The organism is Pseudomonas sp. NFACC42-2, assembly GCF_900116055.1.
GTDB classification, from domain to species: domain Bacteria; phylum Pseudomonadota; class Gammaproteobacteria; order Pseudomonadales; family Pseudomonadaceae; genus Aquipseudomonas; species Aquipseudomonas marginalis.
The window spans coordinates 170,781-271,001 of record NZ_FOZO01000006.1 but is presented as its reverse complement, the minus strand read 5'-3'; the positions used below and the strand labels follow the sequence as shown (position 1 = coordinate 271,001).

Sequence of the window (100,221 nt, the reverse complement as noted above, 5' to 3'; positions counted from 1 at the left end):
TTCTACAGCAGCCTCATTTGCTGTCAAGTGATTATTTTCAGAAGCTTTCGAAGATTTCTTCAACAACTTCAACCACTTGCGCTTGCGATCTCTCGTCAGCGGGAGGCGAATTCTACAGCGTTACACGCTGCTGTCAACACCTCTTTTTCTCCGCTTTCGACCGAGAAGATCGAATCGTTAATAGTGTCAAACAACATGACTCTATCAACTCCTTCTGGGCTTCGATGAACTGAAGCAATCCGCTGCCTTATTCTGCATAACTCGTTGTTTACCAAGGAGTTTTACGTTTCGACTGCGCCGGAAGTGGGGCGAATTATAGACGTCTACAATCTGCGGTCAAGCGTTAATTACGCTTTTGTTGCAGTGGGTGCTTTTTTAGTAATAAGTCGGGGGATTCGGCGCGCCACTGGCGGTACACGCAGTACCAGAAGCAACGCACCTATAGAAGCATAGATAGCCCATTCCTTCAGGTCAGCCCGCACGATCCACAGCATGTGCAACAGACCAAGCCCAAGAATCACATACACCAGCCGATGCAGCTTCTTCCAGCGACTACCCAGTCGGCGTTGGCTATAGCGATTCGACGTGAGTGCCAACACCAACAAAGACAAGAACCCCAGCGCCCCCACAATAATGTATGGCCGCTTACGCAACTCCACACCCAATTGCGACCAATCCAGCCCCAGGACAAACACACAGTAAGCCGCTAAATGCAGCACTACATAAGCAAAGCACCACAATCCAAGCTGCCGGCGCACCGCGATCCACCCCGCCCAACCGCTCAGTTTCTGCAGCGGCGTCATCCCAAGGGTAATCAGCAAGAGGATCAGGGTACCCAGGCCAAGCCGATCAACCAGCACCTTGCCCGGATCCGGCCCCAAGGCAAAACTCCATGCCTCATACAGCCATAATAACGGCCACACTGCCGCAGCTATAAAAACGCCAATGCGCCAGATGGGGTAACGCATCAGTAGTTCTTCCGCAGATCGAGGCCTGTATACAAAGAGGCAACCTCGTCCGAGTAACCATTGAACATCTGCGTCTCACGCACATTCGGACTGAACAGCCCACTTGGCAGACGACGCTCACGCGCCTGGGTCCAGCGGGGATGATCCACCGTAGGGTTCACATTCGCATAGAAGCCATACTCATCCGCCGCGATACTCTGCCAAGTTGTTTTTGGCTGCTCGCTCACAAGACTGATACGCACAATGGATTTCACGCTCTTGAAACCGTATTTCCAGGGCACGACCAGACGTAACGGTGCACCGTTCTGATTGGGCAACTCACGCCCATACATGCCAACGGCAAGAATCGCCAAAGGATTCATCGCTTCATCCAGACGCAGCCCTTCTACATATGGCCAGTCAATCAAGCCAAAACTCGAACGTTGCCCAGGCATGCTCTTGGCATCCTGAAGGGTTTCAAAGCGGATGTACTTGGCCTTGGAGGTCGGCTCAACCTGCTTGAGTAAGGCAGAGATCGGAAAACCCATCCACGGGATGACCATCGACCATGCCTCGACACAGCGTAAACGGTAGATCCGCTCTTCTAATTGATAGGGCTTCATGAAGTCTTCAAGGGCGTAACGCCCCGGCTTTGCAACCTCGCCATCGATCACCACACTCCAGGGCTCGGTCTTGAGTGATCCCGCATTTTTCGCAGGATCGCCCTTGTCTGTACCGAACTCATAGAAGTTGTTGTAGTGGGTTGCGTCCTTGAAGGGTGTGATGGACTCATCCTTGACCGTCACGGCCTGCCATTTCGTTGCCGACAATTTGTCGGCAAACCAATTGGGCGCCTTGCCCACATCCACATCGGCGTAACGCGAGGCGTCGTCGGCACTGGCCCAACGCGGCAGGCTGCTGGCAGCAATGCCGGCCAGCGCACCACCGAGCAAGCTACGGCGAGAAAGGTAGAAGGATTCAGGCGTGACATCCGATTCTTGGCAATCGGACGCTTTGGGCAATTTGATTAACATGGCAACTCCGCAGCATTGGAGAACTGATGCACCAATAGACTGCGGAGTATGGGGGAAATTACATTAAGGCAACGTTTTGTCCCGGCGCATATGCAGCAAGTACTGAATCGGCCCCGAAGCGGCGTAGACCAGGAAGGCCAATAGCAGAATCCGAGGAGGATCACTGAAGACCACCGCAAACACCAGTACCACTGCCAGGATCGCCACGAAAGGTACACGCCCCTTGAGGTCAAGCTCCTTGAAGCTGTTGTACTTGATATTACTGACCATCAGCATACCGGCCGCAGCAACCATCAACGCCACCAGGAACGACATTTTCGAACCCTGGATGCCGTAGTCGCTGAACGCCCAGACGATACCCGCCACCACGCCCGCCGCTGCCGGACTGGCCAGACCGATGAAGTAACGCTTGTCAGCAGTACCCACCTGGGTATTGAAGCGAGCCAGGCGCAACGCCGCCCCCGCAACATAGATGAAGGCGACCATCCAGCCAACCTTACCCATATCCCCCAGCGCCCAGGCGAAGGCCAGCAGTGCAGGTGCGACACCAAAGGCAACCATGTCCGATAGCGAGTCATACTCGGCTCCGAAGGCGCTTTGGGTGTTGGTCATGCGCGCCACACGACCATCAAGGCCATCCAGCACCATGGCCACGAAAATCGCGATGGCAGCAAAACCGAAATACTTGCTGGCACTCGCCGCATCACCCGCCGCCAAGGCACTTTGGGCACTCATTGAGTTGATGATGGAATAGAACCCGGCAAACAGGTTTGCCGTAGTGAACAGATTGGGCAGCAAATAGATGCCACGATGCCGGACCTTGCGGCCTTCAGCGTCATGCCCTTCTTCGACATGTTCATCGATCGGCAGCAGGCTTTCGGCGTCAGAAGCCTGGTTTGGCTCTTCGGGACGTTCGCTCATGGACTTTACCTTGCAACGGTGTGAAAAAAATTCGACCAATACTTGCGGCGAGTGTTCGCCCGCAAACGATGCAGCTTTATACCAGAACCCGCCCCCCAAACGAAAAAACGCGGCCTAAGCCGCGTTTTCTGTTGATACGTACGACTTAGTTTTTGGCTTTGTCGACGATCTTGTTGGCACCGATCCACGGCATCATGGAGCGCAGTTGCTCGCCGATGACTTCGATACCGTGAGCAGCGTTGTTACGACGCTTGGCGGTCATCGAAGGGTAGCCGGTAGCACCTTCGCTGATGAACATTTTGGCGTACTCGCCGTCCTGAATACGTTTCAGGGCGTTGCGCATAGCTTGGCGGGACTCGGCGTTGATGACTTCCGGGCCAGTCACGTACTCGCCGTATTCGGCGTTGTTGGAGATCGAGTAGTTCATGTTGGCGATACCGCCTTCGTACATGAGGTCAACGATCAGCTTCAGTTCGTGCAGGCATTCGAAGTAGGCCATTTCCGGCGCGTAGCCAGCTTCAACCAGAGTTTCGAAACCGGCTTTAACCAGCTCAACGGTACCGCCGCACAGAACGGCTTGCTCGCCGAACAGGTCGGTTTCGGTCTCGTCCTTGAAGGTGGTTTCGATGATGCCGGTACGACCGCCACCCACGCCAGCAGCGTAAGACAGCGCAACGTTCTTGGCGTTGCCCGAAGCATCCTGGTAGATCGCGATCAGGTCAGGGATACCACCGCCTTTGACGAACTCGGAACGTACGGTATGGCCCGGTGCTTTCGGCGCAATCATGATCACGTCGAGGTCAGCGCGCGGCACAACCTGGTTGTAGTGGATCGCGAAGCCGTGGGAGAAGGCCAGGGTGGCGCCCTTCTTGATATTCGGCTCGATTTCGTTCTTGTACAGCGCGGACTGGAACTCGTCCGGGGTCAGGATCATGACCAAGTCGGCAGCAGCAACGGCGGAAGCAACGTCAGTCACTTTCAAGCCGTGGGCTTCCGCCTTGGCAACGGTGGCCGAGCCTTTACGCAGTCCAACAGTCACGTCAACGCCGGAGTCTTTCAGGTTGCAAGCTTGCGCGTGACCCTGGGAGCCGTAGCCGATGATGGCGACTTTCTTGCCCTGGATGATCGACAGGTCACAATCTTTATCGTAATAAACTTTCATGAGGTTCCTCTATATATCCAGGCCGTAAGGCCATTCGCTAATTTGGGTTAGATGCTGAGTACTTTGTCGCCACGGGCAATCCCGGTGACACCACTGCGTACCGTTTCCAGAATCGAGGCCGTCCCGATCGACTGGATGAAGCTGTCCAGCTTGTCGCTCGTACCGGTCAGTTGAACGGTATAAACACTGGCGCTCACATCGACGATCTGCCCGCGATAAATATCGGTAGTGCGCTTGATCTCGGCACGCTGGGCACCCGTTGCCTTGACCTTGACCAGCATCAGCTCGCGCTCGATGTGGGCACTTTCCGACAGGTCGACCAGCTTGACCACTTCGATCAGCTTGTTGAGGTTCTTGGTGATCTGCTCGATCACCTCATCGTGGCCCACGGTGGTCAACGTCAGGCGCGACAAAGTCGGGTCTTCGGTCGGCGCCACGGTCAGGCTTTCGATGTTGTAGTTGCGTTGCGAAAACAGGCCGACAACACGAGACAGAGCGCCGGGTTCGTTCTCCAGAAGCAGGGAGATAATGTGCCGCATGATTAAGTACGCTCCGTCTTGTTCAGCCACATATCGCGCATAGAGCCGTCTTTGATCTGCATCGGGTAGACGTGCTCGCTGGTATCGACCTGAATATCGAGGAACACCAGGCGGTCCTTCATGGCGAACGCTTCTTCCATCTTCGGCTTCAGATCTTTCAGATCGGTGATACGAATGCCAACGTGGCCATAGGCTTCAACCAACTTGATGAAATCCGGCAACGATTCCATATAGGAATGGGAGTGACGGCTACCGTAGCTCATGTCCTGCCACTGACGAACCATGCCCAGCACGCCGTTGTTCAAGCAGACAATCTTCACAGGAAGACCGTACTGCAGGCACGTCGACAGTTCCTGGATGTTCATCTGAATGCTGCCTTCCCCGGTGACGCACGCAACGTCAGAGTCCGGGAAACTCAGTTTCACCCCCATGGCTGCTGGGAAACCAAAGCCCATCGTGCCCAGGCCACCGGAGTTGATCCAGCGGTTAGGCTTGTCGAACTTGTAGTACTGCGCGGCGAACATCTGGTGCTGGCCCACATCGGAGGTCACAAAGGCGTCGCCCTTGGTCACTTCGCAGAGGGTTTCGATCACGGTTTGTGGCTTGATGATGCTGCCGTCGCCCTTGTCGTAAGGGAACAGGCCACGGTCACCACGCCATTCGTCGATCTGCTTCCACCAGCTGGCAACGGATTCCTTGTTCGGCGTCTCGCCGATGTCCTTGAGCGCAGCGACCATTTCGGTCAATACACTTTCAACAGGACCTACGATCGGCACATCGGCCTTGATGGTCTTGGAGATGGACGCCGGGTCGATGTCGATGTGGATGATCTTGGCATTCGGGCAGAACTTGCTCGCGCCATTGATCACGCGGTCATCAAAACGCGCGCCCACTGCCAGGATCACGTCGGCGTGGTGCATGGTCAGGTTGGCGGTGTAGCTGCCGTGCATGCCCAGCATGCCCACGAACTGACGGTCCGTACCCGGGAATGCGCCGAGCCCCATCAGGGTGTTGGTGACCGGCAGGTTGAGCAGTTTGGCCAGCTCGGTCAGCGGTGCAGAACCACCGCCCAGGATCACGCCACCACCCGAGTACAACACGGGACGCTTGGCCGCCAGGAGCATTTCTGCCGCCTTGCGGATTTGCCCCGAGTGCCCACGAACGGCCGGGCTGTAGGAACGCAACTTGGCTTTCTTCGGGAAAACGTATTCGAATTTTTCAGCCGGGTTGGTCATGTCTTTCGGGATATCGACCACGACAGGCCCCGGGCGACCGGACTGCGCGAGGTAGAAGGCCTTTTTCATCACGTCCGGGATTTCCGACGCATGCTTGATCATGAAGCTGTGTTTCACGATCGGCCTGGAGATACCGATCATGTCAGTTTCCTGGAACGCATCGGTCCCCACCATGGTGCTTGGCACCTGGCCGGAAATGATCACCATCGGAATGGAGTCCATATAAGCAGTCGCGATGCCGGTAATGGCATTGGTTGCGCCTGGGCCGGAGGTTACCAGTACCACACCGGCTTTACCGGTGGCACGGGCATAACCGTCAGCCATATGGGTCGCGGCCTGTTCGTGGCGAACCAGGATGTGGGTAACAGCCGGTTCCTTGAACAGTGCGTCGTAAACATGCAGCAGAGCACCACCTGGGTACCCGTAGATATAGTCGACGCCTTCGTCACGCAAAAAGCGGACGAGCATCTCACCGCCAGATAAAAGCTCCACGTTGTTCACCTCTAAAACGCCAGAATACCGTCCGTTTAAAACCGACGGGTCTTAATAGGTTTACTTCTCAACAGAGCATGAGCGACGGTGGTCGCCGACTACGTCAGCACTGACTGAGCAAGTATTGGGATCGTCCCAAGTGTTGCGGGCTTTTCCCACCCAGCGCGAGGTAACGCGTTGCGGGTGTAACAGGTCGGCGCGGATGTGCGCCTCATGATCTGCTGAGCGGGCCTGCTTCTGGCAGTCCCGATACAGCGGACTTTGGATTCTTCTGTTTCAGGCCTCTCAAGTCAAGCAATAATTGCGCTTTTTTCCAACTAAGCGCATGAGAACGTAGAAGAAAGGGCTTTGAGGAGGGATAAAACTCGCCTGAATGTCGTCAAGCGGTAGAAATGTGCGCAAGACTGCCGGAAAAACCGGCAGCCAGGCAATTAACGAGCGTCGACGATCAGTTGATCGAACTTTTTCAGCGCATTACGCAGGCCAAGGCTCTCTCGCGGCCGATCGGCATAGACCATCTCGGCCATTTCGAGAATCCCTGAAGCATTCGGCAACGGCAGGTCCTGTTCGAGGATCTGTTTCATGCGCACCAGGAAGATCCATTGCAACCACTGGTGGAAGTCCAGTGTGTCGACCGCAAACGGCTCGACGCTGCTGAGCGCCTCGACGCTTGGGGACACCTCATCCCACCAGCCCTGCACGCGTAATTCGCGCTCGATCAGCAATAACTGTTCGGCAATCGCTGGAAACCGTGCATCCATCAGAGGCTGACCTTGGCTTTTTGCCGAGCCTGGGCAGCGCCGGCAGCGTCACCTTGTGCCGCACGCGCATCGCCGATCAACGCCCACAGGCTGGCTTGCAGGTCGGGACGACCGTTGGCCAGCGTGAGACCACGACGAGCAAATTGTTCGGCCTGGGGCGCATCGCCCTGGGCCATGCGTACCTGGGCAAGGCGATACAGCACTTGCGGCTCGCGCGGAGCAACACGTTGCGCACGCTCAAGGCTGGATGACGCACCATTCAAGTCACCACCCGCCTGCTGTTGCTGGGCAGTGGTCAGCAACGCCAGCACCGGACCGTCCAATTGCTCGTCGGCTGACAAGCCGCCAGCACTGGAGGACGATGGAATGCCGCTCGGCGTCGACGGCATGGTGTAGGTACCCTGGTTGATCGGCGCGGTCTGCATCGGCGCGGAATCGATCGGCCCGGAGGAGCTTGGCCCAGGCGTCCAAGGCTCGGCACTGATTGGCGCCGAGGTAGCAGCACCGCCGCCCGGCACCATCACGACCACACCCGAATCCTGCGGCACGGCCTGAGGCCTGGCCTGGGCCGGACGGTTGGTCACGGTTTGGCGGAAACCGCCATTGGCCGAGATACGGTCATTATTGGAGACAGCTGTACTCGAATCCACCACAGGAATAGAGCCGCGCTGCACGCTGGAGCAACCGCCGAGCAAAGCCAGAGCTGTAATAGCTGGAATCCACCACTTGTTCACTTGAAACCCTCTTTGCTTAATTCATCCAGCCCTTGACCCAATCCATCACCGATTCCGCATCTGCAGGGGCTCCGCCACCGCACGCAGCACCGGCTGGTGGTTCGCTGCCGCGAATATACGGCATCTGCACCGCGCCCGGACAGTTGGCATCGGAGCCCTGGCCGGTATGCGGATCAATCCAGGCCTGCACGATGTTATCCGGCTGCGGCATGTTCAACGGCAGCGGGTCGGCCTTGCGCATGAAACTGGTCCAGACCTGGAGCGCGCCAGTGGCACCGGTGAATGGTGTCTTGCCATTATCGTCACGGCCCAGCCACACCACTGCGAGCACATCCTGACCGAAACCTGCGAACCAGCTGTCACGGGAGTCGTTACTGGTACCGGTCTTGCCCGCCAGTGTCAGGTTGGAAGGCAAGACTTTATAGACCGAGCTGCCGGTACCTTCACGCATCACACGTTGCATGGCGTTCTGGATCAGATAGATGGAGCCCGCGTCGAAGCGTTGCTGAATCTGGAACGGATAGCGCTTGAGTGGCTCACCCTCGGCCGTCAGTACACTGCGGATCCCGCGCATCGGGGTATTGAAGCCACCGTTGGCGAGGGTCTGATACATGGTCGCCACTTCAATCGGCGTCATGGCTCCGGCACCCAGCAGAATCGACGGGAAAGCCGGGAATTCGCGGGTGATGCCCAGGCGCGCGAGTGTCTTGAGGACATTCGGCACGCCAACCTCCAAGCCGAGCCGGGACGTGGAAATGTTGTAGGAATGGGCCAAGCCCTGATACAGGAACACCGTGCCGTGGGAGCGGCGATCAAAGTTCTGCGGCGTCCAGACCTGGCCGTCGCCCCCTTTGACCGAAAGCGGGTCATCCGACAGCCAACTGGTGAGGGTGTATTTGCTCGGTTTTTCCAACGCCGTCAGGTAGACCGCCGGCTTGACCAGCGAGCCGATCGGCCGCACGGCATCGAGTGCGCGGTTGAAACCGGCAAAGCTGGCCTGGCGACTGCCGATCATGGCCTGGACTTCACCGGTTTCCGGGTTGGTCACCACCATGGCGGCTTCTACTTCGTCGGCGCCCTTACGGCCCGTCAGGCGCTTGAAGGTGTCGTTGACCGACGCTTCTGCCTTCATCTGCAGGATCGGGTCGAAGCTGGTGAAGATCCGCAGGCCTTCTTCGGTCAAGTCTTCGTCGCGATAGTCTTCACGCAACTGGCGCTTTACCAGATCGATAAAGCCTGGGAATGAACTGTCCGCCAACTTCCCGCGGGTTGTCACACCCAGTGGCATTTTTTTCGCCGCGGCCACTTGTTCCGCCGTGGCAACGCCTTGCTGTTCAAGCACATCGAGCACCAGGTTACGGCGCTCAAGCGCACGCTCCGGATTGCGACGCGGGTTGTAGTAGGAAGGCCCCTTGACCATGCCCACCAACAAGGCCACTTGATGCAGCTTCAACTCCGACAGCGGTTGACCGAAGAAGAACTGGCTGGCCAAACCGAAGCCGTGCACCGCGCGCTGACCATCCTGGCCGACGAATACCTCGTTGAGGTACGCCTCAAGGATCTCCTGCTTGCTGTAGTGCAACTCAAGCAGCATCGCCATCATGGCTTCGGTGAGCTTACGGGTCAGACTGCGCTCGTTGGTCAGGTAGAAGTTCTTCACCAACTGCTGGGTCAGCGTACTGCCGCCCTGGGTCATCCTGCCGCCGGAAGTATTCACCCAGACGGCACGGGCAATCGACTTCGGCGAAACGCCCCAGTGACTATAAAAGTCGCGGTCCTCTACAGCCACCAACGTTTCCAGTAGATACGGCGGCACCTGATCAAGCTTGATCAGGATGCGATCTTCAAGGTTCTTCGGGTAAATCCCGCCGATCATCAGCGGCTCAAGGCGTACCACCGGCAACTTGGAGCCGTTGAGGGACGACAGTTCGGCCACGTAGTCGCCGGAGAAGCGCACGCGCACAGGCTGGGCCTTCTCCAGGCCTTCATAGAACTGGAAGCCACGGGTATTGAGGTCGACGGTGTTGCCGCTGACCGCAGCCGCCCCCGGACCATTGCTCACGGGTTCGCGTCGATAGCCCAGGGCGTCGAGTTCGGTGAGAAAGTCATCCTTGCTCAGCTTCTGGCCGGTGAACAGTTCCAGCGGGCGTGCGTACACCTTGGCCGGGATAGTCCAGCGCTTGCCGGAGAACTTCTCCTGGACCACAGCGTCGAGGTACACCGCAAAGCCAGCGAGCACCACAAGGCCTACCAGGCCGAGCTTGAGCGCCCAGCCAAGCCACGGGCGCAGGCCGCGGGAAGGAGGTTTTTTACGGGAACGGGGAGATCGGGTTCGAGTCATGGCGGCGGATTATACGCACTTTATTGATGATCAACATGAGCCGGACAGCGGTTTGCACGACCGCCCGTAGCAGCCATAATGCGCGCCATGATTTCCCCCCGACTCTGAAGGATCGCCCGTGAGCCAGTCACTGATCGCAGCCCTGCAAAACCCGGCTTTGTACCCTCATCCGGTTGAAGCGTTCCAGGTCATCGAAACGCATATTTCATGGGTGGTCCTGACCGGCCCCTACGCCTATAAATTGAAAAAACCGATGAACTTCGGGTTCCTGGACTTCACCGACCTGGAAAAACGCGGGCACTTCTGCAACGAAGAACTGCGCCTCAACCAACGCCTGACCACGGATCTGTATCTGGAAGTGTTGCCGATTACCGGTACAGCCGAAGCCCCGCAATTGGGTGGCGACGGCCCGGTGATCGAATATGCCCTGAAGATGCGTCAGTTCCCGCAAAGCCAATTGCTCAGCACCTTGCAGGCCAATGGCGAATTGACCGCCACGCACATCGATGAAATGGCCAGGCAGATCGCACGCTTTCACCTCGCCGCACCAAGAGTGCCGCAGGACCACGCGGCCGGCACCCCCGATGAAGTGATGGCACCGGTACGGCAGAACTTCGACCAGATCCGCCCATTCCTCAGCGACAAAGCCGACCTGATTCAACTGGAAGCCCTGCAAGCCTGGGCCGAAAGCAGCTTCGAACGCCTGAAACCGCTGCTGGCACAGCGCAAGCTCGACGGTTTCACCCGCGAGTGCCACGGTGACATCCATCTCGGCAACGCCACCTTGATTGACGGCAACGTGGTGATCTTCGACTGCATCGAGTTCAACGAGCCGTTTCGCTTCACCGATGTGTACGCCGACACCGCTTTCCTGGCCATGGATCTGGAAGATCGCGACCTCAAGTCCCTGGCGCGGCGCTTTATCAGCCAGTACCTGGAACTAACCGGTGACTATCAGGGCCTTGAAGTGCTGAACTTCTATAAAGCCTACCGCGCCCTGGTGCGTGCCAAGGTGTCGCTGTTCAGCATGCCGAGCGAGGCAAGCCCGGTGCAGCGCGCCACGACCCTGCGCCAATACCGCAACTACGCCAACCTGGCGGAAAGCTACAGCACCATTCCATCGCGCTTCCTGGCAATTACCCATGGCGTCTCGGCAGTCGGCAAAAGCCACGTGGCCATGCGCCTGGTGGAAGCACTGGGCGCTGTACGCCTGCGCTCGGACGTGGAGCGCAAGCGCATGTTCGGCGAGCAGCAGGTGGAAAACACGCCACAGGCCGGCATCTATGCGTCCGACGCCAGCGCCAGGACCTACGCTCGCTTGAATGACATCGCGGATACCGTGCTGCGCGCCGGCTTCCCGGTAGTACTGGATGCCACCTTCCTCAAACGCGAACAACGCGACGCCGCAGCCAAGGTGGCCGAAGCCACGGGGGCGCCGTTCCTGATCCTGGACTGCAACGCGCCACAGGCGGTTATCACCAGTTGGTTGGCGCAACGTCAGGCCGACAAAAACGATCCATCCGACGCGACCCTGAGCGTTATCGAAGAACAACAGGCCAACCGTGACCCACTGACCGCCGAAGAACTGTTGCTGAGTAAACGCGTCGAGACCAACCAAAGTGGAACCCTCGATGCGTTGGTCGCACAAATTCGCCAGCGCCTGCCAGGCCTGTAAGAAAAATTTCTTGGGCGTGTCGTCTACTTGGACGCACGCCCAAGAAATAGTGGCACTATAATGGCGTCATAAATCCAACAGGAGTCGTTTTCATGAGTCAGCCCAAGCTTCTAGATACACCGCTCTACGCACTCCTGCATAAAGACGATATTCGTGGCTTCAATCAGGCACGCCCGGCAGGCGGCATTATCGACATGCGCGGCGGCGACTTCCGTGGGCTGGACTTGCGCGACCTGAACGCCACCGGCGTGGACTTCACCGACGCGTATTTCCGCTCCGCCGACTTGCGCGGCCTGGATTTGCGCGACTGCTCGCTGGAAGGCGCCAGCCTGGCCCATGCGCAGATTTCGGGCACCTACTTCCCGCCTGAATTGACTGCCGATGAGATCCTCATGTCGGTCAATTTCGGCACTCGCCTGCGCTACCGCACCAAGTAAGATTCGATCCAAGCCCGACTACGCGCAACGCGTAGCGGGTGCTTCACGCCTGCCCGGCGTCAAAATCCCCGCGCCATTCTTATAAGCTTTTTGGCCGTTTCGGACCAAAGAACTACGCTTTTCCTACTGAGCGCTACACTGCTGTTCAGGCCTGCCTGGTCACGATACCCACCGCACCATTCGGCCGTCGCAAGGAGGCTTGATGAACGATGAGCTGCAACACCTGAAAAACCTCGGCAAGACGTCAGCGCAGTGGCTGCATGCGGTGGGCATCCACAGTGCATCCGACTTGCGTCGCCTGGGAGCGGTCGATGCGTATCGAGCCGTCAGGACTCGCGGATTTCGCGCATCAAAAGTGTTGCTCTATGCGATCGAAGGGGCCCTGATGGACGTGCACTGGAATGACATTCCGGTCGAGCGTAAGGAGGCGTTGAACCGCCAGCTGGATGCCATTTCAGCGCGTCAGAAGAGCTAGGTCGTCAGCAAGGCCCAATGTTTATGCGCACTTCGAACGGACGTTTGAGGAAAACCGCAGATCCTTCAAAAACAACTGTTGACTCTCAAATGAGAATCGTTATGATTATCACAACTGGTCGCGAGATCAGCCGATAACTGAAAGACCATTGGTTCGGACTCTCAGATTATCTCCTCATCAGGCTAATCACGGTTATTTGACCCGGCTTTTGCCGGGTCTTTTTTTGCCTATGAAAAAGCAGGCCTCAGCGAGCAATGATTAACGGATGCCCACGCTCCGGGTGCGGCTGAACCAATACTTCCAAACCAAACACGGCCTTAAGCGGCTCGGGCCGCAGCACCTGCGCCGGTGTATCCAACGCGTGGGGACGGCCCTGCTCCAGCAGCAAAATGCGATCACAGTAGCGTGCGGCCAGGTTCAGGTCATGGAGGATCACCAGCACCGCCGCACCACGATCGGCAAAGCTGCGGATCGCTTGCAGGGTCGTGTGCTGATGCAGGGGGTCCAGCATCGATGTCGGCTCATCCAGCAGCAATGTCTGCCCCGCCTCACCCGGCCATAGTTGTGCCAACACCCGCGCCAAGTGCACGCGTTGACGCTCGCCACCAGACAGCGCCAAGTAGCTACGACCTTTCAAGTGTGCGACGTCCGCCGCCAGCAAGGCTGCGTGGATAATTTCATCATCGCGCACACGCCCCGCCTGGTGGGGCAAACGGCCCATGCCGACCACCTCTTCGACACGGAACGCGAAGTCCAGGGTCGAGGTTTGTGGCAACACCGCCAGCCGCTGCGCGCGCTGCGGTCCGCTCCAGTCTTTCAACGCCTGCTGCCCCAACCACACCTCGCCCTGATCCGGATGCAACTCGCCGCACAACGCCCCCAGCAACGTACTCTTACCCGCGCCATTGGGACCCAGCACACCGATCACTTCACCCGGCAGCAACTCCAGAGTGACGTCCGCCAGCACGACCTTGTGGCCACGCCGGATCTGCAGGTCTTCAACACGCAGCATCAGGCACGCCCCCGTAACAACAGGTAAAGAAAAAACGGCGCGCCAATAAACGCAGTCACGATACCAATCGGCAATTCAGCCGGTGCCAAGGCCAGTCGCGCAACCAAGTCGGCAAACAGCAACAAACTCGCACCCGCCAATATCGACGCCGGCAATAGCACGCGGTGATCAGGCCCGGCCAGCAACCTGACCAGATGCGGCACCACCAGCCCGACAAAACCAATCATGCCCGCCGCAGCCACCGCAGCACCTACACCTAATGCGGTACAGAACACCAACTCGCGCTTGAGCCCTTCAACATCAATTCCCAGGTGATTGGCTTCGGATTCACCGAGCAACAGCGCATTCAATGCCTTGGCCCGGCGCGGCAACCAGAGCGCCACACCGGCACTGACCAGCAATAAGGGCCATAACCGCGAATAGCTCGCGCCGTTGAGGCTGCCAAGGTTCCAGAACGTCAGGGTACGCAGGGTAGCGTCGTCCGCCAGGTAGGTGAACAGGCCCACCGCCGAGCTTGCCAGTGCAGTGAGGGCAATGCCGGCAAGCAGCATGGTCGCCACATTGGTCTGACCGTTACGACGCCCCAGTCGATAAACCAGTGCGGTCACGCCCAGCCCGCCTAGAAACGCGCACAGCGACAGCACATAAGGCCCGAATGCCTCCGGTAACCCACCAAAAAACGCACCGCCGACAATCGCGATTGCCGCCCCCAGTGCCGCCCCGCTGGAAACCCCGACCAACCCCGGATCGGCCAACGGGTTGCGAAACAACCCTTGCATGGCCACGCCGGACAATGCCAATACGCCGCCAACCGCCAAACCAAGCAACGTCCGCGGCAAACGAATCTGCCCCAGGATCAACTCAGCCTGCTCCAGGCCTTGCGCCTCTATCGGCACGCCCATCAAGCGCAATGCCGCCTTGAGCGTGTCCAGCAACGGCAAGCTTACCGGGCCCAATGCCAACGAGAGCCAGGTCGCCAACAGGCATAACAGCGCCAGGCCGATGAACAGCGTTTTCGGTTTAACCAGAGTGGTCATGGAGCGGGTTTAGCCTGTGGCGGGTAAAAGCCGGCCGAGAGTTTCACCAGACTTTGCGGCAGGCGCGGTCCAAGCCCACCCACCAGCAAGGTCGGGTCCAGCTCGAACACACGCCCACGCTTGGCCGCCGGCGTCGAAGCCAGGATAGGATTCTCCTTGAACAACGCCGCGCGCGCCGCGTCTCCGGTAAGGGCACGATCGGCAAACACCAGCACATCCGGGCTCAACCCTGCCAACGACTCCGCCGAAAACGGCTTGTAACCGCTGTGGGTAGCCAGGTTATGCCCGCCGGCCTGCTGCACCACCCAATCGCCCGCTGTGTCCTTACCGGCAATCAGCGGCTTGCCGCCAGCATGACCGATCAGCAGCAACACGCCAGGTGCCTTCTGCGCGGCCTGAGCCTTGACGACCCAGCTTTTCTGCTGATCAAGGGCCCGTTCATATCCTGTAAACAATGCACTGGCCTTAGCCTCATCTCCCAGCAACTTGCCCAGGTGCTGAAGATTACCCTTCAAGGTCGGCAAATCCGGCTGCGCCGAGAACATCTCGACCTGGACACCTGCACTGCGAATCTGCGCCAGCACCGGCGGCGGCCCCATCTCTTCAGTCCCCACCAGCACCTGTGGGCGCAGGCTGAGAATGCCTTCGGCCGACAATTGCCGCTGATAGCCGATACTTGGCAACGCCTTGAGCGATTCAGGATGCTGGCTGGTGGTGTCCACGCCGACCAACTTCGGCTCACCGCCCAACGCCGTGACCCATTCCGACAGCGCCCCACCGGCACTCACCCAGCGTTGTGGCAGTTCAGAGGCTTGCGCCCCATGGTTGACCAGCAGTCCGACAACAAGCGCAATAGCGCTGGCACTCAGGCGCATAACAGGGTTTCCTTCCAAAGGGCAGGGCCTTTCGAGCACTCATCGATGTGACAGATAACCCCTGGCGGACATCGAACTGAGCACCCAGTAGCTAACGGGCGAAGCCGGCATTTGATAATTGTTTGCATTTGAACGTCAAGGCACTTAAGGATTGAAATGAAGTTTCTCTGTCCCTCGGACATGCTCGCGCCCAACAGCAGCCTCGGTTTTACGATGGGTGGCACGCCGCTGCTGGCGGTACGCCGGGACGGCATCGCCTACTTCTATATCAACCGCTGCCCACATCGCGGCATTCCACTGGAGTGGCAACCCGACCGGTTCCTTGACGACAGCGCCAGCCTGATCCAATGCGCCACCCACGGCGCCTTGTTCCTGATCGAAAGCGGCGAGTGCATTGCCGGCCCATGCGCAGGTAAAAGCCTCAAGGCCCTGCGTGGTCGCGAAGACGCGCAGGGCCTGTGGGTGGATCTCTAGTCGAGCAGCACGTCTAACCGACGGTCCACGCAAATCTCCTCGGACGTCACGCGCACCCCATACGCCAACACTTCCACCCCGGCGGCTTTAGCCTCGCGCAAGGCCGCACCGTAGGCGGCATCGATTTCCAGCGCCGGGCGCACCGCGTCAATCCCCGAGAGGTTGACGCAATACAACTGCACCGCCCGCACACCTTCACGCGCCAGATGCGCCAGTTCCCGCAGATGCTTGGCGCCACGCTGGGTCACCGCATCGGGGAAGGCGGCAACCCGGGTGCCATCAAACCCCAGCGTGACACTTTTGACTTCCACATACGCCGCGCCGTCGGGATATTCGAGACGAAAGTCGATGCGGCTTTTCTCCTGGCCGTAAGGCACTTCCCGTTTCAACGCGGTGAAACCGTTGAGTTCGGTGATCACGCCAGCACGCAACGCCTCCTCGACCAACGGATTGGCGCGTGCCGTGTTAACGCACGCCAAGCGGCCCTGGGGCGTTTCGGCAATTTCCCAGGTGCCGGGCAACTTGCGCTTGGGGTCATTGGAGCGACTGAACCAAACCTGCCCGCCTTCCACCATGCAGTTGAGCATCGAACCAGTATTTGGGCAGTGAATAGTCAACAACTCGCCGGTAACGGTTTCGATATCGGTGAGAAAGCGCTTATAGCGGCGAATCAGCCGGCCTTCTTCGAGGGGAGGATAAAAGTGCATCAGCCTTGCCAGCTCCGCAGGCCACGCTGGATTCGTTCCACCGCCTCCTGTAGTCGATCAAGATTTTGCGTGTAGGCAAAGCGCACATGATGGCCCGCTTGATAGCGACCAAAATCCAGACCTGGGGTAAATGCAACATGCTCGGTTTCAAGGAAATGACGACAAAATGCGAAGGCATCTGCGCCGAACGCACTGATATCGGCATACAAATAGAACGCGCCTTCCGGTTCTACGGCAATCCCGAAGCCCAGCTCGCGCAGAGCGGGCAGCAGGAAGTCGCGACGCCGGCCAAATTCGGCACGGCGCTCCTCCAGAATGCTCAGGGTTTGCGGGGTAAAGCAGGCGAGCGCGGCATACTGGGCCATGCTGGGCGCGCTGATATAAAGATTTTGCGCCAGTTTTTCCAGGTCGCCGACCGCAGCCGGTGGCGCCACCAGCCAGCCCAGGCGCCAGCCGGTCATGCCGAAATACTTCGAAAAACTATTCAGGACGAAGGCCTCATCGTCGACCTCCAGCACGCTGGCGGCGTCAGTGCCATAGGTCAGGCCGTGATAGATCTCATCCACCACCAGATGGCCGTTACGCGTCTTGATTGCGTCGGAAAGCCCGGCTAATTCATCACGCGTGAGGATCGTGCCGGTAGGATTCGCCGGGGAGGCAACCAATGCGCCCACGCTATCCTGATCCCAGTGTTTGGCCACCAGGTCAGCGGTCAGTTGATAACGCACGTCAGGGCCTACCGGCACCAGTTGCGCGGCACCTTCCACCAGGCGCAGGAAGTGCCGGTTACACGGGTAACCCGGGTCTGCCAGCAGCCAATGCTTGCCGGGGTCCACCAACAGGCTGCTGGCCAACAACAGTGCGCCGGAGCCCCCGGGAGTGATCAGGATACGCTCGGGATCGACGTTCAATCCGTAGCGCTGCTGGTAGAAACCGCTGATGGCTTCACGCAATTCCGGCAGGCCACGGGCCGCGGTATAGCGGGTCTTGCCATTGGCCAACGCCGCCTGGCCGGCCTGGATGATCGGCTCGGCCGTGGTGAAATCCGGCTCGCCGATCTCCAGGTGGATCACATCATGACCGGCCGCTTGCAGCTCATTGGCTCGCGCCAGTAACGCCATGACATGAAAAGGTTCGATGGCGCGACTGCGCGCACTGTAGGGCTGAGCCATTAGCCTTCCTTAACGGTGAGGACAAAATCAGGATTCTACCGAACCCTCGCGGTAAAACATGCTCTATTGCCTGCCTGGCCGTCCAAGATGAACCCGGCAAGCGCTTGCAAAACGACTAAAATCAACATTCGAGACGATGCATATCCAGCGACAGCGGGCTGCTGCAGTTTGCAACCCCTGCGTGACGGGCGTCGACAACCGGGAGTGGCGCACCCTGAATCTATCTGGTAAGTTCGCCCGCTTGCAGCCGCAGGGCCGGCAGGTGTCGGTGACGTTGCAATCCTGCGCAATGGATTAGAAGAGTGAGAGGCGGTCTATTCATGTCCACCCAAGCAAAGCAACAGAGCATCAGCGGCTTCCAACCCTACGTTGAATCGAAGGGTGAGGAATACATGGGCAAGCCCATGCGCGAGCACTTCTCCAAAATCCTGAAGCAGTGGAAGCAGGACTTGATGCAGGAAGTCGACCGCACGGTTGACCACATGAAGGATGAAGCCGCCAACTTCCCGGACCCGGCAGACCGTGCCAGCCAGGAAGAAGAGTTCGCCCTCGAACTGCGCGCCCGCGATCGCGAGCGCAAGCTGATCAAGAAAATCGACAAGACGTTGCAACTGATCGAAGACGAAGAATACGGCTGGTGCGAATCCTGCGGTGTCGAGATCGGTATCCGTCGCCTGGAAGCCCGCCCTACTGCGGACCTCTGCGTAGACTGCAAGACCTTGGCTGAAATCAAGGAAAAACAGGTCGGCAAGTGATCCAGCCGAGCTGAACGAATGGGGCGTGCGAACGCCCCGTTTTTGTTTCTGGGATTTACCGATTTTCCAGTAGTATCCGGCCCATGACTGCCTCTACCTATATCGGGCGTTTCGCCCCCACGCCCAGCGGCCATCTGCACTTCGGTTCCCTGGTCGCCGCCCTCGCCTCCTACCTCGACGCCCGCGCCAATCACGGCCGCTGGCTGATGCGCATGGAAGACCTCGACCCGCCCCGCGAAGAGCCCGGCGCCCAGGCGGCAATCCTGCATGCCCTGGAGAGCTACGGCTTTGAGTGGGATGGCGAACTGGTCCGACAAAGCGAGCGGCATGACGCCTACGCCAAGGTACTGAACGACATGTTCAACCACGGCCTGGCCTACGCCTGTACCTGTTCACGTAAACGACTGGAGCCCTACGACGGGATTTACCCAGGCCTGTGCCGAAATGCCGGTCACGACCAGCAGGACGCCGCCATCCGCCTGCGTGTTCCCGAGCTGGAGTACCACTTTACTGACCGTGTACAAGGAGAATTCCGACAACACCTGGGCCGTGATGTCGGCGACTTCGTCATCCGTCGCCGCGATGGCCTCTACGCCTACCAACTGGCGGTGGTGCTCGACGATGCCTGGCAAGGGGTTACCGATATCGTGCGCGGCGCCGACCTGCTCGACTCCACGCCACGCCAGCTGTACCTGCAAGAGTTGCTGGGCCTGCGCCAGCCGCGCTATCTGCACGTACCGTTGATCGTCCAGCCGGACGGTAACAAGTTGGGCAAGTCCTATCGTTCCCCGCCGCTGCATCCCGACCAGGCCACGCCGCTGCTATTAAGAGCCCTGCGCGCCCTTGGCCAGCAGCCTGGCAACGAACTGCTTCACGCCAGCCCACGGGAGTTGCTGGATTGGGGCATTGTGCACTGGGATGCCAGCAGGATCCCGCGCACACTGACCCTGGCCGAAGCGCAATTACGCTGAAGGCGCTTGCAGCCTGCCAGCCATCCGTTACCATCGCCGCAGTTTTTTAATCAGAGGCCAACATGTACATCTATCGATTGGTCCTGCTGCTGGTCGTCGGGATCTACCTGTTTTCCCCCGCCATCATGGATTGGTGGATCGACGCCACGGGCGCCTGGTATCGCCCCTATCTGCTGTGGCTGATCCTGATCGTCGTGACCTTCATCCTGCAGAGCCAAAAAGATGCCGATGAGCTTTAGCCTCACTCAGATGCTGCTGATCAGCGCCGCCTACCTGGCCGCGTTGTTTGGCGTCGCCTGGATCAGTGAGCGCGGAATGATTCCGCGGGCGATCATTCGCCATCCGTTGACCTACACCTTGTCCCTCGGCGTGTACGCCAGCGCCTGGGCGTTCTATGGCACCGTCGGCCTGGCCTATCAATACGGCTACGGCTTTCTCTCCAGCTACCTGGGTGTGTCCGGCGCGTTCCTGCTGGCGCCGGTGCTGCTGTACCCGATCCTGAAAATTACTCGCACCTATCAGTTGTCGTCACTGGCCGACCTGTTCGCCTTCCGCTTCCGCAGCACATGGGCCGGGGCATTGACCACGGTGTTCATGCTGATCGGCGTGCTGCCCCTGCTGGCCCTGCAAATCCAGGCGGTGGCCGACTCCATCAGCATCCTGACCCGCGAGCCGGTGCAACACCGGGTCGCCCTGGCGTTCTGTGCGCTGATCAGCCTGTTTACGATTTTCTTCGGCTCACGCCACATCGCCACCCGCGAGAAGCACGAAGGGCTGGTATTTGCGATTGCGTTCGAATCGGTGATCAAGCTGATCGCCATCGGCGGCGTCGGCCTCTACGCGCTCTATGGCGTGTTCGACGGCCCGCAACAGCTGGAGCTGTGGCTGCTGCAAAACCAGACCGCCCTCGCCGCCCTGCACACGCCGCTGCAGGAAGGCCCATGGCGCACGCTGTTGCTGGTGTTCTTCGCCTCGGCGATCGTAATGCCGCACATGTACCACATGACCTTCACCGAGAACCTCAACCCGCGCTCGCTGGTCAGCGCCAGCTGGGGCTTGCCGCTGTTCCTGCTGTTGATGAGCCTTGCGGTGCCGCTGATCCTCTGGGCCGGCCTGAAACTGGGGGCCACCACCAACCCCGAGTATTTCACCCTGGGTATCGGTATCGCCGCCAATAGCCCGGCGTTGGCGCTGCTGGCGTATGTCGGCGGTTTGTCTGCTGCCAGCGGGCTGATTATCGTCACGACGCTGGCCCTTTCGGGCATGGCCCTCAATCACCTGGTGCTGCCGCTGTACCAGCCGCCCGCCGAAGGCAATATCTACCGCTGGCTGAAATGGACGCGCCGCGCACTCATCGTCGCGATCATCATGGCCGGCTACGGGTTCTACCTGTTGCTCGGCGCCGGGCAGGACCTGGCCAACCTGGGCATTGTCGCGTTTGTCGCCACCTTGCAGTTCCTGCCGGGAGTGCTGTCGGTGCTGTACTGGCCGACCGCCAACCGCCGTGGTTTTATCGCCGGGCTGCTGGCCGGGATCCTGGTATGGATCGTCACCATGCTGCTGCCGTTGGTCGGCAACCTGCAGGGTTTCTACATTCCGCTGCTGAACATGATCTACGTGCTGGACGATACCAGCTGGCACATGGCGGCGATTGCCTCGCTGGCCGCCAACGTACTGATGTTCACCCTGATCTCGCTGTTCACCAATGCCAGCCCGGAAGAGACCAGCGCCGCCGAGGCGTGCGCGGTGGATAACGTGCGTCGCCCGCAGCGCCGCGAACTGCACGCGGCCTCGCCCCAGGAATTCGCCACGCAACTGGCCAAGCCCCTCGGGGCCAAGGCGGCTCAGAAGGAAGTCGAGCAGGCGCTGCGCGATCTGTACCTGCCCTTTGACGAGCGCCGCCCGTATGCGCTGCGTCGCCTGCGCGACCGCATCGAAGCCAACCTGTCCGGCCTGATGGGCCCCAGCGTGTCCCAGGACATGGTGGAAACCTTCCTGCCCTACAAGGCCGGCGGCGAAAACTACGTCACCGAGGACATCCATTTCATCGAAAGCCGGCTGGAGGATTACCACTCACGCCTCACCGGCCTGGCGGCCGAACTCGACGCCCTGCGCCGCTACCACCGCCAGACCCTGCAGGAACTGCCGATGGGCGTATGTTCCCTGGCCAAGGATCAGGAGATCCTGATGTGGAACAAGGCCATGGAAGAACTCACCGGCATCGCCGCGCAACGGGTGGTGGGCTCGCGCCTGAATACCCTGGGCGATCCGTGGAAAGAACTGCTCCAGGGCTTTATCAACCTGCCCGACGAGCATTTGCACAAGCAACACCTGGCCCTCGACGGCCAGACCCGCTGGCTCAACCTGCACAAAGCCGCGATCGATGAACCGTTGGCTCCCGGTAACAGCGGCCTGGTGCTGCTGGTCGAAGACCTGACTGAAACCCAGATGCTCGAAGACAAGCTGGTGCACTCCGAGCGCCTGGCCAGCATTGGTCGCCTGGCGGCGGGTGTGGCCCACGAAATCGGCAACCCGATCACCGGTATCGCCTGCCTCGCGCAAAACCTGCGGGAAGAGCGTGAAGAAGACGGCGAAATCATCGAAATCAGCGGGCAGATCCTCGAACAGACCAAGCGCGTCTCGCGCATCGTGCAGTCGCTGATGAGCTTTGCCCATGCCGGCGGCCATCAGAATCTGGATGAGGCCGTATGCCTGGCCGAAGTGGCCCAGGATGCCATTGGGCTGCTCGCCTTGAACCGGCGCAATTTCGAAGTACAGTTCTTCAACCTGTGCGACCCCGACCATTGGGTCGACGGCGACTCACAACGGCTGGCCCAAGTGCTGATCAACCTGCTGTCCAACGCCCGTGACGCAACCCCGGCCGGTGGTGCGGTACGCGTCAAGACCGAGGCTTTCGAACATACCGTCGATCTGATCGTCGAAGATGAAGGCAGCGGCATTCCACAGAACATCATGGATCGATTGTTCGAACCCTTCTTCACCACCAAGGACCCGGGTGAAGGTACCGGTCTGGGCCTTGCACTGGTCTATTCCATCGTTGAAGAGCATTATGGACAAATCACCATCGACAGCCCGGCTGACACCGAAAGCCAACGCGGCACCCGTATTCGGGTGACCTTGCCGCGTCATGTCGAAGCGACGTCCGCTGTGAACTGAGACCGTCGAGAGAATTGAATCAATGCCGCACATTTTGATCGTCGAAGACGAAACCATTATCCGCTCTGCCTTGCGTCGCCTGCTTGAACGTAATCAGTACCAGGTCAGCGAAGCCGGCTCGGTGCAGGAAGCACAAGAGCGTTTCAGCATCCCCACGTTCGACCTGATTGTCAGTGACCTGCGCCTGCCCGGCGCACCGGGCACCGAGCTGATCAAGCTTGGCCAGGGCACCCCGGTGCTGATCATGACCAGCTATGCCAGCCTGCGCTCGGCGGTTGACTCCATGAAAATGGGCGCGGTGGACTACATTGCCAAGCCGTTTGACCACGATGAAATGCTCCAGGCCGTGGCCCGCATCCTGCGTGACCGCCAGTCAGCCAGCAGCGCGCCTGCCGAACAGCGCCCCACAGGCAAGGCGACCAACGGCGCCGACAAACCGGGGGTCGACAACAGCAACGGCGAAATCGGCATCATTGGCTCCTGCCCGCCGATGCAAGACCTGTACAGCAAGATCCGTAAAGTTGCGCCCACCGACTCCAATGTATTGATCCAGGGCGAGTCGGGCACCGGTAAAGAACTGGTAGCCCGCGCCCTGCATAACCTGTCCAAACGCGCCAAGGCACCGATGATTTCGGTGAACTGTGCGGCGATCCCCGAATCCCTGATCGAGTCCGAACTGTTCGGCCACGAGAAAGGCGCGTTTACCGGCGCCAGCGCTGGGCGTGCGGGCCTGGTGGAAGCGGCGGACGGCGGGACGTTGTTCCTTGATGAAATCGGTGAGTTGCCGCTGGAGGCCCAGGCGCGACTGCTGCGTGTGCTGCAGGAAGGTGAGATTCGCCGTGTAGGCTCGGTGCAATCGCAGAAGGTTGACGTACGCCTGATCGCGGCCACCCACCGCGACCTCAAGAGCCTGGCCAAGATCGGTCAGTTCCGTGAAGACTTGTATTACCGCCTGCACGTGATCGCGCTCAAATTGCCTGCCCTGCGTGAGCGGGGCGCCGACGTGAATGAGATCGCCAACGCATTCCTGCTGCGCCAGAGTGCACGCATCAACCGTACCGACCTGACGTTCGCGCCGGACGCCGAGCAGGCGATTCGGCATTACTCGTGGCCGGGTAACGTGCGGGAACTGGAGAATGCGGTCGAGCGTGCAGTGATCCTGTCGGAAAGCCCGGAAATTTCCGCCGAACTGCTGGGTATCGACATTGAGCTCAGTGACTTGGAGGATGACGATTTCATTGGCCTGGCCCCGACACAGGGCGGCGCCAGCAATACCAGCCATGAGCCGACGGAAGATTTGTCACTGGAAGACTATTTCCAGCATTTCGTCCTGGAGCACCAGGACCACATGACCGAGACCGAGTTGGCACGCAAGCTGGGCGTGAGCCGTAAGTGCCTGTGGGAACGTCGCCAGCGCCTGGGTATTCCGCGGCGCAAGACCGGAGTGGCCAGCGAAAGTTGAGGGTTCGCCCCCACAGGTAACACCCTCAGATGTGAAAAAACTGTTACCGCGGATATTTCGCGTAACAAAAGCCGGGGCTTACGGTAACGAAGCCCCGGCTTTTTTCGCCCGTCAAAAACCAAAAACCACCTCAACCCCCCGGTTTTGCTGGGCGACGCAAAAGTTGGCACGCACCCTGCTATATGCTTAGTACAAAAACAATAACAAGCTTTGTACAAGACAATAAAAATAAGACGAATCGACTCACGCATAACAAAAACAACACGGCGGAGGCGCAGCTAACTGATTCTTTTGGAGAGGCGTTGCATTTGGGGCTTGCCCCGCAACCAGGCCGAGAACAACAAAAACTGCCCTAAGGCAGAGCCTGAACTGGTTGGATCGTAGATCAGCAACACAGCGACCAAAGCAATCCGTTTGCTCTTGACTCCCGATTGGGAGTGTCATGAAGGTGAAGCTTCATGGCGAGGGCGATCAACAAAAACAAGAAGCCCGAAATCAATAATAAAAATAGAGCACGCAACTACTTCTGGGGGAGCTTCGGCTCCCCTTGTAGTTTCCGGGATTTGACGATTTAAGGCTTATGGCGCAACGCCGAAGCTTGTTCCTACACCATCCCCTGACTAAATGCTAGAATCCCCGCCCATCATGCGGTCATTCTTCGTTATGGCCGAACATTCCTTCAAACAGTGCATCCCATGCTGAAGAAGTTGTTCCAGTCATTCCGTTCTCCCTTGCGTCGTACGCAACACAAACGCAGCACGCCTGAAGTGCTCAACAGCAGCCAGCATTCGTTGCAGCGCGCTCAATTCAGCCGTTATGCGGTGAATATCGTCGAACGGTTGCAGAACGCCGGTTACCAGGCCTACCTGGTGGGCGGTTGCGTACGCGACATGCTGCTCAACATCACGCCCAAGGATTTCGACGTCGCCACCAGTGCCACGCCTGAGCAAGTACGTGCCGAGTTTCGCAATGCGCGAATCATCGGTCGCCGCTTCAAGCTGGTGCATATCCATTTTGGTCGCGAAATCATCGAGGTCGCGACCTTCCGTGCCGGCCACCCGCAAAACGATGAAGAGGAAGACACCAATCAGTCCTCCCGCAACGAGAGCGGGCGCATCCTGCGCGACAACGTCTATGGCACCCTGGAAGAAGACGCACAGCGCCGCGACTTCACCATCAATGCCCTCTATTACGACCCGGTCAGCGAACGCATCCTCGATTACGCCAATGGCGTACACGACATTCGCAATAACCTGATCCGCCTGATCGGCGACCCGACACAGCGCTATCAGGAAGACCCGGTGCGCATGCTGCGGGCCGTGCGCTTCGCCGCCAAGCTCAACTTCGGCATCGAAAAGCATACCGCCGCACCGATACGCGAGCTGGCACCGATGCTGCGGGAAATCCCGTCCGCGCGTCTGTTCGAAGAAGTGCTCAAGCTGTTCCTCTCGGGCTACGCAGCCGACACCTTCGAAATGCTGGTCGACCTGCAGTTGTTCGACCCACTGTTCCCGGCCAGCGCCGAAGCACTGGAGTACAACCCGACTTATACCCACACGCTGATCAGCGAAGCCTTGATCAATACCGACCTGCGCATCAAGCAGAACAAACCGGTCACGCCGGCGTTCCTGTTTGCCGCCCTGTTGTGGCCGGCCCTGCCCAAGCGCGTACTGCGTCTGCAGGAGCGTGGCATGCCGCCGATCCCGGCCATGCAGGAAGCCGCTCACGAGCTGATCGCCGAACAGTGCCAGCGCATTGCTATCCCGAAACGTTTCACGATGCCGATCCGCGAGATCTGGGACATGCAGGAACGCCTGCCTCGCCGCAGCGGCAAGCGCGCCGACCTGCTGCTGGACAACCCGCGCTTCCGTGCCGGCTACGACTTCCTGCTGCTGCGCGAAAGCGCCGGTGAGCAGACCGACGGCCTGGGCGAATGGTGGACCGACTATCAGGATGCCAATGACAGCCAACGCCGCGACATGATTCGCGACCTCGGCAGCAAGGGTGATGGCGAAGGCGCAGGGCCGAAGAAGCGTCGTCGCAGCGGCACCAAGCGCAAACGCAGTGCTGCCGATGCCTCGGGCGCTGCGGGCGAATAAACGTGGAACGCATCTACATCGGCATGGGCAGCAACCTGGCAGCCCCGGACCAGCAATTGCGCAGCGCTATCCAAGCGCTGGCGCAATTGCCAGACACTTGCGTCGCGGGTGTGTCCGCCTTTTACCAAAGTGACTCCCTGCTCCCGGGCCAACCGCGCTACACCAACGCGGTTGCCGCCCTGGACAGCCGCCTTGCGCCACTTGACCTGCTGGACGCGCTGCAAGCCATCGAAAACGATCAGGGCCGCGAGCGTCTGGAGCGTTGGGGCCCTCGCACCCTTGACCTGGACATTCTGCTGTTTGGCGATCGCCTGATCGACGAACCGCGCCTGAAGGTGCCCCATTACCAGATGCACCTGCGTGCGTTTGTGTTGTATCCATTGGCCGAACTGGCGCCTGCCGCATTGCAATTGCCGGATGGCAAGCGCCTCAGCGCCCTGCTTGAAGCCTGCCCGTTTGTCGGCCTGGAACGGCTCCCGATTGCTGAATCGCGTCAGTAACAGCGGTAACACCGCCATCGTAACAATGCGGTAACACATCCAATTGACTTCCCGTGTCCTCCTCACGACTATAGGCGTCCCGCTGCCGCCAACCCGGCAATGAAGGGCGCAATCCAGGCCTTATAAGCACTGCTCTCAAGACAGTGCGCCTGTATAAACGAAGACTCACGCGCGTTACTCGCTGTTTCCAAGCGCCTGAACGAGGACCCTTTTCATGCCAGACATTACCCTGACCACCTTGCAGAGCCTCAAGCTCAAAGGTGAAAAAATCACCATGCTGACCTGCTATGACGCCACCTTCGCCCACGCCTGCTGCCAGGCCGGGGTTGAAGTGTTACTGGTAGGCGACTCCCTGGGCATGGTCCTTCAAGGGAATGACAGCACCCTGCCCGTCACCACCGATGAACTGGCCTACCACACCGCCAGCGTCAAGCGCGGGAACGACGGCGCATTCATCATCGCCGACCTGCCGTTCATGGATTACGCCACCGTCGAACAGACCTTCCTGAACGCCGGCAAACTCATGCGTGCAGGTGCACACATGATCAAGGTGGAGGGCGCCGTGTGGCTCGCCGAGTCGATTCGCCTGCTGGCTGAGCGCGGCGTGCCGGTCTGTGCACATATGGGCCTGACGCCACAGTCCGTGAACATCCTCGGCGGCTACAAGGTGCAAGGTCGCAACGAAGCCCAGGCGCGCCAGATGCGCGCCGATGCCATCGCCCTGGAGCAGGCGGGCGTTGCGATGATCCTGCTCGAATGCGTGCCCAGCGAACTCGCGGCAGAAATCACCCAGGCCGTCAAAGTGCCGGTGATCGGTATTGGCGCGGGCTCGGCCACCGACGGCCAGGTGCTGGTGCTGCACGACATGCTCGGCCTGTCGATTACCGGCCGCGTGCCGAAGTTCGTGAAGAACTTCATGACTGGCCAGGACAGCATCCACGCGGCATTGAGTGCTTACGTCGCCGAAGTCAAAGGCGTGACCTTCCCAGGCGCCGAACACGGATTCTCTGCATGAACACCGTAAAAACCGTACGTGAACTCAGAGCCGCCGTCGCCCACGCCCGCAAGGCCGGCAAACGCATCGGCTTCGTGCCCACCATGGGTAACCTGCACAGCGGCCATGCCAGCCTGGTCAGCAAGGCTGTGCAGCAGGCGGACTTTGTCGTGGCGAGTATTTTCGTCAACCCACTGCAATTTGGCGCCGGCGAAGACCTGGACAAGTACCCTCGCACCCTGGCCGCCGATCAGGAAAAGCTCCTGCAGGCAGGCTGCAACCTGCTGTTCGCGCCGACCGTCGAGGAGATGTACCCCGGCGGCATGACCGGCCAGACCCGCGTCAGCGTCCCGCAACTGTCCGAAGGTTTGTGCGGCGCCAGCCGTCCTGGGCATTTCGAAGGCGTGGCGACCGTGGTCAGCAAATTGTTCAACATGGTCCAGCCGGACATGGCTGTATTTGGCCAGAAGGACTACCAGCAACTGGCCGTGATTCGTGCCATGGTCCATGACCTGAACATGCCGATCCAGATCATTGGCGAGCCCACCGTACGCGCCGATGATGGCCTGGCGCTATCCTCGCGCAACGGTTTTCTCAGCGAAGAACAACGTGCGATCGCGCCGGTGCTGTACCGCAGCCTCAGCCAGATTGCCGCAGCCATCAAAAGCGGTGATCACGACTTCGCCAGGCTGCGTGCCGAACAGGTGCGGCAGATCGAGGCTGCCGGGCTGCGCCTGGACTACCTCGAAGTGCGCCAGGGCGTGCACCTGCGGGCCGCTACGGCGGAGGATCGGGATATTGTGATTCTGGTGGCGGCCTTTCTAGGCACGACCCGCCTGATCGACAACCTGCATCTGACCCTCGACTGACCCCTCTGAACACCCCGCCGATTGCCCTGATCGCTGTGCCGGTATAAAAAAGTACCGGCCACAGCGCAGACAAAGCCAAGACATATCGACACGCTAGGTTTAATGTAATCGCCCTGCGCTATGGTTAGCGCTGTCTGGAACCCAATCCGTGAGATAAGACTGGATGTTCCGGGCTTTGAAGTGTCCTAAAGGCAGTCCCCGTAATAAAAGGAAACCCGCAGCGATGGCGTACTACCGCACCCCTCATGACGTTACCGCTCTGCCCGCCTGGCAAGCGCTCAATCAACATCGCCAAGCCATGCAGGATTTCAGCATGCGCGAAGCGTTCAATGCCGATCCCCAGCGTTTTTCCCAGTTCACCTTGAGCAGCTGCGGACTTTTCCTCGATTACTCGAAAAACCTGATCACCGGCGAAACCCGCGACCTGCTGGTGGGCCTTGCCAACGAAGTGGGCCTTAAAGACGCAATCAACTCGCTGTATGCGGGCGAGCCGGTCAACTCCTCCGAAGGCCGCCCTGCCCTGCACACCGCCCTGCGCCGCCCGGTGGGCGACAAGCTGTCGGTCAACGGCGTGAACATCATGCCGGACGTGCACAAGGTGCTGAACCAGATCACCGACCTGGTCGGCCGCATCCACGACGGCCTGTGGCGTGGCTACACCGAGAAACCGATCACCGACGTGGTGAACATCGGCATCGGCGGCTCGTTCCTCGGCCCGGAGCTGGTCTCTGAAGCGCTGTTGTCCTACGCCCACAAAGGCGTGCGCTGCCACTACCTGGCGAACATCGATGGCAGCGAATTCCATGAGCTGACCATGAAGCTGCGCGCCGAGACCACGCTGTTTATCGTCTCATCGAAATCCTTCAACACCCTGGAAACCCTGAAAAACGCCCAGGCCGCCCGCGCCTGGTACCTGGCCCAGGGTGGCTCGGAAGCCGAGCTGTATCGCCACTTTATCGCCGTGTCGAGCAACAACGCGGCAGCCGTGGCCTTCGGTATCCGCGAAGAAAACATCTTCCCGATGTGGGACTGGGTGGGCGGCCGTTATTCGTTGTGGTCGGCCATCGGCCTGCCAATCGCCCTGGCCATCGGCATGTCCAACTTCAAGGAACTGCTGTCCGGTGCCTACACCATGGACCAGCATTTCCAGAACGCGCCGTTCGAACAGAACATGCCGGTGCTGCTGGGCCTGCTGGGCGTTTGGTACGGCAACTTCTGGGGTGCGCAGAGCCATGCGATCCTGCCGTACGACCACTACCTGCGTAACATCACCAAGCACTTGCAGCAGCTGGACATGGAATCCAACGGCAAGAGCGTGCGCCAGGACGGTAAACCGGTGTCTACCGACACCGGCCCAGTGATCTGGGGCGGCGTCGGCTGCAACGGCCAACATGCTTATCACCAATTGCTGCATCAGGGCACCCAACTGATCCCGGCCGACTTCATCGTGCCGATCGTCAGCTTCAACCCGGTGTCCGACCACCATCAATGGCTGTACGCCAACTGCCTGTCCCAAAGCCAGGCACTGATGCTCGGCAAGACCCGCAGCGAAGCCGAAGCCGAGCTGCGCGACAAGGGCATCCCGGAAGACGACGTGCAGAAGCTGGCACCGCACAAGGTGATCCCGGGCAACCGTCCGAGCAACACGCTCGTGGTTGAACGCATCAGCCCGCGTCGCCTGGGCGCCCTGGTTGCGATGTATGAACATAAAGTGTTCGTGCAAAGCGTGATCTGGGGCATCAACGCCTTCGACCAATGGGGCGTGGAGCTGGGCAAGGAGCTGGGCAAGGGCGTATACAATCGCCTCACCGGCGCCGAAGAAACCTTGGCCGAAGACGCTTCGACCCAGGGCCTGATCAACTACTTCCGCGGCCGTCACCGCGGCTGATGCAGGCACCGCAAGGCCAACGTCCGTTTGGACGTTGGCCTTGAACCCTCTCCATACAGGGTGCATCTTTATGACTTGTCGCAAAAACAAGAATAAGGATCGCTCATGTTCGATATCAGCACGTTTCCCACCGCCGATGCCGTCCGCCGGGCTGCGCAACTCAGTCAAGAGGACTACCAGCGCCTCTATCGCCAATCCATCGAACAGCCGGACACGTTCTGGGCCGAACAGGCCAAGGCCTTTCTCGACTGGATAACGCCGTGGCACACCGTCCAGCAGTCAGACATCCAGACCGGTGCCGCCCAATGGTTCGCCGGTGGCCAGTTGAACGTCAGCTACAACTGCATCGACCGTCACCTGGCGCAACGCGCCGATCAGCCGGCCTTCATCTGGGAAGGTGACGATCCTGCAAAATCGTCCAAAATCACCTACCGCCAACTGCACCAAAACGTCTGCCGCCTGGCCAATGTGCTGAAAAGCCGTGGCGTGAAAAAGGGCGACAGGGTGTGTATCTACATGCCGATGATCCCGGAAGCGGCCTACGCCATGCTGGCTTGCACACGGATTGGCGCGGTGCACTCGGTGGTATTTGGCGGGTTCTCACCGGACGCCCTGCGCGACCGCATTCTGGACGCCGACTGCCGCACCGTGATCACAGCCGATGAAGGCGTGCGCGGTGGTAAGCCGGTGGCGTTGAAACAGAACGTCGACAAGGCCCTGGCCAGTTGCCCCGACGTCAGCACGGTGCTGGTGGTACAGCGCACCGGAGCCCCAGTGAACTGGAGCGAAGGCCGCGACCTCAAGTATCAACAGGCCCTGGATGCAGCGAGCGACGATTGCCCTCCCGAACCGATGGACGCCGAAGCCCCGCTGTTTATCCTCTACACCTCCGGCAGCACCGGCAAACCCAAGGGCGTGCTGCACACCACGGGCGGCTACCTGCTCCAGGCGGCAATGACCTTCAAGTACGTACTCGATTACCGCGACGGTGAGGTGTTCTGGTGCACCGCCGATGTGGGTTGGGTCACCGGCCATAGTTACATCGTGTACGGGCCGCTGGCCAATGGCGCGACCTCGCTGATGTTCGAAGGTGTGCCGAGCTACCCGGACAGTTCGCGCTTCTGGCAGGTCATCGATAAACACCAGGTGAATATCTTCTATACCGCCCCCACCGCCTTGCGCGCGTTGATGCGCGAGGGTCACGCCCCGCTGCAGACGACCTCCCGCGCCAGCCTGCGGCTGCTGGGCAGCGTGGGCGAACCGATCAACCCGGAAGCCTGGGACTGGTACTTCAACGCGGTGGGCGAACAGCGTTGCCCCATTGTCGATACCTGGTGGCAGACCGAGACCGGCGGCATCATGCTCAGCCCGCTGGTCAGCGCCCAGCGGATCAAACCGGGTTGCGCCACCCAGCCGATGTTTGGCGTGCAGCCCGTGCTGCTGGATGAACAAGGCAAGGTCATCAGCGGAGCCGGCAGCGGCGTACTGGCGATCAAGGCCAGTTGGCCGGGGCAGATTCGCAGCGTCTACGGCGACCCGCAGCGCATGGTCGACACCTATTTCAAACCCTACCCCGGTTACTATTTCACCGGTGACGGTGCGCGCCGCGATGAGGACGGTGACTACTGGATCACCGGGCGTATCGACGATGTGATCAACGTATCCGGCCACCGTATCGGCACCGCCGAGGTAGAAAGTGCGTTGGTACTGCATGACCAGGTGGCCGAGGCTGCCGTGGTGGGCTACCCCCACGATGTCAAAGGCCAGGGCATCTACGCCTTTGTCACCCCCATGAATGGCGTCGAACCCAGCGAGGCGCTGAAAAAACACCTGCTGGAACTGGTCAGCAAGGAAATCGGCAGCTTTGCCAAGCCGGAACTGATCCAATGGGCACCGGCCTTGCCGAAAACCCGATCCGGCAAGATCATGCGCCGGATTTTGCGCAAGATCGCCTGCAATGAACTGGACAGCCTGGGTGATACCTCGACCCTGGCCGACCCCAGCGTCGTCGACGGCCTGATCGACAAACGCCTGAACCGCTAGGAAACCCGAGTCGCCATGGAATTTATCCGCAGCCGTATCGAAACCCAGTTGATGAGCCTCACCGGCTTGTCACTGGGCCAACTGGACCTGGAAAACCCCAAGGGCGATCCGGGCCTGTTCGGGCCGGACTCGGTCAGTTGGCAAGTCCATGGCGACTTCAGCAGCATGCTTATCGGCGGTATCAGCGCCTTGATGCTGCAAGCCTTGCACCCATTGGCCCTGGCCGGCGTGTGGGACCATTCGAATTTTCGCCAGGACATGCTTGGGCGCCTGCGCCGTACCTCGCAGTTTATTTCCGGTACCACGTTCGGCGCGCGCAAAGACGCCGACTGGCTGATCGAAAAAGTGCGCACCATTCACCTGCAGGTGGTGGGTCATGCCCCGGACGGGAGGCCTTACGCGGCCAGCGATCCAGCGCTGCTGACCTGGGTGCATGTGGCGGAGGTGAGCAACTTTCTTGCTGCCCACTTGCGCTATCGCAACCCGCACCTCTCCGGCCGTGATCAGGACCGTTACTACAGCGAGATCGCCGTCGTCGCAGAACGGCTCGGCGCGCAGGATGTGCCGCATTCACGCCAGGAAATTTCCGATTACCTTGAGAATATCCGCCCGCAATTGCTGTGCGACGAGCGCAGCCGCGAAGTGCTGCGCCTGTTGCTGAACGCGCCCTCCCCCAGCCTGTTGGCCAAGCCTTTTGGTGCCTTGATGATGCAAGCCGGGATCGACCTGCTGCCGGACTGGGCCAGCACTCTGCTCGATCAGCACCAGAGCCCGCTGCAACGCCGGATGATCCGCGCCGGGGTCAAGCGCAGCGCGCCGTTGTTGCGCTGGGCAATGCGTAACGGTTCGGTGCAGCGTGCACACCGGCGGATGGGGTTGATGTAGGCAACGCGCCATAGCTGCTAAACTCCGCGCCCTTATTTCCCCCATTTACCTAAGCAAGGCGCGCTCCATGTCTCCCTTGAATCAGGCGCTGCGCGCCGCCCTCGATCATCGCCAGGATCTGATCAGCGAACTGCACGCCCAGGGCACCGACTGCTATCGGCTGTTCCATGGCAGCCAGGAAGGCGCCGGCGGCCTGACCATCGACCGCTATGGCCCGCAGTTACTGGTGCAAAGCTTCCATCAGTCGCTGGAAACCGCCGACCTCCTGGACCTGCACCAACTGATCAACCAGTACATGGGCCTGGAATTGCTGCTGGTCTACAACGACCGCTCCCGCGGCAACTCGCGGGTCGATCGCGAAGATTCGGTATACCGCGCCGAACCTGCCGCGCTGGAAGACCTGGTCGGCCACGAATGGGGCCTCAATTACCGTGTCCGTGGGCGCCACGCCGGCCAGGACCCACTGCTGTTCCTCGACCTGCGCAATACCCGCGGCTGGGTCAAGGACCACAGCGCCGGCAAAAGCGTACTGAACCTGTTTGCCTACACCTGTGGGGTGGGCCTGAGCGCCGCTGCCGGTGGTGCGCGCGAGGTATGCAACCTGGACTTCGCCGAGGGCAACCTGGCGGTGGGGCGTGAAAACGGCCAGCTCAATCCACAGCTTCCCACCATGGAGTTCGTGCAATCGGACTACTTCCCGGCGATTCGCCAACTGGCCGGGCTGCCGATCACCCAGCGTCGCGGGCAGAAACTGCCGAGCTATCCGCGCCTCGAGCAGCGTCAATATGACCTGGTGTTGCTCGACCCGCCGGCCTGGGCCAAGAGTGCCTTCGGTACCGTCGACCTGTTGCGTGACTACCAGAGCCTGCTCAAGCCGGCACTGCTCGCTACAGCAGACAATGGCGTGCTGATCTGCTGTAACAACCTGGCAAAAGTCAGCATGGAGGATTGGCGTGAACAGGTGCTGCGTTGTGCGCAAAAGGCTGGGCGTCCGGTGCGGGACTGGAAAATCATGACACCCGGCGCGGACTTTCCCTCACAAGATCAACAGCCACCGCTGAAGACTCTGATACTTCAACTGTAAGCAGCATCCTAAAGGCCCGGTTCTTCGGAACCGAAATCCCGTGCCATACTCCAAGGCACTCCTGTTTGACATAGATGGCGCCGCCCCATGCCCAAAGGATTGATTCGCGCCGCTGGCGCCTTGTTGACTGCCCTCGCGTTGTACAGCTTGCTGGGCTTTCTGATTTTGCCTGGCATCGCCCTTCGTATTGCCAACCAACAGTTAGCCAATTACGCCACGGTGCCGGCACGCATCGAGCGGATCGAACTTAACCCGTTCAGCCTGGAAGTCACGGTATGGGGCTTGAAGATTGGCGAACCCGGTAAGGAACAGGTAGGTTTCGAACGGCTTTACGCCAACCTGCAGGCCGATAGCCTGTGGACCCACGCCCTGCACCTGGCGGATGTGCAACTGGACAAGCCCAGGACCGAGTTGTTGTTCGACAAGTCAGGCCAGCTGAATCTGGCGCAGTTGTTCAAGCTGCCACCGAGCGAGCCGACCCCGGCAGACCCTGACGCCAAGCCGTTCCCGCTGCGTGTCGACAGTATCAAGCTGGCTGGCGGTTATTTGCATTTCCAAGACCTGCGCCCCAGCGAACCCATCGAATTCCTCTACGACACCCTCGACTTCGAACTGAAGAATCTCAGCACCCTGCCGGAAGACAATGCGGACATGACCTTGGTCGCCGCCGGCCCTGAAGGCGGACAGATCGACTGGAAAGGCAACTTCAGCCTGGTGCCGATCACGTCCGAAGGTACGCTCAAAGTCACCGGCGGCAAAATGAAAGCCTGGTGGCCTTATGTACGTGACGCCTTACCTCTGGTACTTGAAGACGGCGTGCTCAACTTCAGTACCGAATACAGGTTCAGCCTGGCCAAAGAGACCGAGCTGAACCTGACCAACACTGCCGCCAGCATCGCACCGTTCGCGATCAAGGCCCCGGATGGCCGGCCGTTGGTGCGCCTGGAGCGTTTGGACGTCAGCGAGACCACGGTGGACCTGGCCAAACAGCAGGTGGTGGTGGGCAAGATCCGCAGCAATAAACTCGAGACCTGGGCGGCTCGTGAAGCGGATGGGCAACTGGACTGGCAAAAACTGTTCGCCGGCCAGCCGAACAAACCGGCCAAGGCGCCGGAGCCTGCGACTGCACCCGCCACGGCCGACTCGCCAAAGCCTGCGCCCGTCGCCCCAAGCAAGCCCTGGCAAGTGCTGCTCAAGGATGTACAGCTGCGCAACTACCAGGTGCACTTGGCCGACCGCCAGGCCAAACCTGCGGTGGCCCTGGAGCTCGGCCCGTTGAACGTCGACGTGCAGAACTTCGACAGCCTCAACCAGAGCCCCTTTACCCTGAAGGTCGACACCGGCCTGGGCAAGCAGGGCAAGATCCAGGCAACCGGCACGGTCAACCTCAACCCGGTCAGCGCCAAGTTGAAGGTCAATACCAAGGACATCGACCTGCGGGTCGCACAGTCCTATATCAGCCCGTTTATCCGCCTTGAACTGCGCAGTGGCATGCTTGGCAGCGACCTCGACGTGAACCTGAAAAGCACCGATCCCCTGGCGCTGCAGATCACCGGCCGCGCGCAGGTTGACCAGTTGCATACCCTCGACACCCTCAAGACCCGCGACTTCCTCAAGTGGCAGCGCCTGGTGCTCGAAGGCGTGAACTACCAACACGGCGACAGCCTGTCGATCGACAAGGTCAACCTGCTGCAGCCCTATGCGCGGTTCATGATCAACGATGACCGCACCACCAACGTCGACGACTTGCTGATCCCGCAGCCGGCCGACAGTGGCGCCAAATCGTCAGCCAAACCTGCCGCGAGCAAAGAAAAACCCCTGGGCATCCATATCGGACAGATTGCGATCAACGACGGTTCGGCCAACTTCGCCGACTTCAGCCTCACCCCAAACTTCGCCACTGCGATCCAACAGCTCAATGGGCAGATCGGCACCATCGACAGTCGCCAGGCCAAGCCGGCGAGCGTTGACATCAAGGGCAAGGTGGACCGTTATGCACCGGTGACCATCAAAGGCAGCGTGAACCCGTTTGACCCGATGGCGGCGCTGGACATCGCCACCAGCTTCAAACGTGTCGAGCTGACCACCCTGACGCCTTACTCGGGCAAGTTCGCCGGTTTCCGCATCCGCAAGGGCCGCCTCAACCTTGACCTGCATTACGTGATCACCAAGGGCCAGTTGAAGGCTGAGAACAAAGTGGTGGTCGAGCAATTGCAACTGGGCGAAAAAGTCGACAGCGCCGATGCCGTGGACTTGCCGATTCGACTGGCAATCGCGTTGCTCAAGGACAGCGACGGCAAGATCTCCATCGAACTGCCCGTATCCGGTGACCTGAATAACCCGCAATTCAGCGTGATGCCCATTGTGTGGCAAACCCTGCGCAATCTGGTGGTGCGGGCGGCCACTGCGCCGTTCAAGTTTATTGGCGGATTGGTCACCGGAGGCGGAGCGGAGGACTTGGGTAGCGTGTCGTTCGCTGCAGGCTCCAGCGAGTTGAACAAAGACGCCGAAGGCGCCCTGAACACCTTGGCCAAGGCGCTGAAAGAACGCCCTGCCCTACGCCTGGAAATCGAAGGCACGGCCGCAGCCAGCAGCGACGGCCCATTCCTGGCGGCCCAGCGGCTGGAGCGGGAATACCAATACAACTACTACAAAATGCTGCAGCGCCGTGGCGAGAAAGTCCCGGCCCAGGCGTCCTTGCTGGAAGTCCCTGAGAGCGAAAAAGCCCCCTTGCTCGAAGGTATTTACCGCACCCGCTTGAAACAGCAGCCTCCGGCGGAATGGAAGGACCTGAGCAGCAGTGACCGCACCGCCAGGTTGAAAGAGGGCGTGATCAAGTTCTGGAGTGGCAGTGACGTGCTGCTGCGCCAGTTGGGCCAGGACCGTGCGAGCACGATCAAGGACTACCTGGTGGATAAAGCCCAGCTGGAGGACGACCGGGTCTACTTCATTGACGCGCAACTGGGCCAGGCAGAGAAAGACGGTCGAGTGATAACGCCGATGCACCTGGACGCCGAGTAGGCGTCCACGGCAAGCCGCTACCGCATTACTTTCCCGCCCCAATAGAACAGGCCCCGACACAGAAGTGCCGGGGCCTGTAATGACCACATCCGTGTGGTCGGTCGCATGAAACTTAGAGGTGCATTGAGTGGATATCTAACTCACGCGCCGCCGCCGCTAGTTCAGACGAATTCTTGAGCGTTACTCTGCTTTCAGGCCATCGGCCGATACAGCTTTAACGCCTTTGATTTTCTTGGTGATGTTCACCGCGGTCGTTTTCTGTGCCTCGGTCACAGCGACCGAAGAGGACAGGGAAACTACACCCTTGTTGGTTTCGACTTTGATGTCGGTGCCAGGAATGCCTTTCTCGGTGACCAGGTCAGCTTTGACTTTGGTGGTGATCCAGGTATCGGAGGTTGCGCCTTTGGCGTCAGCCGCTGCACCTTTGGTTTTGTCGATGTTGTCTGCCTTGGTAGCGCCGCCAGCCAACAGGCCGTCAGCCGAAACTGCGGTTACACCTTTGATTTTCTTGGTGATCGCTACGGCAGTTTCTTTCTGCGAGTCCGAAATGGCTACGGTCGAAGACAGGGAAACCACACCTTTGTTGGTCTCAACCTTGATGTCCGAACCAGGGATGCCTTTTTCGGTCAGCAGATCGGATTTAACTTTGGTAGTGATCCAAGTATCCGAAACGCTTTCTTTTGCCTTGGTGGCTTCACCGGCCGCCAGGGTCATTGGAGCTTGGGAAGTCTGGGCAAAGGCCACGTTAGCACCCATGGCCAGGGTCAGAGCGGTAGCAGTAGCGAGAGCGAACTTCTTCATACGAGTAACTCCTGTTTTATTAAAAGTCTGCAGTGTGTGAACCTTGATGCTGCAGCGTTAACAGGGTTATTGCAGGCAGTGTGCCAAGTCGCTGTCGAAGATTAAATCGTTAAAAATCATACAGTTATAAAAACACTCGAATTCCGGAATCGTGCAACTTGCATGAACGCCATCGGGCCTGCGTGCAAGTTGCGGCTTTTGCGATTTACTAAGCGTCTGATTTTTCGGCATTTTCCTTCATGCATAAAAAAAGGACTCCGAAGAGTCCTCTTTTTCAGCGTGAAGCCCGGGGGTAATTAAACGCCCGAAGCCTTGGCTGCTGCTACGTCCTTGATGGACAGCTTGATACGGCCACGGTTGTCCACGTCCAGTACCAGCACTTCCACTTCCTGGCCTTCTTTCAGAATGTCGGTGACTTTCTCAACGCGAGCGTCGCTCAGCATGGAGATGTGAACCAGACCGTCTTTGCCTGGCAGGATGTTGACGAATGCGCCGAAGTCGACGATGCGCTCAACCTTACCGACGTAGATCTTGCCGATCTCGGCTTCAGCGGTGATGCCCAGGACGCGTTGACGCGCAGCTTCTGCAGCTTCCTTGGTTTCGCCGAAGATCTTGATCGAGCCGTCGTCTTCGATGTCGATCGAAGCCTTGGTCTCTTCACAGATCGCACGAATGGTCGCGCCGCCTTTACCGATAACATCACGGATTTTGTCGGTGTCGATTTTCATCGCGATCATGGTCGGAGCATTTTCCGACAGTTCGGTACGGGACTGACCAATGATCTGGTTCATCTGACCGAGGATGTTCAGGCGCGCTTCCAGGGCTTGGCCCAGGGCGATTTCCATGATTTCTTCGGTGATGCCCTTGATCTTGATGTCCATCTGCAGCGCGGTAACACCTTTGGCGGTACCGGCTACTTTGAAGTCCATGTCGCCCAAGTGGTCTTCGTCGCCCAGGATGTCGGTCAGGATGGCGAACTTCTCGCCTTCTTTAACCAGGCCCATGGCGATACCGGCAACCGGCGCCTTCATCGGCACACCCGCGTCCATCAGCGCCAGGGAAGCACCGCAGACCGAAGCCATGGAGCTGGAACCGTTGGACTCGGTGATTTCCGACACCACACGGATGGTGTACGGGAACACGTCAGCAGCAGGCAGCATGGCCTGGACCGAACGACGGGCCAGACGGCCGTGACCGATTTCGCGACGACCAGCGCCACCCATGCGACCACACTCGCCCACCGAGAACGGCGGGAAGTTGTAGTGCAGCATGAAGGGGTCTTTTTTCTCGCCTTCCAGGGTGTCCAGCAGCTGTGCGTCACGGGCAGTACCCAGGGTCGCGACGACCAGTGCCTGGGTTTCACCACGGGTGAACAGTGCCGAGCCGTGAGTCTTCGGCAGAACGCCGACTTCGATGTTCAGCGGACGAACGGTGCGGGTGTCGCGGCCGTCGATACGTGGCTTGCCGTTAACGATGTTTTCGCGAACGGTGCGGTATTCGATTTCACCGAAGGCTGCTTTGACTTCGCTGGAAGAAGGCTGGCCTTCTTCGCCGGACAGCTTGGCAACAACCTGGTCCTTCAGCTCACCCAGGCGAGCGTAACGGTCGGCCTTGACGGTGATGGTGTAGGCGTCGGAGATCGCAGTGCCGAACTCGGAGCGGATAGCGCCCAGCAGTTCGGTGGCTTCGGCTTGCGGAGCCCAGGCCCAGGTAGGCTTGGCAGCTTCGGCAGCCAGTTCTTTAACAGCGTTGATCACAACCTGGAACTCGTCGTGAGCAAACAGTACTGCACCCAGCATCTGGTCTTCGGTCAGCTCTTTGGCTTCCGATTCAACCATCAATACGGCTTCCGACGTACCGGCAACGACCATGTCCAGGCTCGATGCTTTCAGTTGCTCGTAAGTCGGGTTCAGCAGGTAACCGGTGCTTTCGTGGAAAGCAACGCGGGCTGCGCCGATCGGGCCATCGAAAGGAATACCGGAGATGGCCAGGGCAGCCGAAGTACCGATCATCGCAGCGACGTCAGGATCGGTTTTCTTGCTGGTGGAAACGACGGTGCAGACAACCTGCACTTCGTTCATGAAGCCTTCTGGGAACAGCGGACGGATCGGACGGTCGATCAGTCGGGAAGTCAGGGTTTCTTTCTCGGAAGGACGGCCTTCGCGCTTGAAGAAACCGCCAGGGATCTTACCGGCAGCGTAAGTCTTTTCCTGGTAGTGAACGGAAAGAGGGAAGAAGCCTTTGCTTGGGTCGGCGTGCTTGGCGCCAACAACGGTCACCAATACGGTAACGTCGTCATCAACGGTAACCAGCACTGCGCCGGAGGCTTGACGGGCGATACGGCCTGTCTCGAGGGTAACGGTCGACTGACCGAACTGGAATTTTTTGATAACCGGGTTCACGGTGTCCTACCTTCTTTGTGGCTCTTGGGGAACTTGTCTTCTTGCGAAATTCTTGGGCAATGTCGGGAATCGGCCCAACCCTTGTCCAGGGGTAAAACGTGTATCCAGATAAAACTTGAGGCTGGGAGCCTACCATGGGCCAGCGGGAATCCCACTGACACACGGCAGACAACCAACCTCTAGCGCAATCGCTGATTAGCGACGCAGACCCAGGCGACCGATCAGAGCCTGATAACGACCCAGATCCTTGCCTTTCAGGTAGTCCAGCAGCTTACGGCGCTGGTTTACCATGCGGATCAGACCACGACGGGAGTGGTGATCTTTACCGTTGGCCTTGAAGTGACCTTGCAGCTTGTTGATGTTGTGGGTCAGCAGTGCAACTTGCACTTCTGGCGAACCAGTGTCACCAACAGCTTGCTGGTAGTCAGCTACGATTTGTGCTTTTTCTTGAACGTCGAGAGCCATGAGGCAATCCTTTTTTCAGGAAACCACCCAAAGGGCAGTTTCAACAGGCCAGGGACAAATCCCTGTATCTAAAAATGAGTGTTGACCGTGCCTGTTAACAGCCACACTCGTTCGGTCATTCTGACCGAATCAGTCGACGTGGCGCGATGCGCCCGTCTTCGCTCACTTCACCGATACCGATAAAGCGACCGTTATGATCCTGTACCCGCACCATGCCGAACTTCGGGGCATCCGGGGCACGTACCGGCTGGCCGTTAAGCCAGTAGAACGCGCTGTGTTCCGAAAAGTGCAGTAATGGCCAATCCAGCAAACCACTGTCCGACGGCATCAGGAAGCGATCAACCGCTTCGTTGCCACCTTCGGCGTGTACCGCCTCCAACTCTTCCAGCGTGACCGTCTGGGCCAGGCTGAAAGGTCCGGCCTGGGTGCGTCGCAGCTCAGCTACATACGCGCCGCAACCGAGCTTTTCACCAATATCCTCCACCAGGGTACGGATATAAGTGCCTTTGCTGCAGTCCACGGCCAAGCGCGCGGTGTCACCTTCACAGGCGAGTAATTCCAAGCGCGCAATAGTAACAGAACGCGGTTCGCGCTCCACTACTTCGCCCGCACGTGCCAGCTTGTAAAGGGGCTGCCCATCACGCTTTAGAGCCGAGTACATCGGCGGTATCTGACTGATTTGCCCGCGAAAAGCAGGTAAAGCAGCTTCGATATCAGCACGACCAACGATCACGTCGCGAACCTGCAAAACATCACCTTCGGCGTCTGCCGTGGTGGTGGTCTTGCCCAGTTGCATCAGGGTTTCGTAACCCTTGTCGGAATCGAGCAGGTATTGCGAGAACTTGGTGGCCTCGCCAAAGCACAACGGCAGTACACCGGTGGCCAGGGGATCGAGGCTGCCGGTGTGTCCGGCCTTCTCGGCATTGAGCAACCAGCGGACTTTCTGCAACGCGGCATTGGAGGTAAAGCCAATCGGCTTGTCGAGCAGAATGATGCCGCTGACGTTGCGACGGATACGTTTGACCTGAGCCACCGCTTACTCCTTGGCGTCTTCAGGTGTGGATGGGTGCTGGCTGTCTTCAGCCACGGCGCGCTCGATCAGTGCCGACAGGTGCGCGCCACGCACAACGCTTTCGTCGTAGTGGAAGTGCAACTGGGGCACGCTGCGCAGCTTCATTTCACGGGCCAACTGCATGCGCAGGAAACCTGCGGCCGAGTTGAGTACCTTGATGCTTTGCGCGATTTCTTCGCTATTGTCCTGCCCCATCACGGTGATGAAGATCTTCGCGTGACCCACGTCACGGCTCACTTCAACAGCGGTGATGGTGACTAGGCCAACGCGGGGGTCTTTGACTTCGCGACGGATCAGTTGGGCCAGCTCACGCTGCATCTGATCGCCGATACGCTGGGTACGGCTGTATTCTTTTGCCATGTCTTGTTACCTGTTACTGCCACACGGTGAAACCCATGGGGTCTGAAAGCGGCAAACGCCCGGCCTGACAAAAGCCAGACCGGGCGTTGCGTTTAGAGTCCTCACGCTGCGCGGGGCATTTGCATGCCCACACGCGGCGTGGCTCCTGAAGTGCGCGAGTTAGAGGCTGCGAGCAACCTGAACCTTCTCGTAGACTTCGATCTTGTCGCCAGCCTTGACGTCGTTGTAGCTCTTGACGCCGATACCGCATTCCATGCCGGCACGCACTTCGGAAGCGTCATCCTTGAAGCGGCGCAGGGATTCCAGCTCGCCTTCGAAGATAACGATGTCTTCACGCAGTACACGGATTGGACGGTTACGGTACACGGTACCTTCGATAACCATGCAGCCGGCGATCGCACCGAATTTCGGCGAGCGGAACACGTCACGTACTTCGGCGACACCCAGGATGTTCTCCCGGACGTCACTGCCAAGCATGCCGGTGAGGGCTTTCTTGACGTCTTCGATGATGTCGTAGATGACGTTGTAGTAACGCATGTCCAGGCCTTCCTGCTCGACGATCTTGCGAGCGCCAGCATCGGCACGCACGTTGAAGCCGAACAGTACAGCGTTGGAAGCCAGTGCCAGGTTGGCGTCGGACTCGGTGATACCACCGACACCGCCACCCACAACACGCACTTGCACTTCGTCGTTACCCAGGCCATTCAAGGCGCCGTTCAACGCTTCGAGGGAACCACGAACGTCAGACTTGAGGACGATGTTAAGCGTCTTCTTCTCGGCCTGGCCCATGTTCTCGAAGATGTTTTCCAGCTTGCCGGCATGCGCGCGAGCCAATTTGACTTCACGGAACTTGCCTTGACGGAACAGAGCCACTTCACGGGCTTTCTTCTCGTCAGACAGCACGCTCATCTCGTCGCCAGCGTCCGGAGTACCGTCCAGGCCGAGGATCTCGACAGGGATGGAAGGACCGGCTTCCTTGATTGGCTTGCCGTTCTCGTCGAGCATGGCACGTACACGGCCATAGTTCGAACCGACCAGTACCATGTCGCCTTGACGCAGGGTACCGTCTTGAACCAGTACGGTTGCAACCGGGCCACGACCTTTGTCGAGACGCGACTCAACCACAACACCACGACCTGGGGCCGACGGAGTTGCTTTCAGTTCAAGTACTTCAGCTTGCAGCAGGACAGCTTCGAGCAGTTCGTCAACGCCAGTACCGACTTTCGCCGAAACCGAAACGAACGGCGTATCACCGCCCCACTCTTCAGACGTCACGCCATGAACCGACAGTTCGCTACGGATGCGATCGAGATCGGCGCCCGGCTTGTCGATCTTGTTCACGGCAACAACCAGAGGAACACCAGCGGCTTTAGCGTGCTGGACAGCTTCAATGGTCTGCGGCATCACGCCGTCGTCCGCTGCAACGACCAGGATCACGATGTCAGTCGCCTTGGCACCACGGGCACGCATTGCGGTAAACGCGGCGTGACCTGGGGTGTCGAGGAAGGTGACCATGCCGCGCTCGGTTTCAACGTGGTACGCACCGATGTGCTGGGTGATACCACCGGCTTCGCCAGCAGCTACCTTGGCACGACGGATGTAGTCGAGCAGCGAAGTCTTACCATGGTCAACGTGGCCCATTACGGTCACGACTGGCGCACGGGAGAACGTCTCACCTTCAAACTTCAGGGACTCAGCCAGGGAATCTTCCAGGGCGGTGTCGCTGACCAGGGTCACTTTGTGGCCCAGTTCTTCGGCTACCAGTTGAGCAGTTTCCTGATCAAGCACCTGGTTGATGGTCGCTGGAGTACCCAGTTTGAACATGAACTTGATGATTTCAGCAGCCTTGACCGACATCTGGTTGGCAAGATCGCCAACCGTGATGGTCTCGCCGATCTGCACATCACGCACGACAGGGCCGGTTGGGCTCTGGAAACCGTGGGCGTTGCGTTTCTTCAGCTTGGCCTTGCCGCGACCACCACGACGGAAGCCATCGCTTTCTTCGTCGGTAGTCCGTGGAGCAACGCGTGGAGCAGGCGCTTTCTCTTTGACCGAAGCACGATGCGGAGCGTTTTTGCGCTCGCCATCGCCACCACCACCGCGACGATTGTTATCGTCGGCACGTGGTTTATCCGGGCGACGAGGTTCCTCGCGCTTGCGGGCATCGGCAGCAGGTGCTGGTGCAGCGGCAACCGGAGCGGCCTCACGCACAGCGTCTGCAGGAGCGCCAGGCGCGGCCACCGCTTCAGTGGAAGCAGTTTGCGCAGCAGCAGGCTGACGACGCGCTTCTTCTTCGGCGCGACGCTTGGCTTCTTCTTCAGCCTTCTGACGTGCAGCATTTTCTACTGCGCGACGTTCTTCCAGTTCGCGTTTGCGCTCGGCTTCGATTTCTTCCGGGCTGCGCTGTACGAAGACTTTCTTCTTGCGTACTTCAACGCTGATGCTCTTGCTACCCGCAACCCGCAGGGTGCTGGTGGTTTTGCGCTGCAATGTAATCTTGCGCGGTTCTTCCACTTTCGCCTTGTGGCTGCTCTTCAAGTGAGTCAGCAAAGACTGCTTCTCACTATCGCTCACACCTTCATCGGCGGCGGTGTGCGGCAGACCTGCCTCACGCATCTGCTGCAACAGGCGCTCTACCGGTGTTTTGACCTCATCGGCCAGTTGTTTCACCGTGACTTGCGTCATGCACTTCTCTCCTCAGGCCGCGCCTAATTACTCGAACCAATGGGCTCGGGCGGCCATGATCAACTTGCCGGCACGATCATCGTCAATGCCGTCGATGTCGAGCAGATCGTCAATAGACTGCTCGGCCAGGTCTTCGCGGGTAATTACGCCGCGCACCGCCAGTTCCATCGCCAAATCCTTGTCCATACCCTCAAGCGAGAGCAGGTCTTCGGCCGGATGGGCGTCTGCCAGCTTTTCCTCAGTAGCGATGGCTTTAGTCAACAAACGATCCTTGGCCCGAGCGCGAAGCTCGTTGACGGTGTCTTCGTCAAAGCCGTCGATGTTGAGCATTTCTTCCAACGGTACGTAGGCAATCTCTTCCAGGCTGGTGAAGCCTTCATCTACCAGCACCTGCGCCAGGTCTTCGTCGACTTCCAACTCGTCGATGAAGTTGCGCAGGATGTCACCGGTTTCAGCTTGCTGCTTAGCCTGGATGTCCGATTCGGTCATTACGTTCAGGGTCCAGCCGGTCAACTGGCTGGCCAGACGCACGTTCTGACCACCACGACCAATGGCCTGGGCCAGATTGTCTGCGCCAACGGCGATGTCCATTGCGTGGGCATCTTCGTCAACGATAATTGCCGCCACTTCAGCCGGCGACATGGCATTGATCACGAACTGCGCCGGGTTATCGTCCCAGAGGACGATGTCCACACGCTCACCACCCAATTCGCCCGACACTGCCTGGACGCGCGAACCGCGCATACCGATGCAAGCGCCTTGCGGGTCGATGCGTTTGTCCTTGGAGCGGACCGCGATCTTGGCACGCGAACCCGGGTCGCGGGACGCAGCCATGACTTCGATCAGGCCTTCGGCAATTTCCGGCACCTCGATACGGAACAGTTCAATCAGCATTTCCGGCGCAGTACGCGACAGGATCAACTGAGGGCCACGGTTCTCGGTGCGGATTTCCTTGAGCAGCGCACGCAAACGCACGCCAACACGGAAGGTTTCGCGGGAGATGATGTCTTCGCGGGCCAGCAACGCTTCAGCGTTGTTGCCCAGGTCGACGATCACATTGTCGCGGGTAACTTTTTTCACGGTGCCGGAGATGATTTCCCCCAGACGCTCGCGATAGGCATCAACGACTTGAGCGCGCTCAGCTTCGCGAACCTTCTGCACGATGACCTGCTTGGCGGTCTGTGCAGCAATGCGGCCGAACTCGATGGACTCGATCTTTTCTTCAACGACATCACCGACCTGGGCGCCTGGGTGCGTTTCAGCAACCTTGCTTGGCCAGGTTTCGATGGCCGGATCATCAAGATCGGCCTCTTCGACGACCGTCCAGCGACGGAAAGTCTCATAGGCACCGGTGTGGCGGTTGATTTCCACACGCAGATCAACTTCGTCTTCAAAACGCTTTTTGGTAGCAGTGGCCAGGGCCAGCTCCAGCGCTTCAAAAATCACGTTTGCCGGTACGCCCTTTTCATTGGATACCGACTCAACAACCAGCAGTACTTCTTTGCTCATCGTACGCCTCGCCTTTCGCAAGCCATTGGATCCGCGGGATCCGCGTCTCAGTCAAAACTGGGAATAATGTTGGCCTTGTCGATCATATCGATCGGCAACAGGAACTCATGGTCTTCTACCTGCACCACGACATCCTGTTCTTCTACACCGCGCAGAAGGCCCTGAAAGTTGCGACGCCCTTCGAACGGGGATCGCAGCTTGATCTTCACTTGTTCACCGGCAAATTTTGCAAACTGATCAATAGTGAACAGTGGGCGTTCCATGCCTGGCGAGGAAACTTCGAGGGTGTATTCAACGGAGATAGGATCTTCAACATCCAGAACACCGCTGATCTGACGGCTGACAATGGCACAATCGTCCACCAGCACGCCGCCCTCTTTATCGATATAAACGCGCAACATTGAGTGGCGACCTTGAGCCGAAAACTCAATACCCCAGCATTCATAGCCTAGGGCCACGACCACCGGGGCCAACAAGGCCTGCAACTCTTCTAGCTTGCTCGACACCTGAACCCCCTCGTGCATGTATGTGCATGCTGTGCAAAATAAAAAAATGGGCGAAACGCCCATCCTTGAAACGCCGTCGAACAGCGGCGTTGAAAGTGTCCAGCTAACAAAAAGCCCCTTAAAAGGGGCTCCGCTAAAACTGGTTGCGGGGGCCGGATTTGAACCGACGACCTTCGGGTTATGAGCCCGACGAGCTACCAGACTGCTCCACCCCGCGACAAAGCTGGGGCGGAAGTATACGACCGATCCCTTACAGGGTCAATGTAACCTTCCACCTACAAGAAAGCCCGCAACAGCGGGCTCTCCTGATAATTGGTACCGAGAAGGGGACTCGAACCCCTACACCCTATGGGCACAACCACCTCAAGGTTGCGTGTCTACCAATTCCACCACCTCGGCAATACAGCGTTTACAACCCTTCTTACTTCTGCTCTTGAGCTGGAGGTACGTCAGTCGCTGGAGTAGCCGACTTTTGCTCTTGAAGCACCGGGACATCATCAGAAGCCGGTTTTGCCTTTGGTACTTCCAACACTGCTGGGTTTGGCAAACCTACTTGAGTCAGCACATGAGCTTTCTCTTTAGCAAAGTAACCTAACCCTAAGCTGGTTATGAAGAAACCGGCGGCAAGTATAGCAGTAAACTTACTAAGAAAGGTAGAGGAACCTTGGCTTCCGAACACAGTATTTGAAGCACCTGCACCGAAAGACGCACCAGCATCCGCACCTTTACCCTGTTGCAACAAAACCAGGGCAACTACGCCCAGGGCAGCCAACAGATGAAAAACGACTACGACTGTTTCCAGCATTTTTTCAGTTTCCCGCGGCGCGACAAATCGCACCGAACTCATCTGCATTCAGGGAAGCTCCACCAATGAGCCCCCCATCGATATCCGGCATGCCGAACAGTTCGACCGCATTGGCCGCCTTCACGCTGCCGCCGTATAGAAGCCGCACACCTTGTGCGACTTCAGAATTCTCTGCCGCTAACTGAGCACGGATGGCTGCGTGCACATCCTGCGCCTGTTGCGGTGTAGCAGTCAGCCCGGTGCCAATGGCCCAGACCGGCTCGTAAGCAATTACCGCCTTTGCGAACGCACCAACACCCAGCTCCTCGATGATGCTGCCAAGCTGACGCGAGACAACTTCAAGAGTCTTGCCCGATTCACGCTGCTCAAGGGTCTCCCCAATACACAACACCGGAATCAAGCCACAAGCCTGTGCCGCTGCGAACTTGCGATTGAGTGTCCCATCACGCTCGCCCATCATCTGACGGCGCTCGGAGTGCCCGACAAGCACATAGGAACAACCCGCATCAACCAGCTGACTCGGTGCAATCTCACCGGTCAATGCACCTTGCATGGCTTCCACCGCAGAGTTCTGCGCGCCGACCTGAATCGACTTACCTTTCAAGCCATCCACCACTTGGGTGATATGCAAGCAAGGCGGGAACACCGCGATATCAACACCGCTAGGCAAGGCCAAGTGACGAAGGCCATTGATCAGCTCAGCGACACTGGCGCGGGTACCGTGCATCTTCCAGTTACCAGCTACCATAGTGCGACGCATGCTGTACCTCGTCGGTCAAAGTGGGCGCAGATGTTACCCAACCACATCATCACTGGCAAGCCGAATTCAGGCGCAAACTTCAGTTACCAGTTTTGCCAGGTCTTCGGCATGGCCGCGAACCTGTATTTCGTCGTCACCTTCGACCATGACGCGCACCAAAGGCTCTGTGCCGGACTTGCGTAGCAATACCCGTCCACGACCAGCCATTGCCAGGGTCGCGCGCTCGCAAGCCTCTTTGACAGCAGGGTGCTCGATCGGGTTTTCCCCACCTGCGAAACGCACGTTCAGCAATACTTGCGGGCATTTGCGCAAAGCCTGACGCGCCTGGGCCAAGCTCTCTTCGCGGCGACGCAAAGCCAATAGCACCTGCAACGCCGCAATAATCGCGTCACCGGTAGTGGTGTGCTGGAAGCACACCACGTGCCCGGAGTTCTCACCACCTACCTGCCAGTTACGCTCCAGCAGCTCGGCGATCACATACCGGTCACCCACGTTGGCGCGAACAAAAGGAATACCCAGGTCCGCCAATGCCAGCTCAAGCCCCAGGTTGCTCATCAGCGTACCGACGACACCGCCTTGCAGCTTGTTACGCTCATGCAGGTCGCGGGCAATGATGAACAACAGATCATCGCCGTCTACCACAGCACCGGTGTGGTCAACCATCAGCACGCGGTCGCCGTCACCGTCGAAGGCAATCCCGAGGTCGGCATGCTCGGCCAGGACAGCGGCTTGCAACTGCTCCATATGGGTGGAGCCGCAGTTTTCGTTGATATTCAATCCGTTGGGCTGAGCCGACAGCACTGTCACGTCTGCGCCCAGCTCCCTGAATACACTTGGCGCGACTTTGTAGGTCGCACCATGGGCGCAGTCGACAACAACCTTCAGGCCGGCAAAATTGGTACTGGTAGGCACACTGCTCTTGCAGAACTCGATATAACGACCGGACGCGTCATTGATACGCGACACCTTGCCCAGCTTGCTGGACTCGACCACGGTCATCGGCGCATCCAACAATTCTTCGATCATCAGCTCAATCTCATCCGGCAACTTGGTGCCCTGACCGGAGAAGAACTTGATGCCGTTGTCGTCGTGTGGATTGTGCGAAGCACTGATCACAATACCGGCCTCAGCGTGAAAGGTACGCGTCAGGTATGCAATCGCGGGCGTAGGCATTGGCCCCAGCAACATCACATCGGCGCCTGCGGCGGATAAGCCGGCCTCAAGCGCTGATTCAAACATGTATCCCGAAATCCGGGTGTCCTTGCCCACCAGGATGCGGCACGCCCCCATGCTGCGGAAAGCCATACCCGCCGCCCATCCAAGCTTGAGCATGAAATCAGGAGTAATCGGAAACTCGCCGACCCGACCACGGATACCGTCGGTGCCAAAGTATTTTTTAGTCATAAGTGCTCCATCATTCTTATTCGGCTGATTCCACAGCTGCAATCATGCGTACCACATCCACGGTCTCAGCAACATCATGCACACGCAAGATGCGTGCACCCTTGGTCACCGCGAGCGCCGCCAGTGCAAGACCGCCGTACAACCGCTCACCCACCGGACGGCTCAATGCCAGCCCTATCATGCTCTTGCGCGAAACACCGACCAACAGGGGCCGACCAAGGGCATGCAAGGACTCCATGTGTTTGAACAAACTCAAATTGTGTTGCAGGGTCTTGGCGAAACCAAACCCCGGATCAAGGATGATCCTTTCCGGCGCAATACCTACTGCGGCGCATTGGGCAACGCGCTCGGAGAGAAAACCACTCACCTCACCAACCAGATCATCATAGTGCGGGCTGTCCTGCATATTGCCGGGCTCACCCAGCATATGCATCAAACACACCGGCAAACCGGTAGCTGCAGCTGCATCCAGGGCACCGTCGCGCCGCAGGGACCGCACATCGTTGATCAAGCCGGCACCTAATCGCGCAGTCTCACGCATCACGGCCGGGGTGGAGGTATCAACCGAAATGATCACATCCAACTCTCGAGCGATGCGCTCGACAATCGGCGCCACGCGCTCCAACTCCTCCAAAGGAGAAACTGCGCGAGCACCAGGCCGAGTCGATTCACCGCCCACATCAATCAAGGTCGCGCCAGCCGCCACCATGGCTTCTGCGTGACGCAATGCAGCATCAAGCTGGCTGAAGCGGCCACCATCGGAAAAGGAGTCAGGGGTTACATTAAGAATGCCCATGACATGCGTATGGGCCAAATCAAGAACCCGGTTGCCGCAAGGCAACCGGGGGGAGGACGAAGCAAAAGTCATTTCAAACCTTAATGGTCAGCTGCCGGGCCACCGATTGGGGTTTCAGGACGTTCGTTCTGAACCACTGGCGGGGTGCCCGAAGTACCCGAACCACCCTCCCAATCACGAGGCTCACGAGGCGCCCGACCGGCCATAATGTCGTCGATCTGGTCTGCATCGATGGTCTCGTACTTCATCAACGCATCAGCCATTGCATCAAGCTTGTCGCGATTATCGGTCAGGATCTGCTTGGCCGTGCCATAGCACTGGTCAATGATACTGCGCACCTCAGAATCGATCAGCTTGGCTGTCTCACCGGAGAAACTGGCGTTTTGACCACCGCCGCCACGACCCAGGAATACTTCACCTTCTTCCTCGGCGTACATCAAAGGACCGAGTTTCTCCGACAAACCCCACTTGGTCACCATGTTCCGCGCAATCTGGCTGGCGCGCATGATGTCGTTGGAAGCTCCCGTGGTCACGCCATCGAAGCCCAAGGTCATCTCTTCAGCGATTCGACCGCCGTACAGCGAGCAGATCTGACTGATCAGCGCACGCTTGGAGAGGCTGTAACGATCCTCTTCCGGCAGGAACATGGTGACACCCAAGGCGCGACCACGAGGAATGATCGACACTTTGTAGACCGGGTCATGCTCAGGCACGACACGCCCCACAATGGCGTGGCCGGCTTCGTGGTAAGCAGTGTTCTGCTTCTCTTTTTCGGACATGACCATGGATTTGCGTTCAGCGCCCATCATGATCTTGTCTTTCGCCAGCTCGAACTCTTTCATTTCAACGATGCGCTTGCCGGTACGGGCTGCAAACAACGAAGCCTCGTTCACCAGGTTGGCCAGGTCAGCACCCGAGAACCCCGGGGTACCACGGGCAATCACAGCCGGTGCAACGTCGTCGCCCATCGGCACTTTGCGCATGTGCACTTTCAGGATTTGTTCGCGCCCACGGATGTCCGGCAGGCCAACCACCACCTGGCGGTCAAAGCGGCCTGGACGCAACAGCGCAGGATCCAGCACGTCCGGACGGTTGGTTGCCGCGATGACGATGATGCCGTCATTCATCTCGAAACCATCCATCTCGACCAGCAACTGGTTGAGGGTCTGCTCACGCTCATCATGACCACCGCCCATGCCAGCACCACGATGGCGACCAACGGCGTCGATTTCATCGATGAAGATGATGCATGGCGCATGCTTCTTGGCCTGTTCGAACATGTCGCGAACGCGGCTCGCACCGACACCGACGAACATTTCAACGAAGTCAGAACCGGAAATGGTGAAGAACGGTACCTTGGCTTCGCCGGCAATCGCCTTGGCCAGCAAGGTTTTACCGGTACCTGGAGGGCCGACCATCAGCACGCCGCGAGGAATACGGCCACCCAGGCGCTGGAATTTGCCTGGATCGCGCAAGAACTCAACCAGCTCGCCGACTTCTTCCTTGGCTTCGTCGCAACCCGCTACGTCAGCCAGGGTGGTCTTCACCTGATCTTCAGAGAGCAGGCGCGCCTTGCTCTTGCCGAAGCTCATCGGCCCGCCCTTGCCTCCCGCACCGCCTTGCATCTGGCGCATGAAGAACATGAACACGGCAATGATCACCAGGATCGGGAAGCTTGCCACCAGGAGTTGAGTCCAGATGCTCTGCTGCTCAGGCTGCTTGCCTTCGACAACCACGTGGTTATCCACCAGGTCGCCAATCAGACCGTTGTCCTGAATTGCCGGACGAATGGTCTTGAAGCTATCGCCATCGTTGCGTTTGCCGGTGATCACGTAGCCATCAACCGCTACGCGCTCGACCTTGCCATCCTTAACTTGCTGGATGAAGTCGGAATAGTTGAGGGTCTGCGGCTCGTTAGGGCTGGAGAAGTTGTTCATCACCGTCACGAGGACAGCCGCGATGATCAACCACAGGATCAGATTCTTTGCCATATCGTTCAATTAACTACCCTCTGAAGCAAGCTCCGCTACTGGCGCGCGCTTCGCATGATATTCACCGGCCTAACTTACTACATTACCTACAACTCTGGCAGGCGCCGTCTGTAACCCTTTGTGAAACTTTGACTACACAATATTCGTAAAGCTTCGTGACGAAAGCGATATAAAAAAACCTATCGCCCTCCTCGAATTCCTCAAAAACGCTCTTCACTCGCCGCGCCTTCGACGCCACGGAAGCCGCGGCACAGCAGGTATTGCTCCCTGGACCGGTCCCGGGAAGAGTCTGGTTTACGCGTCTGCACCTTGTCGAACAATTTACGGATGTTCTTGTGGTACTCGTCGAAACCCTCTCCCTGGAACACCTTCACCAGGAAATCGCCACCGGGACGCAACACCCGACCCGCCAAATCCAGCGCCAATTCGCAAAGGAACATGGCCCGCGGCATATCAACGGCCGGTAATCCACTCATATTGGGGGCCATGTCGGAAATCACAAGGTCTACCTGCGAATTTCCCACAGCCTCAAGGATCTGGGCGAGCACTGTGTCCTGGGTAAAGTCTCCATGAACAAAGGTCACATCCGGGATGCTGTCCATTTCCAGGATGTCGGAAGCAATCAGGCGACCTTGACCGCCAATCAGACGACTGGTCACCTGGGACCAGCCACCGGGGGCCGCGCCAAGATCGATGACGCTCATGCCTGGACGAATCAACTTGTCCTTGTCCTGGATCTCCAACAGCTTGTAGCTGGCCCGGGAACGATAGCCATCCTTTTGCGCCTTTTTGACGTAAGGATCGTTGAAATGCTCTTGCAGCCACTTAAGGCTAGTTTTGGAACGGGCCACGGGCCACCTCGAAAATAAAACGGGTCGTGATTAACTGGGCGGTCCCGGACTCGCTCGGGTAAACTGGCCGCCGCTTTTTACAAGATCAGACGCAGGGGTCAGATTATGCCGCTCACTCAAGAGCAGAAGAAACAGTACAAATCCATTGGCCACCATCTGAAACCAGTTCTGATTGTGGCAGACAACGGTTTGACTGAAGGTGTGTTAGCCGAACTTGAACGCGCATTGGGCGATCACGAACTGATCAAGATCAAGGTCAACATCCTTGACCGCGAGGCGCGCCTGGCCGCCATTGCAGAACTGTGCAAGGTTGGCAAGGCGGACCTGGTTCAGGTCATCGGCAAGATGGCGCTGCTGTATCGCAAGAACTTCAGCGTCAACAAGCAACTGTCGAACGTACACCGCTTCAAGTAATACAAAGGGTCACGGGCGTGCTTCGCGCGCCCCGCCACTCCATCCTGGAGCAGGCTGTATAACCAGCACCAGGCCGGAGAACCCTAGCACAAGATAGCTGAATAGCTGCCAGCGCAACGCTTCCGGCAGCCAGACATGCACAATGCAATACATTGCACACGCATACAGCGCCATCAACAGCAGTTGGCCGCGAATATCCCGCCACAGACTCTCCAAGCCTTCAGCCTTGACCAGCACCAACGCCTGAAGCGCTACGCACGCCGCCGCGAAACCCACCAGCAGCGCACTCAGTAATCCATCGATCTCATCGATCAGCAACGGAGCCAGGCCAATCACGCCCAGCACCGGCAATACACCAAGATGTAACAACCATAGGCCGCCCACCCAAAGCATCTGGGCAAGCTGCCAAAGCATGGCGCCCGCACGAAGCGGGCGCCGCCTTTCAGATGTGACGAACTTCAACAATCTCGTACTCGATCACACCGCCTGGCGTTTTGACAGACACCACATCACCCTCTTCCTTGGCGATCAAGGCACGGGCCAGTGGTGAGCCGACGGAGATCTTGCCGAGCTTGAAGTCAGCCTCGTCCTCTCCCACGATGTGGTAGACCACGCTCTCGTCAGTCTCGACATTGGCGATCTCCACGGTGGTGCCGAAAATCACCTTGCCAGTGTGGGGAATAGTCGTGACGTCGATGATCACCGCATTCTGCATACGGCCTTCGATGTCACGGATCCGCGCCTCGACCATACCCTGCTGCTCACGAGCAGCGTGGTATTCGGCGTTTTCCTTCAAGTCACCCAGCTCGCGGGCCGTACCGATGTCCTGGCTCAGCTTTGGACGTACGACCTTGGTCAGATGGGCGTGCTCCTCTTCCAGGGCCTTGGCGCCCTGGACGGTCATTGGGTATTTGATCATGCCTTCAATCCTGCGTGTAGATCCTGCAAGCGACGCACGGTCTTTTCCGGACCGAACTTGAGCGCTTCGCAGATAGCTTCGCCAGCAGCAATAGTGGTGGTGCAGTAGATCTTGTGCTGCAAGGCATTACGGCGAATGGAGTAGGAATCCGCGATCGACTGGCGACCTTCGGTGGTGTTGATGATCAGCGTGACTTCGTCATTCTTGATCATGTCGACCACATGCGGACGGCCTTCCGTCACCTTGTTCACACGGCGCACTTTCAAGCCGGCCGCTTCGATCAGCTTGGCGGTCCCGGCAGTTGCCACGATTTCAAAACCCAAGTTGATCAGATCACGGGCCACGCCTGCAACCAGCGGCTTGTCATCATCACGCACGCTGATAAACGCAGTACCGCCGGTCGGCAGCACTTCGCTGGCGCCCATCTGGGCCTTGGCGAACGCTTCACCGAAGGTGTCGCCCACGCCCATCACTTCACCGGTGGACTTCATCTCCGGGCCCAGGATCGGGTCCACACCAGGGAATTTGGCAAATGGGAACACTGCCTCTTTCACACTGTAGAAGTTCGGAATGATTTCTTTGGTGAAGCCAATTTCCTTCAGGGTCTTACCCGCCATCACACGCGCAGCGATCATGGCCAGGGACACGCCGATGCATTTGGAAACGAACGGCACGGTACGCGAAGCACGCGGGTTGACTTCAATGACGTAGATGTCTTCGCCCTGCAGCGCCAACTGTACGTTCATCAGGCCGACAACACCCAACTCCAAGGCCATTTTCTTGACCTGCTCGCGCATCTCGTCCTGGATATGTGCAGGCAACGAGTACGGCGGCAGCGAGCACGCGGAGTCACCGGAGTGGACCCCCGCCTGCTCGATGTGCTGCATGATCGCGCCGATGACCACGTCGGTACCGTCGCAAACTGCATCCACGTCCATCTCGATGGCGCAGTTGAGGAAGTGGTCCAGCAGCACCGGGCTGTCGTTGGACACTTTTACCGCATCACGCAGGTAACGCTTGAGCTCTTCTTCTTCGTAGACGATTTCCATCGCCCGGCCGCCCAGCACGTAGGACGGACGCACCACCAGCGGGTAACCGATCTTGCTGGCCGCACGGATGGCCTCGTCTTCGCTGCGCACGGTAGCGTTTGGCGGCTGGCGCAGGTTCAGGCGCTCAACCATTTGCTGGAAGCGCTCACGGTCTTCGGCACGGTCGATGGCGTCTGGGCTGGTGCCGATGATTGGCACGCCGGCAGCCTCAAGGGCACGCGCCAGTTTCAGCGGGGTTTGGCCGCCGTACTGGACGATCACACCTTTTGGTTTCTCGACACGACAGATTTCCAACACGTCTTCCAACGTTACCGGCTCGAAGTACAGGCGGTCGGAAGTGTCGTAGTCAGTGGAAACAGTTTCCGGGTTGCAGTTGACCATGATGGTCTCGTACCCGTCTTCGCGCAGCGCGAGGGCGGCATGTACGCAGCAATAGTCGAATTCGATGCCTTGGCCGATACGGTTCGGACCACCACCCAGGATGATAATCTTGTCGCGGCCCGACGGCGCGGCCTCGCACTCTTCCTCGTAGGTGGAGTACAGGTACGCAGTGTCGGTGGCGAACTCGGCGGCACAGGTGTCAACGCGCTTGTAGACCGGGAAGATCTCCAGCTTGTGGCGATGCGTGCGCAGGTTTTTCTCGGTCACACCCAGCAGCTTGGCCAGGCGCTGGTCGGAGAAGCCTTTGCGCTTGAGGCGGAACATCATGTCGCGGTCGATGCTGGCCAGACCCAGGGTCTTGACCTTCTCCTCTTCCTTGATCAGATCTTCGATCTGCACCAGGAACCACGGATCGATCATGTTCATGCCGAAGATGTCTTCGACAGTCATGCCGGCGCGGAAGGCATCAGCCACATACCAGATACGCTCGGCGCCCGGTACGGTCAGCTCGCGCTTCAGGATGCTCATGCTTTCCGGATTGCTCAGGTCGAGCTTCTCGTCCAGGCCGCAAACGCCCACTTCCAGGCCTCGCAGGGCTTTCTGCAGGGACTCCTGGAAGGTCCGGCCGATGGCCATGACTTCACCCACCGACTTCATCTGGGTGGTCAGGCGCGCGTCGGCCTTGGCGAACTTCTCGAAGGCAAAGCGTGGCAGCTTGGTCACGACATAGTCGATGGACGGCTCGAAGGACGCCGGCGTAGCGCCGCCCGTGATTTCGTTTTGCAGCTCGTCCAGGGTGTAACCGATAGCTAGCTTGGCGGCGATACGCGCAATCGGGAAGCCGGTCGCTTTCGATGCCAGCGCCGAAGAACGCGATACACGCGGGTTCATCTCGATCACGACCATGCGGCCGGTGTCCGGGCAGATGCCGAACTGAACGTTGGAGCCACCGGTTTCAACGCCGATCTCACGCAATACCGCCAACGAGGCGTTACGCATGATCTGGTATTCCTTGTCCGTCAGGGTCTGCGCCGGAGCAACGGTGATCGAGTCACCGGTGTGCACACCCATCGGGTCGAAGTTTTCGATGGAGCAGACGATGATGCAATTGTCCTTTTTGTCACGGACAACCTCCATCTCATACTCTTTCCAGCCAATCAGGGATTCGTCGATCAGCAGTTCTTTGGTCGGCGACAGGTCCAGGCCACGGGCGCAGATTTCTTCGAACTCTTCACGGTTGTAGGCAATGCCACCACCGGTGCCACCCATGGTGAAGGACGGACGGATAATGCACGGGAAACCCAGCTTTTCGAGAACTGCGTTGGCCTCCTCCATGCTGTGGGCGATACCCGAGCGCGGGCAGTCAAGGCCGATGGACTTCATGGCCTTGTCGAAGCGCGAACGGTCTTCAGCCTTGTCGATGGTGTCGGCGTTGGCGCCGATCATCTCTACGCCGAATTTTTCGAGGACGCCTTCGCGCTCCAGGTCCAGGGCACAGTTCAATGCAGTCTGGCCGCCCATGGTCGGCAGCAGTGCGTCCGGACGCTCTTTCTCGATGATCTTGGCAACCGTCTGCCATTTGATCGGCTCGATGTAGGTAGCGTCGGCCATGTCCGGATCGGTCATGATGGTGGCCGGGTTGGAGTTCACCAGGATGACGCGGTAACCCTCTTCGCGCAGGGCTTTACAGGCCTGGGCGCCGGAGTAGTCGAATTCGCAGGCCTGGCCGATAACGATCGGGCCAGCGCCGAGAATCAGGATGCTTTTTATGTCTGTACGTTTTGGCATGGGTTTGTCACTCAAATCCGCAGGTCAGTCGGCAAGCCGTCTTGAACAATCTTCGAAGAGCCTGCGGGGGCCACCAAGGTAGGGGCCGCCCGCAGGCCGCTCAGTCAGCGTCGCTTGGCCATCTCATTGATGAAACGGTCGAACAGCGGTGCTACGTCGTTCGGGCCCGGGCTTGCTTCAGGGTGGCCCTGGAAGCTGAACGCGCTCTTGTCAGTACGTTCGATACCCTGCAGGGAACCGTCGAACAACGACTTGTGAATCGCGCGAACATTGCTCGGCAAGGTCGCTTCATCCACCGCAAAACCGTGGTTCTGGCTGGTGATCATCACAACGCCGGTGTCCAGGTCCTGCACAGGGTGGTTGGCGCCGTGATGACCATGACCCATTTTCAGGGTCTTGGCACCGGAGGCCAGCGCCAGCAGCTGGTGACCAAGGCAGATGCCAAATACCGGAATCTCGGTTTCCAGCACTTCCTTGATGGCCTGGATGGCGTAGTCACAAGGCTCCGGATCACCCGGGCCGTTGGACAGGAACACGCCGTCAGGTTGCAGGGCCAGCACGTCGCTGGCAGGTGTTTGCGCCGGCACCACGGTCACGCGGCACCCACGCTCGACCAGCATACGCAGGATGTTGTACTTGACGCCGTAGTCGTATGCGACCACGTGATACGGCAGGTCAGCCGCTTCGATAGTCTCGTGGCTGTCGGTCTTCAAGTCCCAGACAGTGGAGCGCCACTCGTACTGCTCCTTGGTGCTGACGACTTTCGCCAGGTCCATGCCTTTCAGGCCTGGGAAGCCTTGCGCTGCAGCAATCGCCGCTGCTTCGGAAATATTCTCACCGACCATGATGCAGCCATTCTGCGAGCCCTTTTCACGCAGGATGCGCGTCAGGCGGCGCGTATCGATACCGGCGATCGCCACAACGTTGTTGGCTTTCAGGTAATCGGACAGCGACATCGTGTTACGCCAGTTGCTCGCAACCAGTGGCAGATCACGAATGACCAGACCCGCCGACCAGACACGATCAGACTCAACGTCTTCCGGCGTAGTACCGGTGTTGCCGATGTGCGGATAGGTCAGGGTAACGATCTGTTGGGCGTAGGAAGGATCGGTAAGGATTTCCTGATAGCCGGTCATGGCGGTGTTAAACACCACCTCTCCAACGGTTTGACCGTCGGCTCCAATGGCTTCGCCGCGAAAAATGCTGCCATCAGCAAGGGCGAGTATGGCTGGCTTAGTCAAGAAGACCTCCCGTAAATAAAGCCTGAAAGGGCGATCGCAGGTTGTAAAAAAGCGGAGTGACGTATGGACACGTCACCCCGCTTCTTCACTGAATTATTCTGCGCGCTTTTAGTGGACACACTAAAGCTGTAGCTTACAGAAAAAGGCTTTTTTGGTCCACCGCTAATGAGCCTTAAAGGCAGGAGAATGCGACAGGACGTCGCTTAGCGGGTAAAAACGGGGCCTTAGGATAATCCCGAGGCCCGGTTTTAGCTACTGCTTAGTGCAGATCCAACACATCGCGCATGTCGTACAGACCAGGCTCGCGACCTCCCAACCAGAGCGCGGCACGCACAGCGCCCTTGGCGAATGTCATGCGACTGGAAGCCTTGTGAGTGATTTCCAGGCGCTCACCCTCGGTAGCAAACAAGACCGTGTGGTCGCCTACGACATCACCGCCACGGACGGTCGCAAAACCAATGGTGTCACGTGCACGCGCACCGGTATGCCCTTCGCGACCGTAAACCGCCACCTTGGACAGGTCACGCCCCAGCGCGTCGGCAATAGCCTCACCCATGCGCAGTGCGGTACCCGACGGCGCATCGATCTTGTGACGGTGATGCGTCTCGATAATCTCGATATCCGCCTCATCCCCCAACACCCGCGCCGCCATGTCCAGCAACTTGAGCGACAGGTTCACGCCGACACTGAAGTTGGCAGCGAAGACGACGGGAATATCCTTACCCGCCTCCTCCAACAACTGCTTCTGCTGCGCAGTCAAACCCGTGGTACCAATCACCATCGCCTTGCCCGCCTTGCGGCAGAACGCGAGGTTTTTCAGCATCACCTCCGGCAGGGTGAAGTCGATCAGCACATCGAATTCGTCAGCCACCTGCTCCAGGCTGCCTGACAATGAGACACCGATACGCCCCAGCGAAGCCAACTCACCCGCATCCGCACCGATCAACGTGCTACCGGGACGAACAATCGCCGCGGTCAGCCCAGAGGCCGGGGAGCGCTGCTGCACCGCCTCGACCAGCGTCTTGCCCATGCGCCCGGCAGCGCCCATTACGGCTATACGTCGCATACTCACTTCCTTACAAGTCGCCGAAGAAGCGCTTCACGCCTTCGAAAAAGCCAGTGGTTTTCGGCGAATGCGTGTCATCGCCCTCCAGCGAACTGCGGAATTCCTCAAGCAATTCACGCTGACGGCGCCCCAGATTGACTGGAGTCTCCACGGCCACACGACACATCAAGTCGCCAGCACCGCCACCGCGCACCGGCGCGACGCCTTTGCCACGGATACGGAACTGCTTGCCGGTCTGCGTACCTTCAGGGATCTTGAGCTTGACCCGACCGTCCAGGGTCGGGATCTCCAATTCGCCACCCAGGGCTGCATCGACAAAGCTGATCGGCACTTCACAGAACAAGTGCTTGCCGTCACGCTGGAAGATCGAGTGCTCGCGCACATTGATCACCACGTACAGGTCGCCAGTCGGACCGCCCTGGGTACCGGCCTCCCCCTCACCCGACAGACGAATACGATCTCCGGTGTCCACACCCGCCGGCACTTTTACCGCCAGGGTCTTGTACTCTTCGACACGGCCTTCGCCGTGGCAGGAGTCGCACGGGTCGGAAATGATCTTGCCCTGCCCATGGCAACGCGGACAGGTCTGCTGCACCGAGAAGAAACCCTGCTGCATACGGACCTGACCGATACCGCCGCATGTCGGGCAAGTAATCGGCGCGGAGCCTTTCTTGGCACCCGAACCATCACACGGCTTGCAGTTAACCAGCGTCGGCACGCGGATATTAACGCTGGTGCCACGCACGGCTTCTTCCAGGTTCAACTCCAGGGTGTAGCGCAAGTCGCTGCCACGCTGGGCACCGCCACGCTGACCACCACGGCCACCGCCGAAGAAGTCACTGAATACATCGCCGAAAATATCGGAGAAGTTCTGACCGCCAAAACCGGCACCGCCGCCCCCCATGCTCGGATCGACACCGGCATGCCCATACTGGTCGTAGGCCGCACGCTTATTGGGATCAGACAGACATTCGTAGGCCTCGTTGGCCTCTTTGAACATATCTTCGGATTCTTTGCTATCCGGATTACGGTCCGGGTGGTGCTTCATCGCCAGGCGACGGTAAGCCTTTTTCAGGTCCGCCTCGCTGGAGCCGCGCTCCACACCCAACACTTCGTAATAGTCACGCTTTGCCATAAGTCTTTGCACTCTTAAGGACGTTCAGCCAGACCCTCCTGAGCCTGACTAAACTCGTTGAGCCCCAATACAGGCCCGGACCCAACTCACGTCAATTCAACGATCCTGGTCGTTACTACTTTTTAGCCAGGAACCCGGCCAAAAACGCGGTATTCATTGCTCGGAAAGCAGGAGCATCCCCGATCACACCGCCAACACCCGAACGCAGTCGCATGCTGTAAAAATTCGCATACCCCAGACACGCCAACGCGGGAGCAAGCTCCCGCGCGGCGACATCCTACCAGTCACCGCTTGATAGCGGTCAACCGGACGACCAACTTACTTCTTGTCGGTAACTTCTTCGAACTCGGCATCGACAACATCGTCTTTAGCTTCAGGCTCTGCCTGTTGAGCAGCACCGTCAGCCGGCTGAGCCTGTTCGGCGTACATTTTCTGAGCCACTGGTGCGGAAACTTTCGACAACTCCTCAACCTTGGCTTCAATGGCAGCCTTGTCGTCGCCTTTAACAGCGGCTTCCAGGGCAACTACAGCAGCTTCGATCGCGGCCTTCTCTTCAGCGGTCACTTTCTCGCCAGCATCAGCGATCATTTTGCGTGTCGAGTGAACCAGTGCGTCGCCCTGGTTACGGGCACCTGCCAACTCTTCGAACTTCTTGTCAGCTTCAGCATTGGTTTCAGCATCACGGATCATCTGTTGAATTTCTTCATCAGAAAGACCGGAGTTGGCCTTGATGGTGATCTTCTGCTCTTTGCCGGTAGCCTTGTCTTTCGCACCTACGTGGAGAATGCCGTTGGCGTCGATGTCGAAGGTCACTTCGATCTGTGGCACGCCACGCGGGGCTGGTGGAATCTCAGCCAGGTCGAACTTGCCCAGGGACTTGTTCTGAGCAGCCTGCTTACGCTCACCTTGCAGCACGTGAATGGTCACAGCACCCTGGTTGTCATCAGCCGTCGAGAACACCTGGGATTTCTTGGTAGGAATCGTGGTGTTTTTCTCGATCAGCGCAGTCATCACGCCACCCATGGTTTCGATACCCAGGGTCAGCGGGCTTACGTCCAGCAGCAACACGTCTTTCACGTCACCAGCCAGTACCGCGCCCTGGATGGCAGCACCCATGGCAACCGCTTCGTCCGGGTTCACATCTTTACGTGCTTCTTTGCCGAAGAACTCGGTAACCAACTTCTGAACCAGTGGCATACGGGTCTGACCGCCTACCAGGATCACGTCGTTGATCGCACCAACATCAATACCGGAGTCTTTCAGCGCAATGCGGCATGGCTCGATGGTGCGTTGAACCAGATCTTCGACCAGCGCTTCCAACTTGGCGCGAGATATCTTCACGTTCAAGTGCTTAGGACCGGTGGCGTCTGCAGTGATGTACGGCAGGTTAACGTCGGTCGACTGAGCAGAGGACAGCTCGATCTTGGCTTTTTCAGCAGCCTCTTTCAGGCGCTGCATCGCCAGCGGGTCACCCTTGAGGTTCATGCCGCTTTCTTTCTTGAATTCGTCAACGAGGTAGTCGATCAGACGAATGTCAAAGTCCTCACCACCCAGGAAGGTGTCGCCGTTGGTGGCCAATACTTCGAACTGGTGCTCGCCGTCTACTTCAGCGATCTCGATCACGGAAACGTCGAACGTACCGCCACCCAGGTCATAAACGATCACGGTGTGATCGCCCTTGGCCTTGTCCATACCGTAAGCCAGAGCAGCTGCGGTCGGTTCGTTGATGATACGTTTTACATCCAGGCCCGCGATGCGGCCGGCGTCTTTGGTCGCCTGGCGCTGGCTGTCGTTGAAATAGGCTGGAACGGTGATCACCGCCTCAGTCACTGTCTCACCCAAGTAATCTTCGGCAGTCTTCTTCATCTTCTTCAAGATTTCAGCCGAGATTTGCGGTGGCGACATTTTCTGGCCATTTACTTCAACCCAGGCGTCACCGTTGTCAGCCTTGGCAATCTTGTAAGGGACCATCTTGATGTCTTTTTGTACGACTTCTTCGTCGAACTTACGACCGATCAGGCGCTTCACCGCGTACAGGGTGTTATGCGGGTTGGTCACAGCCTGGCGCTTGGCCGACTGGCCAACCAGGATTTCACCGTCGTTGGCGTAAGCGATGATCGACGGCGTGGTACGCGCGCCTTCGGCGTTTTCGATTACTTTTGCAACGCCGTTTTCCAACACGGAGACGCAGGAGTTGGTGGTCCCCAGGTCAATACCGATAATTTTGCCCATGATTTACTCTCCCGAAACTTGAATTTGGTTGCCGCAGCAGTGGTGGCTAACTGCGGTAGCACTTAAACGCTTGACTTATAAATGGGGGCCTTGCGGCGGATTTCAAGCCTGCTCATCAATAGAAGGTGCAACGGGTGCAGGAGCCTTGCTCACTACCACCATTGCAGGGCGCAACAGGCGACCGTTGAGCTGATAGCCCTTCTGGAACACTTTCAACACACTGTTGGGTTCGAGGTCGTGGCTTTCTTGCATGGCCATGGCCTGGTGAAGCTCAGCGCTGAACGGTTCGCCCCCTTGCGGATCAATGGCTTCCAGCTGATAACGCTTCAGGGTGTCCTGAAACATTTTCAGGGTCAGTTCGATCCCTTCGCGCATAGGGCGGATGTTTTCGTCATCCGGGTTGGACAACTCGAGGCCACGCTCCAGGCTGTCAATAATTGGCAGCAGGTCGCCCGCGAACTTTTCCAGCCCGAACTTGTGAGCTTTTTCTACGTCCTGCTCGGCACGGCGGCGGACGTTCTGCAGATCGGCGGCAACACGCAAAGACTGATCCTGCGCAGCGGCCAACTGCTCTTCGAGCACTTGCACACGAGTTGCCAGTTCATCACCGACAGCCGAATTGGCGTCCGGAGTTTGCGTATCCTGCGTCTGTTCGTCAGCCATAGATTTCTCCTTTCAAAATCATGCGCGAACTCAACTCGCGCTTCTGTTCCGGTATATGGGGCCACAATTTCCAGGTTCAAGGGGACAGGCGCTACCAAAAGTCTTTCGCCTGCCCCAGATCAACTTCAACCCGATCATTCTCCTTTGCACTAAAAAACCTGGGCGACCGAGCAAATTGAGCTAAGCATCAGGATTGTCAGCCCAGAACAAAACACTGTATAAATAACCAGACCTAAAGCCTGGGAGCGGCCGTCATGCTCGTGCACCTGTCTGTACACAACTACGCCATCGTTGAACATCTGGATCTCGAACTGGATCGCGGGATGAGCGTAATCACAGGCGAAACCGGCGCCGGCAAGTCGATCATGCTCGACGCCCTGGGCCTGACCCTGGGCGACCGCGCCGACAGTGGCGTGGTGCGCCCCGGCGCGGACAAGGCCGACATTCTGGCCACCTTCGACCTCGCGGACATCCCCGAAGCCGAAGCCTGGCTGGTCGAGCGCGACCTGAATAATGACGGGCCATGCATCCTGCGCCGAGTCATCACCGCCGAGGGCCGCTCGCGCGGCTATATCAATGGAACGCCCTGCCCCCTTGGCGACCTGAAGGCCCTGGGCGAACTGCTGATCGACATCCATAGCCAGCATGAACACCAATCCCTGCTCAAAACCGACACCCATCGCCGCCTGCTCGACGAATACGCTGGCGCCACCGACCTTGCCCGACAGGTACAACTGGCCGCCCAGCGCTGGCGCCAGACCCGACAGGAGCTGGAGCGACTGTCCAATTCCGGTGACGAGCAACGCGCTCGCCATCAATTGCTCAGCTATCAGCTTGAAGAGCTGGAAAGCCTGGGCCTTGGCGAAACCGAGCTGGAACAACTGGAACAGGAACACAAGAATCTCACCAACGCCGAAACCCTGCTGTCTATCTGCCGCCAGGTGGTGGAGCAATGCAGCGAGAGCGATTCCGGCAATGTGCTCAATGCGCTCACCGCCAGCCTCAACCGACTGTCCAGTGTTAACAGCGCTTCAGGCTCACTGAGTGAAGCCACCACCCTGCTGACCAGTGCGCAAATCCAGGTAGAAGAAGCCGTCGGCGAACTCAATCGCTTTCTTGATCATTTCGACGCTGACCCGGCGCGGCTGCAGGAAATAGAAGAGCGCCTGGACACCATCTATACGCTGGCGCGCAAACATCGAATCCAGCCCACCGAAGTGGCAACCATGCAGCAGAAGCTGCTGGATGAAATCGAGACCCTGAACGCGAATGACGAATCCATCGAGCGACTGGGCGAAGAGCTCGGCTCTTTTGCCCGCCACTATCAGGAGAAGGCCCGCGAACTGAGCGATCTGCGCCAACAGGCCGCCACCAGCCTGGCTGGCGCCGTCGAGCAGGAAATTCAGCGCCTGGGCATGCCGGGCGGGCGCTTTACCATCGAGTTGCGCACCAACACCAGCAATGAGCTGCAGCCCTACGGCCTGGAGCAGGTAGAACTACTGGTCAGCGCCAACCCGGGGCAACCGCTCAAGGCACTGGCAAAGGTGGCGTCTGGTGGTGAGCTGTCACGAATCAGCCTGGCGATCCAAGTGATTACGGCGCAAACCTCACGAGTACCGACACTGGTGTTCGATGAAGTAGACGTAGGTATCGGCGGCCCCACGGCGGAAATTGTGGGTCAGTTACTGCGTCGCCTGGGGGATCGCGGCCAGGTGCTGACCGTTACTCACTTGCCACAAGTGGCGGCTCAAGGACATCAGCACTTGTTTGTGCACAAGGTGAGAGGCAGCGAAGCGACACACACAGCGGTATCCAAACTGAACAAGTCGGAGCGCGTGGAAGAAGTGGCGCGGATGCTCGGCGGGATCGACTTGACCAAAGAATCTTTGGCACACGCGAAGAAAATGGTCGTAGCCGCCAAGGCCTGAGCCGAGCTTTTCCTTATTATAGAAAGCACGAAGGCGACCCCAGGGTCGCCTTCGATCGTTTCGCAGAGCAATTCTGCGTCGCTTTTTACTTTTTCTTACGGATGTACAACACAAGATTGTGGTCGACCAAATCAAAACCATGCTCCTCAGCAATTTCGTGCTGGAGCTTTTCGATTGCCGGGCTGGTGAACTCGATAACCTCATTGGTATCCAGGTCAACCATGTGGTCGTGATGACCACCGTCAGCCAATTCGAACACTGCATGACCGCCGTCGAAATTATGACGAACCACCAGCCCTGCGGCTTCAAACTGGGTCAGTACACGGTAAACCGTGGCCAGGCCGACGTCCTCGTTAGACTCCATCAGCGCCTTGTAAACATCCTCGGCACTCATGTGGCGCTGCTCAGCAGAATCGAGCATTTGTAGAATCTTGACTCGTGGCAGAGTCACTTTAAGACCGGCTTTGCGTAGTTCGCTATTTTCAACCATGGTTAGCTTTCTCGCGGATGCTGCTTCGCAGCTTCTCTTAATACGGGTATGATCGGCGTTTACGTTGTCCCAGCCAAGATAGTGGAAGTCGCCCACCGATGCAAAACACCAAGCTCTTGCTAACCAGTTTCACCTTTGTGGGACTGCTCGCACTCGCCGGTTGTTCATTCCCCGGGGTTTACAAAATCGACATCCAGCAGGGCAATGTCGTCACGCAGGACATGATAGACCAGTTACGCCCGGGAATGACCCGACGGCAAGTACGGTTTATTATGGGCAACCCCCTGCTGACCGACACTTTCCACGCCGATCGCTGGGATTATCTCTATAGCCTGCAGCCTGGTGGCGGTGAACGCCAACAGGAGCGTGTCAGCGTCATTTTCAATGGCAATGACCAGCTTGTCAGCCTGTCGGGTGACTTCATGCCAGGCGTAAGCCGTGATCAAGCGCTGCTCGGCAACGATAACGGCACAAACGTGACTGCACCTGTGCAGGAAAGCGAGAAGCCGAAGTCCGAAGTACCGGCCAAGCCAGGCTCCTTGCTCGACAAGATCCAGAAAGACGTCGACGGGGTCGAAACGGTCCCTGTCCCGACGCCTCAGCCTCTGGACACCAGCCCGCAGTAACATTGCGGCGCATATAAAAAGCCCGGCATGCCGGGCTTTTTGCTGCCTGTCATTCAGCCAGTCTATGGATGCTGCCGCTTCGCCAACGCCGCCTTGGCAGCACGCAGCCTGCGCACTTCTTTAGGGTCCACAAGCAAGGGCCGATAGATTTCAATGCGATCGCCCGATTGTACGGGGCGCACCTCCGCATCCGTGACGACCTTACCGAATACCCCCAAGGGGCAAGCAGCCAGATCCAGCTCAGGAAACTGCATAGCCATCCCTGACAATTGCACTGCTGCACGCAGACTGGTTCCCGAAGCCACCGTCAGCGCCAGCAGAACCTGGCGATCCTCGGCGGCATAAACCACCTCGACCTCAACCATGCAATTGCTTGGCTCGCTGACAGAATGCATCCACCAGGGTATTGGCCGCCTGATTGAACAACGGCCCCAATGTGGCCCGCACAATCGGCCCAGCGTAATCAAACGACAAATCCAGGCTGATCTTGCAGGCCTTGTCGGTAAGCGCCTTGAAAACCCATACACCATGCAGCTGGGTAAACGGCCCTTCCTGCAAATTCATTTCAATGGACTTGCCCGGCACCAGCGCATTCCGCGTAACAAAGTGCTGACTGAGCCCGCCTTTCGCCACCCCAACACTGGCAACCATATGCTCATCACTGCTTTCCAGCACCTCGGCAGTTGAGCACCAAGGCAGGAATTCCGGGTAACGCGCCACGTCGTTGACCAGGTCATAGAGCGCCTGCGCCGGATAGGGCAGCAGGGCCGAACGTTGAATATGCGTCGTCATGTGTGCGTGATTTCCACAGCTGAGCGGCAAACATCGCGAAACAACAGTCCGATCCGCGAAAGAAAAAAACCAAAGAACTGCCGGTATTGTCCGGGATTCGACCAACACGCTCAAGCACGCAGGTTGACCGTAGCCGACACGCTCGCAACTCCCTATAATGCCGCCCCTATGGCTAAACAAAAGAAACACCCCACAGGGACCATCGCGCAAAATAAAAAAGCGCGACACGATTACTTCATCGAACATCGGTTCGAGGCTGGTCTGGTCCTGGCCGGCTGGGAAGTAAAGAGTCTGCGTGCCAGCAAGTTGCAACTGGTCGACAGCTACGTATTGCTCAAGGATGGCGAGGCATGGCTGCTTGGCAGTCATATCACCCCGCTGACAACCGCGAGCACCCACGTGATTGCCGACCCGGTGCGCACTCGCAAACTATTGCTCAATGCCCGTGAACTGGAAAAGCTCGCCGCAGCCGTGCAGCAGAAAGGCTACGCCTGTGTCTGCCTGTCCTGGTATTGGAGCAAGCACCTGGTCAAGTGCGAGATCGCATTGGGCAAGGGCAAGAAGGAATACGATAAGCGTGATTCTGAGCGCGAACGCGATTCCAACCGCGAACTGCATCGCGCCGTGCGCAACAAGGGCAAGGAAGAGTAACCCTTGTAACGATGTAGCCTCGGGACTTCCCCCCCGGCTACATCCCCTTGCGCCGCTCCGCACGCGCCACGCGCTGAACCTCCTGACGCACCTCCTCCAACACTTCCTGCACGTACTCAAGGTGACGTGTCGAGACTTCTCGCGCCTGTTCGGCCCGACCCTCGATAATCGCCATGTACAACTCCCGGTGCTGACTGATCAGCATGTCGCGCGTCTCCGTACGTTGCTGATACATGCCGCCAATATTGGTCACCACGTTACGCTTGAGCAGGTCGAACAAGCCGCGAATGGTGTGCAGCAACACCGCGTTATGGCTGGCCTCCGCAATGGCCAGGTGGAACTGTGCATCCGCAGCCCCCTCCTCGACCCGGCTCACTTCATCAACGCGGGCATAGCAATCCTGCAAGGCTTCGAATGCAGCGGTCAGCCGCTCACGGTCGACCTCAGTAGCTCGCAATGCTGCGTAATAAGCACAGGACGCTTCAAGGGTCTGACGAAACTCCAGCAGGTCACGCTGGGCCTCGGGATTGTTTTCCAACAGGTGCAGCAACGGATCGCTGAACGTCGAGCCCAGTGACTCGGCAACATAATTGCCCCCACCTTGACGGCTCACCAACAAGCCCTTGGCCGCCAGCTTCTGAATCGCCTCCCTCAACGAAGGACGCGACACACCAAACTGTTCAGCCAAAGCGCGCTCGGCCGGCAACCGCTCACCCGACTTCAACGTGCCCTCAAGGATCATCCCCTCAAGCTGCTCGACTATATCGTCAGACAAACGGCGCTGACGCACCTGATCAAACCCCATAACTCACTCTCCACCATCCCGACCACTCGCCGGGCCCTCTATTCTGGCCTATCGCCGTTCTTCCAGCACCTATCAGAACCGCTTCGATTCACCCGATCAAACCACCTCGCCTGCCGGGCTACGACCAAAGTTTCGCAAGCGGCAAATTGACACATACCCCGAAGACTTTTAACCTAGCCTCCAGCGATTGTAAATTGGTATTACCAATTATCCAAGTCGACTATGAAGTGCCTGACCAACAACAATTAGGGGCCACCCCATATGCAAACCTGGCAACAGCTCTACAGCCCGCTCGGCAGCCTCGGCCTGTCCGCAATGGCCGCCGTTATTCCGATCGTGTTCTTCTTCCTGGCTCTGGCCGTGTTTCGCCTCAAAGGCCACGTGGCCGGCAGCATCACGCTGGCGTTGTCGATACTGGTAGCGATCTTTGCCTTCCACATGCCAGTGGACATGGCGCTGGCCGCCGCCGGTTACGGTTTTGCCTATGGCCTGTGGCCTATTGCCTGGATCATTGTCGCGGCGGTGTTTCTCTACAAACTCACCGTCAAGAGCGGCCAGTTCGAGATCATCCGCAGCTCTGTCCTGTCTATCACCGATGACCAGCGCCTGCAGGTGCTGTTGATCGGCTTCTGCTTCGGCGCATTCCTGGAAGGTGCTGCCGGTTTCGGCGCCCCCGTGGCGATTACCGCCGCACTGCTGGTAGGCCTGGGCTTCAACCCGCTGTACGCGGCCGGCCTGTGCCTGATTGCCAACACCGCACCCGTCGCCTTTGGCGCCCTGGGAATTCCGATCATCGTTGCCGGGCAAGTGACCGGAATCGATGCATTCAAGATCGGCGCCATGACTGGCCGCCAACTGCCGCTGCTGTCGCTGTTCGTGCCGTTCTGGCTGGTCTTCATGATGGATGGCCTGCGCGGCGTTCGCGAAACCTGGCCAGCTGCGTTGGTCGCGGGCCTGAGCTTCGCCATTACGCAGTACTTCACGTCCAACTTCATCGGCCCGGAACTGCCGGACATCACCTCGGCCCTGGCCAGCCTGATCTCTCTGACCCTGTTCCTGAAAGTCTGGCAACCCAAACGCACTGCGGGCGCGCAGATTGCCGGCGCCACTTCCGACGCAGCGATTACCGCCAGCGCCGGCGGCTTCGGCCTGCCGCGCAGCACCGTCGCCTCGCCTTACAGCCTGGGGCAGATTTTCAAGGCCTGGTCACCTTTCCTGATCCTAACCGTATTGGTCACCATCTGGACCCTCAAACCGTTCAAGGCGATGTTCGCCGCAGGCGGTTCGATGTACAGCTGGGTATTCAACTTTGCGATCCCACACCTAGATCAAATGGTGGTCAAGGTCGCACCCATCGTGACCAACCCGACTGCGATCCCAGCGATATTCAAGCTGGACCCGATTTCAGCGACCGGTACCGCGATTTTCTTCTCGGCACTGATCTCGATGCTGGTACTCAAGATCAATATCAAGATTGGTCTTACCACTTTAAAAGAAACTTTCTACGAGTTGCGTTGGCCGATCCTGTCTATCGGCATGGTGCTGGCATTCGCCTTTGTCACCAATTACTCCGGCATGTCTTCGACCATGGCACTGGTATTGGCCGGCACCGGCGCAGCCTTCCCGTTCTTCTCGCCTTTCCTAGGCTGGCTGGGGGTTTTCCTGACAGGCTCCGACACATCGTCCAATGCCCTGTTCAGCTCGTTGCAAGCCACCACGGCGCATCAGATCGGCGTCAACGACACGCTTCTGGTCGCTGCAAACACCAGCGGCGGCGTGACCGGCAAAATGATTTCGCCGCAATCGATCGCCGTGGCCTGCGCCGCTACCGGACTGGTGGGTAAAGAATCCGACCTGTTCCGCTTCACCCTCAAGCACAGCCTGTTCTTCGCCACGATCGTCGGGCTGATCACCCTGGCTCAGGCTTACTGGTTTACCGGCATGCTGGTGCACTAAAGCCGTAGTAATAGGGTCATAACCGACGCCGGGCTCTAACTTCGGCGTCGGCTTTGCGCAATCGTGTCAATACGGCGCCCAGGGGGTGCTGATCCTGGAGGACCAATGAGTCTGCCTGCCGCTTTCCTTGCTGACGTCGCACAGCTGATCCCACAAGATCGACGTTTCGACGATCCACTTTCCACCCTCGCATTCGGCACTGACGCCAGCTTTTACCGATTGATCCCACAATTGGTGATCCGCGTCGAGTCGGAAGACGAAGTGGTGGCACTGCTGCAACTGGCCCAGCGTGAACGTGTGCCGGTAACCTTCCGCGCAGCCGGCACCAGCCTGTCCGGACAAGCGATAAGCGACTCGGTACTGATCGTGCTGGGGGACAATTGGAACGGCCGTGAGATTCGCGGGCAAGGCACTCAGATCCGCCTGCAACCCGGCGTCATCGGCGCACAGGCCAACGCCTGGCTGGCGCCATTCGGGCGCAAGATCGGCCCAGACCCGGCGTCGATCAATGCCTGCAAGATCGGCGGAATCGTCGCCAACAACGCCAGTGGCATGTGCTGCGGTACGGCGCAGAACACCTACCACACCCTGGCCGGAATTCGTCTGGTCCTGGCCGATGGCAGCCGCCTCGATACAGAAGACGCAAGCAGCGTTACGGCGTTTCGTGAACAGCACGGCGCACTGCTCGAGCGCCTGGCCACACTCGGCCGTGAAACGCGGGCAAACGCTGAATTGGCAGCAAAAATCCGCCACAAATACCGTCTGAAAAATACCACCGGCCTGTCACTCAACGCCCTGGTGGATTTTGATGAACCGCTGGATATCCTCAGCCATTTATTGGTGGGCTCCGAGGGAACCCTAGGATTTATCAGCGCAGTCACCTATGACACCGTGATCGATCACCCGAACAAGGCGTCGGCGTTGATCGTGTTTCCGGATGTGGAGACCTGCTGCAACGCAGTCACCGTCCTGAAGACCCAACCGGTGTCGGCCGTCGAGCTGCTGGACCGACGCAGCATGCGCTCGGTGCAGGACAAACCGGGCATGCCCGCATTCGTACAACACTTGTCAGAAAATGCCTGCGCTCTGCTGATTGAATCCCGCGCCGCATCGCCGTCATTGCTGCATGAACAATTGGCACTGATCATGGCGTCGCTGGCCGGTTTCCCGGTGGAGAAACAGGTCGACTTCACCGAAGACCCGGTGGAAAACGCCCGCCTGTGGGCCATCCGCAAGGACACCTTCCCTGCCGTAGGTGCTGTACGCAAAACCGGCACCACGGTGATCATCGAAGACGTCACCTTCCCGGTCGAGCAACTGGCCATTGGCGTGAACCGCTTGATCGAACTGTTCGACAAACATCACTACGACGAAGCCATCCTTTTCGGACATGCCCTGGAAGGCAATCTGCACTTTGTGTTCACCCAAGGCTTCAACAGCGCGGATGAAGTCACACGCTATCAAGCGTTCATGGATGACGTCGCGCAATTGGTGGCCGTGGAGTTCGGCGGTTCGCTGAAAGCCGAACACGGCACCGGCCGCAATATGGCACCGTTCGTGGAGCTGGAATGGGGCAGCGAAGCCTATCAATTGATGTGGCAACTCAAACGCCTGCTCGATCCCAACGGCATTCTCAATCCTGATGTGGTGCTCAGCGAAGATCCGCAGATTCACCTCAAGCACCTCAAGCCGCTGCCCGCGGCCGATGAGCTTGTGGATAAGTGCATCGAATGCGGCTTCTGTGAACCGGTATGCCCATCGAAGGGCCTGACGTTGAGCCCGCGCCAGCGCATCGTAATCTGGCGAGATATACAGGCGAAAAAACGCGCCGGCGTCGACACCACCGAACTGGAAGCGGCCTACCACTACCAAGGCATCGACACGTGCGCCGCCACCGGCCTATGCGCCCAACGCTGTCCGGTAGGAATCAATACCGGCGATCTGGTGAAAAAACTGCGAAGCCGTGACGCCGACCGTACGAAAACCGCCGAATGGCTGGCCACCCATTTCGCCACGGCACTGCAAGGTGCGCGCTTTACCCTGCATGTAGCCAATGGTGCACGCATGCTGCTGGGAGCGCCTCGCCTGGCGAAGCTGTCGGCCACCATGACCAAGTTGTCCAAGGGGCAGATTCCGCAGTGGACCAACGCCATGCCACAACCGGAAAAAGCCATTCGCTTCAGCCCGGCGGTGACGGATGAGCGGCCACGAGTGGTCTACCTGGCGGCCTGCGTTTCACGCGCCATGGGCCCGGCGGCAGGTGATAAAGAGCAGATGTCGTTGTACGAAAAAACCCAGGGCCTGCTGGAAAAAGCCGGTTACCAGGTCGTGTTTCCCGACAACCAGGACAACCTGTGCTGCGGCCAACCTTTCGCGTCCAAAGGCTACGCCGAACAGGCAGAACACAAACGCCAGGAACTGATCGGCGCCCTACTCCATGCCAGCCGCGGTGGCCTGGACCCGATCTATTGCGACACCAGCCCCTGCACGCTGCGCCTGGTGCAAGACCTCGGCGAAACGCGCCTGGACCTTTACGACCCAGTACGTTTCATCCGCACACACCTGATGGACCGTCTCGATTTCACCCCACAGGAAGCGCCGATCGCCGTACACGTCACCTGCAGCACCCAACACCTGGGAGAAAGCCAGGCCCTGATCGACCTGGCCCGCCGCTGTGCCAAAACCGTGGTAATTCCGGAAGGCATTCACTGCTGCGGGTTTGCCGGCGACAAAGGTTTCACCACGCCGGAACTCAACGCCCACTCGCTTCGCTCCCTCAAGGATGCAGTGCAGCACTGCAGTGAAGGGATCTCCACCAGCCGCACCTGCGAGATCGGCCTGAGCCAGCATGGCGGCATCGACTATCACGGGTTGGTATACCTCGTGGATCGCGTGACCCAGGCCCGCGCCCATTGATCCCGCAAAAAAACAGAACCCCTGCGCGCTGGCGTAGTCATCTGCATAGGCCTCGACGAACGAGGCCCATCAGTGATGTCGCTGGCAGCCCATGAACGCCAGCAGCGTCGAGCCTTTTTTGCGCAAGGAGATACCCTATGAAGCGTTCCGCTCTTGCTGGCTTGTTCATTACCGCTGCGATGTTGGCCTCCCCTGCTTTCGCTGCTGGCGAGCCCGACCTGTGCAAGATAAACCTGGACAAAATCAACAACGGTAAAGCGCTGCTCGCCACCGACACCAGTGGCAAAAGCGGCGAAATCGACACAGCCGTCTCCCAAGCCAAGGCCGCCCACGCCGCCGGTGATGACAAGAAGTGCATCGAAATCACCTCCAAGGCCCTGCAAGACCTGCAGAACCTGGAAAAAGGCGGCCAGTAAACGATAGGGCCAACCTTCGGGTTGGCCTTCCGTGACCGTTTGGCGTACACTGCACAGGCTTGTCACTCACTATGAAACAACGAGTTACAAGCACGGGGCCGTTTAGGATTCGACGCCGGTCGCGAAACTTTAGGTGCATGCCGAGTTGGTAACAGAACTCGTAAATCCACTGTTGCAACTACTTATAGTTGCCAATGACGAAAACTACGGCCAGGAATTCGCTATCGCTGCGTAAGCAGCCTTAGACCTGAGCTTCTGGTACCTTCGGGTCCAGCAATCACCAGGGGATGTCTGTAAACCCAAAGTGATTGTCATATAGAACAGAATCGCCGTGCAGTACGTTGTGGACGAAGCGGCTAAAACTTACACAACTCGCCCAAAGCACCCTGCCCTTCGGGTCGCTGAGGGTTAACTTAATAGAAACGGCTACGCATGTAGTACCGACAGCGGAGTACTGGCGGACGGGGGTTCAAATCCCCCCGGCTCCACCACTTCATCATCTAAAGACGTCCACGGACGTCTTTTTTTGTGTCTGAAATCCAGTAAATACGGGGATTTCAGGGCTTTTTGAGGCTTTCGAGGTTTTCTGAGTTCCAGGCGGTTTGGTATCCCAGGTGGTATCCCGCGCTACCTAGTGCTATTTTCAGGATACCAAAACGGTGCTGGAGGTAGCCCCCATGCCTACTAACGCAACCCGCCTCTCCGATCGCCAGCTCAAGGCAGTCAAGGCAACTGGTAAAGACTTCGTCCTTAGCGACGGCGATGGCTTGCAGCTTCGAGTACGGGCCAGCGGCTCGATGATGTGGAATTTCAATTACCGCGAGCCGTTGATCAGACGCCGTATCAACATGGCGCTTGGTCCATACCCCGACCTCTCGCTAGCCAATGCCCGAAAGAAAGCCGCAGAGGCGCGTGAGTTGCTCGCTTTGGGCATTGATCCCAAAACCCAGCGTGATGAGGTAAGGCAAGCCAAACTTGCTGAGAGTGAACACACTTTCGAGAAGGTGGCCACGGCCTGGTTCGAGCTGAAGAAAGACTCCGTAACCAAAGCCTACGCCGAAGACATTTGGAGATCGCTGACGCTTCATGTTTTCCCAAGCATGAAAACAACGCCGCTCTCTCAAATCACTGCTCCGATGGTTATCAAGATCCTTCGTCCAATCGAGGCCAAAGGGAGCCTCGAAACCGTGAAACGATTGAGCCAACGACTCAACGAGATCATGACCTACGGGGTCAACTCCGGGCTGATATTCGCGAACCCCCTCAATGGAATTCGGGCGGTGTTCAAGAAACCCAAGAAAGAGAACATGGCTGCGCTACCACCTGAGGAGCTTCCCGAGCTCATGATGGAAATCGCGAACGCCAGCATCAAGCGCACGACCCGCTGCCTGATCGAATGGCAACTGCACACGATGACCCGCCCTGCCGAAGCAGCCACCACACGATGGGCAGATATCGACTTCGACAAGCGCATTTGGACCATTCCGCCAGAGCGCATGAAAAAGCGTCGGCCGCACACAATCCCTCTTACCGATCAGGCACTTTCGTTACTGGAGACGCTCAAGAAACTCAGCGGTAACAGAGAGTACGTGTTCCCCTCAGATAGAAATCCCCGCACCCATGCCAATAGCCAGACCGCCAACATGGCGTTGAAGCGCATGGGCTTTCAGGACCGTCTAGTCAGCCACGGCTTACGCTCGATGGCGAGCACCATCCTGAATGAGCATGGCTGGGATCCGGAGCTGATCGAGGTCGCACTGGCGCATGTCGACAAGGACGAAGTTCGTAGCGCCTACAACCGGACGGATTACATCGAACGCCGGCGTCCGATGATGGCTTGGTGGAGTGAACATATCCAGAAGGCGGCCACCGGCAGCCTGTCGGCATCGGCCATCAATCAAACCAGAGATCGCAACGTCGTACCGATTCGCTGAACATCCAAAAGGTACGCGCCACCGGCTACGATCCGTGTCGTGTAGTAGGGCGAAAGGAGTGACGACAGTTGCCAGATCTCTGGTATGCCTGCGCCTCTTCAGCCAAGCTCCTGAGTATGGGAAGGCTCCGCATTCCCATACTCAGGAGCTCACGCTTAAAGGTCTATCAGGCAACCACGACTTTTGCCTTTCTGCGGCGGATCAACCCTGCTGTCAATTCGTAGTAGTAGACGGTAGCTGGAGCTGAGCATCGCAGGTAGTGTTCCAGAAACCATCTCACGTGTTTGTCCCTCCAGGACCAAGGAGTTGCGCAACTCCAGCGCTCACGAATAACCTCGTGCATCCTTTCTGCTTGCCTGATGTGCCGCTGCTGCGTGGCATGTGCACCTTTGAGCACGGGGCGCAGGAACAACGCTATGTCGAACTCGGCCGTCATCGCAGGCCTCCGATGTAGGCACTCACCACATCGATGCGGTTATGTCCCAACTCGTGGCTGATCTGCTTACGGGCTCGCTGATCGAGTGCTCGATCCTCTTGATGAACACGACCACCATTAACGGGTGCAGGAAAGCCGATTAGTTGCTCATAGCGCTCACAGGCGTAAGCCGCCCGCAGCTCATGAAAACCTTTCAATCCATGCTCATGCAGGATGTCCCGTGCCGGTCGCACAACTGCGTGCATAAAGTCTTTGTAGCTTTCGTCGGGCGCCAACAAATTCCGGCTGCCATTGGGTGAGGTCGCGCTGGCCCAATCCAGGGCATCGCGAACTTGATCCGTGACCGTAATCCAGCGCGGTGCCGAGGCCCCTGATCGACCACCTTTGGTGCCATCCTGGATGTTGATCTTGCCCAGTTGCCGAACCTCACGTTGCAGTCGGGGCAGATCGGCCAGGATCGCTTCGCGCAGGCGCATACCAGTCTCACGGGCGAGGAGCACAATGGCACTCACCCTCGATTGCTGACGATCTGACAGCGCCCGCGCGATCAACTCGACCTGCGCACGGTCTTGGCCTTGCGGAGCCTCACTACGCACGCTTGAGCGCTGCAAGCCCAGCGCCTTACTCGGACTCGGGATTTTGACGTACTGATCACCGCGCAGCGCGGCCATCGTTCGGTTCACGCTGGACAGTCGGTTCTGCGCGGTGGCAATGCCGACGTTGCCCTGATCAACCTGCTCCCGCACGTGGACGGCGTACCGCATGAGGATCTCGCGGTCTATCTGGCGCGCGTCGTTGACCCTCGGTCCTTCATCGGATCGACACCAATGCACGAACGCCTGCCAGCGATCGCTATGGGCTTTGACAGAAGCAAAATGGCCGTCGCCAAACAGGTCTTTCAGTGCTCGCGGTCCAGCATAGCTAAGCTGGCGACCAAAGCCGAAATTGCGCCCCGCTCGCTTACCGACCTGAGCCATTTTTCTGCTCCTGATCGACTGCAGTGAGATCATGCAAGAGGGCTTGCCAGTGCGCACTTACAATCGCGAACTGAGCCCAATCACTCGGGCGAAAACACAGCGTGTTGTCGGCGACGTAAAGATGCGCACCCTCCTCTTTCAACCACTGAATAATGGCTGTCGTAGAGGCGATAGCTTTATGGGTGGGGGCGACACTGGCGACAGCGGCGACAGCCCTCGGTCTGCTTGGTTTTGAGCGTGGCGACAAAGTGGCGACAGTAGCGGCGACAAATCGCGCTTTAGGCTCCTTTTGACGCTGAGCCAGATGGTTGCGCAGCGCTTCATCAAGATTAAACATGGCGCACCTCGAAGGTGTGGCCATCGGTGATCAACCACTGATGATCAATCAACTCAACCAGCAGCTTGGCGGCATGACGACTGCTCTTGCGGGCAAAGCGGGGACCGTTGCGGTTCAATTCACGAATACTGAAACGCTTCCAATCTTTGACCTGTAGCCATCGCAGCAGCCGGTCTGCCTCTTCTTTTACTCGACACACTGGCTCCTGCTCAGTCAGGCGCTGGATCTCGGTGAGGTAGTAGCCGACTAAAGCGGAGGCCCGCTGGATATGGTCGACCTCCACGACGCTGCTCTCCTCCAAGACTGCAAGAATGCCGGCGACGCGCAGCAGGTTATCGGCCGCCTTTGATCCGCTGGGCCGTACGCTGGCCAGCTCGCCAAACTCCCCCAACTGGGCCTCGATAGCATCATGCAAATCAATCCAGCGACGGCGGGCTAACGGACTCAGTGTCAGCGGTGATAGCCGCAAGGCACCGTCAGCGGAAAGTGACCAAGGCTGATGAAACAGGGCCGAAAGACGGTGGTGATATCGAATTAGGGCGGGGTCTTTGGACAAGTCGACAGACTGGTAACTGCGTTGTCCGGCCAGGCTGGTGGGCCAGGTGATGAGACAGCGACCGAGAATGCCTTGCCCCTGCAGCAATGGGTCACTGAGTAACTGCATGGCTAGATACGGTTGCAGCATCAGGTGCAGGCTTAAGCGTCGATCGTAAGCTCGCAAGCTTTCACCCGCCATAGACCGCGCGCGATCTATCGGACTGCCGTCCCAGAGTGACGACAAGGTCGTAACCGCTTTCAAACGGTTATCTCGACTCATGGTGCTGCTGCCGAGGAATTGTCCCCCTTCATCGCAGAACAACCCCATACTCGGCAGGTCATGGCAGAGCCCTTTGATCAGAGCTTCAATAGTTGGGTCCGTGGTAATCAGCCTCGGTGCAGAGGGCTCCGCTTCGAGCGGTACACCGTTCGCGGAGTCGGGATCGGCAGGGTTGATACGCTGCATCTGGCGCTGTGCGGCGCGGTACCGGGCAAGCTGTTCGCGGTAGCGCTGCCACTGCTCACGCTCCCATTGGCGTGCTGGCAGCAATGCAGATCGGTCTGCCGCCGTTTTACGATCCCCCGAAGCTGCCACCGTGATCAGGTACAGCGAGAGAGGATAATTTCTCCCGTCGAGCTGTAGGCCGGCATGACCTTGGGTAGCCAGCGCCGAGGCAGCCAACACCGATTGTGCAGCCAATGCCTGGGGCACGCCGATGACCTCGGCCATGCGCTCCACCGCAAGCCCAAGAATCCCACCCAGTGCCTGCACCGGATAAGGCTGGGCCACGGGATTCGAGTCAATCAACGGTCGTGGTAGTTCAAGCTTCGGATCTAACTGCTGCATGGCCCTCTCCTCGTTCATTGCTGGTTGTCCTCACGTAGTCCCGCCACGGTTGTTGAGTGTTATCAGGGATCAAGGCCCCTGCGGCCTGTGAGGTGCTCACTGACGCGGAACGAACGGCTCCTTACAACCGGGAGCGAGGGCATAACCCCATGAATCTGGCCTCCTTAGTCGCATCCGAAGATGCGGGCGGGTAGAGGCTGTGCCGACTGACGAGTTCGGCACCTGGAGATCCGGAGTAGGAGAAGGCAACGACATGGACACCTGGGGCATGCCTGACTGTCAGTCAGATGCAGCCTTTCCATTGGCTGCGGCACCGGTGCCTGTGTCGTTGCGGATGGCGACGAATCGGATTTGTCAGGTCGATTGTCACGAGGAGAGTTGCGGCAATGCCCTGTACGACGTGGCTTGCAGCAGTGGTACGAGCGCCCGTCTCTTTCCAGAAGAAAGAGACGGGCGCGGATTGGCGCAGCGAAGTGTGCCGAGAGGTGAGGTTGCTGCAGTGCAGCGAGAAAGGTCCATCGTCTGCCGCAGTGGGCAGATCAGTCGAGTAGGCATCCATCACTCTTGGGGAGTGACCGTGCGAGCCGCCGGACGCTAATCGCACTTCGGAAGAACCACCACACAAGTGGCGTAGCCTTAAAGGTTCTGGCTACCTGGGCTGGTGCTGTCAACGACAGCGATCCGTACGCCAATTTTTATACCCCCTCGAAAAAGCGGTCAAGCGTCACTGCCGAAGTGCTCAGAAAGTGGCGACTGTCGCCAGTTTTGTCGCCATGCTCCAGGCCACGTTCTACGTGGATTGTCGCCGGCGTCGCCGCTGTCGCCACACCTACATCCATGCCCAACGAGAAGATCCGCACATACACTGAAATGGCGCAGCGCTCGATAGAAATCGCGGGGAATTACTGACGGGTGAAAGCAAGCGTAGCTCTAACCAAATTTGAACATGGGAAAGTGGAACAAGGTGGCTTCGAGAAAAAGCGAGGAACCCTCCGATCAGCGCGATCAAAGATCGCTTGATCGGAGGGTTTGGCGGGAAAAGCAAATCTCAAACGTCAAGCCCACTCTGTGAGCTTTGACCACGGGATCTTTGCCATGCGCATAAAGGTGACAGGACAGCGTAGTTTTGCGGAGCTTGATCCGGCGAAGCAGCTCCGACTTTTCAGCCTCGGAAAGGGTGAAGACGGTTGCTGGTCGGCCCATGTCGGTATCAGTCCCTGATGAGTAAACATCTAAAGAGGCGAGCTCAAATTTTCATTGGTAGTTCTGAACTCCACACTAGAGCGACGGTACATTCGACATTCAGATTAATTGTCGAGGCTAGCTGAGACCACGTCGAGGATCGCCTGAAAGGTGCCTGAAATCGAATGCACCATTCGTCTATCGGTGGATTACCCTCCCATACGCTGTAAAAGCTCGTCGAGCCTCCTGAATTGAGCGGTGTCCCTGAGCGCCGGTTCGGACTGCACGATTGAGCTCAAGCATTTTCGGAGCTCTTCAGGGAAGACGTGATGCTCCCCTGTAACAGCATCAAGAAGCGCTAGCGAGTCCTTTGGATAAAGACTGCAATGACCTGAGTCCGCCAAGCTTTGCATCACGGAATAAGAGAATTCCAATGGCATCAACCAATCGAAAATGGCTTTTAAGGCTACAGGAAATTTTTTCCCTGCGGCCAATGCCAGCTGAGCGAGAGAATCTGCGATTCTCTCAGTTTTCAGCTCCAAACTTTTTGGCCATATCCTCTCCCAGAACGGCTGTATACGGTTCGACCAGTTTTCCTCCCGTTGACCCGCTGCACCTTCCAAGGCTTGTGAGAGCGCCTGTGCCGACTCCTCCAGCCCATCGACGGGCAGCGCCGCAATGGCCGTGCGAAGTTCTTGGACGGAGAAGCCTTCAACTGGGCCTATTGCTACATAAGTGAAGAACGCGGCAAATTGTTGCTTGTGCTCACCCAGTTCCTCGTAGTGATGTGCAGTTTGCAAGAGTTCAGATTTGAAGGCGGCTAGCAGCGGTTGATAGAGCCGCGGCGACCACAGAAATCCTTCCCAGATGCCCTTTGCTTCGAACGCATCTCGCTCCCAATTCAACAGAGGGAGCAGACAGTGCTCTGTCCAATCCTTGTCGACTCGGTAGAGCGAGATCAAGTGCGATCCCAGGATCACTCGACCATGACGGTAGCGTTGGATATTCGTATCCGTCAGCTCCGTGAAGAAGTCTGACAGTGCTGGTGGGAGCTCTTCATTATCGCGAGGGGACTGCCGATACCAATGATTGATGAGAACTTGAGTGACCATTCCGACGGGATGGTTGATGGCTTCATTAACGGGGCGAGCATTGGAGGAATCGTCCTCTGGTTCAGCATCTGATTCAGATGGCAGATCCATTAGACGTCGGCACAATGCGTAGAGCTGATCCTCATCCCTGATCGTGGTCTTCTCGGAGAGGACTTCCAACCAGCTGGAAACGCTATGAGCGATTTCGCCCAATTTATTACCGGGGAGGGCCAACACTACGGGGACTGCATGTGTCCAGAAACGAGCATGCAAACGTCTATCCCACCAGGCACGGAGTGCTTCCCTCCAACGCTCAATCGGCCACTCCCCCTGTGAGGACAGTTCGGAGAGAGCGTGAAGAGTGGTCAGAGGGCGCGTTCGACATGTGTCGCTCCATGTGTCCCGGCTGATCCCATACGAATCCTTAGCCGGTAATTTGAGCCATTCAATCAACTCAGCCTTATTGTCAGGCGCGACGCTGACCTCAATTTTGCTTTCAAAGTCGGGGTCACCAGTACCAGTCATCCAGGAGGAGAACTCATCTCGCTCATTCTCCGAGACTCGCCACAGTGGGTTGGCCACTGACAGATGTTGCAGGCGTTTGGCCGCGGAGGCATTCAGTTTGAACCCAGAAGTTTGGAGCTTTGCCAGGTTCAGCCAGGTTGAGTGCGCAGTGGCGCCCTGGATGCGTTCAGGCTCCAAATCGATACGGTAAATATCGCGTGGAGGGCCTTTGAGGATCGCGCGCTGAAGCTGCGCCCCGGCTGTCCTGGATAGCTGCCCACCCTGAAGGACTAACAGACGCAGTACCTCCCGCCGGGTTTCAATCGACCATAGCCACCAGCCTTCGTTAGATGTAAGCCAAGACACCCATATGTTCTGGTCGACGCACTCTTCCTGGCTGGCTGCGAAGAATGCTAATCGCTTGAACGCTGGGTAGGGCATATCGAACCACCGCACAGCGATTTGGCTAGCGTGACTAGAGTTTTCAAGCCGCAGGGCAAGCCACATATCACGTAGCAGTTCGATGAGTGTGACCCACTCCCGGAAGCCTCGGTTCTGAGGATGCGGCATAATTGAAGGCAAGTGTCTGTAAGACTTGTCTGAGCGATTGGTCGCATCACCCAGTAGGCTTGCAAGATCCAATGCCTCTAGCAGGAGGCGTTCGAAATCATCGATTAGCCCGGGTAGAAATCCGCTCAGGTTGCAATTCATTAGGTCTTGCAACGTCGAGCGGACATGATTGGAGGCCAGGACAACCTCCCAATTCAGGCTATCTTTGAGGCGCTTTTCGCCATCATTGTCGCTGGCACTACTTCCCCAATGCATCGGTTCTCTAAGCAGTAATTTGGGTGCCAGTAATGTACGAAGCTCGAGTCGATGGAGTACTGACATGCCATCTGTTCTGACACGGCTCAGCCAGCTGTGAAGTCCAGTATGTTGAGAGAGCGACTTGACTCGACCGCTGAGCAATATGCGCCATAGCAACTCCATCTGCGGGGTAACAATTGCATTGGGGGCGTGCGTTGAAATTTCCTTGATCGCCAAGCTCCCTCCCCCTCGTTGTGAGAACGCTAGGTCATTGAGTCGCTTCTCGATCAATGCCCCGAGATAGCTGTGCAGGACACCGCCCTGCGACACAACCCACATTAGCAACTGCGGGTCATTCAAATGCCTGATCAGCCATTGGGATAGATGGCGCATGACCTCATCCATCGCGACATTGTTCGTGACGCCGGACGCGAGTCGCATTCTTGGAGCGAGTCCATGAGGTGTTGGGCGATCGATCAGACTGAATCGCAGCTCCTCATCCACCTCCAGTGATACTGGGATACCAAACCGATTGAGGTCACAGTGCCTGAAGCGGGTGTCTGAGAACGCATGTGTGAGCCACTCCAGAGGAGGAACTGGATTGAGTTCTGCAAATTGACGGGCTGGCCCGCCTGTTTTGTCCGCGAGCGCCCAGAGCATTCGTCCGACAAAGTCATCCTCCTTGGTGCTGGAGGATGGGCGTGCAAAGGCATTCACCGATACCATCCGCATCTTTCCGGTGATGCCGTCCCTGTAGGTTTCGCTCCATGACCGCAGCGTTTTATGTAGGCGCCAATGGTCGTAGTTATCTGGCGTCACCTTGTAGAGGATGGGGGTAACACCTTTGGCCTTCCACTCGGTGGTCTTGCGGTCCTCCTGCCCTGGCTCGCAATCTCCAAAGGCCCAAGCCTGGGGCGTGGTTTCACCTAGCATCCGGTCAGCAGCGAGTGCGTCCATCATGTAGCGAAGTACTGGATCGTTGATGCTGTACCCGATAAAACAGACGATATAGTTGCGGAAGAGCTCACTTACAAAGCGGGCCGCCCAGCGCTCGGTCAGGTATGCAAGTCCGAAATCGCCGCTGGTGACAACCAGGCGATTCAAGGCATCTTCATCAGGCTCATTCGGCAGCACCCCATGCAAGGCGACCAACCCATTCCAACGGCTTTTTTTGGGGATGGGCAGCATGGGCGCGTTGAAGGTCTGCAGCTTCTGCTTGGAGCGCTTCGCCGCTGCGTCGAATAGTCTGTCGAAGTTTGTGGTTACGAGCCGAAGTGCTCCAGACCTCGTTTCTGCAAGTCTAAGCAACGCTTCGTGTGTTGCCGTGGCCCCTTTGAGCTTGAGGTTAGGTTTCAGCGCCGCGGCCAATGCAGACCTCACCTTTCCTCTCTGGCCGGGCAACCTCCGCTCGAGGAGGTCGAGTGTTGCATCGTATTTCTCGCTCTTAAAGGCTTCCAGCTCGATCTCGCTTTTCGTTGTTCCCGATAGTTCATAGATCCTCTCAACCAAGCCTTTGAAGCCTGGCAGCCCTGCTGGGTACGAGATGCCCGCTCCGCAGAAGAAAACCACTTTCCCCTCTTCATGTGCCTGCAAAAGCTCTTCGGGGACGTCAGGCCCATCTGCTACAAACTGCATGCTGCTCCTCCTAGAGCGTGAAGGCTGAGCACGCTCAGCAGAATCTCAATAGCGGTTTATGGGCACAGCGCCTAGTTTCAGGCAAGCACAGCTTAGGCTTCACAAGCCATACCGAGATTCGGTTCTGAGCTTTCCCGACTCTGATAGGTGGGCACCGAAAGGGGATTGTGACAGCGTATCATCAACCTGGCCGGTGTCTGCCATAGGGCTGGATTTACGCAAGGTGAGTTGGCCGGACACTTACCGGCCCTCTATAAATACATTCGCTTGTTCATGCCTCGTGAATACGTACTTCGGATAGTTCTGGGAGCAATGGCTTTAACTCCTGCCAAACCCAAACGGCTAAAGCCTCGCTCGTCGGACTTTCCAGCCCGTGAATTTCATTAAGACAATTAAGATCAAAGCGCTTACACAGAGGCGCGAAATTCTCCTTTATCTCGGAAGAATCCCTACCCCAACCTGACGCTCTATCAACAGGGCCATCGATATAGATCGCGATACAAAAGGAATGACCATGCAGACGCCCACATTTGTGCCCTTCTGGACCACAGGGCAGTCGATGAGCGGCCTCAAAAACGAACTCTTAAAAAATCTACACTGATTCCTCCCGTATCTCAGGCGACAAAAAACAGCTAGACTAAACCTTCCAAGACTCAAGATCGATGCATAGCGTTTCAAACAAAAACTCTACAACTTTGGCTCGCCCCTCACCCAGCGCTGATGCAATGGTGATTACGGAAACCAAAATGGAGTTAACAGTGTGCAAATCGGCGACATCACTCAGGCAATTTAATATTTCTTCAAATTTCCCCAACATAGCAGTTTGGGAAAAGTTTAATGCCTGCACCACATGGGTAGATGGCGTCAGGTAGAGAATATTCGCACGCGTCCGCAAACCGTAGGCTTCAGTCAGCATGCCATACCCTTCAGAAGGGAAAGCTTCGTCCTGCCCTGCAAGCCTCCTCAATGCCTCCTGAAAAGCCATTGATAGATGAAGAATTACTTCTGAGAACTCTTTTACACTGGCGTCACTGGCCAGGGCTGGAGACAGATCCGATGAAAACAAAGTAGGCATATTGCCTCCTAAATAATAGTAATTAACCCTGTTAGCTAGGTACGAGTTCCGAACTTCGAACTACCCTGGTCAAATGATCAGTTAAAAGATGAATATCACCATGTAAATTTTGAACGCCATTCCATGGCCGGCTGCCTGTTTTAAAGGACCACTCTCCCGAACCGAGCGTCCAAGCTGTATATCCTTGTAGCTTTCTAAGGCCTAACTTGAATACTGGGGCCAGTGGTGCTCCTGTAGCACACAACTGTTCCATGACGAACCCCATAGAAATAATCCCCGCGCTATGGACTAGACGAGAACTTTTAGGTGTATGACCATGCCAAGCATTTCCAAACACCTCCTGGACCGCCTGGAAAAACTCACTGATGGCCAAGAAACACCGATCTTCACCTCCCGGCAACTCAATCACCTCCCGACAGTAACCGTCTGATAGGGAATTCATTACCAGTTTTTGGAGCGACGTATCGCCGATGACTCCTAAGGGATTGGTATGCTGCTTAATCTGACCTTGCAAAGAAGATCGATCGTCATAATTCAGCATTTCCACGATGCGTGCTGCGCGGGCGCGGGAAGTCATTCTGAATGGAAGGCCGCTGACAGACGGGAGCAGTTCATATACCAGCGATTTCGGTAACGGACTGGTGTTGTTGACGAGAATAAATTGCCGGCGAAGCTCTTCCTGATTTTCACACACAAGAGCAGACACCAATAACTGGAATGAACTCCCCTCGAGCCCAGCTAACGCAGATAGGCGCTGCTGGCCATCCACAACGAACCCAGGAGGGCCGGATGAAATATCCACCTCAATTTCTGCATAGGCTCCATCTCCTTCCGCCACCCGAACTCCACTGGTAAACGCTAGCACCACAGCATTGGGCATTACCGCATCGGGACGGGAGAGGTAGTCGCGGATCTCTCGTATGTGCTTGGACACCTGTGGCCGCTGAAAGCCATGAAGGGCACCACGGTCATCACGCTTGACTCGGTCGATGCTAGCGATCGCCAAAATCTGCTCAACGGTAGCCGCAAACGATACCACTTGATGGGTTGGGCTCTGTAACGCCTTGATTGCGCTGAACTTAAGCAATGAGTCTCTTCCTTCATCAAACGCCCTCCAGAAAGAGGGGTATGTAGCAGCAGTATTAAGGCTCTTATACCAATCCTTCCGCATAAAAACTAGCCTAAGCGCATTGGCCCATACAGTTATTAAATGGTAAATTGTCAGCCTCAGATAAATGCAACCCCCGTCAAAACAGGCCTACAGTTTTCCCATGAGAACCGTCATCATCACCAACTGCACCAATCGAAAACGTCTCGACGGCCTGCCGCCGGTGGTACTGAACGACGAGTGTTATTCATCGATTGCTGCCATGGCAAAGGCGTGGAAGGGGCAGATAGACGAGCGTCCCACCACTCTGATGGCATCTTCACTTTACGTGGGTAGAAGCGTTTCTGACGCGAGGCGCGTAGCAACGAAGTTGGACGCGAAGCTAATGTTTGCGTCGACCGGCTTAGGGTTGATTGAAGGCGATCAGAGATGTCCACCGTACAACCTGACGGTGGCTCAGGATCCGAATTCTATCATCCCACGTCTCAAAAAATTGGGTGCGCGCGCGTCAGATTGGTGGGAAGCCGTAAATGTCACCCAATCAAAGGGAAGCGCCCTAGCGGACCTCGTCAGCCAACCCGACATCGACTTGGTGCTCATTGCCCTCTCTTCAAACTATGTGCAGTTGATAGGCGAAGACCTTGGAAAAATCAGGGAAACGAAGATCGACAAGCTTAGAATATTCACTTCGCGCCCAGGCATCGAGATGCTTCCCAGCCATTTACGACGCATCGCGATGCCCTATGACGAACGCCTTGAAACCTCAACACTACCAGGCACTCGCAACGATTTCCCTCAGAGAGCCCTGCGTCATTTCATTGAGATTCTTGAACTGTCGAGTGCTCCGGCCGAAATCGCTCGAAAGAGCGTCAGCGCGGCGATGGATCTTTTATCCCTAGCAAAAACGACCATCCGGCGGCGCGCATCCGACAGTGAAATTGCCTACATGCTTGAGTGTGTGTGGGCTGACTACCAAGGCAGTTCCACCCGATTGTTACGCTACTTAAGGGACGACGCCCTGGTGTCGTGCGAGCAGTCGCGCTTTCGGAGGATCTGGCAGGACATCAAAGGTCAAGACAGCATAGAGAGCAAAGCATGACGAGCGAAGATGCGATTGTGGTGCGCGCACTACGCACCACGCAAGGCGACAACCTTGATGTGTATGCATTATTCATCAGGGGATCTGACCTGGTCCGAATTGCCGACATCAGCCGCCTGTCGCGAGAAGATAGCAGTCCCCTCAAGGGTTTTCAGCGCCCCGAGATTAAGAGTCATGTCAAAGGGATCACTGAGTACCTCAATCAGGGAAATGTACTTTTTCCCAATGCAATTATCTTAGCGCTGTCTCCTGACCTACGCTTTGTTGCAGCACGCGGAAGCAAGCCGACAGGCGACGCGGGGCTTTCGCAAGCGGGTACGCTGACGATACCTATCAGGGAGGAAGGAATGAGGTCTGCCTGGATCGTGGATGGGCAACAGCGCTCATTGGCGTTGGCGAAAGCAGCCAATTCGGATCTTCCTGTGCCAGTGATCGGTTTTGTATCCGATAGCCTGACGACCCAGCGCGAGCAATTTATTTTGGTCAACAAGGCCAAACCCCTGCCCACTCGACTGATCAACGAACTGCTGCCGGAGACAGGCAGCATCCTTTTACCCCGCGAACTGAGTGCTCGCAAGGCACCAGCTGAGTTGTGCGGGCTTCTTAGCCGCGATCCCAACTCCCCTTTTCACAAACTCATAAAGCGATCGTCCGAGCAAAATAGCAAAGCAGTGATCACTGACACCGCTGTAATAACGATGATCCGCAATAGCATCAGTAATCCGTTGGGGGCGTTGGCTCCCTACACCTCCAGCACCGACGGTGCGGCGAACGTTGAGTCCATGTACAACCTACTGACGACCTTCTGGCGGGCAGTGCGTGATACGTTTCCAGAGGCGTGGGCACTTGAATCCAAGAGCAGTCGACTCATGCACTCAGCGGGGATCATCGCCATGGGAGTGCTTATGGATCGGATCTACGCCAAAATCGGTGGTCAGCGCGAAACCTACGAAGCCGTGCTACAAGAACTGGCCAGAGTAGCCCCTTACTGCGCATGGACAACAGGTCAGTGGCCGATGATTAATGTCCAGTGGAATGAAATCCAAAGTACCCCTCAAGATATCAAGGCGCTGCAAGAAACCTTGATCCGCCTCTATATGACCAGCGCTCACCAATGAAATTTTTATACGCCGACACCCAGGACTACGTAGACCCGGACTACGATTTCATCAACGATCGAAATGCGCCGGGCCGGAAGAGATACTGGGATGACCAGTATGCGCACGAAATGATGACCCCCGTCCCCTATGATGGGCTCTTGGTCTCGATGAGTGCAGTGCGACCTGCAAATGGCGTCGCTAATTCAAAGGTTCGGTACTCGACTTCCGAGCAGCAACGCTTCCTCAGAGAAGGCGCGCGCAAATTTCTACGACTTGATGGCATTCAGTTCAAAGATACTATGGTCCTAGGTGACTGCGGGGCTTTCGCCTATGTAGAGCACCCCACCCCTGCGTATAGCCCAAGTGAAGTAGTAGAGTTCTACTCAGATGCGGGATTCACCCACGGTTGCTCGCCGGACCATATCATATTCAACTGCGACTCTAGTAATCCTCCAGCGCTGAGCCAGTCGGAAGATGTGCTGTTTCGGTACGAAATTACGCTCAAAAACGCACAAGAGTTTCTGCGTTTAGTGAAGGAGGCGGAATGGCCTTTCGAACCTCTTGGAGCGGTACAGGGTTGGTCCCCTCAAAGCATGGCGAACGCTGCAAAACAACTCGAAGACATGGGTTATCGCTACTTGGCGATCGGAGGTCTAGTACCTTTGAAAGTCGATCAAATCCATGAGGTTTTGAAAGAGCTTCGAGCGGTCCTGAAGCCCGAGACAAATATTCATCTGCTGGGTTTTGCTAAAGCTGAGAACATCCATGAATTCACTGGTTATGGCATTACCAGCTTTGACTCAACCTCCCCCCTTATACGCGCATTTAAAGATGCAAAGTGTAATTACTACATGGGCAACAATACAACCAAACTGGATTATTACACTGCCATCCGTATTCCTCAGGCAATTGAAAATCCACGCCTGATGCAAGGAATTAAAAAAGGCACTCTGAGCGCAGAAGAGTTACAAACCAAAGAAAAAGCGGCGCTGCTAGCGATCCGTGACTACGATAAAAATCTTCTCGACTTTGATTCTACCTTAGCCGTACTAGTAGACTATCTCCGACTGACTCTATCCGGCACAATATTATCACCAATAGAAATGGAAAAAGAAATCGCCAAGCATGTCCGACTAATCTCACCCACACTGAGAGATAAACCGTGGCAAAAATGCCAATGTTCGATTTGTCAGTCAGTAGGTATCGAAACTATTATCTTTCGAGCCAGCAATCGAAACAAAAGACGCGGATTTCATAATTTAGGCGTGTACCACCGCCACCTTCAGAAAACTCTGGAACTTTCGAAACAATGATCTATCGATTTAAGGGTGTGCGCGCCCAACAGGCCTCCGAGCATGATGTATTTTCGTTTGCGGCCACCCCAAATGAAATTTTAGAATTTTCTGAAATTGAGAGAGTCGGCCGCGATGAAGAAGGCCACCTCAAAGGTTTTCAGCGCCACCAAGTCGCGTCGCACATCAGAGATATTCGTGACTATCTTCAGCGCGACGATGCATTGCTCCCTAATGCAATCATCTTGGCCTTTCTGGATGGGGTCACGATTAAAGACCTCGGCGAGGGTATTGTAGAAATCGTTATTGATACTACCGAATCCAAACCAGGCTTCGTGGTCGATGGACAACAACGACTCAGCGCCCTTGCGACGATGGAAAAACCTGGATTCCAGGTATTTGTATCTGCATTGATTTGTAAAGACTACAACGAACTGCGGCAGCAGTTTGTGCTGGTCAACAATACGAGGCCGCTGCCAAAATCGCTGATCTATGAACTTTTACCGACTGTTGACGGACTGCCCGAACGGTTCACCAGTCGTAAATTCGCTGCTCGTATTATTGACTTGTTGAATTTTCTGCCTAACTCCTCTCTATTTGGCGAGATCAAACAACATACGAATCCTAGAGGAGTACTAAGCGACATGGCGATGCAGAAGTTCGTGATGAACTCTGCGAATGATGGCGCGATTCGTAGCTTCATGAAGTTTGATGACTTTGAGGGGCGCAGCATTGAACTTATCAATAACTTCTTCCATGCAGTGCGTGTAGTTTTCAAATCGGAATGGGAGGGACTAGCGCCTAGGAATTCTCGCTTGAAGCACGGGGCGGGCTTGGTTTCCTTGAGTTTCGTTATGGAGTTGCTTTACTCCGATCAAGGCACAACCAGCAAGGAGGGATTTATCAAAGGTCTAAAACTTTTGAAACCTCATACGGCGTGGACAAGTGGCGAATGGCACATTTCTGCAACCGACCGACGCCCCTGGAACGGCATCCAAAACACGCCCACTGATATCGGGTTGCTCACCAAGTATCTGACCGACAAACTCAAGCAAGAACTGAAACGGCGCTAAATCAGAGCCAGTCCAGAGGAGAGCAGTATGCACAGCAAAGCCTTAGTTCTTTTTTCAGGCGGACAAGATTCCACCACCTGCCTTGCTTGGGCGCTGGAACGTTACGAGTACGTCGAGACCATTGGCTTTGATTATGGCCAGAGGCACGAAATAGAACTTGAGTGCCGGATAAATATCTTGCAGGAGATACGGAAGAGATTTCCGAACTGGGCTAAGCGGCTCGGTGAGGATCACGTGCTTGACCTCAGGTTACTCGGACAGATCAGCGATACAGCGATGACAGGTGAGAAAACCATAGAGTTTGAAAAGAACGGACTCCCCAACACCTTCGTTCCCGGACGTAATCTGCTGTTCTTCACCTTTGCTGCAGCCATCTCCTATCGAAGAGGGCTTAGTGTGCTTGTGGGTGGAATGTGTGAAACGGACTACTCAGGCTATCCAGATTGTCGAGACAACACGCTGAAGTCGCTGCAGGTCTCGCTCGGCCTTGGCATGGATATGCCGTTAGTTATCGAGACACCCTTGATGTGGCTGGATAAAAGACAAACCTGGGAGTTGGCCAAAGAACTCGGCGGAACTGGCTTTGTCGAGTTCGTTCAGGAAGAAACCCACACTTGTTACCTGGGTGATCGTCAGCGTCGACATGACTGGGGATATGGTTGCAACGACTGCCCCGCTTGCGAGTTGCGCCGAACCGGCTTCGAAGCATTCCTGCGAGATAACAACGCATGACCTACAGCATCAAAGAAATCTTCTACACCCTGCAAGGAGAAGGGCTTCGAGCGGGCCGACCAGCAGTGTTCTGTCGCTTTGCAGGGTGCAATCTTTGGAGTGGCCGAGAAGCCGACCGCTCCCAAGCTGTTTGCCAGTTCTGCGACACCGATTTTGTGGGTACGAACGGAACCTTGGGTGGCAAGTACCTGACCGCGGAGAACTTGGTCGAGCGAATTGCCTCGCAGTGGCCGGTTGGCCAAGCGCACCGTTATGTCGTGCTCACAGGGGGCGAGCCCTTGCTGCAGGTCGATGACGCGCTGATCGACGCACTTCATAACCAAGATTTCGAGGTGGCCGTTGAAACTAATGGCACCATCGCGGCGCCTGCAGGGATCGACTGGATCTGTGTCAGCCCCAAGGCTGGTACAGAGTGGGTACAGCGAAGCGGTGACGAATTGAAACTCGTTTACCCACAGCCGGGACTGCTGCCCGACACCATTACAACCAACAACTTTAAGTACTACCTATTGCAACCAATGGATGGTCCATTGCAACGCCAAAACACTCGGTCTGCGATTGCTTATTGTCAAGCCAACACCACGTGGCGACTGTCCGTGCAAACACACAAGATATTGGAGATCCGATGATGTCCACGCCTGCAGTTGCTCGCCCCTATCCTTCGTCCGCCGCTGAGCCTATGGTCAACTCGAATGGCACAGTCTGCGAATTGTCGCAGCGGTTCTACTTCGAGGCTGCCCATACGTTGAATCGTGGCATAGAGACCGAGAGTAGCCGGCGCATCCATGGACATACCTATGAAGCGGAGGTCACCGTCGCAGGTCAACCAGATGCCAACTCCGGGATGCTCATTGATCTGGGCTACCTACGGAGCGAGATTGCCCGCGTTCGCGAGATGCTCGATCACCGATTACTTGACGAGGTGCAGGATCTGGGGCCGGCCACAATCGAAAACCTATGTGCGTTTATCCGTAAGCAACTCGAAGGTTCAGTGCCTAGCCTTTGCGCCGTGATGGTCGAGCGTCGCCTCAGTGGTGACCGTTGTGTGTTGCGTTGGACAAGGTGACTTCTCACGAAATCTGACTCTTATTGATCACGCAATCCACGATGCGAGTCGTACCGCTCCCTTCAACTTGAAGTAACGCTGCATCGGGCCGCAATGCAGCCTTGATGCAAAAGAAAGCCTGATGGGTAGCGACCCCTGAAACAAACACTACCCAGTCTGCATTACGAGTTCCATTCTTCAGGCGCGTGCTACATACCTCATCAGAGTTGATCTCAATTTTGGCCAATGGGAGAGCCTCTTCAAGTATTAACGCTGCACGTCGAATGGCTTGAATGTCCAAGCTGTAAAGGAAGATACGGACCCTGACGTCTGTTCGAGCTTTTTCTGCTTCATCCACTTCGTCGTCGAGTCGTTTGGGGAACTCAAGACCAAACTCTTGTACAAGCAGTTTTAGCAGGCCGCGCTCTGCAAGAGACAGTCGGGTCCAGCAATGGGTCACAGCTTGAACGATCCTAGTAGTCCACCGCAGGCGCGCCTCCTCGTCACGACAAGGATGCATAACCAACAAATCTGTCACGTCCAATGCCCATGCGGCTTCGCGTGGCGACAGCGGACTGGACAATACAGTAGCAAGCCTTTCTATAAGTCCTGTGTATTCAGACGACGTCAATCCGGCGATTAGACTATGTCGGAGTGCCAGCCTGATCATCTCTCGCTCACTATCTCCAAGACGGTCTCGCACGTTTAAGGCTTCAATGAACCCCAAATAGAGTTGACTAAGCACGCTCGAGGGTGGAGTTTGGACGATGAGCCAGTCAAACCAAATAGGAAATAGGGATTCGAACAAGGGCGACGAGTCGAGAGCAGAGTCCTCTACGCTCGACAACAACGACTGGATGAAACTGGACTTGGCCAACAGAGCACTAGCCTCGGGCGACTGAACCAGTTCCCGCCAATAGACTATGACGTCGTCAACGGCCATCGGCGTATGCGTCGCCTGCAGTTGTTCTTGAAGCGATTCGCACACTTCCTCAGCGGCCAACTTCTCTACATCAGAGAGCAACCGAGCCCGAGCAGTGCGGACCTCCGCGGCAGTGTCCGGAGCACTCAAGGACAGCCGATCGAGCACCTCACGAGCGTGGCCAGGATCGCCAACCTCCTTGGCACAACGCAATTGGGCTTGGAACACTTCGACTGAATCGGCCAGTGGCAGAAGCAAAGCGAGAGCCTGCTCATAGCGCTCCAACTCCATTTCATGGAGTGCCTGCACAATTCCGGACTTGCTCTGCAGGGTCTTCGCCATAGCCATGATGGCGTCAGAAGCGGGCCCAAAAGCATTTGGTCCAAGGTCATTTAGCAGGGTCACGCAGAGTTCGGCGGAAGGCTGTTCCAAAGACAACTCATGAAGCAAAAAGCCCTTAAGAGCCGCTGGGCGACGGCTACGCCCGCGGCTTTTGAGCAGAGGAGCAGCCATGGTCCGAATCCGCTCTGCGAAAGCGTTCACCAACTGAATGGCGGCGCCCTGTGCTTCGACTTGGGCTAAGAACGTCTCGTAGAGCGCGTCCCAGATGTCACCGTAAGTCTCCGGCGGCAAGCGAACCTTGATAAGGTCATCCCATTGGGGATGATTCAGAATTCGATCCCATCGGCCAAAGGCTGAATGTAAACGTATTTCCAGGAAGGTCCGGTTTTCAGCGCTGAGACCATGCTGGTCTCGTAGCGCCGCCATCGCTGCCATCGCTGCGCTTTCATTGCTAGCCACTAAGGCGCGGTCAAACAACGCTCGCAACTGGTGAAACGTACGCAGTTCCTGCCTGGGCCTGGGCGGGCGTTGGTCCAAGAGTTGCCAGTAGCGTTGCCAACTTTTGATTACGCGCGGCTCAAACTTCGGCGTGATAGCAAAAAAGGCAATCGCATTCAGACCAGCCTGCGCCAATATAGCTTTCGCGCTCGCTTGTGCGATAGAGAGCGCCACACCGTCAATCTCAAAGTCACCAAAGCTCGGCCCAATGAAAGCACGCATTTCATCGTTCAGTTCACGCGAACTTAGCTCATCGTGCGAACAGGCCAGCCAACAGGTTCGCTCATCGGTAACCTCAGAAAATGGCAAGAGGAGAGGTCGATCCTTGAAGCCTTTCGCAAAGCGGGCGACAGCTGGAACCAAGGCCTCAGGTACCGCCTGGCCATTAAGAGCTTTAGACGAGGCTAGAGGGCTCACATAAATGTTAAGACCTGAAAAGAACTGACTGAGTAAGGCCTGAGAGACTACCACTGCGGGGTTTACCATTTGGCTAGAGGCTAATGCCATGGTTCGCAAACTCCAGTCGGATGCTAGATACTGTCTGCGGGTTGAAATCAACAACGAGTGATTCAGCGTTCAGGCCGATACCGCGCTCAGTGAGGTTCATCGATCCACCTATCCAGACTCGGTCGGTGAGCAATCCCTTCGTGTGAAAATCAGGAATCTCGGACCATTGCAACGAATCTTGCAGACCAGCATCTTTCAGCGCCGCGCGCAAGCGCTTGCCGAAAGGCTTATTGTGAGGTTCAGGTCGTACGCGAATATCTAACTGTGTATTGTTAGATGCGATAGTCACCAATACCTCAATCAAACGAATGCCGCGACGGCTCCACTCCGGATTAAGCCCCTCAAAACTGCCCGTTGAATTGTCGAAAATAACAATGTTGGTAACCCATGGAGCGGCTAAGTAGAGCGTCCTGCTGGGAAGCAGGATCTCCTCGGCCAAAACCATGGCTATAACATCACGAGCGGCTTGAGGGGAAGTCGTGGCCGACTTGAAAATGTGGCGTACGTTTGTCATAGAGCGTCCGGTATCGAAAATGTCCACTCGATGCGATCACCGAGGCGCTTGACCTCACAGAGTTGAGCGAAGACGTTTAGATAGTCAAATTGAATTGGCTCTATCGCCAAGGCTGCGATCACCTTGGGCAATAGTGCTCGGGCATCGGCGGCCGGTACTGAAATAACCGCACGCGAAGTGGCGAGTAAGCATTTTCGCAATTGCTCCTGCCAGTCCAGATCAGTCGGATCGATCGGTTGAGAACGAGGTGTCAGCCACTGCTCCACCAGGAGCCGTTCGGTATCTATAGCGAACGGCGAGAAGCGATTGGACCATGGCATTGCAACAGCGCGCAGCGCATGCCCTTGAGGCCACAATATCCCCATTAGCACCCCGAAGCGCCATGCCATGCGATTGCCGAAAGGAAGGACCTGCCCAGCGCTTGCAAATGCCCGATCGAGATAATCATCCGCACTGAACAATGCGCAGACGACCCTAACGTCTATCTCGACATTATGTAACGCTTCCAACGCATCCCAGCGCTCGTGGATCAGAGCCAATAGACAATCCAACTCGTCTGGGGTGTTCGGCCGCAACAATCGCATGCTCAGAGCCACGCTGTAGCTGTGGAATATCGATTGTCCCTGAGTTACTAGACTGGACCGCAGAGCGGCTAAATGCTTGGCAGCATCGGCAGAACTCATCGCTTGTCGAACTTGCATTACCGCCTCAGTAATAGTGGAGTTCGGCTTTGATCCACCAAGCCATTGGATTACCTGGCGCAATTGAGTGTTTGTCCATTCAAAGTCACGCGGGCTTAAGGCCGCCTCGATATGACGGAAAAGGCTATCGGGGCGAGTCGCTAACAATTCCGCGACGTTCTCAATCAGACCATTGCCACCAGGATTGACCTCGGAGACCCAAATTTCGAACCCTGGCTGGGGGTCACCATCATCACTACGCACGTCGATGTCTACAATCAACCCGTCGGGATCAATCTGGGGGCACGCTTGCTGTATTGCTTCCAGGCAAGCGGCACCGAGCGTGGCGCGGATCGACAGGGCGAGCCAGTCGTTCCACCCCTCATCAATAGGTTCGACTAGTACGCGAGATGCGTAACGCACTGCTTTACGCACCGCTTCTGTCTTCAGAGCCTCATCTAGCTTTTGACGAAGCTTGTCCGCCCCCTCCTCACTACTTTCGATATCCGGGACCTGGAACACCGCCTGCAGGACGTTGAGTAGCGTGTCCATCCTGGCGCCGTCAGCAACGTAGTCCAAGGAGTCGCGCAGCGAGACTTCCTCAGCCATTGCTACTTGAAGGGCAGCAATTTGGAAAATCTGTGCGACCCACCCGCGCAAGAATGGATTCGGTACTGCAATGCAGAATTCGGGGCTCTGGCGAGCCTCCCAGTTGTAGCGAGCTGCACGAGTTGCACGCAAACGTCGCGGATCATCCCAATCGATGGCGCCGCTGAGATCGTGCGGCAAATCCAACTCCAGTACCAACGCATCGACATCAATTTCGAAGCCCACACCGCAGGGATGGCCTGAATGCATGAACTGCCAGTCGACAGTGACGCGCTCGCTCTTACTTCCAGATCGCAATCGCAACTCTGCGCGCGAACTTACGGCATAGCGGCGTACAAAAGCATTGGATTGTTCAGCGTGGGTGTGAACAACCACTCTCTTGATCAGCTGGCTGATCCCAATGTGCGTCGGACTGGTCAGTGGCACGCCCTGGTAGGGTGCCTGTAGGAAGGATTTCCACTGCAACTGAGCGTTGGATGTGTCACTTAGCTCGGGGGCTCCATTGCCCCCCCGAGCCACTGAAGACAGGCGGGCTGCCGCTGGACGAAACGCTTTGAAAGTCACTCGGGCGGAGTCGTCCTGGACGACAAAATTTCTTTGAGGCTCGAGGTCGTACCATGTAGATACCTCTACATCCTCAGACACTTCGGTGCTACCGCAAGCGAAGAATCGAGCCAGCGCCGGCCCATCAACGCCCAACCAAAGGGCATCATCATAACGACGCGAGACCCTACCGGGCGCAAACTCAGCTAAACCGTGTTGAACAGGCAGATACTGCTCTTCAACGCTGCCATTGCGCGCAAGCCACTCGATGCGCATTTCCGGCAGACTTAGATCGGCAAAGAGGCTAGCGGGAATGAAGTCCGGTAATGGATGGCCCGCTTGGTAGTCTTTCCCTTGTTCGCCACTTGCACGCCAGTTTGATGCTAGCCGACGAACAGTTGTAGGAATCGCGCCAAGCATTAGCGGACGTGGATGACTCCACATGAGCAAATTCATATCGTCGACCGTCAGCGCCAATCGGTTAGCTAGGCTGCGAACAAGACGATCGACTTTCGCTGGACTCTCCTGAAGATCACCCAGCAACTTGACAACACGCTGGTGTTGCAACCGCTTGGCCAACCAATTGGCACCTGCAAACTTAACAGCTGACTCCCCATGGGGAGCGAGGCTGCATGCTTGATTCCTGAGCGCTTTCCACTCCTGCGCAGAGAGCGGGAATGTTACACCTTCCGCTAGGCGCTTTACTAAAACAAACGCATCCGGGTCCCACCCATGCGGTGTGCTCTCAATATTTGGGTAAGCCAAGTCGCGCCAAACCGACAGAGGTGGTTGGTCACGGCAAGTTAAGTCTCCTAACTCGTCGAGCAACGCGTAGACCGCTTGCATTCGTTGGACGTAGCGATTGCCTAAAGGCAGTTGGCGCGCTGGAAGATCTGGATCGAACAACTGATCGTAGGCTTGATAGGCCAGACGGTCGCGACCGTAATCCGTGAGCACAACGACAGTCCATGGTCGCATGTGACGCGTTCGACCCGCTCGCCCTTTGCGTTGCAAGAACGATGCGATGTCTCTCGGCGCCTTGTGCTGAACTACAACGCCTACTGCCGGGTCATCGAAGCCTACTTCTAGAGCAGACGTAGCAACTACAACTTCTGTATGAGTACAAACCCCACTATCTAATG

The 100,221-nt window shown here is 57.6% G+C and carries 83 protein-coding genes, 2 tRNA genes, 1 other RNA gene and 1 pseudogene (1 of these 87 cut by a window edge); 34 read left to right on the top strand and 53 right to left on the bottom strand.

What is annotated here, in order from left to right; translation table 11 throughout:
* Positions 1-347: 347 nt before the first annotated feature.
* The 9 genes from msrQ to mrcB form a co-directional block, all read right to left on the bottom strand.
* Positions 348-968 carry a protein-methionine-sulfoxide reductase heme-binding subunit MsrQ gene (gene msrQ / locus BM416_RS15100; protein ID WP_092488566.1) on the bottom strand — a complete coding sequence of 207 codons (621 nt, stop codon included), beginning with the start codon at positions 966-968 and terminating at the stop codon, positions 348-350.
* A complete protein-coding gene (gene msrP, locus BM416_RS15095) occupies positions 968-1,981 on the bottom strand; it encodes a protein-methionine-sulfoxide reductase catalytic subunit MsrP (RefSeq protein ID WP_092488565.1) in 1,014 nt (337 codons plus the stop codon). Before msrP ends, msrQ begins: the two co-directional genes overlap by 1 nt.
* 63 nt (positions 1,982-2,044) lie before the next feature.
* A complete protein-coding gene (gene pssA / locus BM416_RS15090) occupies positions 2,045-2,902 on the bottom strand; it encodes a CDP-diacylglycerol--serine O-phosphatidyltransferase (RefSeq protein ID WP_053137711.1) in 858 nt (285 codons plus the stop codon).
* A 145-nt stretch (positions 2,903-3,047) separates the two neighbouring features.
* Positions 3,048-4,064, bottom strand: coding sequence for a ketol-acid reductoisomerase (gene ilvC, locus BM416_RS15085; RefSeq protein WP_003176099.1), 1,017 nt, complete (start codon positions 4,062-4,064; stop codon positions 3,048-3,050).
* A gap of 47 nt (positions 4,065-4,111) precedes the next feature.
* Positions 4,112-4,603, bottom strand: a complete 492-nt coding sequence (gene ilvN, locus BM416_RS15080) for an acetolactate synthase small subunit (RefSeq protein ID WP_003176102.1) — start codon at positions 4,601-4,603, stop codon at positions 4,112-4,114.
* A gap of 2 nt (positions 4,604-4,605) precedes the next feature.
* Positions 4,606-6,330, bottom strand: a complete 1,725-nt coding sequence (locus BM416_RS15075; RefSeq protein WP_065925350.1) for an acetolactate synthase 3 large subunit — start codon at positions 6,328-6,330, stop codon at positions 4,606-4,608.
* A 431-nt stretch (positions 6,331-6,761) separates the two neighbouring features.
* Positions 6,762-7,091: a YqcC family protein gene (locus BM416_RS15070; protein ID WP_027605396.1), complete on the bottom strand. Its 330-nt coding sequence runs from the start codon at positions 7,089-7,091 to the stop codon at positions 6,762-6,764.
* Positions 7,091-7,825, bottom strand: coding sequence for a tetratricopeptide repeat protein (locus BM416_RS15065; RefSeq protein ID WP_092488564.1), 735 nt, complete (start codon positions 7,823-7,825; stop codon positions 7,091-7,093). Before BM416_RS15065 ends, BM416_RS15070 begins: the two co-directional genes overlap by 1 nt.
* Before the next feature lie 16 nt (positions 7,826-7,841).
* The gene (gene mrcB, locus BM416_RS15060; protein WP_065938262.1) at positions 7,842-10,166 is read right to left on the bottom strand and encodes a penicillin-binding protein 1B; all 2,325 of its coding nucleotides are present in this window, start codon (positions 10,164-10,166) and stop codon (positions 7,842-7,844) included.
* Positions 10,167-10,284: 118 nt separating this feature from the next.
* Between mrcB and BM416_RS15055 the strand changes: the two genes are divergently transcribed.
* The 3 genes from BM416_RS15055 to BM416_RS15045 all read left to right on the top strand — a co-directional run bounded on the left by BM416_RS15055 (position 10,285) and on the right by BM416_RS15045 (position 12,753).
* Entirely contained in the window at positions 10,285-11,841 is a 1,557-nt protein-coding gene (locus BM416_RS15055; protein WP_092488563.1) for a bifunctional aminoglycoside phosphotransferase/ATP-binding protein, read from the top strand.
* Between the two features lie 92 nt (positions 11,842-11,933).
* Entirely contained in the window at positions 11,934-12,278 is a 345-nt protein-coding gene (locus BM416_RS15050) for a pentapeptide repeat-containing protein (protein WP_065938264.1), read from the top strand.
* A gap of 202 nt (positions 12,279-12,480) precedes the next feature.
* Positions 12,481-12,753 carry a TfoX/Sxy family protein gene (locus BM416_RS15045; RefSeq protein WP_027605391.1) on the top strand — a complete coding sequence of 91 codons (273 nt, stop codon included), beginning with the start codon at positions 12,481-12,483 and terminating at the stop codon, positions 12,751-12,753.
* A gap of 244 nt (positions 12,754-12,997) precedes the next feature.
* On the opposite strand, the gene BM416_RS15040 is transcribed toward BM416_RS15045, so the two are convergent.
* The 3 genes from BM416_RS15040 to BM416_RS15030 are packed head-to-tail and all read right to left on the bottom strand — an operon-like array spanning position 12,998 to position 15,677.
* Positions 12,998-13,765, bottom strand: coding sequence for a heme ABC transporter ATP-binding protein (locus tag BM416_RS15040; protein WP_092488562.1), 768 nt, complete (start codon positions 13,763-13,765; stop codon positions 12,998-13,000).
* Positions 13,765-14,748, bottom strand: a complete 984-nt coding sequence (locus BM416_RS15035; RefSeq protein WP_175539066.1) for a FecCD family ABC transporter permease — start codon at positions 14,746-14,748, stop codon at positions 13,765-13,767. The genes BM416_RS15040 and BM416_RS15035 overlap by 1 nt, the downstream gene beginning before the upstream one ends.
* A 50-nt stretch (positions 14,749-14,798) precedes the next feature.
* A complete protein-coding gene (locus BM416_RS15030) occupies positions 14,799-15,677 on the bottom strand; it encodes a heme/hemin ABC transporter substrate-binding protein (protein WP_092488560.1) in 879 nt (292 codons plus the stop codon).
* A gap of 156 nt (positions 15,678-15,833) precedes the next feature.
* On the opposite strand from BM416_RS15030, the gene BM416_RS15025 reads away from it, so the two are divergent.
* A complete protein-coding gene (locus BM416_RS15025) occupies positions 15,834-16,151 on the top strand; it encodes a Rieske (2Fe-2S) protein (protein WP_092488559.1) in 318 nt (105 codons plus the stop codon).
* Here BM416_RS15025 and sfsA read toward each other — a convergent pair.
* Together sfsA and BM416_RS15015 are read right to left on the bottom strand one after the other, a co-directional pair.
* Positions 16,148-16,858 (bottom strand): DNA/RNA nuclease SfsA, encoded by a 711-nt coding sequence (gene sfsA, locus BM416_RS15020; protein ID WP_092488558.1) that lies wholly within the window; start codon positions 16,856-16,858, stop codon positions 16,148-16,150. The genes BM416_RS15025 and sfsA overlap by 4 nt on opposite strands.
* Positions 16,858-18,030, bottom strand: coding sequence for a pyridoxal phosphate-dependent aminotransferase (locus tag BM416_RS15015; protein ID WP_092488557.1), 1,173 nt, complete (start codon positions 18,028-18,030; stop codon positions 16,858-16,860). Before BM416_RS15015 ends, sfsA begins: the two co-directional genes overlap by 1 nt.
* A 320-nt stretch (positions 18,031-18,350) precedes the next feature.
* Here BM416_RS15015 and dksA point away from each other — a divergent pair, with 320 nt between their 5' ends.
* From dksA to BM416_RS14945, 14 genes are all read left to right on the top strand, one after another.
* On the top strand, positions 18,351-18,785 hold the full coding sequence (gene dksA, locus BM416_RS15010; RefSeq protein ID WP_005791430.1) for an RNA polymerase-binding protein DksA: 435 nt from the start codon (positions 18,351-18,353) through the stop codon (positions 18,783-18,785).
* A gap of 83 nt (positions 18,786-18,868) precedes the next feature.
* Positions 18,869-19,756 (top strand): tRNA glutamyl-Q(34) synthetase GluQRS, encoded by an 888-nt coding sequence (gluQRS, locus tag BM416_RS15005; RefSeq protein ID WP_092488556.1) that lies wholly within the window; start codon positions 18,869-18,871, stop codon positions 19,754-19,756.
* A 62-nt stretch (positions 19,757-19,818) separates the two neighbouring features.
* A complete protein-coding gene (locus BM416_RS15000; protein WP_003176118.1) occupies positions 19,819-19,995 on the top strand; it encodes a hypothetical protein in 177 nt (58 codons plus the stop codon).
* Positions 19,979-22,933 carry a sensor histidine kinase gene (locus tag BM416_RS14995; RefSeq protein WP_027605383.1) on the top strand — a complete coding sequence of 985 codons (2,955 nt, stop codon included), beginning with the start codon at positions 19,979-19,981 and terminating at the stop codon, positions 22,931-22,933. The genes BM416_RS15000 and BM416_RS14995 overlap by 17 nt, the downstream gene beginning before the upstream one ends.
* A 22-nt stretch (positions 22,934-22,955) precedes the next feature.
* Complete coding sequence (locus tag BM416_RS14990; protein WP_092488555.1) at positions 22,956-24,395, top strand: sigma-54-dependent transcriptional regulator; 1,440 nt, start codon at positions 22,956-22,958, stop codon at positions 24,393-24,395.
* 695 nt (positions 24,396-25,090) lie between these two features.
* Complete coding sequence (locus BM416_RS14985) at positions 25,091-26,494, top strand: polynucleotide adenylyltransferase PcnB (protein ID WP_027605381.1); 1,404 nt, start codon at positions 25,091-25,093, stop codon at positions 26,492-26,494.
* Positions 26,495-26,496: 2 nt separating this feature from the next.
* Positions 26,497-26,994, top strand: a complete 498-nt coding sequence (folK, locus tag BM416_RS14980; protein WP_092488554.1) for a 2-amino-4-hydroxy-6-hydroxymethyldihydropteridine diphosphokinase — start codon at positions 26,497-26,499, stop codon at positions 26,992-26,994.
* 214 nt (positions 26,995-27,208) lie between these two features.
* Positions 27,209-28,009, top strand: coding sequence for a 3-methyl-2-oxobutanoate hydroxymethyltransferase (panB, locus tag BM416_RS14975; RefSeq protein WP_065938273.1), 801 nt, complete (start codon positions 27,209-27,211; stop codon positions 28,007-28,009).
* Complete coding sequence (panC, locus tag BM416_RS14970; protein WP_092488553.1) at positions 28,006-28,857, top strand: pantoate--beta-alanine ligase; 852 nt, start codon at positions 28,006-28,008, stop codon at positions 28,855-28,857. Before panB ends, panC begins: the two co-directional genes overlap by 4 nt.
* Before the next feature lie 223 nt (positions 28,858-29,080).
* On the top strand, positions 29,081-30,745 hold the full coding sequence (pgi, locus tag BM416_RS14965) for a glucose-6-phosphate isomerase (protein ID WP_027605377.1): 1,665 nt from the start codon (positions 29,081-29,083) through the stop codon (positions 30,743-30,745).
* Positions 30,746-30,850: 105 nt separating this feature from the next.
* The gene (gene acs, locus BM416_RS14960; RefSeq protein WP_092488552.1) at positions 30,851-32,788 is read left to right on the top strand and encodes an acetate--CoA ligase; all 1,938 of its coding nucleotides are present in this window, start codon (positions 30,851-30,853) and stop codon (positions 32,786-32,788) included.
* A 15-nt stretch (positions 32,789-32,803) separates the two neighbouring features.
* On the top strand, positions 32,804-33,673 hold the full coding sequence (locus tag BM416_RS14955; protein ID WP_092488551.1) for an oxygenase MpaB family protein: 870 nt from the start codon (positions 32,804-32,806) through the stop codon (positions 33,671-33,673).
* Positions 33,674-33,740: 67 nt separating this feature from the next.
* Positions 33,741-34,757, top strand: coding sequence for a class I SAM-dependent rRNA methyltransferase (locus tag BM416_RS14950; RefSeq protein WP_092488550.1), 1,017 nt, complete (start codon positions 33,741-33,743; stop codon positions 34,755-34,757).
* A gap of 87 nt (positions 34,758-34,844) precedes the next feature.
* Positions 34,845-37,778, top strand: coding sequence for a DUF748 domain-containing protein (locus BM416_RS14945; RefSeq protein WP_092488549.1), 2,934 nt, complete (start codon positions 34,845-34,847; stop codon positions 37,776-37,778).
* A 180-nt stretch (positions 37,779-37,958) separates the two neighbouring features.
* On the opposite strand, the gene BM416_RS14940 is transcribed toward BM416_RS14945, so the two are convergent.
* From BM416_RS14940 to rlmE, 16 genes are all read right to left on the bottom strand, one after another.
* The gene (locus tag BM416_RS14940; RefSeq protein WP_092488548.1) at positions 37,959-38,579 is read right to left on the bottom strand and encodes a BON domain-containing protein; all 621 of its coding nucleotides are present in this window, start codon (positions 38,577-38,579) and stop codon (positions 37,959-37,961) included.
* A gap of 296 nt (positions 38,580-38,875) precedes the next feature.
* On the bottom strand, positions 38,876-40,981 hold the full coding sequence (pnp, locus tag BM416_RS14935; protein WP_027605371.1) for a polyribonucleotide nucleotidyltransferase: 2,106 nt from the start codon (positions 40,979-40,981) through the stop codon (positions 38,876-38,878).
* Positions 40,982-41,176: 195 nt separating this feature from the next.
* Positions 41,177-41,446, bottom strand: a complete 270-nt coding sequence (gene rpsO, locus BM416_RS14930) for a 30S ribosomal protein S15 (RefSeq protein WP_003176135.1) — start codon at positions 41,444-41,446, stop codon at positions 41,177-41,179.
* Positions 41,447-41,561: 115 nt separating this feature from the next.
* Positions 41,562-42,479, bottom strand: a complete 918-nt coding sequence (gene truB, locus BM416_RS14925; RefSeq protein ID WP_092488547.1) for a tRNA pseudouridine(55) synthase TruB — start codon at positions 42,477-42,479, stop codon at positions 41,562-41,564.
* Positions 42,480-42,482: 3 nt separating this feature from the next.
* Positions 42,483-42,878 carry a 30S ribosome-binding factor RbfA gene (gene rbfA / locus BM416_RS14920; protein WP_003176137.1) on the bottom strand — a complete coding sequence of 132 codons (396 nt, stop codon included), beginning with the start codon at positions 42,876-42,878 and terminating at the stop codon, positions 42,483-42,485.
* 159 nt (positions 42,879-43,037) lie between these two features.
* A complete protein-coding gene (gene infB, locus BM416_RS14915) occupies positions 43,038-45,563 on the bottom strand; it encodes a translation initiation factor IF-2 (RefSeq protein ID WP_027605369.1) in 2,526 nt (841 codons plus the stop codon).
* A 27-nt stretch (positions 45,564-45,590) separates the two neighbouring features.
* Positions 45,591-47,072, bottom strand: a complete 1,482-nt coding sequence (gene nusA / locus BM416_RS14910; RefSeq protein ID WP_003212187.1) for a transcription termination factor NusA — start codon at positions 47,070-47,072, stop codon at positions 45,591-45,593.
* A gap of 47 nt (positions 47,073-47,119) precedes the next feature.
* The gene (rimP, locus tag BM416_RS14905) at positions 47,120-47,578 is read right to left on the bottom strand and encodes a ribosome maturation factor RimP (protein WP_003235029.1); all 459 of its coding nucleotides are present in this window, start codon (positions 47,576-47,578) and stop codon (positions 47,120-47,122) included.
* Positions 47,579-47,718: 140 nt separating this feature from the next.
* Positions 47,719-47,795 (bottom strand) — tRNA-Met (locus BM416_RS14900).
* Positions 47,796-47,891: 96 nt separating this feature from the next.
* Positions 47,892-47,977: transfer RNA gene (locus BM416_RS14895), tRNA-Leu, on the bottom strand.
* Between the two features lie 22 nt (positions 47,978-47,999).
* Positions 48,000-48,383 (bottom strand): preprotein translocase subunit SecG, encoded by a 384-nt coding sequence (secG, locus tag BM416_RS14890; RefSeq protein WP_010206600.1) that lies wholly within the window; start codon positions 48,381-48,383, stop codon positions 48,000-48,002.
* 4 nt (positions 48,384-48,387) lie between these two features.
* Positions 48,388-49,143, bottom strand: coding sequence for a triose-phosphate isomerase (gene tpiA, locus BM416_RS14885; protein ID WP_015885920.1), 756 nt, complete (start codon positions 49,141-49,143; stop codon positions 48,388-48,390).
* Between the two features lie 66 nt (positions 49,144-49,209).
* Positions 49,210-50,547 (bottom strand): phosphoglucosamine mutase, encoded by a 1,338-nt coding sequence (gene glmM, locus BM416_RS14880; RefSeq protein ID WP_027605367.1) that lies wholly within the window; start codon positions 50,545-50,547, stop codon positions 49,210-49,212.
* A gap of 16 nt (positions 50,548-50,563) precedes the next feature.
* Complete coding sequence (gene folP / locus BM416_RS14875; RefSeq protein ID WP_065947689.1) at positions 50,564-51,415, bottom strand: dihydropteroate synthase; 852 nt, start codon at positions 51,413-51,415, stop codon at positions 50,564-50,566.
* A gap of 8 nt (positions 51,416-51,423) precedes the next feature.
* The gene (gene ftsH / locus BM416_RS14870) at positions 51,424-53,334 is read right to left on the bottom strand and encodes an ATP-dependent zinc metalloprotease FtsH (RefSeq protein WP_027605365.1); all 1,911 of its coding nucleotides are present in this window, start codon (positions 53,332-53,334) and stop codon (positions 51,424-51,426) included.
* 200 nt (positions 53,335-53,534) lie between these two features.
* Positions 53,535-54,185 (bottom strand): 23S rRNA (uridine(2552)-2'-O)-methyltransferase RlmE, encoded by a 651-nt coding sequence (rlmE, locus tag BM416_RS14865; RefSeq protein WP_015885924.1) that lies wholly within the window; start codon positions 54,183-54,185, stop codon positions 53,535-53,537.
* A gap of 105 nt (positions 54,186-54,290) precedes the next feature.
* Here rlmE and BM416_RS14860 point away from each other — a divergent pair, with 105 nt between their 5' ends.
* Positions 54,291-54,599, top strand: a complete 309-nt coding sequence (locus BM416_RS14860) for a YhbY family RNA-binding protein (RefSeq protein WP_017139256.1) — start codon at positions 54,291-54,293, stop codon at positions 54,597-54,599.
* A 9-nt stretch (positions 54,600-54,608) separates the two neighbouring features.
* Here the strand turns inward: BM416_RS14860 and BM416_RS14855 are convergent, their stop codons facing one another.
* From BM416_RS14855 to grpE, 8 genes are all read right to left on the bottom strand, one after another.
* Positions 54,609-55,013, bottom strand: a complete 405-nt coding sequence (locus tag BM416_RS14855) for a hypothetical protein (RefSeq protein ID WP_027605364.1) — start codon at positions 55,011-55,013, stop codon at positions 54,609-54,611.
* A gap of 28 nt (positions 55,014-55,041) precedes the next feature.
* Positions 55,042-55,518 carry a transcription elongation factor GreA gene (gene greA / locus BM416_RS14850; RefSeq protein WP_053137809.1) on the bottom strand — a complete coding sequence of 159 codons (477 nt, stop codon included), beginning with the start codon at positions 55,516-55,518 and terminating at the stop codon, positions 55,042-55,044.
* On the bottom strand, positions 55,515-58,736 hold the full coding sequence (gene carB, locus BM416_RS14845; protein ID WP_027605362.1) for a carbamoyl-phosphate synthase large subunit: 3,222 nt from the start codon (positions 58,734-58,736) through the stop codon (positions 55,515-55,517). Before carB ends, greA begins: the two co-directional genes overlap by 4 nt.
* Positions 58,737-58,840: 104 nt before the next feature.
* Positions 58,841-59,977 carry a glutamine-hydrolyzing carbamoyl-phosphate synthase small subunit gene (gene carA, locus BM416_RS14840; RefSeq protein ID WP_092488546.1) on the bottom strand — a complete coding sequence of 379 codons (1,137 nt, stop codon included), beginning with the start codon at positions 59,975-59,977 and terminating at the stop codon, positions 58,841-58,843.
* A 259-nt stretch (positions 59,978-60,236) separates the two neighbouring features.
* The gene (dapB, locus tag BM416_RS14835; protein WP_092488545.1) at positions 60,237-61,043 is read right to left on the bottom strand and encodes a 4-hydroxy-tetrahydrodipicolinate reductase; all 807 of its coding nucleotides are present in this window, start codon (positions 61,041-61,043) and stop codon (positions 60,237-60,239) included.
* Between the two features lie 10 nt (positions 61,044-61,053).
* A complete protein-coding gene (dnaJ, locus tag BM416_RS14830) occupies positions 61,054-62,178 on the bottom strand; it encodes a molecular chaperone DnaJ (protein WP_065925314.1) in 1,125 nt (374 codons plus the stop codon).
* Between the two features lie 318 nt (positions 62,179-62,496).
* Positions 62,497-64,410 (bottom strand): molecular chaperone DnaK, encoded by a 1,914-nt coding sequence (dnaK, locus tag BM416_RS14825; RefSeq protein WP_027605358.1) that lies wholly within the window; start codon positions 64,408-64,410, stop codon positions 62,497-62,499.
* Between the two features lie 102 nt (positions 64,411-64,512).
* The gene (gene grpE / locus BM416_RS14820; protein ID WP_027605357.1) at positions 64,513-65,073 is read right to left on the bottom strand and encodes a nucleotide exchange factor GrpE; all 561 of its coding nucleotides are present in this window, start codon (positions 65,071-65,073) and stop codon (positions 64,513-64,515) included.
* Between the two features lie 254 nt (positions 65,074-65,327).
* Between grpE and recN the strand changes: the two genes are divergently transcribed.
* Positions 65,328-67,001, top strand: a complete 1,674-nt coding sequence (gene recN, locus BM416_RS14815; protein ID WP_092488544.1) for a DNA repair protein RecN — start codon at positions 65,328-65,330, stop codon at positions 66,999-67,001.
* An 85-nt stretch (positions 67,002-67,086) separates the two neighbouring features.
* Here the strand turns inward: recN and fur are convergent, their stop codons facing one another.
* On the bottom strand, positions 67,087-67,491 hold the full coding sequence (gene fur / locus BM416_RS14810; protein ID WP_010562662.1) for a ferric iron uptake transcriptional regulator: 405 nt from the start codon (positions 67,489-67,491) through the stop codon (positions 67,087-67,089).
* A 98-nt stretch (positions 67,492-67,589) separates the two neighbouring features.
* Between fur and BM416_RS14805 the strand changes: the two genes are divergently transcribed.
* Positions 67,590-68,117, top strand: a complete 528-nt coding sequence (locus BM416_RS14805; RefSeq protein ID WP_027605355.1) for an outer membrane protein assembly factor BamE — start codon at positions 67,590-67,592, stop codon at positions 68,115-68,117.
* A gap of 62 nt (positions 68,118-68,179) precedes the next feature.
* On the opposite strand, the gene BM416_RS14800 is transcribed toward BM416_RS14805, so the two are convergent.
* Positions 68,180-68,482: an RnfH family protein gene (locus BM416_RS14800; protein WP_092488543.1), complete on the bottom strand. Its 303-nt coding sequence runs from the start codon at positions 68,480-68,482 to the stop codon at positions 68,180-68,182.
* Positions 68,475-68,909, bottom strand: a complete 435-nt coding sequence (locus tag BM416_RS14795) for a type II toxin-antitoxin system RatA family toxin (protein WP_027605353.1) — start codon at positions 68,907-68,909, stop codon at positions 68,475-68,477. The genes BM416_RS14800 and BM416_RS14795 overlap by 8 nt, the downstream gene beginning before the upstream one ends.
* 168 nt (positions 68,910-69,077) lie before the next feature.
* Between BM416_RS14795 and smpB the strand changes: the two genes are divergently transcribed.
* Positions 69,078-69,560 carry an SsrA-binding protein SmpB gene (gene smpB, locus BM416_RS14790; protein ID WP_058427663.1) on the top strand — a complete coding sequence of 161 codons (483 nt, stop codon included), beginning with the start codon at positions 69,078-69,080 and terminating at the stop codon, positions 69,558-69,560.
* Positions 69,561-69,597: 37 nt separating this feature from the next.
* Here smpB and BM416_RS14785 read toward each other — a convergent pair whose 3' ends face one another.
* The gene (locus BM416_RS14785) at positions 69,598-70,365 is read right to left on the bottom strand and encodes an FCD domain-containing protein (protein WP_074847629.1); all 768 of its coding nucleotides are present in this window, start codon (positions 70,363-70,365) and stop codon (positions 69,598-69,600) included.
* Between the two features lie 261 nt (positions 70,366-70,626).
* Between BM416_RS14785 and BM416_RS14780 the strand changes: the two genes are divergently transcribed.
* The 5 genes from BM416_RS14780 to BM416_RS14760 all read left to right on the top strand — a co-directional run bounded on the left by BM416_RS14780 (position 70,627) and on the right by BM416_RS14760 (position 77,587).
* Positions 70,627-72,321 (top strand): lactate permease LctP family transporter, encoded by a 1,695-nt coding sequence (locus BM416_RS14780; RefSeq protein WP_092488542.1) that lies wholly within the window; start codon positions 70,627-70,629, stop codon positions 72,319-72,321.
* Between the two features lie 105 nt (positions 72,322-72,426).
* Complete coding sequence (locus BM416_RS14775; protein WP_092488541.1) at positions 72,427-75,237, top strand: FAD-binding and (Fe-S)-binding domain-containing protein; 2,811 nt, start codon at positions 72,427-72,429, stop codon at positions 75,235-75,237.
* A gap of 137 nt (positions 75,238-75,374) precedes the next feature.
* Complete coding sequence (locus BM416_RS14770) at positions 75,375-75,653, top strand: hypothetical protein (RefSeq protein WP_065938289.1); 279 nt, start codon at positions 75,375-75,377, stop codon at positions 75,651-75,653.
* 94 nt (positions 75,654-75,747) lie between these two features.
* Positions 75,748-76,144: a transfer-messenger RNA gene (ssrA, locus tag BM416_RS14765) on the top strand.
* A 186-nt stretch (positions 76,145-76,330) separates the two neighbouring features.
* Positions 76,331-77,587, top strand: coding sequence for an integrase domain-containing protein (locus tag BM416_RS14760; protein WP_092488540.1), 1,257 nt, complete (start codon positions 76,331-76,333; stop codon positions 77,585-77,587).
* A 166-nt stretch (positions 77,588-77,753) separates the two neighbouring features.
* Here BM416_RS14760 and BM416_RS30855 read toward each other — a convergent pair whose 3' ends face one another.
* From BM416_RS30855 to dbpB (BM416_RS14720), 8 genes and pseudogenes are all read right to left on the bottom strand, one after another.
* A complete protein-coding gene (locus BM416_RS30855) occupies positions 77,754-78,023 on the bottom strand; it encodes a hypothetical protein (RefSeq protein ID WP_092488539.1) in 270 nt (89 codons plus the stop codon).
* Entirely contained in the window at positions 78,020-79,000 is a 981-nt protein-coding gene (locus tag BM416_RS14750) for an integrase domain-containing protein (RefSeq protein ID WP_092488538.1), read from the bottom strand. The genes BM416_RS30855 and BM416_RS14750 overlap by 4 nt, the downstream gene beginning before the upstream one ends.
* The gene (locus BM416_RS14745; protein WP_092488537.1) at positions 78,984-79,337 is read right to left on the bottom strand and encodes a hypothetical protein; all 354 of its coding nucleotides are present in this window, start codon (positions 79,335-79,337) and stop codon (positions 78,984-78,986) included. The genes BM416_RS14750 and BM416_RS14745 overlap by 17 nt, the downstream gene beginning before the upstream one ends.
* A complete protein-coding gene (locus tag BM416_RS14740) occupies positions 79,330-80,721 on the bottom strand; it encodes a YfjI family protein (protein ID WP_092488571.1) in 1,392 nt (463 codons plus the stop codon). Before BM416_RS14740 ends, BM416_RS14745 begins: the two co-directional genes overlap by 8 nt.
* A gap of 1,391 nt (positions 80,722-82,112) precedes the next feature.
* Positions 82,113-85,940: an anti-phage defense-associated sirtuin Dsr1 gene (gene dsr1 / locus BM416_RS14735; RefSeq protein WP_092488536.1), complete on the bottom strand. Its 3,828-nt coding sequence runs from the start codon at positions 85,938-85,940 to the stop codon at positions 82,113-82,115.
* Between the two features lie 271 nt (positions 85,941-86,211).
* Positions 86,212-86,523 (bottom strand): annotated as a pseudogene (locus tag BM416_RS14730) (6-pyruvoyl tetrahydropterin synthase family protein); the annotation flags it as partial.
* A 54-nt stretch (positions 86,524-86,577) separates the two neighbouring features.
* The gene (locus BM416_RS14725; protein WP_092488535.1) at positions 86,578-87,015 is read right to left on the bottom strand and encodes a hypothetical protein; all 438 of its coding nucleotides are present in this window, start codon (positions 87,013-87,015) and stop codon (positions 86,578-86,580) included.
* 31 nt (positions 87,016-87,046) lie between these two features.
* Positions 87,047-88,102 carry a DGQHR domain-containing protein DpdB gene (dbpB, locus tag BM416_RS14720; RefSeq protein WP_256577519.1) on the bottom strand — a complete coding sequence of 352 codons (1,056 nt, stop codon included), beginning with the start codon at positions 88,100-88,102 and terminating at the stop codon, positions 87,047-87,049.
* Between the two features lie 184 nt (positions 88,103-88,286).
* Here dbpB (BM416_RS14720) and BM416_RS14715 point away from each other — a divergent pair, with 184 nt between their 5' ends.
* The 7 genes from BM416_RS14715 to BM416_RS14685 are packed head-to-tail and all read left to right on the top strand — an operon-like array spanning position 88,287 to position 94,485.
* Positions 88,287-89,222, top strand: coding sequence for a hypothetical protein (locus tag BM416_RS14715; RefSeq protein ID WP_139237748.1), 936 nt, complete (start codon positions 88,287-88,289; stop codon positions 89,220-89,222).
* The gene (gene dbpB, locus BM416_RS14710) at positions 89,219-90,340 is read left to right on the top strand and encodes a DGQHR domain-containing protein DpdB (protein ID WP_029290753.1); all 1,122 of its coding nucleotides are present in this window, start codon (positions 89,219-89,221) and stop codon (positions 90,338-90,340) included. Before BM416_RS14715 ends, dbpB (BM416_RS14710) begins: the two co-directional genes overlap by 4 nt.
* Entirely contained in the window at positions 90,337-91,635 is a 1,299-nt protein-coding gene (dpdA, locus tag BM416_RS14705) for a tRNA-guanine transglycosylase DpdA (RefSeq protein ID WP_092488532.1), read from the top strand. The genes dbpB (BM416_RS14710) and dpdA overlap by 4 nt, the downstream gene beginning before the upstream one ends.
* Positions 91,632-92,687 (top strand): DGQHR domain-containing protein DpdB, encoded by a 1,056-nt coding sequence (gene dbpB, locus BM416_RS14700; protein ID WP_092488531.1) that lies wholly within the window; start codon positions 91,632-91,634, stop codon positions 92,685-92,687. The genes dpdA and dbpB (BM416_RS14700) overlap by 4 nt, the downstream gene beginning before the upstream one ends.
* A gap of 27 nt (positions 92,688-92,714) precedes the next feature.
* Positions 92,715-93,419, top strand: a complete 705-nt coding sequence (queC, locus tag BM416_RS14695; protein WP_092488530.1) for a 7-cyano-7-deazaguanine synthase QueC — start codon at positions 92,715-92,717, stop codon at positions 93,417-93,419.
* Complete coding sequence (queE, locus tag BM416_RS14690) at positions 93,416-94,048, top strand: 7-carboxy-7-deazaguanine synthase (protein ID WP_092488529.1); 633 nt, start codon at positions 93,416-93,418, stop codon at positions 94,046-94,048. Before queC ends, queE begins: the two co-directional genes overlap by 4 nt.
* Positions 94,048-94,485: a 6-carboxytetrahydropterin synthase gene (locus tag BM416_RS14685; protein ID WP_218190219.1), complete on the top strand. Its 438-nt coding sequence runs from the start codon at positions 94,048-94,050 to the stop codon at positions 94,483-94,485. The genes queE and BM416_RS14685 overlap by 1 nt, the downstream gene beginning before the upstream one ends.
* A gap of 4 nt (positions 94,486-94,489) precedes the next feature.
* Here the strand turns inward: BM416_RS14685 and dpdD are convergent, their stop codons facing one another.
* The 3 genes in view from dpdD to dpdJ are tightly spaced (each overlapping or abutting the next) and all read right to left on the bottom strand, a layout consistent with a single transcriptional unit that may run on beyond the window.
* A complete protein-coding gene (gene dpdD, locus BM416_RS14680) occupies positions 94,490-96,733 on the bottom strand; it encodes a protein DpdD (RefSeq protein WP_092488528.1) in 2,244 nt (747 codons plus the stop codon).
* Complete coding sequence (gene dpdK, locus BM416_RS14675; protein WP_092488527.1) at positions 96,717-97,247, bottom strand: phospholipase D-like domain-containing protein DpdK; 531 nt, start codon at positions 97,245-97,247, stop codon at positions 96,717-96,719. Before dpdK ends, dpdD begins: the two co-directional genes overlap by 17 nt.
* Positions 97,244-100,221 carry the 3' portion of a protein DpdJ gene (gene dpdJ, locus BM416_RS14670; protein WP_092488526.1) on the bottom strand. 1,783 nt of this gene lie beyond the right edge of the window, so only the last 2,978 of its 4,761 coding nucleotides appear in the window; its start codon lies off the right edge, out of view; the stop codon is at positions 97,244-97,246. The genes dpdK and dpdJ overlap by 4 nt, the downstream gene beginning before the upstream one ends.

Coding starts and splice junctions, on each gene's coding strand:
- BM416_RS14855 (WP_027605364.1), bottom strand. CDS start 55,013: ATGCTTTGGCAGCTTGCCCAGATGCTTTGGGTGGGCGGCCTATGGTTG.
- fur (WP_010562662.1), bottom strand. CDS start 67,491: ATGGTTGAAAATAGCGAACTACGCAAAGCCGGTCTTAAAGTGACTCTG.
- dpdA (WP_092488532.1), top strand. CDS start 90,337: ATGAAATTTTTATACGCCGACACCCAGGACTACGTAGACCCGGACTAC.
- tpiA (WP_015885920.1), bottom strand. CDS start 49,143: ATGCGTCGCACTATGGTAGCTGGTAACTGGAAGATGCACGGTACCCGC.
- infB (WP_027605369.1), bottom strand. CDS start 45,563: ATGACGCAAGTCACGGTGAAACAACTGGCCGATGAGGTCAAAACACCG.
- msrQ (WP_092488566.1), bottom strand. CDS start 968: ATGCGTTACCCCATCTGGCGCATTGGCGTTTTTATAGCTGCGGCAGTG.
- BM416_RS15045 (WP_027605391.1), top strand. CDS start 12,481: ATGAACGATGAGCTGCAACACCTGAAAAACCTCGGCAAGACGTCAGCG.
- sfsA (WP_092488558.1), bottom strand. CDS start 16,858: ATGCACTTTTATCCTCCCCTCGAAGAAGGCCGGCTGATTCGCCGCTAT.
- recN (WP_092488544.1), top strand. CDS start 65,328: ATGCTCGTGCACCTGTCTGTACACAACTACGCCATCGTTGAACATCTG.
- dapB (WP_092488545.1), bottom strand. CDS start 61,043: ATGCGACGTATAGCCGTAATGGGCGCTGCCGGGCGCATGGGCAAGACG.
- BM416_RS15015 (WP_092488557.1), bottom strand. CDS start 18,030: ATGGCTCAGCCCTACAGTGCGCGCAGTCGCGCCATCGAACCTTTTCAT.
- pgi (WP_027605377.1), top strand. CDS start 29,081: ATGGCGTACTACCGCACCCCTCATGACGTTACCGCTCTGCCCGCCTGG.
- acs (WP_092488552.1), top strand. CDS start 30,851: ATGTTCGATATCAGCACGTTTCCCACCGCCGATGCCGTCCGCCGGGCT.
- BM416_RS14805 (WP_027605355.1), top strand. CDS start 67,590: ATGCAAAACACCAAGCTCTTGCTAACCAGTTTCACCTTTGTGGGACTG.
- BM416_RS14770 (WP_065938289.1), top strand. CDS start 75,375: ATGAAGCGTTCCGCTCTTGCTGGCTTGTTCATTACCGCTGCGATGTTG.
- BM416_RS14740 (WP_092488571.1), bottom strand. CDS start 80,721: ATGCAGCAGTTAGATCCGAAGCTTGAACTACCACGACCGTTGATTGAC.
- BM416_RS15025 (WP_092488559.1), top strand. CDS start 15,834: ATGAAGTTTCTCTGTCCCTCGGACATGCTCGCGCCCAACAGCAGCCTC.
- BM416_RS14775 (WP_092488541.1), top strand. CDS start 72,427: ATGAGTCTGCCTGCCGCTTTCCTTGCTGACGTCGCACAGCTGATCCCA.
- queE (WP_092488529.1), top strand. CDS start 93,416: ATGACCTACAGCATCAAAGAAATCTTCTACACCCTGCAAGGAGAAGGG.
- BM416_RS15040 (WP_092488562.1), bottom strand. CDS start 13,765: ATGCTGCGTGTTGAAGACCTGCAGATCCGGCGTGGCCACAAGGTCGTG.
- dpdK (WP_092488527.1), bottom strand. CDS start 97,247: ATGACAAACGTACGCCACATTTTCAAGTCGGCCACGACTTCCCCTCAA.
- greA (WP_053137809.1), bottom strand. CDS start 55,518: ATGATCAAATACCCAATGACCGTCCAGGGCGCCAAGGCCCTGGAAGAG.
- carB (WP_027605362.1), bottom strand. CDS start 58,736: ATGCCAAAACGTACAGACATAAAAAGCATCCTGATTCTCGGCGCTGGC.
- BM416_RS14945 (WP_092488549.1), top strand. CDS start 34,845: ATGCCCAAAGGATTGATTCGCGCCGCTGGCGCCTTGTTGACTGCCCTC.
- BM416_RS14745 (WP_092488537.1), bottom strand. CDS start 79,337: ATGTTTAATCTTGATGAAGCGCTGCGCAACCATCTGGCTCAGCGTCAA.
- BM416_RS14800 (WP_092488543.1), bottom strand. CDS start 68,482: ATGGTTGAGGTCGAGGTGGTTTATGCCGCCGAGGATCGCCAGGTTCTG.
- glmM (WP_027605367.1), bottom strand. CDS start 50,547: ATGACTAAAAAATACTTTGGCACCGACGGTATCCGTGGTCGGGTCGGC.
- pssA (WP_053137711.1), bottom strand. CDS start 2,902: ATGAGCGAACGTCCCGAAGAGCCAAACCAGGCTTCTGACGCCGAAAGC.
- BM416_RS14750 (WP_092488538.1), bottom strand. CDS start 79,000: ATGGCTCAGGTCGGTAAGCGAGCGGGGCGCAATTTCGGCTTTGGTCGC.
- smpB (WP_058427663.1), top strand. CDS start 69,078: ATGGCTAAACAAAAGAAACACCCCACAGGGACCATCGCGCAAAATAAA.
- panC (WP_092488553.1), top strand. CDS start 28,006: ATGAACACCGTAAAAACCGTACGTGAACTCAGAGCCGCCGTCGCCCAC.
- BM416_RS15000 (WP_003176118.1), top strand. CDS start 19,819: ATGTACATCTATCGATTGGTCCTGCTGCTGGTCGTCGGGATCTACCTG.
- BM416_RS14795 (WP_027605353.1), bottom strand. CDS start 68,909: ATGACGACGCATATTCAACGTTCGGCCCTGCTGCCCTATCCGGCGCAG.
- rpsO (WP_003176135.1), bottom strand. CDS start 41,446: ATGGCTCTCGACGTTCAAGAAAAAGCACAAATCGTAGCTGACTACCAG.
- gluQRS (WP_092488556.1), top strand. CDS start 18,869: ATGACTGCCTCTACCTATATCGGGCGTTTCGCCCCCACGCCCAGCGGC.
- msrP (WP_092488565.1), bottom strand. CDS start 1,981: ATGTTAATCAAATTGCCCAAAGCGTCCGATTGCCAAGAATCGGATGTC.
- BM416_RS30855 (WP_092488539.1), bottom strand. CDS start 78,023: ATGACGGCCGAGTTCGACATAGCGTTGTTCCTGCGCCCCGTGCTCAAA.
- folP (WP_065947689.1), bottom strand. CDS start 51,415: ATGACTTTTGCTTCGTCCTCCCCCCGGTTGCCTTGCGGCAACCGGGTT.
- dnaK (WP_027605358.1), bottom strand. CDS start 64,410: ATGGGCAAAATTATCGGTATTGACCTGGGGACCACCAACTCCTGCGTC.
- dpdD (WP_092488528.1), bottom strand. CDS start 96,733: ATGGCATTAGCCTCTAGCCAAATGGTAAACCCCGCAGTGGTAGTCTCT.
- grpE (WP_027605357.1), bottom strand. CDS start 65,073: ATGGCTGACGAACAGACGCAGGATACGCAAACTCCGGACGCCAATTCG.
- BM416_RS14940 (WP_092488548.1), bottom strand. CDS start 38,579: ATGAAGAAGTTCGCTCTCGCTACTGCTACCGCTCTGACCCTGGCCATG.
- BM416_RS14950 (WP_092488550.1), top strand. CDS start 33,741: ATGTCTCCCTTGAATCAGGCGCTGCGCGCCGCCCTCGATCATCGCCAG.
- BM416_RS14725 (WP_092488535.1), bottom strand. CDS start 87,015: ATGCCTACTTTGTTTTCATCGGATCTGTCTCCAGCCCTGGCCAGTGAC.
- dsr1 (WP_092488536.1), bottom strand. CDS start 85,940: ATGCAGTTTGTAGCAGATGGGCCTGACGTCCCCGAAGAGCTTTTGCAG.
- BM416_RS14985 (WP_027605381.1), top strand. CDS start 25,091: ATGCTGAAGAAGTTGTTCCAGTCATTCCGTTCTCCCTTGCGTCGTACG.
- dnaJ (WP_065925314.1), bottom strand. CDS start 62,178: ATGGCAAAGCGTGACTATTACGAAGTGTTGGGTGTGGAGCGCGGCTCC.
- ilvN (WP_003176102.1), bottom strand. CDS start 4,603: ATGCGGCACATTATCTCCCTGCTTCTGGAGAACGAACCCGGCGCTCTG.
- rbfA (WP_003176137.1), bottom strand. CDS start 42,878: ATGGCAAAAGAATACAGCCGTACCCAGCGTATCGGCGATCAGATGCAG.
- BM416_RS15070 (WP_027605396.1), bottom strand. CDS start 7,091: ATGGATGCACGGTTTCCAGCGATTGCCGAACAGTTATTGCTGATCGAG.
- BM416_RS14990 (WP_092488555.1), top strand. CDS start 22,956: ATGCCGCACATTTTGATCGTCGAAGACGAAACCATTATCCGCTCTGCC.
- mrcB (WP_065938262.1), bottom strand. CDS start 10,166: ATGACTCGAACCCGATCTCCCCGTTCCCGTAAAAAACCTCCTTCCCGC.
- panB (WP_065938273.1), top strand. CDS start 27,209: ATGCCAGACATTACCCTGACCACCTTGCAGAGCCTCAAGCTCAAAGGT.
- BM416_RS14995 (WP_027605383.1), top strand. CDS start 19,979: ATGCCGATGAGCTTTAGCCTCACTCAGATGCTGCTGATCAGCGCCGCC.
- dksA (WP_005791430.1), top strand. CDS start 18,351: ATGTCCACCCAAGCAAAGCAACAGAGCATCAGCGGCTTCCAACCCTAC.
- secG (WP_010206600.1), bottom strand. CDS start 48,383: ATGCTGGAAACAGTCGTAGTCGTTTTTCATCTGTTGGCTGCCCTGGGC.
- BM416_RS14860 (WP_017139256.1), top strand. CDS start 54,291: ATGCCGCTCACTCAAGAGCAGAAGAAACAGTACAAATCCATTGGCCAC.
- dbpB (WP_092488531.1), top strand. CDS start 91,632: ATGATCTATCGATTTAAGGGTGTGCGCGCCCAACAGGCCTCCGAGCAT.
- BM416_RS14955 (WP_092488551.1), top strand. CDS start 32,804: ATGGAATTTATCCGCAGCCGTATCGAAACCCAGTTGATGAGCCTCACC.
- BM416_RS14685 (WP_218190219.1), top strand. CDS start 94,048: ATGTCCACGCCTGCAGTTGCTCGCCCCTATCCTTCGTCCGCCGCTGAG.
- nusA (WP_003212187.1), bottom strand. CDS start 47,072: ATGAGCAAAGAAGTACTGCTGGTTGTTGAGTCGGTATCCAATGAAAAG.
- BM416_RS15030 (WP_092488560.1), bottom strand. CDS start 15,677: ATGCGCCTGAGTGCCAGCGCTATTGCGCTTGTTGTCGGACTGCTGGTC.
- ilvC (WP_003176099.1), bottom strand. CDS start 4,064: ATGAAAGTTTATTACGATAAAGATTGTGACCTGTCGATCATCCAGGGC.
- queC (WP_092488530.1), top strand. CDS start 92,715: ATGCACAGCAAAGCCTTAGTTCTTTTTTCAGGCGGACAAGATTCCACC.
- BM416_RS14715 (WP_139237748.1), top strand. CDS start 88,287: ATGAGAACCGTCATCATCACCAACTGCACCAATCGAAAACGTCTCGAC.
- BM416_RS14760 (WP_092488540.1), top strand. CDS start 76,331: ATGCCTACTAACGCAACCCGCCTCTCCGATCGCCAGCTCAAGGCAGTC.
- BM416_RS15050 (WP_065938264.1), top strand. CDS start 11,934: ATGAGTCAGCCCAAGCTTCTAGATACACCGCTCTACGCACTCCTGCAT.
- BM416_RS14785 (WP_074847629.1), bottom strand. CDS start 70,365: ATGGGGTTTGATCAGGTGCGTCAGCGCCGTTTGTCTGACGATATAGTC.
- ftsH (WP_027605365.1), bottom strand. CDS start 53,334: ATGGCAAAGAATCTGATCCTGTGGTTGATCATCGCGGCTGTCCTCGTG.
- BM416_RS14780 (WP_092488542.1), top strand. CDS start 70,627: ATGCAAACCTGGCAACAGCTCTACAGCCCGCTCGGCAGCCTCGGCCTG.
- dbpB (WP_029290753.1), top strand. CDS start 89,219: ATGACGAGCGAAGATGCGATTGTGGTGCGCGCACTACGCACCACGCAA.